The sequence below is a fragment of the Paenibacillus sp. IITD108 genome (assembly GCF_036541265.1).
Taxonomy (GTDB): domain Bacteria; phylum Bacillota; class Bacilli; order Paenibacillales; family Paenibacillaceae; genus Pristimantibacillus.
Map to the genome: position 1 here is coordinate 173,014 of NZ_JAZHCT010000003.1, position 115,343 is coordinate 288,356.

Annotated in this window: 94 protein-coding genes, 2 riboswitches and 1 other annotated feature (1 of these 97 running past the window's edge); of the genes, 11 read left to right on the forward strand and 83 right to left on the reverse strand. The window is 45.6% G+C overall.

Going from position 1 to position 115,343, the window contains the following annotated elements; all coding sequences use genetic code 11:
- The 38 genes from V1L65_RS03850 to V1L65_RS04035 all read right to left on the reverse strand — a co-directional run.
- A protein-coding gene (locus V1L65_RS03850; RefSeq protein WP_331697745.1) for an extracellular solute-binding protein crosses the window boundary here: on the reverse strand, window positions 1-622 show its beginning. It extends 752 nt beyond the left edge of the window; only the first 622 of its 1,374 coding nucleotides appear in the window; the start codon lies at window positions 620-622; its stop codon lies beyond the left edge, outside the window.
- A 106-nt stretch (window positions 623-728) separates the two neighbouring features.
- Window positions 729-1,565, reverse strand: a complete 837-nt coding sequence (locus tag V1L65_RS03855) for a carbohydrate ABC transporter permease (protein WP_331697746.1) — start codon at window positions 1,563-1,565, stop codon at window positions 729-731.
- Between the two features lie 14 nt (window positions 1,566-1,579).
- Window positions 1,580-2,521: a carbohydrate ABC transporter permease gene (locus tag V1L65_RS03860; protein ID WP_331697747.1), complete on the reverse strand. Its 942-nt coding sequence runs from the start codon at window positions 2,519-2,521 to the stop codon at window positions 1,580-1,582.
- A 37-nt stretch (window positions 2,522-2,558) separates the two neighbouring features.
- A complete protein-coding gene (locus V1L65_RS03865; RefSeq protein WP_331697748.1) occupies window positions 2,559-3,578 on the reverse strand; it encodes a dienelactone hydrolase family protein in 1,020 nt (339 codons plus the stop codon).
- Between the two features lie 39 nt (window positions 3,579-3,617).
- Window positions 3,618-4,859: a DegT/DnrJ/EryC1/StrS family aminotransferase gene (locus V1L65_RS03870; protein WP_331697749.1), complete on the reverse strand. Its 1,242-nt coding sequence runs from the start codon at window positions 4,857-4,859 to the stop codon at window positions 3,618-3,620.
- Window positions 4,860-4,988: 129 nt separating this feature from the next.
- The gene (locus V1L65_RS03875; RefSeq protein ID WP_331697750.1) at window positions 4,989-6,773 is read right to left on the reverse strand and encodes a polysaccharide deacetylase family protein; all 1,785 of its coding nucleotides are present in this window, start codon (window positions 6,771-6,773) and stop codon (window positions 4,989-4,991) included.
- Between the two features lie 787 nt (window positions 6,774-7,560).
- Window positions 7,561-8,973: a UDP-N-acetylglucosamine 1-carboxyvinyltransferase gene (gene murA / locus V1L65_RS03880; protein ID WP_331697751.1), complete on the reverse strand. Its 1,413-nt coding sequence runs from the start codon at window positions 8,971-8,973 to the stop codon at window positions 7,561-7,563.
- 319 nt (window positions 8,974-9,292) lie between these two features.
- The gene (locus V1L65_RS03885; RefSeq protein WP_331697752.1) at window positions 9,293-9,523 is read right to left on the reverse strand and encodes a DUF1146 domain-containing protein; all 231 of its coding nucleotides are present in this window, start codon (window positions 9,521-9,523) and stop codon (window positions 9,293-9,295) included.
- Between the two features lie 130 nt (window positions 9,524-9,653).
- A complete protein-coding gene (locus V1L65_RS03890) occupies window positions 9,654-12,779 on the reverse strand; it encodes a S8 family serine peptidase (RefSeq protein WP_331697753.1) in 3,126 nt (1,041 codons plus the stop codon).
- Between the two features lie 253 nt (window positions 12,780-13,032).
- Window positions 13,033-13,242: a hypothetical protein gene (locus tag V1L65_RS03895; protein WP_331697755.1), complete on the reverse strand. Its 210-nt coding sequence runs from the start codon at window positions 13,240-13,242 to the stop codon at window positions 13,033-13,035.
- Window positions 13,243-13,356: 114 nt separating this feature from the next.
- A complete protein-coding gene (locus V1L65_RS03900) occupies window positions 13,357-14,961 on the reverse strand; it encodes an NADH-quinone oxidoreductase subunit N (protein WP_331697756.1) in 1,605 nt (534 codons plus the stop codon).
- Between the two features lie 4 nt (window positions 14,962-14,965).
- A complete protein-coding gene (locus tag V1L65_RS03905) occupies window positions 14,966-16,594 on the reverse strand; it encodes a complex I subunit 4 family protein (RefSeq protein ID WP_331697757.1) in 1,629 nt (542 codons plus the stop codon).
- On the reverse strand, window positions 16,594-18,471 hold the full coding sequence (nuoL, locus tag V1L65_RS03910) for an NADH-quinone oxidoreductase subunit L (protein WP_331697758.1): 1,878 nt from the start codon (window positions 18,469-18,471) through the stop codon (window positions 16,594-16,596). Before nuoL ends, V1L65_RS03905 begins: the two co-directional genes overlap by 1 nt.
- A gap of 5 nt (window positions 18,472-18,476) precedes the next feature.
- Entirely contained in the window at window positions 18,477-18,779 is a 303-nt protein-coding gene (gene nuoK / locus V1L65_RS03915; RefSeq protein WP_331697759.1) for an NADH-quinone oxidoreductase subunit NuoK, read from the reverse strand.
- Window positions 18,780-19,298 carry an NADH-quinone oxidoreductase subunit J gene (locus tag V1L65_RS03920; protein WP_331697760.1) on the reverse strand — a complete coding sequence of 173 codons (519 nt, stop codon included), beginning with the start codon at window positions 19,296-19,298 and terminating at the stop codon, window positions 18,780-18,782. It abuts the gene before it with no gap.
- Window positions 19,299-19,748 (reverse strand): NADH-quinone oxidoreductase subunit NuoI, encoded by a 450-nt coding sequence (gene nuoI, locus V1L65_RS03925; RefSeq protein ID WP_331697761.1) that lies wholly within the window; start codon window positions 19,746-19,748, stop codon window positions 19,299-19,301.
- 19 nt (window positions 19,749-19,767) lie between these two features.
- Entirely contained in the window at window positions 19,768-20,781 is a 1,014-nt protein-coding gene (gene nuoH, locus V1L65_RS03930) for an NADH-quinone oxidoreductase subunit NuoH (RefSeq protein WP_331697762.1), read from the reverse strand.
- Entirely contained in the window at window positions 20,781-21,881 is a 1,101-nt protein-coding gene (locus V1L65_RS03935) for an NADH-quinone oxidoreductase subunit D (protein WP_331697763.1), read from the reverse strand. The genes nuoH and V1L65_RS03935 overlap by 1 nt, the downstream gene beginning before the upstream one ends.
- A 6-nt stretch (window positions 21,882-21,887) precedes the next feature.
- Window positions 21,888-22,367, reverse strand: a complete 480-nt coding sequence (locus tag V1L65_RS03940; RefSeq protein WP_331697764.1) for an NADH-quinone oxidoreductase subunit C — start codon at window positions 22,365-22,367, stop codon at window positions 21,888-21,890.
- A complete protein-coding gene (locus V1L65_RS03945) occupies window positions 22,367-22,882 on the reverse strand; it encodes a NuoB/complex I 20 kDa subunit family protein (protein ID WP_331697765.1) in 516 nt (171 codons plus the stop codon). Before V1L65_RS03945 ends, V1L65_RS03940 begins: the two co-directional genes overlap by 1 nt.
- Complete coding sequence (locus V1L65_RS03950) at window positions 22,873-23,238, reverse strand: NADH-quinone oxidoreductase subunit A (RefSeq protein ID WP_331697766.1); 366 nt, start codon at window positions 23,236-23,238, stop codon at window positions 22,873-22,875. The genes V1L65_RS03945 and V1L65_RS03950 overlap by 10 nt, the downstream gene beginning before the upstream one ends.
- Window positions 23,239-23,362: 124 nt before the next feature.
- Window positions 23,363-24,526, reverse strand: coding sequence for a GerAB/ArcD/ProY family transporter (locus V1L65_RS03955; RefSeq protein WP_331697767.1), 1,164 nt, complete (start codon window positions 24,524-24,526; stop codon window positions 23,363-23,365).
- A gap of 17 nt (window positions 24,527-24,543) precedes the next feature.
- On the reverse strand, window positions 24,544-24,768 hold the full coding sequence (locus tag V1L65_RS03960; RefSeq protein ID WP_331697768.1) for a hypothetical protein: 225 nt from the start codon (window positions 24,766-24,768) through the stop codon (window positions 24,544-24,546).
- A 6-nt stretch (window positions 24,769-24,774) separates the two neighbouring features.
- On the reverse strand, window positions 24,775-26,001 hold the full coding sequence (locus V1L65_RS03965; protein WP_331697769.1) for a Ger(x)C family spore germination protein: 1,227 nt from the start codon (window positions 25,999-26,001) through the stop codon (window positions 24,775-24,777).
- Window positions 25,988-27,592, reverse strand: a complete 1,605-nt coding sequence (locus V1L65_RS03970; RefSeq protein WP_331697770.1) for a spore germination protein — start codon at window positions 27,590-27,592, stop codon at window positions 25,988-25,990. Before V1L65_RS03970 ends, V1L65_RS03965 begins: the two co-directional genes overlap by 14 nt.
- 272 nt (window positions 27,593-27,864) lie before the next feature.
- Entirely contained in the window at window positions 27,865-28,266 is a 402-nt protein-coding gene (locus tag V1L65_RS03975; protein ID WP_331697771.1) for a F0F1 ATP synthase subunit epsilon, read from the reverse strand.
- A gap of 24 nt (window positions 28,267-28,290) precedes the next feature.
- Complete coding sequence (gene atpD / locus V1L65_RS03980; RefSeq protein ID WP_331697772.1) at window positions 28,291-29,694, reverse strand: F0F1 ATP synthase subunit beta; 1,404 nt, start codon at window positions 29,692-29,694, stop codon at window positions 28,291-28,293.
- Window positions 29,695-29,725: 31 nt separating this feature from the next.
- Window positions 29,726-30,586 carry an ATP synthase F1 subunit gamma gene (gene atpG / locus V1L65_RS03985; RefSeq protein WP_331697773.1) on the reverse strand — a complete coding sequence of 287 codons (861 nt, stop codon included), beginning with the start codon at window positions 30,584-30,586 and terminating at the stop codon, window positions 29,726-29,728.
- Window positions 30,587-30,689: 103 nt separating this feature from the next.
- The gene (gene atpA / locus V1L65_RS03990) at window positions 30,690-32,204 is read right to left on the reverse strand and encodes a F0F1 ATP synthase subunit alpha (RefSeq protein ID WP_331697774.1); all 1,515 of its coding nucleotides are present in this window, start codon (window positions 32,202-32,204) and stop codon (window positions 30,690-30,692) included.
- A gap of 25 nt (window positions 32,205-32,229) precedes the next feature.
- A complete protein-coding gene (locus V1L65_RS03995; RefSeq protein ID WP_331697775.1) occupies window positions 32,230-32,769 on the reverse strand; it encodes a F0F1 ATP synthase subunit delta in 540 nt (179 codons plus the stop codon).
- Window positions 32,766-33,248, reverse strand: a complete 483-nt coding sequence (atpF, locus tag V1L65_RS04000; protein WP_331697776.1) for a F0F1 ATP synthase subunit B — start codon at window positions 33,246-33,248, stop codon at window positions 32,766-32,768. The genes V1L65_RS03995 and atpF overlap by 4 nt, the downstream gene beginning before the upstream one ends.
- A gap of 225 nt (window positions 33,249-33,473) precedes the next feature.
- Window positions 33,474-33,686, reverse strand: a complete 213-nt coding sequence (gene atpE, locus V1L65_RS04005) for a F0F1 ATP synthase subunit C (protein ID WP_068686092.1) — start codon at window positions 33,684-33,686, stop codon at window positions 33,474-33,476.
- 97 nt (window positions 33,687-33,783) lie between these two features.
- A complete protein-coding gene (gene atpB / locus V1L65_RS04010) occupies window positions 33,784-34,542 on the reverse strand; it encodes a F0F1 ATP synthase subunit A (RefSeq protein ID WP_331697777.1) in 759 nt (252 codons plus the stop codon).
- 9 nt (window positions 34,543-34,551) lie between these two features.
- Entirely contained in the window at window positions 34,552-34,935 is a 384-nt protein-coding gene (locus tag V1L65_RS04015) for an ATP synthase subunit I (protein ID WP_331697778.1), read from the reverse strand.
- A complete protein-coding gene (locus V1L65_RS04020) occupies window positions 34,928-35,143 on the reverse strand; it encodes an AtpZ/AtpI family protein (RefSeq protein WP_331697779.1) in 216 nt (71 codons plus the stop codon). Before V1L65_RS04020 ends, V1L65_RS04015 begins: the two co-directional genes overlap by 8 nt.
- A gap of 190 nt (window positions 35,144-35,333) precedes the next feature.
- Window positions 35,334-36,482: a non-hydrolyzing UDP-N-acetylglucosamine 2-epimerase gene (wecB, locus tag V1L65_RS04025; RefSeq protein WP_331697857.1), complete on the reverse strand. Its 1,149-nt coding sequence runs from the start codon at window positions 36,480-36,482 to the stop codon at window positions 35,334-35,336.
- 37 nt (window positions 36,483-36,519) lie between these two features.
- The gene (gene upp, locus V1L65_RS04030) at window positions 36,520-37,149 is read right to left on the reverse strand and encodes a uracil phosphoribosyltransferase (protein WP_331697780.1); all 630 of its coding nucleotides are present in this window, start codon (window positions 37,147-37,149) and stop codon (window positions 36,520-36,522) included.
- 324 nt (window positions 37,150-37,473) lie between these two features.
- Window positions 37,474-37,740: a metal-sensitive transcriptional regulator gene (locus V1L65_RS04035; protein ID WP_331697781.1), complete on the reverse strand. Its 267-nt coding sequence runs from the start codon at window positions 37,738-37,740 to the stop codon at window positions 37,474-37,476.
- 170 nt (window positions 37,741-37,910) lie between these two features.
- Here V1L65_RS04035 and cdaS point away from each other — a divergent pair, with 170 nt between their 5' ends.
- Entirely contained in the window at window positions 37,911-38,528 is a 618-nt protein-coding gene (gene cdaS, locus V1L65_RS04040; protein WP_331697782.1) for a sporulation-specific diadenylate cyclase CdaS, read from the forward strand.
- Here the strand turns inward: cdaS and V1L65_RS04045 are convergent.
- The 24 genes from V1L65_RS04045 to ychF form a co-directional block, all read right to left on the reverse strand.
- Window positions 38,521-39,000, reverse strand: coding sequence for a DsrE/DsrF/DrsH-like family protein (locus tag V1L65_RS04045; RefSeq protein WP_331697783.1), 480 nt, complete (start codon window positions 38,998-39,000; stop codon window positions 38,521-38,523). The two genes, cdaS and V1L65_RS04045, sit on opposite strands and share 8 nt — an antisense overlap.
- Window positions 39,001-40,105: 1,105 nt before the next feature.
- A complete protein-coding gene (locus V1L65_RS04050) occupies window positions 40,106-40,945 on the reverse strand; it encodes a carbohydrate ABC transporter permease (RefSeq protein WP_331697784.1) in 840 nt (279 codons plus the stop codon).
- A 12-nt stretch (window positions 40,946-40,957) separates the two neighbouring features.
- A complete protein-coding gene (locus tag V1L65_RS04055; RefSeq protein ID WP_331697786.1) occupies window positions 40,958-41,851 on the reverse strand; it encodes a carbohydrate ABC transporter permease in 894 nt (297 codons plus the stop codon).
- An 87-nt stretch (window positions 41,852-41,938) separates the two neighbouring features.
- Entirely contained in the window at window positions 41,939-43,285 is a 1,347-nt protein-coding gene (locus V1L65_RS04060) for an extracellular solute-binding protein (protein WP_331697787.1), read from the reverse strand.
- 295 nt (window positions 43,286-43,580) lie between these two features.
- A complete protein-coding gene (locus V1L65_RS04065; protein WP_331697788.1) occupies window positions 43,581-46,694 on the reverse strand; it encodes a cohesin domain-containing protein in 3,114 nt (1,037 codons plus the stop codon).
- 239 nt (window positions 46,695-46,933) lie between these two features.
- Window positions 46,934-48,538 (reverse strand): response regulator, encoded by a 1,605-nt coding sequence (locus V1L65_RS04070; protein ID WP_331697789.1) that lies wholly within the window; start codon window positions 48,536-48,538, stop codon window positions 46,934-46,936.
- The gene (locus tag V1L65_RS04075) at window positions 48,535-50,337 is read right to left on the reverse strand and encodes a cache domain-containing sensor histidine kinase (RefSeq protein ID WP_331697790.1); all 1,803 of its coding nucleotides are present in this window, start codon (window positions 50,335-50,337) and stop codon (window positions 48,535-48,537) included. Before V1L65_RS04075 ends, V1L65_RS04070 begins: the two co-directional genes overlap by 4 nt.
- Window positions 50,334-51,791, reverse strand: coding sequence for an arylsulfatase (locus tag V1L65_RS04080; protein WP_331697792.1), 1,458 nt, complete (start codon window positions 51,789-51,791; stop codon window positions 50,334-50,336). The genes V1L65_RS04075 and V1L65_RS04080 overlap by 4 nt, the downstream gene beginning before the upstream one ends.
- A 328-nt stretch (window positions 51,792-52,119) precedes the next feature.
- Window positions 52,120-53,076 carry an ABC transporter ATP-binding protein gene (locus tag V1L65_RS04085; protein WP_331697793.1) on the reverse strand — a complete coding sequence of 319 codons (957 nt, stop codon included), beginning with the start codon at window positions 53,074-53,076 and terminating at the stop codon, window positions 52,120-52,122.
- Window positions 53,073-54,080, reverse strand: coding sequence for an ABC transporter ATP-binding protein (locus V1L65_RS04090; RefSeq protein ID WP_331697794.1), 1,008 nt, complete (start codon window positions 54,078-54,080; stop codon window positions 53,073-53,075). Before V1L65_RS04090 ends, V1L65_RS04085 begins: the two co-directional genes overlap by 4 nt.
- Window positions 54,081-54,092: 12 nt before the next feature.
- Window positions 54,093-55,016, reverse strand: a complete 924-nt coding sequence (locus V1L65_RS04095) for an ABC transporter permease (protein ID WP_331697795.1) — start codon at window positions 55,014-55,016, stop codon at window positions 54,093-54,095.
- A 2-nt stretch (window positions 55,017-55,018) separates the two neighbouring features.
- The gene (locus V1L65_RS04100) at window positions 55,019-55,951 is read right to left on the reverse strand and encodes an ABC transporter permease (RefSeq protein WP_331697796.1); all 933 of its coding nucleotides are present in this window, start codon (window positions 55,949-55,951) and stop codon (window positions 55,019-55,021) included.
- A gap of 78 nt (window positions 55,952-56,029) precedes the next feature.
- The gene (locus V1L65_RS04105; protein WP_331697797.1) at window positions 56,030-57,703 is read right to left on the reverse strand and encodes a peptide ABC transporter substrate-binding protein; all 1,674 of its coding nucleotides are present in this window, start codon (window positions 57,701-57,703) and stop codon (window positions 56,030-56,032) included.
- A 797-nt stretch (window positions 57,704-58,500) separates the two neighbouring features.
- Window positions 58,501-59,748, reverse strand: a complete 1,248-nt coding sequence (glyA, locus tag V1L65_RS04110; protein WP_331697798.1) for a serine hydroxymethyltransferase — start codon at window positions 59,746-59,748, stop codon at window positions 58,501-58,503.
- A 66-nt stretch (window positions 59,749-59,814) separates the two neighbouring features.
- On the reverse strand, window positions 59,815-60,390 hold the full coding sequence (locus V1L65_RS04115; RefSeq protein ID WP_331697799.1) for a TIGR01440 family protein: 576 nt from the start codon (window positions 60,388-60,390) through the stop codon (window positions 59,815-59,817).
- 56 nt (window positions 60,391-60,446) lie between these two features.
- On the reverse strand, window positions 60,447-60,887 hold the full coding sequence (rpiB, locus tag V1L65_RS04120) for a ribose 5-phosphate isomerase B (protein WP_331697858.1): 441 nt from the start codon (window positions 60,885-60,887) through the stop codon (window positions 60,447-60,449).
- 126 nt (window positions 60,888-61,013) lie between these two features.
- Window positions 61,014-61,094: riboswitch (ZMP/ZTP riboswitch) on the reverse strand.
- A gap of 65 nt (window positions 61,095-61,159) precedes the next feature.
- Window positions 61,160-65,644, reverse strand: coding sequence for a lamin tail domain-containing protein (locus tag V1L65_RS04125; RefSeq protein ID WP_331697800.1), 4,485 nt, complete (start codon window positions 65,642-65,644; stop codon window positions 61,160-61,162).
- 397 nt (window positions 65,645-66,041) lie between these two features.
- Complete coding sequence (locus V1L65_RS04130) at window positions 66,042-66,620, reverse strand: low molecular weight protein arginine phosphatase (RefSeq protein WP_331697801.1); 579 nt, start codon at window positions 66,618-66,620, stop codon at window positions 66,042-66,044.
- Window positions 66,621-66,643: 23 nt separating this feature from the next.
- Window positions 66,644-67,204, reverse strand: coding sequence for a manganese efflux pump MntP (locus V1L65_RS04135; RefSeq protein WP_432504988.1), 561 nt, complete (start codon window positions 67,202-67,204; stop codon window positions 66,644-66,646).
- 139 nt (window positions 67,205-67,343) lie between these two features.
- A complete protein-coding gene (locus V1L65_RS04140) occupies window positions 67,344-68,402 on the reverse strand; it encodes an L-threonylcarbamoyladenylate synthase (RefSeq protein ID WP_331697803.1) in 1,059 nt (352 codons plus the stop codon).
- Between the two features lie 163 nt (window positions 68,403-68,565).
- Entirely contained in the window at window positions 68,566-69,291 is a 726-nt protein-coding gene (gene spoIIR, locus V1L65_RS04145; protein ID WP_331697804.1) for a stage II sporulation protein R, read from the reverse strand.
- 179 nt (window positions 69,292-69,470) lie between these two features.
- Window positions 69,471-70,685: a N5-glutamine methyltransferase family protein gene (locus V1L65_RS04150; protein WP_331697805.1), complete on the reverse strand. Its 1,215-nt coding sequence runs from the start codon at window positions 70,683-70,685 to the stop codon at window positions 69,471-69,473.
- Window positions 70,686-71,472: 787 nt separating this feature from the next.
- Entirely contained in the window at window positions 71,473-72,549 is a 1,077-nt protein-coding gene (prfA, locus tag V1L65_RS04155) for a peptide chain release factor 1 (protein WP_331697806.1), read from the reverse strand.
- Between the two features lie 387 nt (window positions 72,550-72,936).
- Window positions 72,937-74,037: a redox-regulated ATPase YchF gene (ychF, locus tag V1L65_RS04160; RefSeq protein WP_331697807.1), complete on the reverse strand. Its 1,101-nt coding sequence runs from the start codon at window positions 74,035-74,037 to the stop codon at window positions 72,937-72,939.
- Between the two features lie 391 nt (window positions 74,038-74,428).
- On the opposite strand from ychF, the gene V1L65_RS04165 reads away from it, so the two are divergent.
- A complete protein-coding gene (locus tag V1L65_RS04165) occupies window positions 74,429-76,435 on the forward strand; it encodes a methyl-accepting chemotaxis protein (protein WP_331697808.1) in 2,007 nt (668 codons plus the stop codon).
- A gap of 63 nt (window positions 76,436-76,498) precedes the next feature.
- Here the strand turns inward: V1L65_RS04165 and V1L65_RS04170 are convergent, their stop codons facing one another.
- From V1L65_RS04170 to V1L65_RS04180, 3 genes are all read right to left on the reverse strand, one after another.
- Window positions 76,499-78,874 (reverse strand): S-layer homology domain-containing protein, encoded by a 2,376-nt coding sequence (locus tag V1L65_RS04170; protein ID WP_331697809.1) that lies wholly within the window; start codon window positions 78,872-78,874, stop codon window positions 76,499-76,501.
- 242 nt (window positions 78,875-79,116) lie between these two features.
- Window positions 79,117-79,428, reverse strand: coding sequence for a thioredoxin (gene trxA / locus V1L65_RS04175; protein ID WP_331697810.1), 312 nt, complete (start codon window positions 79,426-79,428; stop codon window positions 79,117-79,119).
- A 78-nt stretch (window positions 79,429-79,506) separates the two neighbouring features.
- The gene (locus tag V1L65_RS04180) at window positions 79,507-79,926 is read right to left on the reverse strand and encodes an RrF2 family transcriptional regulator (protein WP_331697811.1); all 420 of its coding nucleotides are present in this window, start codon (window positions 79,924-79,926) and stop codon (window positions 79,507-79,509) included.
- A 335-nt stretch (window positions 79,927-80,261) separates the two neighbouring features.
- On the opposite strand from V1L65_RS04180, the gene V1L65_RS04185 reads away from it, so the two are divergent.
- Entirely contained in the window at window positions 80,262-80,468 is a 207-nt protein-coding gene (locus tag V1L65_RS04185) for a hypothetical protein (RefSeq protein ID WP_331697812.1), read from the forward strand.
- 328 nt (window positions 80,469-80,796) lie between these two features.
- The gene (locus V1L65_RS04190; RefSeq protein WP_331697813.1) at window positions 80,797-83,922 is read left to right on the forward strand and encodes an FAD-dependent oxidoreductase; all 3,126 of its coding nucleotides are present in this window, start codon (window positions 80,797-80,799) and stop codon (window positions 83,920-83,922) included.
- A gap of 143 nt (window positions 83,923-84,065) precedes the next feature.
- Here V1L65_RS04190 and V1L65_RS04195 read toward each other — a convergent pair whose 3' ends face one another.
- From V1L65_RS04195 to V1L65_RS04225, 7 genes are all read right to left on the reverse strand, one after another.
- Window positions 84,066-85,178, reverse strand: coding sequence for a hypothetical protein (locus V1L65_RS04195; protein ID WP_331697814.1), 1,113 nt, complete (start codon window positions 85,176-85,178; stop codon window positions 84,066-84,068).
- A gap of 249 nt (window positions 85,179-85,427) precedes the next feature.
- Complete coding sequence (locus V1L65_RS04200) at window positions 85,428-86,804, reverse strand: ABC transporter substrate-binding protein (protein WP_331697815.1); 1,377 nt, start codon at window positions 86,802-86,804, stop codon at window positions 85,428-85,430.
- 110 nt (window positions 86,805-86,914) lie between these two features.
- Entirely contained in the window at window positions 86,915-87,787 is an 873-nt protein-coding gene (locus tag V1L65_RS04205) for a carbohydrate ABC transporter permease (RefSeq protein WP_331697816.1), read from the reverse strand.
- Entirely contained in the window at window positions 87,784-88,704 is a 921-nt protein-coding gene (locus V1L65_RS04210) for a carbohydrate ABC transporter permease (RefSeq protein WP_442955666.1), read from the reverse strand. Before V1L65_RS04210 ends, V1L65_RS04205 begins: the two co-directional genes overlap by 4 nt.
- 257 nt (window positions 88,705-88,961) lie before the next feature.
- Window positions 88,962-93,398 carry an S-layer homology domain-containing protein gene (locus V1L65_RS04215; protein ID WP_331697818.1) on the reverse strand — a complete coding sequence of 1,479 codons (4,437 nt, stop codon included), beginning with the start codon at window positions 93,396-93,398 and terminating at the stop codon, window positions 88,962-88,964.
- Between the two features lie 5 nt (window positions 93,399-93,403).
- A complete protein-coding gene (locus V1L65_RS04220; protein ID WP_331697819.1) occupies window positions 93,404-93,724 on the reverse strand; it encodes a hypothetical protein in 321 nt (106 codons plus the stop codon).
- A 14-nt stretch (window positions 93,725-93,738) separates the two neighbouring features.
- The gene (locus V1L65_RS04225) at window positions 93,739-95,367 is read right to left on the reverse strand and encodes a response regulator transcription factor (RefSeq protein WP_331697820.1); all 1,629 of its coding nucleotides are present in this window, start codon (window positions 95,365-95,367) and stop codon (window positions 93,739-93,741) included.
- A 170-nt stretch (window positions 95,368-95,537) separates the two neighbouring features.
- Between V1L65_RS04225 and V1L65_RS04230 the strand changes: the two genes are divergently transcribed.
- Window positions 95,538-96,188 (forward strand): pentapeptide repeat-containing protein, encoded by a 651-nt coding sequence (locus V1L65_RS04230; protein ID WP_331697821.1) that lies wholly within the window; start codon window positions 95,538-95,540, stop codon window positions 96,186-96,188.
- A gap of 398 nt (window positions 96,189-96,586) precedes the next feature.
- Here V1L65_RS04230 and V1L65_RS04235 read toward each other — a convergent pair whose 3' ends face one another.
- Window positions 96,587-97,984, reverse strand: a complete 1,398-nt coding sequence (locus tag V1L65_RS04235; RefSeq protein ID WP_331697822.1) for an SMI1/KNR4 family protein — start codon at window positions 97,982-97,984, stop codon at window positions 96,587-96,589.
- 271 nt (window positions 97,985-98,255) lie between these two features.
- Window positions 98,256-98,500 (forward strand) — a binding site (T-box leader).
- 55 nt (window positions 98,501-98,555) lie between these two features.
- Between V1L65_RS04235 and V1L65_RS04240 the strand changes: the two genes are divergently transcribed.
- Window positions 98,556-100,418 (forward strand): arginine--tRNA ligase, encoded by a 1,863-nt coding sequence (locus tag V1L65_RS04240; protein WP_331697823.1) that lies wholly within the window; start codon window positions 98,556-98,558, stop codon window positions 100,416-100,418.
- A gap of 358 nt (window positions 100,419-100,776) precedes the next feature.
- Here the strand turns inward: V1L65_RS04240 and aroC are convergent, their stop codons facing one another.
- Window positions 100,777-101,832: a chorismate synthase gene (aroC, locus tag V1L65_RS04245; protein WP_331697824.1), complete on the reverse strand. Its 1,056-nt coding sequence runs from the start codon at window positions 101,830-101,832 to the stop codon at window positions 100,777-100,779.
- A 104-nt stretch (window positions 101,833-101,936) separates the two neighbouring features.
- On the opposite strand from aroC, the gene V1L65_RS04250 reads away from it, so the two are divergent.
- Window positions 101,937-102,824 carry a LysR family transcriptional regulator gene (locus tag V1L65_RS04250; RefSeq protein ID WP_331697825.1) on the forward strand — a complete coding sequence of 296 codons (888 nt, stop codon included), beginning with the start codon at window positions 101,937-101,939 and terminating at the stop codon, window positions 102,822-102,824.
- A gap of 74 nt (window positions 102,825-102,898) precedes the next feature.
- On the opposite strand, the gene hisC is transcribed toward V1L65_RS04250, so the two are convergent.
- From hisC to V1L65_RS04265, 3 genes are all read right to left on the reverse strand, one after another.
- Complete coding sequence (gene hisC / locus V1L65_RS04255; RefSeq protein ID WP_331697826.1) at window positions 102,899-103,957, reverse strand: histidinol-phosphate transaminase; 1,059 nt, start codon at window positions 103,955-103,957, stop codon at window positions 102,899-102,901.
- Window positions 103,958-104,014: 57 nt separating this feature from the next.
- Window positions 104,015-104,473: a VanZ family protein gene (locus tag V1L65_RS04260; protein WP_331697827.1), complete on the reverse strand. Its 459-nt coding sequence runs from the start codon at window positions 104,471-104,473 to the stop codon at window positions 104,015-104,017.
- A gap of 401 nt (window positions 104,474-104,874) precedes the next feature.
- Window positions 104,875-106,548, reverse strand: a complete 1,674-nt coding sequence (locus tag V1L65_RS04265; RefSeq protein WP_331697828.1) for a glutamine--tRNA ligase/YqeY domain fusion protein — start codon at window positions 106,546-106,548, stop codon at window positions 104,875-104,877.
- A 304-nt stretch (window positions 106,549-106,852) separates the two neighbouring features.
- Window positions 106,853-107,015: riboswitch (cyclic di-AMP (ydaO/yuaA leader) on the forward strand.
- Window positions 107,016-107,018: 3 nt separating this feature from the next.
- On the opposite strand from V1L65_RS04265, the gene V1L65_RS04270 reads away from it, so the two are divergent.
- Window positions 107,019-107,492 (forward strand): C40 family peptidase, encoded by a 474-nt coding sequence (locus V1L65_RS04270; protein WP_331697829.1) that lies wholly within the window; start codon window positions 107,019-107,021, stop codon window positions 107,490-107,492.
- A 65-nt stretch (window positions 107,493-107,557) separates the two neighbouring features.
- Here V1L65_RS04270 and V1L65_RS04275 read toward each other — a convergent pair whose 3' ends face one another.
- The gene (locus tag V1L65_RS04275; RefSeq protein ID WP_331697830.1) at window positions 107,558-108,793 is read right to left on the reverse strand and encodes an MFS transporter; all 1,236 of its coding nucleotides are present in this window, start codon (window positions 108,791-108,793) and stop codon (window positions 107,558-107,560) included.
- Window positions 108,794-108,845: 52 nt separating this feature from the next.
- Entirely contained in the window at window positions 108,846-109,139 is a 294-nt protein-coding gene (locus V1L65_RS04280; RefSeq protein ID WP_331697831.1) for a hypothetical protein, read from the reverse strand.
- Window positions 109,140-109,268: 129 nt separating this feature from the next.
- Here V1L65_RS04280 and motA point away from each other — a divergent pair, with 129 nt between their 5' ends.
- Complete coding sequence (gene motA, locus V1L65_RS04285) at window positions 109,269-110,069, forward strand: flagellar motor stator protein MotA (protein WP_331697859.1); 801 nt, start codon at window positions 109,269-109,271, stop codon at window positions 110,067-110,069.
- A complete protein-coding gene (gene motB, locus V1L65_RS04290) occupies window positions 110,053-110,871 on the forward strand; it encodes a flagellar motor protein MotB (RefSeq protein WP_331697832.1) in 819 nt (272 codons plus the stop codon). The genes motA and motB overlap by 17 nt, the downstream gene beginning before the upstream one ends.
- A gap of 119 nt (window positions 110,872-110,990) precedes the next feature.
- Here motB and rluF read toward each other — a convergent pair whose 3' ends face one another.
- The 3 genes from rluF to V1L65_RS04305 are packed head-to-tail and all read right to left on the reverse strand — an operon-like array spanning window position 110,991 to window position 114,277.
- Window positions 110,991-111,692, reverse strand: a complete 702-nt coding sequence (gene rluF / locus V1L65_RS04295) for a 23S rRNA pseudouridine(2604) synthase RluF (protein ID WP_331697833.1) — start codon at window positions 111,690-111,692, stop codon at window positions 110,991-110,993.
- Complete coding sequence (locus tag V1L65_RS04300; protein ID WP_331697834.1) at window positions 111,689-112,381, reverse strand: SDR family oxidoreductase; 693 nt, start codon at window positions 112,379-112,381, stop codon at window positions 111,689-111,691. Before V1L65_RS04300 ends, rluF begins: the two co-directional genes overlap by 4 nt.
- A gap of 51 nt (window positions 112,382-112,432) precedes the next feature.
- On the reverse strand, window positions 112,433-114,277 hold the full coding sequence (locus tag V1L65_RS04305) for an ATP-binding protein (RefSeq protein ID WP_331697835.1): 1,845 nt from the start codon (window positions 114,275-114,277) through the stop codon (window positions 112,433-112,435).
- Between the two features lie 185 nt (window positions 114,278-114,462).
- On the opposite strand from V1L65_RS04305, the gene tadA reads away from it, so the two are divergent.
- Window positions 114,463-114,936 carry a tRNA adenosine(34) deaminase TadA gene (tadA, locus tag V1L65_RS04310; RefSeq protein ID WP_331697836.1) on the forward strand — a complete coding sequence of 158 codons (474 nt, stop codon included), beginning with the start codon at window positions 114,463-114,465 and terminating at the stop codon, window positions 114,934-114,936.
- On the opposite strand, the gene V1L65_RS04315 is transcribed toward tadA, so the two are convergent.
- Entirely contained in the window at window positions 114,933-115,127 is a 195-nt protein-coding gene (locus tag V1L65_RS04315) for an aspartyl-phosphate phosphatase Spo0E family protein (protein ID WP_331697837.1), read from the reverse strand. The genes tadA and V1L65_RS04315 overlap by 4 nt on opposite strands.
- Window positions 115,128-115,343: the final 216 nt, after the last annotated feature.

The window sequence follows — 115,343 nt, forward strand, 5'->3', positions numbered from 1 at the left end:
TCGGGCCATCCCCTTTGGTCATAGCCTTCGCATAAGCTAAATATTCATCCCAAGTCCAATCTTTTGGTACCTCTAGCTTAGCTTCATCCAAATGCTCTTTGTTCAAAATCACAAACCACTGGCTGAAGGAGCCTGGCAAACCATAATATTTACCTTCAATCGCTGTATCAATCTTGTATTCATCGTTATACACAAGACCTTCTGCTTTCATTAATTCATCAAGAGGCTCGAGCAAGCCATTAGCTGCACGCTGCGAATAGCTGCGGGCATCCGGCAGCAGAATCGCATCAAGCTGCTCATTGGACGCTGCCAGCAAATCGATCTTCTTTACGTTGTCAGCAGCGCTTGCTTCATTTAAAGGTACAAACTCAACTAAAATGCCAGGGTTCAATTCTTGAAACTTGTCGATGATAGGCGCTAGATCCTCTTGCTTGAATGAAATACCATCGGCATGAAACTTAATCTTTACCTGCTTGCCATCTGAACTTCCATTTCCAGTCGAAGCTTGCCCTTTCGGACTTTCACTTGGGCTAGGCGTGCCGCCTCCGCCGGAGGAGCAGGCTGCCAGCATGACAATCGCCATAATCAAGCATACGGTAGATATCCATCTTTTCTTACTCAATGTATTTCCCCCTAAAATAGAATGTAACCGCTTTACATACAGCCTATCAAGAAAACGCTCCTATGAAAGTCAACTTATTTGACTTGTTCTGAATTTTTTTGACTACTCAGCCTTTTACTCCGCCGAGCGACAAACCCTCGATAACATGCTTCTGTCCGATTATAAAAATAATAAGCAGCGGCACAATAGCAATTACAGAGCCGGCCATAATAAGAGAATAAAATTCTCCGTAGGCATCAGCAAATTTGCGAATTCCGACCTGCAAGGTCAGCAGATTTTCCGATCGCAGAAAAATAAGCGGGTTTTGGTAGTCATTCCAAGTCCATATAAAGCGAAGAATACCGTACGTCGCGATCGCCGGCCTGACCAGCGGGATAGCGACAATGGCAAATATGCGGAAATGTCCCGCTCCGTCTATTTTAGCAGCCTCTACATACTCTTTATTGATTCCCATAAAAAATTGCCGCAGCAGGAACGTCCCCAGCACACTGAAGCAGTTCAGCACAACGAGGCCAAGATGTGTATCAAATAATTGCAGCTCGCGGAATATAATAAATTGCGGCACAAGAATCGCCTGATTCGGTATCATATACGTAGCAAGTACAATCATAAACGCGATGTTGCTTCCTTTAAACTCAATTTTTGCAAAAGCATAAGCTGCCATACATGAGAATAGTACAGAAACGAACGTAGTTGCAAGCGTCACTTTAATTGAATTCCAATAGTATAAGTATAATGGATATTGTCCGAGCCATACCTCTTTGTAGTTTTCAATTGCCCTCCAGTTAGTCGGAATCCATTCGATCGGATACTTGAACACATCAGCCTCAGGCTTCAAGGAGGTAGATACCATCCACAGGAAGGGAAGCAGAAAGATCAAGCCTAACCCAAAAAGCAGTATGGTGGCTGCTAGCTTGCTCATTTGCAATTTGCCAGTTTCCATAGTTGACCTCCTCCCTAGTAGTTCACCCATTTGCGCTGGCTAAACCATTGAATAATTGTAATGATAAAAATCGTCAGAAACAGGACAAGCGCCATCGTCGAGGCGTAGCTCATCTTCAGATGAATGAACGCCGTTTCATAAAGCTGGAACACGACAACCGATGTAGAATTTGCAGGCCCGCCCTTCGTAAGCACTTGAATAATATCAAACACCTTAAACGTGCCGATAATGCCTGTAATCAATAAGAAAAAAGTAGTGGACGAAAGCATCGGCAGCGTAATGCTGAAAAATTTCTGCCTTTGTTTCGCGCCGTCAATCTCTGCAGCTTCATACAATTCTTGAGGTATAGCCTGCAAACCGGCAATGTAAATGATTAAGTTATAGCCAATCGCAACCCACACCATAATCATCATGACTGATGGCAGCGCATAATGTACATCAGCCAGCCATTTGGGCGGACTGTCCATGCCCAGCGATGCCAGCACATTGTTGACCGGCCCATAGGACGGATGGAACAGCACCTGCCAAACCATAGCGACAGCAACAAGACTGGAGATGTATGGCATAAAATAAATAACTTTGAACATGTCTTTAAAATAAACATGCTTATTAATAATGACAGCAAGCAAGAGAGAAATAATTAAAGTTGCTGGAACGACCAGCATAAGAATCGCATTGTTAGTCAGTGATTTCCAGAACAGATCATCAGCCAGCAAACGCTCAAAATTCCGCAAGCCTACAAATTCTATGCGTTTAAAGCCATGCAGGAAGTTCCATTCCGTAAAGCTGAGAAATAAGGAAATGATGATTGGCAGCAGCGTCAATAAGGTTACGCCGATCAGCATGGGAGATATAAAGAAATAGCCATATAAATTTTCAACCAGTTTCGTTTTGCTGAACCGTTTGCGTTTGTTAACTGCAAGCGCAGTTTGTTGTGGTTGTAACGGATTACTCATTTAGCTCGTTCACCTCGCACTCTTTATTCAAGACGACTTAATGCGCCCCTTGCGCCAGCATGCGGTCCAAAAAGCGGTATGCCAGGCTGCGCATCTCATCGGGAAAATCATGTGCCGACGTGCCGATATACGACTGAAACAGACTTCCAGCGCCCAGATAATCATAAAGCTGGTGCAGCTGTTCCGCAGCCTCTCCAATCGTCTGCCAGTGCGGCATATATTGATCCTGCTGGGCGATCCAAAAAAATAATGGGGCCGGAGCCGCCAAAGCCGCAATTTCGTGAAAGTCAAAATCGATCAGCCCTTCGCCCCTTAGCTCAGTCAGCTGCGGCAGATGCGAAAACCAGTCTCTTTTTCCCCAGCGATTAGGGTCTGGATCTCCTTGGAAGGTAGACAAGCCGCAGCTGACCGCCGCAGCTTTAATTCTTGTATCCATTCCAGCCAGGAAATAAGCATTATAGCCGCCAAGCGAGTGACCAATAGCTCCAATTCTGTCCGCATCCACCTCAGCCAGGCTGCTTAGCAAATCGACGCCGTACAAATGATCGACAAGCATTTTGCCTACTGCGGACCAGGTTGGATACTGCCTGTCGAATGAAGCGGTATGAAAAAACTCCTCGCCGTTCGCTTTGCGCTCGCCCGCAGTAATCGTATCCGGCGCCAATACTGCGTAACCTCGCTCAGCTAGCTCCAACGCATACCTTCTGCCTTCTCTTCCACTTCGGAGCGCAATATCATCCTTGCCTGAATTCGCCGTCGGATGCAGCGCTATAATAGCAGGAAAGCCATTTGGCGGCATAGCAGTATGAGGGATTAGCATATAGGCAGTTACTTGATCGCCATATGCCGTGCTGTAACGAATATGATGGCGTGTATGGCCAGCCTCCTCCGCAGTTGCCAGCCGTTCATAAGAAACAAGTTCCCGCTCCGGCAGGCCGCCCATTACATGCAGCCATCTTTGCTTGATTTCGGCTCTTTTGTGAGCCCATTCTTCCTGGCTCTGCAAACCTTCTATTAGGGAACGCAGTCCCACTTGCTTCTCGTCGGATACTTCCATGTTTACTCCCCCCTCACACTGCAACGCTCGCATATACGTCTACTTTTTATAATAGGAAGCAACCTTTGCAATACCGGCAATCATATCCTCGATGTCCTGCTCTGTAAAAAATTCATTTACTTGAAGACGCACAGCCGTTTGCAAAATGCTCTCAGCGTTTGGACATAACCCGCGCCCGTAAGTAATGCCTGTAAGGTCGAACGGAAAATGCGAGCCAGGATATGCTGTTCTGTTCTGGAATAGAGGCTGCATATATACAACGTCAGGAATATAGCCTGCCATATTCGGAATTCCTTCGGCTTCCAGCGCTGCGCAAAACTCGGCGCGCGTACAGGTCAATTGTTCAATATCGAGCCTGAGCATATAAAACCAGTACGTGCAATCATTGCCCGGTTCTACCTTATGCACCTGGATTCCCGGCAAGTTTTCAATGCCTGAAGTAATATGGTCTCCATAGCGTTGACGCTGTCCGCAAATATGCTCCAGCTTCTTCAATTGGGCAATGCCTACTGCGCCCTGCAGCTCTGTCATGCGATAGTTTGGAGCAAGCGCATGCAAATCACGCTGCACGCTGCTGCCGAAGCGCTGATAATTTTTGTCGGCAAAGGCATGTGTAACATGGTAATCGGCTTCCTCTCCCGAGTTCACCGTTACTACGCCGCCGTCGCCAGTTGATATATGCTTGAAGTCGTTAGTGCTGAAGCAGCCATAATCGCCGATCGTTCCGACAAGTCTTCCTTTATAGCGGGTCAAATAGCTTTGTGCGCAATCCTCGATCACTTTAAGGTTATGCTTGCGCGCAATCGCCATAATCGCATCCATATCCGCAGCATTTCCTGCAAGGTGAACGACGACAATCGCTTTCGTGCGAGGCGTAATTTTTGCTTCAATAGATGCCGGGGCCATATTGTAGGTGTGCGGATCGAGATCAGCAAACACTGGAATTGCATTTTGATATAAAATGCCGACGAGCGTCCCTTGATCCGTAATCGGGCTTGTAATCACCTCATCGCCTACCGTTATGCCTGCAGCGCCTAATGCAACATGAATCGATGCCGTTCCGGAAGAAGTAGCCACACTGTAGCGCACGCCATACAGCTCATTGAAATCTTTCAGAAACTGCTTCACCTTTGCTCCAAAGTGATAGAACAGCGTATTTTGATTCAACGCCTCTACCAGCTCGGTTACTTCTTCGAATCCAAACCGTTTGCCTGTTCCGAATGGGGTTGTTTTTACTTTGCTGCCGCCATTAATAGCTAATTTTTCATTTGTGTTAATCATTTTGTCCGCCTCCCATTTTTGAGTAAAAAACGATAAACGACTTTGCTGTCCTTTGGACAGGCATATTGACCGACGAAATAAATGCGTCAGAAACCTTTCTGGACATGCTTAAAATGAATACTGGCTCTTTTATATAAACACTTGCTGCACACATGGGATACCGTACAAATAGGACATATCCGCTTGCTTTTCCGAGGCAGGTACCCATACGATAACCGGCTGCTTGACGGAGCTGCACTCAAGCTGCACCTCTCCGCTGTTATTTAGGCCTGTAATGCGAACTTTTCGTCTCTTGCGCTGCCAGTCATTCACCTGCTGAGACGTCCAGAAGCTATAACCGCGCTCCCTTGCCTTCTCTACTAGCTCGCCGATCGCTCTGCGCACAGGCTCCTTCTCATGAATATGAATTTGATGGAATAGGAAATGGGCAACCCCGCCCACCTTCGCGATCTGCTCCAGCAGCGGCTCAACAATCGATGTATCTGACAAGGCCGGATGATTCATATCCTGAGTAACAAAACCAATTTCAAGCACATCGTACAAACGATTTTGCTCATCGAACCAGCTTATCGGAAAGTAAGGCTGACAAGTGCCAAATAGAAATCCTACATTGCCCCGTTTCGTAGGCCCTCTTGTTTGATCGACCGCTATGCCGTTATCCTCGCACCATTTAAACAGCTCTCCCCAGCCTTCGTATCTCGTATAGTGATTTTTATTCGATACAATCGGATTAACACCGGTCGCCGCACGAACCCATTCCAGCTGCTGCTTGAAGGCGTCAGCACCCCACACGCCATCCTCTTTCTCTAACGCGTTGTAGTGTAAAGCAAGCTCATGGCCCTCCTCCAGCACGCGAGTATAAATAGCCGGGCTGTACCCTGGCTCGATCATGCACCAGGTGGACGGCACATTCAGCTTTTGCAGCACATCGAGTGTCGTTTTCGCCGTTTCATCTATGTTAAAATCGCTATCGAACGAAATAAGTGCTACTTGCTCTGTACCTTCTGGCCATTGTCCGACGAAAGGAAGCGTCAGCCCGCGGTCTAACGCGCATCTGATCAGATGCGATACTAGCAGCTGTCTCCAGTAATCGGCATATGGATATGCAAAATACGGCATGCCAGTATCTGTATGCTTGCGGTCCAATTGCCAGTCCAGTTCTATACCGTCATCAGCCTTCAAAATATTTTCATTAATTGCAGCCGTTCCATCCGGTGCAGGAATACCATCAGCCAGCACTGGCTTGGTTCCTAGCTGCAGCTGGGCTACGGTTGTTGGAATATCAACTGCCCAGCGATGGATGGCACCGCTGCCAGCTTGCCATTGCTGCAGAAGCGCTCCAACTTCTACAGCATCTGGTGATATACGGTGCAGCGAGCCATAAGCGGCAGCGCATTGTTCGGTATGCCACGCCTCAGCCCGCAAATAACGAAGCGGAACTGGCGCAAGCTCGTATTCTGGCAGCAGCGCGTAGCCTGTCTCTGCTGGCGTACGTTTATGAACGCCGAGCCGCTCTGCAAGCGCCTGCAAGCCACCGTATGAGATCAAAACACCGCCGCTGTCTGCATAGCTCCAAAGTCGCCCCGCCGTCTCCTCATCCTCTGCCGTGACAGAGGCTATCACTATATCGGCATCGCATGTATCCAGCCCGCTTATTTCTGTAATGGTGCGGAACGGAATACCTGCATGCGCAAGTATTTCTTCTATATAAAGCTCGAATACATTCAGCCCATATTTATGGCGCTTCTTTTTTGATTCAGAGTCGATTAGCACGACTACACTAGCCATTTTCAACGCAAGCACCTTCTTCTGTTGGTAAGTACAGTCATTGTAGCAAACCGCAGAAAACGCCATAAGAAACTGCGTTGACCGATTTAAAAATATTTTTACTTCTCCTCTAAATTTCTTCTGCAACGGATGGACTCTCGTGCGCTATTTACCGTGAATTATAAAAACGCCAAATTTCTTAAAACTAAGTACAGGAAATCAGGCCGTTGAAAAACGCTAACGGAACTTGGGAGGGTGTCGATTAATTGTGGGCAACGATGGATAAGCAATGAGAAGGGGGAACGGAGAGCAAGAATGGGAATGGAGAAGCGGCAGCGGCAGCCTTTGTAGGCCGATTTTATCCTTTACAGGGGTTATTTCATCAAAATAATTGGACTGCAACAGCGGTTGGAATCCCAATCTTGATCGCAGTGGCACCTCTTTCTATTGCTTGTTGCTATATCCAATTAATCGACAGTCTCCTTGGGCACGCTATTGTACGGAAATCAGCTTATTCTAAAATCTAAAGGAACTGAGAAACCTTATTTACTCAAAATCACTACTAAGCGGAGAAAAGATCACCTATAGCGCTCCACAGTTCCGTTACAGTTTTAAAACACCTTTTTTTTGCTAAATAGAGCCTCTCAGTTCCGTTACAATTCTAAACAGATGGCATTACGACTTTTGCTCGGTTATTTAGGCTTCCCGCTTACTGCTTAGGTCTGTTATCCCGGCTATTAAGCTGCTGCGGAGCTTTTTCAACACGCTGAGGAAATACAGTTAGCTTGAGCGCGTGAGTGCTTGTTTCAAAAAAGTTAGTTTTAGCGTATGAACCAAACGTTTAAAAATAAAAAAACTGCTGGTCCTGCCTTAAAGGCAGGAAACAGCAGTTTCCATTGCAATATTATAGTGTTTACATAGCATTGGCTAAAAATTATGCCCAAGACGGCTGTACCTTCAATACAGCAACATCCTTATCCCGCTTGGCATAGACGGCATCAGCTTTATCCTCGACCATTTCTTCCGCCGCCTGAACAACGTCGGCAGTTGGAATCGAAGCAGCAGCTTCAGCACTTTCTGCAACAGGTTCTGTTTCCACGCGGAAAATATCGGCGCCTAGAGCAGCCAGCTTGCCTGTAATATCCACATAACCGCGATCTACATGGTGCAGGCCAGTTACTTCTGTTTCACCATCAGCACGCAGCCCGGCACAAATAAGCGCAGCTCCAGCACGCAGGTCTGTAGCGCATACTTTGGCGCCAATAAGCGGAACCCCGCCAGTTACAACGGCTGAACGTCCCTCCACTTTAATTTGCGCGTTCATTTTGTTGAATTCTTCAACATGCATGAAGCGATTTTCAAACACAGTTTCCGTAACGACGCTTGTTCCTTCAGATGCAAGCAGCAGCGCCATCATTTGCGACTGCATATCAGTAGGGAAGCCTGGATGCGGCAGCGTTTTGACATCTACCGATTTAAGCTTTCTGCCAGCGCGCACACGAAGACCATTGTCGCTTTCTTCGATATCAACGCCCATCTCCTGCAGCTTTGAAATCACTGGAGTAAGATGATCAGCAATCGCTCCCTCAACAAATACATCGCCGCCTGTAATGGCAGCAGCAATCATATAAGTGCCTGCTTCAACACGGTCCGGAATGACATTATGCTTGGCGCCATGCATACGGTCGACGCCTTCAATGCGGATCATACCTGTTCCAGCGCCGCGAACCTTGCCGCCCATTGCATTAATATAATTCGCAAGATCGACAATCTCCGGCTCTTTAGCAGCATTTTCAATAATGGTCGTGCCCTCTGCCAAAGCAGCCGCCATCATAATATTTTCGGTTGCGCCTACGCTTGCTACGTCCAAGTAAATTTTGGCGCCTTTAAGACGATTAGCCGCTTTGGCTTCGATAAAGCCCTGTCCAAGTGTAATCTCAGCGCCCATCGCCTCAAAGCCCTTCAAATGCTGGTCGATAGGACGCGTTCCTATTGCGCAGCCTCCAGGCAATGATATGCGCACCCTGCCTATTCGGGCAAGCAGCGGTCCCATAACAAGAAAGGATGCCCGCATTTTGCGAACCAGCTCATAAGGCGCTTCATAGGCATGAATAATTGGCACGGAAATCCGCATCGTTTCATTATTGAAAGAAATTTGTGCTCCTAAGCTTTCAAGCACATTCTGAATCGTCATAACGTCGTCGAGAAGGGGTACGTCATGGATGACGCTGTCACCTTCCGTCGCTAATAATGAGGCAGCTAGTATGGGCAAGACTGCATTTTTTGCTCCGCTGACGCGGACTGTCCCTTGTAGTCGCTGACCTCCGCGGACGATAATTTTAGTCATCTTTCTGTTCCCTCCGCGAGTAGCATTTTATTCTGCCATCCTGTTCCAGAGAAGCTGTTTCCATTATATTGCAGGAATCCGTTCTATGTAGCTGGACGTGCATACTAAGAACCTTATCTCAGGTTCGATTGCTAATCAACTTAAATAATCCTAATTTAAACCTAAATTCCATTTTAGCATTCAGTTACACTAATCGACAAGCTCATTTTATTTGCACATTATGCCTTTCGACCAAAACGGAGTTGATCTTTAAATATTCGACTAATTTCAGCAAATTTTAAAAGCTAGGTAGTTCCATTGTTGACAACTTTCGCTATAGTTATTCCACCAAGCTTTTTAGCATGACAGTGTAATCCCAATACTGCAAAAAAAACTGTGCTAGCAAATGGCCTATAATGACGGCGACTACAACTTGGAACATTCTGGATTTGGCTCCGCGCGGAAAACGAAACAGTCGATCCCACTTTACATCCTGCAACAACACCCAGACGAGGATAATACAAAGCAGGGTTACAACGATTGCAAATAATCCAGCGACTCCAACACTCATAACTGCTCCTTCTTTCCATATATGTCCATACGATGCATTATAGCGCAATGAATAACAGATATATTAATCATATATAAACCCTAAACATACTTTAAAAACTTTTTTTTCATAAGTCTCTACGACGTATAGCCTATTTTTGTACATAAAACCGATACAAAAGTACCGTAAATTCTGCGCGGCTTGCCCGTTTATCCGGTTTAAATACATTAGCTTCAACGCCTGTAAGCTTACCACTGGACCTCATGGCATAAATCATCGAGGCATGCCAATCCGTTACAGCGACATCACTGAAGGGTCGCGAATATGGCGTAAGCGGCTTAATTCCTTCCGCTTTGCCGATAATGACTGCCATCTCAGCCCGCGTGATCGGACGGTCCGGCTTAAAGCTGCCGTCAGGGAAGCCATTAATCCAGCCTTGCTGGACCGCTCTTGCAATATATCCATTGGCCCAATGCGTAGATTGGACATCTAAAAATTTGCGGCTTCCTGATTGCCTCGGTACTGGATTATAGGCTTTGACAATCATGGCCACTGCTTCCGCCCGTGTAATAGAACGGTCAGGAGCAAAGCGATAGTTGCCTACGCCGTTAATAATCCCTCTGTCTGCCAGGCTGACAATTTCTTTTCTGGCCCAGTGGCTGCTTATATCGCTAAAGCCCGCCACCAACGGCTCCACCTGCAGCTTAAAGCTGTAATATTGACTGTCAAAAGCCTGGCTTGACACCAGCTTAACATAATATACGCCCGGCTGCATTACTTGTTCGCTCGTTTGCAGCTTGCCGCCGCTTTTTGATTGCGTTGTTTGCAATTTTGTCAATGTTTTATCGTAATGCTCCAAAGTTACAATCGCATTTCCAGGGATATCGGACATCTGCAGCGAGACCGTCCCCGGCTCTGTCAGACGATATTGAAACCAGTCGACATCAGCCTTCGTGTCGAATACGCCAATATATTCAGTGCCGCTCTTAATCGTCAACGCTTGATACGACTTATCATTGGGCTCATTAGGATCGCTATACTGTTTTGTATATTCGATTGCAAGCGTATAGGTGCCTAAGGTTGGGCTTGCTTCTGTAGAAATAGCGTTATGAACGCGAATTAAATACTTGCCCGGCGTAACCGAAATGACCGGGGACTTCTCAGCAGCTCCTTCTCCTTCGGTATCATACGTCATAAGCTGTCCGCCTGCTCTTTGAATCGCAAGCCCCGGATCTATTCGAACCGTATCGGTGCTTAAATTAAGCTGCAGCTTGCCGTTTTCTGTGAATTGGATAGCAAACCAGTCACGATCTGCTTTTTTATGAAAATTGCCTGTAATAACCTGCGATTTAGGCTGCAAATTATATGCTTCATAAGATTTGTCGTTCGGTTCATAAGGATCAGGTGCAGGTAAAAAAGTATTCGTCAGCATGTAAGGAATGCTAGCCGTATTATTAGGGTTTGCAAAAGCGATTTGAAAATATTGCTTTCCTTCAGATACAGAAATCGTTAACGATTTGGAAGCCAGTTTAATATTTTCAGAGCTTTGTACCTTCCCTCCTGCGACATGAGTAATGCGAATAGGCTGAGTGCCTTGCTCTTTAGCAGCCAATGACTCATATTTTAACACAATTTCACCGGCAGCCGGAGCGTCAATATAAAACCAATCCTGATCGCTAGGAGCAGTCAGCTCCGCAACCAGATAGGATTGCAAAGGAAGCCTAGCAGCTTCTGTGCTCCTGTTATTCGGTTCATATGCATCCTTTTTCAATTTTGCTGCTACAGCCTTGTCGATTTGCAAAAGTCCATAACCGGATAACTCATCATGTCCGGCTGGACCGATATCCCTGGCGGTTTGACGAAGCAGTTCACGCACCTCATAGGGCTCTAGCTTTGGATGCTGCGCCCAGACAAGCGCTGCCGCCGCTGCAACCTGCGGCGCTGCAAGCGACGTTCCTTCATCCTTGCGGTAACCTCCGCCAAGACCTGTCGTATATACATTCCAGGGTGCTGCTATATCCAGCTCAGGTCCGCTATTTGTTCTCGAATCAGCCGTATTGTCAGGCTTGACACCGCCGACGGCAAACACGGTTGGATATGCGGCCGGGTATTTGACTGCAACTTTGCTGCCCAGCAGCAAACCATCATTGCCCGCAGCGGCTACGAGCAAAACCCCCTTGCTCTCTGCATACTTTACAATGTCCTCCATATAAGGCGAATAACGATACAAGCCTACGGACAGCACTACGATTTTGGCGCCGCTGCGCACAGCCTGCAATATGCCCTCACCTAAATCCTGCTCCGTCCCGTCGCCATGATGATCAAGCGCTTTAATAGGCATTAGCTTTGCTTTCCACAATATCCCCGAAATTCCAAGGCCATTATTGCCTACTGCTCCAAGTACTCCTGCTACACCTGTCCCGTGCCCGTTATCATCCATAGGCGGTTTTTTAGGTGATAAAATATTGTACCCCTCGACCAGATTGGCCTTCAGATCAGGATGATTCAAGTCAACTCCCGTATCAACGATTGCAATAGTTATATTCGTTTGCTCCCGGGCGGTTTCCCACGCCTTGCGTGCCCCAATTTGTGACAAATAACTTTGCTTGGGCGAAAAAGGATCGTTAGCGGAAAATGCTCCTGCATTTGCTTGCACTGCTGAGAGCGCTGCTGCTTGGGACAGCTGTACCTCGTTCTTAAGCGAAGGCTCGGCGCCTGTTGCAGTCTTCTGATGCGCAGGCTTGCTCTCAGCTTGTTCGAAATCATTAGCTTGTTGTCCTTCCAGCTGTGCTGGCTTGTCACTTGTATTTGACTGAGCTTCCTCCTGCTCTGCTTGCAAAATATGAACACGATAATTCGGATGCACGTAAGCGACGCCTGGCTCTCGCTCCAGGCGCTCCAGCCAATCCGGCACATGGACATGGCTATCGGCAGGACAAATAACCTCTACGGCTGTCTCCGGCTGCCTGCCCAGCACCTTAACGCCATCAAGCGCACGGGCCTGAGCCGCATCCTCCCACTTGAGCAGCCAGCTTTGCGGCTGTGCTTCTTGAACTCCTTCTGCTGCCTCGGCCGCATTATAAGGTGTAGCCGCCTGAGTGACGTTACTCCCAGGCCAGCCCCCGGCAAATAGCATGGCAAAAATGAGGAGCATGAGCACCACGCGGCGTAGCGAAGCGCCAGGCTGCTGAAGCACAGCTCTAATTCCTTTCACTCTGCTCTTAAATAAACAGCACTCTGCAATTAAACGAAAATAAAAATATTTTGCTTTATTCATATGATGTAATCTGCCTTTTGTTTTTAGTAGGTTAATAGATTTACTACTATAAAATAATTCGTTCAAAAAGCGGCAAATACCTTCTTTTTTCCAATAGTTAGCCGACAAGACACCCTATATTTCGCGCCAATGAGTCTTAAGACCTAACTGGAATAACTAGAGCGTTTAGCACTCATATGACAACAAAAAAGCTGAACGCATGAGAAAGAATTTCCTCTCAAGCGTTCAGCTTCTATAAATATGCAAAGCCAAGTTAATCAATCCAATAGCGGCGAAGCTGCTCTGCTGTCGTTGCATCAACAGCGCCTTCTTTTATTTTGTTTTCCTTATTTGCAGGCGGAGCAAGCACCGCTCCAGTTTCTTCCCAGCATTTCTGGCAAATCTCTTCATTCCAGCAATTCATAGCATCCGGACAATTGTAACAATATTGCAATAAACCATAAGTTACTGCAGCTTCAGTCATGTGAATCGCTCCCTCATCTGTTCTATGTCTTTATCATAAAACAAGACGCAACCAAGCGAAGTGATATTTAGCACTTTTAATTGATTATGCCGCTTATATTTTTTCGGGATGCCGCTACATATTTACTCTAAGATCAAAATATATTTGCACGATAGGATCAATAATCGCCATCAATGCCCCAGGGAACAAACCAAGCAGCAAGCTGCCCGCTGCACAGAACCATATAACGATGCCTGTCGTGACTGGAATATGAATACGGCCATCTGCCTGGACACTTTCTCGCCCGCTATGTTTTTCAGCAGCTTGCTGTTCGGTTGCTCCTGCGCTGCGCATAAACATTTGCCGGATGATGCCAAAATACACATAGTAAGATATTACGCTGCTCAGCACCATAATGGCCAATAGCCAATAAGCTTTCACACTGGCTGCTCCTAATAAAATAAACAGCTTTCCAAAAAACCCTCCGGAAACAGGCAAGCCTGCAAGGGATAATATGATTAAAATCATTGCAACGGCAGTCCATGGAGCTCTATAGTACATGCCGGCGAAGCCCCGCAGCTCGTTATGGCCTGCCGCTTCGCTCACTACAGTCAATACAGCGAATGCGCCCACATTCATCAGCATGTAAGCAACCAGATAAAATATGAACTCGTTCAAATTATTGCTATGGACCAGCGAAATGGAGATGCCGATCGGAACGAGCAGAATACCTGCATTGGCAACGCCGGAATAAGCTAACAGCCGTTTCACATTCCATTGTCGCAGCGCGCCGATCGTTCCAACGAGCATCGCAATGGCTGCAATAATAAGTACGATTTTGAATAAATCCTGCTCTGCAGTTGAGGATAACCCATAGCCTGCCCGAAGCAGCACAGCGTACAATATACGCAATGCAAACCCAAGCACAGCCGCTTTCGCTACGACTGACAGAAAAGCAGCTACAGGCGTCGATGCTCCCTGATACACATCCGGTGCCCATGCATGGAACGGAGCGGCAGCAACCTTAATAAAGATCCCTATAAGCATAAACGCAAAGCCCGTATACACGAACGCCTCGTATTGCTGCAGAGCCATTGGCATCGCTTCTTGCATCGCCAGCAGCTCGACAGATCCCGTTACGCCATATAGATAAGACAGGCCGAACAAGATAAAGGCTGAAGCGATGCTGCCTGTTACTACATACTTAAAGGCAGCCTCCGCGGCCAGAGCATGCTTCCTGCGCAATCCGATCAAAACATAGCTCGATATGCCGAGCAGCTCAAGAGCAACATAAAGGGTAATCAGATTGCCGGACGAGACCAGCATCATCGCACCTAGCGCGGCAGGCAGCAGCATATAAAAATACTCGCCCCTAGCTGTAACATATTGCTCCTGCCGATACGATCCGATTCCCAATAGAAGGATTAGCATAACCGCTAGTAAAATAATCAGCTTCATCCACTCGCCGAAATCATCAACCCGGTAGGTCGCGCCGAGCAGCTCGATTGACTGCGCCGTTTCAGAGCTTGAAAAGCGCTTTGAAAGGTCGTAAATGATAACGCCGATAGCAGAACCAAGCCCGGCTAACGCCAACCAGCCTATCATCCTTCTTCCGCTGCGGGAGGGCAATAGCAAATCAACTGCGACTAGTAAAATAAACATGGCGCTGACGATCAGCTCAGGAGCTAGATAATAGAGATCCGACCAGTTCAGCGGTACTGGCAATTGTCCATCTTTCATCTCCTTACCCTCCTGTCCGCAGCGCTAATAGATGCTGTATATAAGCTGTAGCGCTAAAATCAAGCTTATCCGTCAATACGGAGGGATAGCAGCCAAGCAATACAATGAATGAAAGCAGTATTATCATCGTCAGCGCTTCAATGAGCCGCACATCCTTTTTGGCGGCAAGCCACTCTGGCTGCTTGCCGTAAGTGATGCGGAGAACACTGCGCATCACGTAGACAGCCGTGAGAACCAAGCCTGCAGCGCCGATTATAGCTACCGGCTTCATGCTCTCCATGACGCCAAGCAAAGCCAGCAGCTCGCCTATAAAGCCCGACAAGCCCGGTATGCCTGCCAAGGCAAGACCGGCCACCAGCAGCATGCCGCTCATGAATGGCATGCTGCGCGCGAGCCCACCCAGCTTGCTCAGCTCCGTCGTTTCCGTACGCTCATACAACGTGCCTACAATGAGAAACAGCAGGGCGGAAATAAGCCCGTGCGATACCATTTGCACAATGGCTCCCTGCATGCCAATCTCGTTCATAGCAGCGATGCCAAGCAGCACGATTCCCATATGGCTGACCGATGAATAGGCTAGAACCAGCTTGAAATCCTGCTGCCTAAAGGCAAGCCATGCGCCATACAGCAAATTGACAAGACCGAGAATAGCAAGTGTCAGCGCACCGGCCTTTGCCTGCTCGGGGAACAATAATACGCCATAGCGGAGCAAGCCGTAGGCGCCCATTTTGAGCAAAATAGCCGAATGGATCATAACAACGGGATGCGGCGCTTCTTTATGCACCTTCAGCATCCAGGTGTGGAATGGGAAAACAGGCAGCTTAATAGCGAAAGCAATAAGCAGCAGCGTAAACATCGTCCATTTCATGCCATCGGTCAAGTAAAAGGGATTGATTCCGCCTGCCTGAACAGGCGACATATTTGCCCAGGCTGCCGGATCAGACAGCTGCTGTATAATCGTGCTGTAGCTGCCGCTGTATACCATGTGAAGCACACCGTTTGCATCCTCTATGCGAAAACCGGCCGTGTTCACTAAAATAACAAAAGCAACCAGCATTACAGCAGAGCCTATGCCGTTATAAATTAAAAACTGGTTGGCAGCTTTCTCGCGATTGAAGAAGCCCCAAATGCCAATTAAAAAGTAAGCGGCGACCAACGTAATTTCAAAAAAGATAAAAAATAAAAATAAATCCTGCGCCATAAACACACCAAGCATGGCGAATTCCAATATAAAAAACCAAGCATAAAAGGCTTTACGGCGCTTTTTGATCTGTACCGCAGCCAGTCCTGCCATCGCGGTAACTATTGTTGTCAGAAGAAGCAGCGACAGCGACATGCCATCGATGCCAACCGCATACTGGAATGAAAATTCAGCTTCGCCAACTTCCGAGAGCACCTCTGTATTGAGTGGAACAGACACCCAATCGACCTGCTCTCTATAATCAAAATGGCCCTGTACTTTATCATAATCCACATAAAGCCATATCGATAAAGCCAGCGGCAGCATAGCAGCAGCTACAGCGCCTATGCGCAGCCATTTCGTGCTTCGGCTGGGAATAGCAAGCACAACGATAAGTCCCAGCAAGGGCAGTAGCAACAAAATCGATAATACCGGAAATTGCTGAAGCTCCATTACGACAACAGCCCCTTTCCGATCATAATTACAGCAATAATTATTGCGCCGATCAAGCCTGTCAGAACATAAGCCTGAACCTGCCCTCTTTGCAGGGCTGAAATCCATCTGGCAGCTGCATGAGCGAAAGAGCCAAACAGCTGCACAATTCCGCCAATGATGCCTTTATCAAAAAGCAGGAGGGCATTGCCTACGCCGCGATACGGTTTCACGATCACATATTGATAAAATTCATTTATATACAGCCCGTTTTCTAAAACGCGGCCAAACGGAGAAGTCGGCGCTGTTTTTTTGCCGCCATACATTTTGATGCCTAAATATATCCCTGCCAACCCTGCTAATATAGAGCTTAGAAAAGCGATATACGGGAATGCCCCTCCCCCATGAGCAGCTGCTGAATCGCCCAAACTCAGCCATTCCCCTAACCAGCCCTTCCAAGGCGTCTCAACAAAACCAATAGCCAGCGTTATAGCAGCCAGCACAACCAAAGGAATCGTCATTGCACCTGAAGGCTTGGCCGGATCGTCATTCCGTAGGCCTGCCGCTTCCTCGCCCATAAACACCATTACAAATAATCGGGTCATATAAAGCGCTGTTAGCATAGCTGCGATAACGCCTGCAAAAAACAACAGCGGCTCTCTCTGCCAAGCTTCCGCCATAATAGCATCCTTCGACCAAAAGCCTGAAAATGGCGGAATGCCTGACAGAGCCAGCGCTCCTGCAGCAAAAGTCCAGGCTGTCAGCCGCATTTTACGCCCAAGTCCGCCCATCTCAAAAATATTACCAGTGCCGGCATATTGAATAATGCAGCCCGCTCCTAAAAATAACAATGCCTTGAAAAAGGCATGTGTGAGCAAATGAAACACGCCGCTTGTAAGCGCGCCTAGACCCAGCGCCATCATCATAAGTCCAAGCTGGCTAATCGTAGAGTAAGCCAAAATTCGCTTCAAGTCCTTCTGGCCAAGCGCGACTGCGGCTGCGAAGAGCATCGTAAAGCCGCCAACATAAGCAACCGTCTGCATTGCGATAGCCGAAGCCTCGAATATATCAAACGTTCTTGCTACTAAAAAGACGCCTGCCGCAACCATAGTGGCAGCATGAATCAATGCGCTTATCGGCGTTGGCCCTTCCATTGCATCCGGCAGCCAAATATGAAGCGGAAACTGGCCTGATTTGCCGATCGCGCCCAAAAAAATCAATAGTGCCGCAGCCGTTGCCACACTCGTCGTAATCGTGCCCGTCTGCCCTTCAAACACGCTTTGCAGCATCGTAAAGCTGAGCGAGTGGTCCGGCATATACCAGAACAGCAGCAAGATCGCGAGCAGCAGCCCGACATCGCCAACTCTAGTTACAATAAACGCTTTTTTTGCTGCAGCCTTGGCAGCCGGTCGGGCAAACCAAAAGCCAATAAGCAAAAATGAGCTTACGCCGACAATTTCCCAGAAAATATAAAGTGTCAGCAGATTATCAGACAATACAAGGCCGAGCATTGCAAAAACGAATAGCGACAAATAACTGTAAAACACCGTTATGCGCTCGTCACGCTTCATATAGGCTGCAGAATATATATGTACCAGCAGACTTACCAAAGATACCATGACCAGCATCAAAGCTATAAAATTCGTTACTTCAAAACCGATTCGCAGCGAATACTGCCCCACTGACAGCCAGCTGATATCATAGCTGTATTCAGTCGCGTTTGGCTTAAGGCGCTCAACTAGCACTAGCAAGGATAATAGAAAAGAAAGCAAGGATGCCGTTGTTCCGACGAGCACCCCCGCCGCTCTATTATTTTTGCCGAGCGCCATCAAGGCTAGAAAAGCTACGAGTGGAAACAGCGGAATTAGCCAAGCTGATTGGGAGTATGTTTCTGTCATCCGCTTTACCTCCTCATCGCATTGAATTCATCAACCTGTACGGTTCCTCGCGCCCGAAACAGCGCAATTACGATAGCGATAGCAACTGCGGCTTCCGCCGCACCGATTGTTATAGTGAACAAGGAATAAATATGTCCCGTTAAGGAGGGGACAACCCCATACTTGGAAAAGGCGATTAAATTAAGATTAGCCGCGCCCAGCATAAGCTCAATGGACAGCAACACGATTATTGCGTTGCGCCGTACCAGGGCACCATATAAGCCGATACAAAATAATATGGCAGCAAGCGTCAAATAGGAGGATAGCATTTACTCATCCGCCTCCTTCTTGGCAATTGCAATGGCACCGATAAAAGCAACTGTAAGCAAAACAGACAGCAGCTCGAACGGAATAACATAACCGGTATAAATCAGCTGCCCGATGGAGAAGGTCTGATCTCCTTCATAATGGGCCACAGCAGGCTCAGGCAGCTCTGTCGTGCGTATCACAAAAAACAATAGGCCAAACAAGCATAGCGCGCCAACTGCGCATAATACCTCGTATAGCACCTTGGGCTGTATTTCGCTGTCCTGCTTGTGATTGGTCATCATCATTCCAAATATCATCAGAATGGATATAGCTCCTACATAAATAAGCACCTGTACAAACGCCACAAACTCAGCATCCAGCAATATAAATATGCCTGCCAGCCCGATAAAAGCAGCCGACATGGAAAGCACCATATGAACAACCTTATTTAAGCTGAGCATAAGCACTGCGCCGCCTATTGTCATGACCGAAAAGAGAAAAAATACGAACAGCTCTCCCGTATTGGCTATATTAAACAATTATTTGGCGCCTCCTTTGCTAGGCGCGCCAATATTATTGTTATCCTGGCGCACTAGCGTATTGTTGTCAGACAGCCACTGCGCATCCTTGTACAGCTCATCACGGCTGTATGCAGCCAGCTCAAAGTGGTTCGTCATAACAATAGCTTCAGTCGGACATACCTCGGTGCATAAATCGCATAAAATACAAATTTCAAAATTAATATCAAATGTGTCAATAACTTTGCCCCGTTTCTCCGGGTCAGGGTTAGCCTTGCCTGTCAGCGTAATGCAATCGGTAGGGCAAATGCGCGCACACTGATTGCATACGATGCACAGCTCGGGTATAAAATGCTGAATACCGCGAAAGCGGTCCGGCATTTCAAAAGGTACATCGGGATAGGACGTCGTAACTTTTGATGAGGTCATAGATTTGAACGTAACGCCAAGCCCCTTCATCCACCCATTCATTGTCTCTCCTCCTTTATCCCTATTTCACCCATAACTCCATATAAACAGCCGTTACCAGTACATTTAGCAGCGCAAGCGGCAGCAGCACCTTCCATGCCAGGCTCATCAATTGATCGACCCGGACACGCGGGAACGTAGCCCGTATCCAAAACAATGAGAAGACGATAAAGAGAAACTTCAAAAGAAACCATAGAATAGGCGGGATAAATGTTAAAAACGGCGCAGGAGCATGCCAGCCTCCAAGGAAAAGCACCGTAGTCAGCGCTGCTATCGCGTACACATAGACATACTCGGCGAGCATAAAGAATGCAAAGCGAAAGCCGCTGTATTCGACATGATAGCCTGCTACAAGCTCCGATTCCGCTTCAGGCAAATCAAATGGCGTACGATTGAGCTCAGACAGCGCAGCTATAAAAAATACGCAAAAGCCGATAATCTGGGGCAGCAAATGCCAATTCCAAAACCAGCCCCCGCCCTGCGCTGCAACGATTTCTCTCAGATTCAAGCTGCCGCTCAGCATGATGACGCCTGTAACAGATATGACAAGCGGCACTTCATAGCTTATCATTTGAGCGGCGGACCGCATGCCGCCTAGCAGCGCATATTTATTATTGGAAGCCCAGCCGCCTATAATCATAGACAGTGTCGTAATTCCCGACAACGCTACATAATACAGCAAGCCTACATTCAAATCTGCAAAATACAGGTTTTGTGTATAGGGAATCACAGCCAGTACGGAGAACGCGGGAATATAAGCAAGAGCAGGCGCCAATATAAAAAGCAGCCGATCTGCCTTCCTCGGAATAACATCCTCCTTCATCAGCAGCTTGGCTATATCAGCGACCGTTTGCAATAGCCCAAGCGGTCCTACCCGGCTCGGCCCCTTACGCAGCTGCATCCAGCCGATTACTTTTCTCTCGAAATAAATAGCGTATGTAACGAAGCCTAACACAAGTAACAGAAATACGACAACCCATAAAAAAATAATAGCTGCATTGCCCCAAGTCATCGCTTCGTCCAGCAGATCTCCCATTAGCAGTCGACCTCCCCAACCACGATATCAATGCCTCCGAGAATCGTAATAAGATTAGTCATCGTCTCGCCAATAAGCAGCTTGGGCAGCAGCTGCAAATTAATAAAGGACGGCCTTCTGAACTTCAAGCGGTACGGCTCTGCCTTGCCCTTCGATACAATATGGCAGCCAATTTCGCCGCGCGGGGACTCTATGCGCACATACGCTTCCCCTTCCGGCGGCCTTATAACACGCGGAACTTTTCCCATCGTTGGCCCATCCTCAGGAAACTGCTCCAATGCCTGCCGCAATATGCGCAGGCTTTGCTTGATTTCTTCGAGCCGTATGCGGTAACGGTCGTAGCAATCTCCATTGCGGCCAAGCGGAACGTCAAACTCAAACCGATCATACAAGCAGTAAGGCTCAGCCTTGCGCAAATCCCAATCTACGCCCGTGCATCTTAGGTTTGCGCCCGACAGCCCGTAATCAATCGCTGTTGCGGCGTCATATTGGCCGATTCCTTTAATTCGCGCCAGAAATACCTCATTGCCGCTAACAAGCCGGTCATATTCGTCCAGCTTTTTCTCCATATATGGAACAAAATCGCGCACCTTGTCAATCCAGCCGGGCGGAGCATCCCACTTCACGCCGCCAACTCTCATGTAATTATAAGTAAGCCTGGAGCCGCACAGCTCATTGAACATATTGATGATCATTTCTCTATCGCGAAAAGCATATAGAAACGGACTCATCGCTCCCATATCAAGCAAATAAGTGCCCCACCATACCAAATGGCTGGCGACCCGCTGCAGCTCCATTACGATAAGCCGCATAAATTCAGCGCGCAATGGAATCTCCAGCCCCATCATCGTTTCTACGGTATGAACCAGAACATAGTTATTCGTCATGGCTGATACATAATCCATGCGATCTGTATAAGGAATAATTTGTGTATAATTCAAGCTTTCTGCAATCTTTTCTGTCCCTCTATGCAAATACCCCATAACAGGCGTCGCCTCTGTGATGACCTCTCCGTCAAGCTTGACGATTATTCGAAATACGCCATGTGTGCTGGGATGCTGCGGACCGACATTAAGCAACAGCTCTTCCGTCCGTATCACAGGCTGCTACACCTCCGAATCAAGCGGCTTATAATCTTTGCGAAGCGGATAACCAACCCAATCATCAGGCATCATAATTCGGCGCAAATCTGGATGCTCTCTAAATTGTATGCCGAGCAAATCATATATTTCCCTTTCGTTCCAATTAGCTGCTGACCAAACAGCGGATACAGATGGAAGGCTGGGCTCCTCCCGTGATACGGACACTTTAATCGCAAGCGTCTGTCCAGACTGCATCGACAACAAATGATAGACAGCCTCCATATGCTCTTCGTAATCCACACCGGATATATTGCGAAGATAATGATATCCGAGCGCATCATGATGCTTTAGAAGCCTGGCAGCATCCAGCCAGCTGTCTGCCGCGAGCTCCAGCGTGGGCATCTGACCGCTCAGCTCATTCAAATAAGCAGCTTTGACAGCCCCTGCCGGCAAAGCCTCGGACAATAAATCAGATACTTTGCTCAGCTCTTCCTGCTCCCTCATTATCCGGTCACCTTCTTCCCCGGCCGCGACTCTATACGAATTTTCTCTTGCAGCTTGTTTATTCCGTATATTAATGCAACCGGGCTTGGCGGGCAGCCGGGAATATACACATCCACCGGCACAATCTGATCAACGCCTTTAATGACCGCATAGGAATGGACATACGGACCGCCTGCAGTTGCGCAAGAGCCCATAGCGATAACCCACTTCGGCTCTGGCATCTGATCGTACAAGCGGCGCAGCAGCGGCCCCATCTTTTTCGTTACAGTACCAGATACAATCATTACATCGGATTGCCTAGGGGAGGTTCGGAACATAACGCCGAATCGGTCCAGATCGTAATGTGAAGCTCCTGTACCCATCATTTCAATCGCACAGCAGGCCAGTCCAAAAGTTAGCGGCCATAACGAATTGCTTCTTGCCCACCCCTTCAGCTGCTCCAGCGTTCCCCAAAAAACATTTCGCTCCAGCTCCCGGCGATCCTCTAATGAAATAGACTCCAGATTCAATTCCATTTCAGCACCTTCTTCTTCCAGGCATATAGAAGCCCTATTAACAGCATCCCTGCAAAAATGATCATTTCGAACAGCACAAAAAGACCGAGCTTCTGATATGCTACGGCCCAAGGATATAAGAAAACGGTTTCGACCTCAAAGATGACAAACATAAGCGCGAACAAATAATAACGGATGTTGAATCGAACCTGGCCTTCGCCTACCGGCTCATTGCCGCTTTCGTACGTAGTCTGCTTCGATTGCGTAGGACGATGCGGTCTAAGCAAGCGGCCTGCGGTAAGTGCAACTACAGGAAGCAATATTCCCATTACGATAAAAACTGCGACGACGATGTAATTGTTCATGTAGGTGTCCATACAATCGCCTCCGTCATATGATTTGCCGCGGAGCGAATCCGCGCATGCAATTTACCCCACAATTATAACAAAACCTTCCACCTTCGTCTATGATGCCTGTTATCCTCTGCCTTTCGATTATCATTCACTCCTCCAGCTTCTGCGCCAATTTCTCTCCTCCTCCATTACTATCATACTGATGCTTTCTATGGAACATGACAGCTATTGCAAACAAGAGAAGCGGTATAACAATTCCTTGCAGAATACTATAAGGCCCCCATATATTGAGGGAAAAGTGTTTGGCATGTCCAATATTGCGGTAAAGCGTCATCGAGAGCGGTATTATAACGGCGATATATGGCAAAATAATAGGTCTGTAATTGCTAAGCTTAAACAGCTTGGAGGTTAACAAGCATAACACATATACGCATACGACCAGCTTCATAAAGGATGAGCCAATCCATACTAGCGCTACCAGCACCTCTACCCTGACTACAATTTCTTCAATATTAATATTTTTGGCCATATCAAATATGGCGAACTGACTGCGGCTTGTTTCAAAAATGCCAAGCACCCCTTGCAGAAGCAGCACAAGGATGATCCCCGTTACAGCAATCGCTATGACAGACCAAACCATACTCTTTTTTAGCTTAGGCCGGTCTTCCTCCTTCACCATTGGCAGCAATAAAGTCATAAAAACATATTCTGCAACAGGAAATCCCATCAAGACTTTCATACCTCTAAGAATCGGTATCCAGCCCTCATACAATAGCGGCTCAAAACGATGTATATTAAATTGGTTGTATAACGCAAGGACCACGACAATAATAACTGCAATGGTCCAAAAATAAATGATCTCACCTAATCTGGCGATTGTTTCTATGCCTAGAAACACGCCATACAGCACTACAAGCATAAACGTTACATTGATAAACAAAGGAGGCGTAATCGGCAGTACAGACAAATTAAGAAATTCCGAGATATTATTTAAGACTAAGGAGCTTAGCATAAGAAAATAAAAGACAAACAAAGCCGTAATCAGCTTGCCGCCAAACCAGCCTAATAATTTTTCAGAATACTGGGCAATTGAAAGATTCGGAAAACGCTCGGATAAATAGATGTAAAGCAAGGGTACCAAAATTTGCAAAGGAATAACAAGCAGCATCGTAATCCACGCATCCTGCTTCGCAACGATTGTGACCATAGTGGGAACGATAAGCACAGCACTTCCAATGGAATACAAATATAACAGCTTGGCTAGCTGGCTGGCTGATATTTTTGTGTTATTTATATCTGTTAATTGACTCATTATGTAACACCTTCAATCTAAAAAGTCATTAGTTTAACGAGCGGCGTAATCGCTATTTCTATCCAGCTAATAGGATTGGGCACCGTCAACTTCAACCGCATTCCCACATACAAATAAGTAGCGATTGCTAAAAGCAGCAGAGAGAAAGTCAATTCCTTATACTGCTTCTTCTTGGATAAAAAAGAAATATAGAAGATGCTGATTATAATAGTCAGCACTATTGCGATTATGCAGCTCGTCATCAGCAGTCACTCCAATACGGCATCATCTCTTACACCGGCGCCCTTAATAATCGTTTTGCACACAATTTCATATTCTATATTGGAAAACAGATTTGGCCACTCTTGATTAATTTTTTTCCAAAGGCTAGGACGTTCTCTGTATATAAGCGTTCCCCAACCAAGCACGTCAGACTTTAATCGTTTTTGCAAGGTCCGGACAGTGGCTTCAATCTCCTCTTCTATAGCCTTGCTGGTCTGGTCGCTTATCTGCTTCAGTACGGCTTCATCTGTAACGGATAGAGACGAGCACATTACTTCTCGTATGCTGGCCATTATATCTATCCTTACTTTAATGACTGGCATGCCTTTATCATCAATTTTGCTTTTCACAGCCGATATCGATTTTTGAATTTCAACCATCAGATTTCTCTTTTCGTTCGGGCATTGCAGCTTGACAACTGTACTTACAATTTTATTTTTCAACCAGCCGTAGCCCCTTGATTCTGTTGGAGTCAAATAACCTGCCAGCTTCCCCTTTCTGAACACAGCCATCGAAGCAACAGTCGGATAGGACTCTGGCTGAATGGGCGTTATATTATCTTCTTTACTTTTGTTCTCATTGTTCCCTATGATTCTAATGGCCGGAACAGCTACCTGCTCCTTGCCCATACCCGCTACACGAATAATGTCCTGTACGGTAACATGATGATTGCTCCCATAGGAAAACTCATTGACTAAAATGGATTGATACAGCTGATTTGCAGGGATTGACTCTAATTGCATCGTCATATCCAGCAGGTCTTTGGCTGAGGCGCTTTGAATGATTGCAACGGATATATCTCCTCGTATATCCGGATTGCGTTCAATCAGATCCAGCAGCGGATATATGCCTTTCTTTGCAATGCCTTCACTAATAATAAGCATCTGGGTGTGAGAGAAAAATAAACGTCTCGACGTTTTGCTCGACATTTTCCGGATGGCTTCAAATAAAGTATCCCCGGTTTCTGTAAATATGGTGACTGGAGGCCCGCTAGAAACAACTTTTGTATCAGCCGATGCGTTCTGCGTTAATACTACCTGGGCGGTAACCTGCAGCAGATGCTGCCCAGACGGATCTTCATCGATTCCAAGCGCCATGACGACACCGAGCTTGTCCAAATACCGCAAATCCCAGCAGCCGGCAAGCGTCAGCATAGAGCTGATCAGCGCCCCCATCATGAAGACCGCAAGCAGTCTGCTTTTACGTCTGATCATTAGACTGCTCCTCCTCCGGCTGTTGAACCTGCTCTCGCTGCCGGTTATTTCCTGCAAGCAATTGCGGGCGCAGCTTCATTTTCCATAACGGGGCTCTAATTATAGAATCCTTCCAGTCACTTGCTAGAAATGGAGCAAATGGCTTCAAGTAAGGCATGCCGATCGAACGCAAATGACTTAAATGCAGAAGAAGAAGCAGCAGAATGAGACTAATTCCATAAAAGCCGAGTGTAGAAGCAGCCAGCAGCAGCAGAAACCGTAGCAATCTAGCCGCAATCCCTAAGTTATAAGCCGGAGAAACAAAGCTTGTAATTGCTGTGAAAGATACGACAATTACGACTGCCGGCGATACAATACCGGCTTCGACAATGGATTGTCCGATAACCAAACCGCCCACTATGGATACCGTATTGCCTGCGGCTATCGGCATGCGTAGTACAGCCTCGCGCAATATTTCAAATACGAACTCCATTAAAAATGCTTCCAGGTATGCAGGAAACGGAACACCTTCGCGCTGGGCAGCCAGCTTGAGCAGCAAAGGGGTTGGAATCATTTCTTGATGATAGCTGACAATGGCTACATAAATGGATGGCATCAGCAAAGCAAGAAAAAAAGAAATAAAGCGCAGCAAACGTAAAAATGTGGCGATATCAAAGCGCTGGTAATAATCTTCCGCTGCTTGGAAGAAGGAATTTAGTGAAACTGGCATAATTAAGGCAAATGGAGAACCATCGACCATAATGATAATTCTTCCCTCTAGCAGCATCCCTGCAATTACATCCGGCCGCTCATTGTTAATAATCGTAGGAAACAAGGTCCACTTCTGATCCGTAATTAATTCTTCTATATAGTTTGTTTCCAGCACGCCGTCTATATCAATTGCTTCCAGCCGTTCTCGCAATGTTTGCATCACTTTTTCATCTGCAAGTCCTTTGATATAAACCATGCTGACAGGCGTTTGGCTCAGCTTGCCGATTGTCCACATCTCAGACCAAAGCTTTGGGCTGCGCAATTTTTTTCTTATTAGAGCCATATTCGTATAAAGGGATTCCGTAAAGCCTTCCTTCGGGCCTCGAATCGTCATTTCAGTTTTAGGCTCTTCTATGCCTCTACCTTCGCCTCCGGGTACCTTTGCGAATAAAGCAGTGTCAAAGCCGTTAATAAAGACCATGCAGCCGCATAAAAATAAATAACGATAAAAAATACCCCAATCGCTGATTAGCTCGACTGAGCTAATCGCAACCAAGCGGTTTCGCAGCAAATCTGGCGTAATTTTTTCACTATTATCCTCATTAGCGTAAATTTGCAACGGCTCGACGATAAATTTATTTATACTTTCATCGCTTACTATGCCGTCGATATAAACGATAAGGAACTCGTTCTGTGCAGCGTCATTTAATATAAGCTTCCGTATCGATACGTCACGGCTGTCGCCCAAATCCTGTTTTATTTTTTCTTGGTTTTTAGTAATAGAATCGAATAAAGGAACACCTGCATACTCTTGCTCCTGCTCTTGCTCATGCTTTGCAATAAGCGGCATTTGCTTTTTTCTGCGAAGCGTTTTACGCCCAGATTGTAGTTTGCTGCCCATGAACAATGCTCCCTTCTGTACAAGAATACTCTCTTAGCATTGCTTATTGATGGCAATTTTATGTACTGACTCTTAACATAGTGAACGCAGACTCAATTTAAATAGCAAATAGAACGAAGATAAACGTCTCCGCCGTCTTTGGAAAGGCGCGTTTACCGATGAATGATAAGAACAAGTTTATAGAAAAACTTATAAATTCTTATCATTAAAAAAAACGACCCGTCCCCCTAAAGGGAACTGGTCGTTTCTCTTTCCTAGACTATATTATAAACTTAGTGTTTCTTTACTTTTAGACGGTTCATAGCACGTTGCAGCGCGAGCTCAGCGCGACGGAAATCGATCTCGTCACGGCGTGCTACAGAAAGTCTCTGTTCTGCACGCTGCTTTGCAGCTTCTGCACGCTCAGTATTGATATCCACTGAAAGTTCAGCACTTTCAGCAAGAATAACTACTTTATCTTTGCGAACCTCGATAAAGCCGCCATGAACAGCTACTGTATCCACACTTCCATCACGTTTAATCGTAACTGGAGCAATACGAAGGGGTGTTACAAATGGAATGTGATTAGACATAATGCCTAGTTCACCTTCTGAGCCTGTTACACTAACCATAGTCGCTTGTTCTCCGTATACTTTACGCTCAGGAGTTACAATTTCTACCAAAAAGGTGTTCATGTTGATTCCTCCTGCCCTTCGCTATTAAAGCGTATTGGCTTTCTCCACGGCCTCTTCAATCGCACCTACATAACGGAATGCTTCTTCCGGAAGGTCGTCATGCTTGCCGTCGAGAATTTCTTTAAAGCTGCGTACAGATTCTTGAACAGGTACGTATTTACCTTTCAGACCTGTAAACGGCTCAGCTACGTGGAACGGCTGGGATAGGAATAGCTGGATTTTACGCGCACGGCTAACCGTTAGCTTGTCTTCCTCGCTAAGCTCATCCATACCAAGGATTGCGATAATATCTTGAAGCTCTTTGTAGCGCTGAAGAATTTTCTTAACGCCTTGAGCTACGTTGTAATGCTCCTCGCCTACTACATCCGGGCTAAGAATACGGGATGAGGATGCAAGCGGGTCAACCGCAGGGAAAATACCCATCTCAGAAATCTTACGCTCAAGGTTAGTCGTTGCGTCAAGGTGAGCAAACGTTGTCGCTGGAGCTGGATCCGTATAGTCATCGGCAGGAACATAAATCGCTTGAATCGATGTAACCGAACCTTTTTTAGTGGAAGTAATACGCTCTTGCAGCTGACCCATTTCAGTTGCAAGTGTTGGCTGATAACCAACCGCAGATGGCATACGGCCAAGTAGGGCGGATACTTCAGAACCTGCTTGCGTGAAGCGGAAAATGTTATCTACAAATAGTAGAACGTCTTTACCCTCTTCATCACGGAAATATTCAGCCATTGTAAGTCCTGTCAAAGCAACACGCTGACGTGCGCCTGGAGGCTCATTCATTTGTCCGAATACCATAGCTGTTTTGCTTAGTACGCCAGAGTCCTTCATCTCATGGTACAAGTCGTTACCTTCACGAGTACGCTCACCAACGCCCGCGAAAACGGAAATACCGCCATGCTCTTGGGCAATGTTATTGATAAGCTCCTGGATAGTAACTGTTTTACCTACACCTGCACCACCGAACAGACCGATTTTACCGCCTTTTGCGTATGGCGCAAGAAGGTCGATAACTTTAATGCCTGTCTCCAAAATTTCAGCTTGTGTAGACAAGTCTTCAAATGCTGGAGCACTGCGGTGAATTGGAAGATTTTGCTCAGATGTAACGTCGCCAGCTTCGTCAATTGGCTCGCCAAGTACGTTAAATACACGGCCAAGCGTTGGAGCTCCGACTGGAATTGTAATAGGTGCGCCGGTGTCTGTAACTTCCATGCCACGAACGAGTCCATCAGTCGTGCTCATTGCAACAGCACGAACCAAGTTGTCACCGAGGTGAACAGCAACTTCAAGCGTAAGCTTAATGTCAACTCCGCCTGCTTTTGCTTTCTGCTCGATTTTGACTGCGTTCAAAATTTCCGGCAGGTTGCCGCGTTCGAACTCGATGTCGACGACCGGACCCATGACGGATACAACGCGTCCTTTTTTCATTGTTTTCCCTCCTGGTTCCTTCTTATATGCCTTATGATTGCGCGTTAGCTCCCGCAACAATCTCAGAAATTTCTTGCGTAATTGCAGCCTGACGTGCACGGTTGTACGTCAGAGTCAATTGGTTAATCATCTTCGTAGCATTTTTCGTTGCGCTTCCCATCGCTGTCATACGTGCCCCAAATTCACTTGCTTTGCCATCCAGCAAAGCGCTGTAAATTAAGGTTTCAGCATATTTAGGCAGAAGCACTTCAAGCACGCCCTCCGGTGACGGCTCATACTCGTAGGTGGAAACCGTAGTTCCCTCGCTTATTTCATCAAGTGGAAGCAAGCGCATATCAGTCGGAATTTGTGTCAATGCGTTAACGAATTTATTGTAGAACACATAAAGCTCGTCATAAGCGCCTTCAGAGAAGTTTTTAACCGCTGCGTGTGCAATATTTTTAATATCGCCGAATACCGGAGCATCAGGAAGGCCAGTAACCTCCTCAACGATCGGCATATTGCGGCGACGGAAATATTCACGGCCTTTGCGTCCGATAACGAATAGTACATATTCATCAGCAGATGCATGCTTCTCACGAATCGTTTGAGTTACTTTACGAAGAATGTTGGCATTGTAGCCTCCCGCCAAACCACGATCAGATGTAATGACAAGATAGCCTGTACGCTTAATCTGACGCTTCTCCAGCATCGGATGCTTAACGTCCTTGGTGCCAGCAGCAATGCTCGCTACCACTTCCTTCAGCTTTTCTGCGTACGGACGAGCTGCTTGTGCAGCCTCTTGCGATTTGCGCAGCTTGGATGCTGCAACCATTTCCATCGCTTTCGTGATTTGCTTCGTATTTTGTTTACTCTTAATTTCGCGCTTAATATCACGCATGCCTTTTGCCATTTGGTTTCACCCGCCTTTGTTGCCTAGATCACGATCCAGGCCTGGTAAGGGACCTGCACCCGGCTATGCAGCCAGGGCAGGTGAACTTATATCCCATCTATTGTTAAGCCGATACAGCAAAGCTTTTCTTAAACTTGTTAATTGCATCAACAAGTGCTTTCTCGTTGTCTGCAACCAATTCCTTAGTATCGCGGATTGATTGACCGATTTCTGGATGACTAGTATCCAAGAAATCATGGAATTCTTTCTCAAAGCGAAGGATGTCTTGAACTGGAATATCATCAAGATGGCCTTTAACAGCTGCGAAGATTGAAATAACTTGCTTCTCAACTGGCATCGGCATGTTAACGCCCTGCTTAAGAATTTCCATTGTACGCTCACCGCGGTTCAGACGAGCAAGTGTAGACTTGTCCAAATCAGAACCAAACTGGGAGAACGCTTGAAGCTCGCGATATGCCGCAAGGTCAAGACGAAGCGTACCGGCAACTTTTTTCATCGCTTTAATTTGTGCAGCACCACCAACGCGGGAAACAGAAATACCTACGTTAACCGCTGGACGTTGGCCGGAGTAGAACAAGTCTGACTCTAGGAAAATCTGTCCGTCAGTGATGGAAATAACGTTGGTAGGAATGTATGCCGAAACGTCAGATGCTTGTGTCTCGATAAATGGCAATGCCGTTAGCGATCCGCCGCCAAGCTCGTCATTAAGCTTAGCTGCACGCTCTAGCAAGCGGGAGTGCAAGTAGAATACGTCCCCTGGATAAGCCTCGCGGCCCGGTGGACGGCGCAGCAATAGCGAAAGCTCGCGGTATGCTGCAGCTTGTTTGGAAAGGTCATCATAGATAACAAGAACGTGTTCGCCCTTGTACATGAAGTACTCTCCCATCGAGCAGCCTGCATAAGGCGCCAAGAACAGCAACGGAGCCGGCTCTGATGCACCTGCAGTTACAACGATTGTGTAGTCAAGAGCACCGTGACGGCGCAATGTTTCAACTACGTTAGCTACAGTGGATTGCTTTTGTCCAACAGCTACATAGATACATTTTACGCCTGTGCCTTTTTGGTTGATAATTGCGTCAATCGCAATTGTAGTTTTACCTGTTTGACGGTCACCGATAATAAGCTCACGTTGTCCGCGGCCGATTGGTACCATCGAGTCAATGGCTTTAATACCTGTTTGCATTGGCTCATGAACCGATTTACGTGCAATTACGCCTGGAGCAGGAGATTCAATTGGACGAGTATGCTTCGTGTTAATTGGTCCTTTTCCATCAAGCGGTTGGCCAAGCGGGTTAACAACGCGGCCTAGCAATTCCTCACCAACAGGAACCTCCATGATACGGCCTGTGCGCTTAACTTGATCGCCTTCACGAATATCTGTGTAAGGACCAAGAATAACAACGCCCACGTTGCTTTCCTCAAGATTGAGTGCCATGCCCACAACACCATTAGCGAATTCGAGCAATTCTCCCTGCATCGCATTTTCAAGCCCGTGGACACGAGCGATTCCGTCACCGACATTAATAACAGTGCCGACCTCAACTACTTCAATTTCGGATTTATATTGTTCGATCTGCTGCTTAATCAGCGTGCTGATTTCATCAGGTCTGATACTCAATTCGTTCACCCCTATCTACCTTGCCTTAGATTTTTAAAGACTTTTGCAAACGCTCTAGCTTGCCGGACAAGCTTCCGTCGTACAGCCGATCTCCGATACGTACCTGTACGCCGCCTAGCAGCTCAGGAGCGGCAACCTGCGTTGCGATAATAGTTTTGCCTTCAATTTGTCCGAATTGTGCGGACAGACCCGCCAGCTCTTCGTCCGTCAGCGGCTTGGCGGAATATACAACTGCATGAGCCTGACCTAATGCTTCTCCTGCAATTTTAACAAATGCCTCATAAGTATCCGCAATTAGCGACTGGCGGCCGCGTGCAATAATAAGCTGCAGCGTATTAAGCACAAGCGCAGGGACCTGCGCGCCAAAAGTGCTTTCTACAAGCTCCGCCTTCTTCTCCAAAGCAACGTTTGGCGAAGACAATACTTTGACAGCATCCTCATTTTGATTTAATGTATCGACTACCAGCTTCAGACCAGCCTCGATTTCAGAAACATTGCCACCATTTGAAGCGAGCTCGAACAATGCTTTAGCGTAGCGCTTCGCTACGACTGCATCCCGGCTCATTTGCTCCCTACCTCTTTCAGGTACTGATTAACAATTTGCTCTTGAGACTTTTCATCCACTTGCTTCTCAATAATTTTGGAAGCGATTTGAACAGAAATCCCGCCAACTTCACTGCGAAGGGCAGCAATCGCATTGTTCTTTTCGCTTTCAATATCTTTAAGAGCATCGTCTTTCAGACGAGTAGCTTCTGCTTTCGCAGATTGTACAATATCTTCCGCTTGCTTCGAGCTTGTTGCTCGTGCTTGCTCAATAATTTCATAAGCTTCCTTACGAGCCTGTTGAAGCGCTTCTTTTTGCTCAGCCATTGCTTGCTCGGCTTGCTGACGGCTAGTATCCGCCGAATTCATCTGCTCGAGCACCAGCTGTCTGCGTTTTTCCATTACGCCGAACAAAGGACCAAACGCCCATTTATTCAATGCCCAATACAAAAACAAGAATGCAATGATCGCTATAATTGTTGATGTTGGTTCAAAATTCATAGCTGCCACTCCTTTCCTATCCATTAATAACGGCTAAATTGAAACTGTTTCCTGCCCTTAGACAGGCAAAACTTGCAATGAATACGACTTATTGCCTAGATACATGACGTATTCCTATTTATCTGACTTTCGCAAACAGGGCCGGAAACAACACGACGGCTCCTGTAATTTTCAATCATAAGAAAGGCGAAGAGGGCTAGGCCTTCCCCGCCGGTAAGCACACTATTATCTAAAGAACGCCAAGAAGCCGATAACAACGCCGATGATTGGAACAACCTCAACGATACCAGCACCGATAAACATAGTAGTTTGTAGAGCAGATTTTTGCTCTGGCTGACGAGCGATACCTTCAACTGTTTTACTTACGATCATACCGTTACCAATACCTGCGCCGATCGCGCCCAAACCTACTGCAATAGCTGCTGCCAATACTTCCATTTGAAAAATCCTCCTCGAAAGATCATTTTTATTTGTTAAATCTATTTAAGTTATCTTCCTCCAGCGGCATGCGCTGAATTGAAGTTCAAGCACTGTATTAATGCTCTTCGTCGCTAAGCGTAGCTTGCGAGATATAAACCATTGTTAGTACTGTAAATAGGAAAGCCTGAATTGCACCGATAAAGATACTGAAGCCCTGCCATGCAACAAGGAATGGAATCCCTGTCCAACCTAGCATTAGGATTGTTGCAATCAATACTTCACCCGCATAAATGTTAGCGAACAAACGCAGAGCAAGCGTAACCGGCTTTGCAATTGTTTCAATCAAGTTAACAGGGAAGAAGATCGGGTACGGCTTAAAGTAATGCTTCAAGTAATCTCTTCTGTTCAATCTCATACCTAGGAAGTGAACAAGCACGAAGACAATAAGCGCAAGTCCAGTAGTGACCGACAAGTCTGCTGTAGGCGACTTCCACCAAGCAAGATGCACTGCATTATCATGACTGCTCAAATATTCTTGAGTAATGCCTAGCCATGCAATCGGTTCTGTAACTGTCGTGTTGATAAGCAGAGGCAATCCTAGCAGGTTAGAGATGAAGATGAACATAATCAACGTCATTCCAAGAGCCAGGTATGGCCGAACCTTGTGTACAGGCATAGAACTCGCAATCGTTGAATGCATAAAGTCTACTGCCCACTCCAAAAAGTTCTGCATCTTGGAAGGGTTTTCGACTGACAAATTGCGAACACACAGCCTCGCTACTACTAGCGTAATGACAACGGAAACGAGAATGGGAATAATCGCCGCAATATCAAAAGTTAATCCAAGCCATTCCACTTTAGGAAAATCATGCATAAATCAATTTCACCCCTTTCCGTTGCTGTTCTCTTTCATAGTGTGTACTATAGCTACCGCTAACAAAACAAACGGCATAACCATGCTGCCACTAAGGGCTGCAGGCATATTAAGAGTTTCCGGATAACGATAGGCAATCATTGCTACCAGCAATACAGTCGCAATGCGATTGCCGAATCCGAGCCCTCTGCGCTTCGAGCCTTCTGTCGTGGCTGCTTCTGTTATCAATCCTACTCTGCGTTTCATCATAATCGCATTGAAGGAGCTTGCTGCAAGGCCAACCATTAGTCCTAGCATAATTGGTTTCCATTCGGGTATAATCGCCCACAAAATGAGACAAGCCGACATCAGATAAACCATAATTCGCAGCGCCGACTTCATCATTTTATCCATTGGAATCCTCCACAACCTTCTTCACAATCAAAATGGCGGAGATAAGTCCTACGGCAAGGCCAATGAGCAAGCCAATTATCGACCACTGTTTACCAGCCATTGATCCTATCCAATAGCCTAAAAAGATACAAAAAACGATATCAATTCCGAGTGCGCTTACCAAAGCGGCAGCTTTCCATGGATGGTCTTGTTTTTTTCCATCTTTCATAGCTTGTACCCCTGCCAATCCTCATATATTTTATCGAAGCGGCGCAAGGTTTGTCAATTGAAATAACTGCAAACATTTGCTGTGGAAAATGTACAAAATGCTTGATAGACAAGGCTCCGAATCGCAGTAAAACCGTACAGTAGCACTGTATGCTGTGCGTTGGCTGCGAATAATTCACAGTTACTTGAAACTATGAACGTTGTGTGAACGGATCCGGACGGTCCGCTCGTCTTCCAAAATGATGCAGCAATGCCTCTACTATGCGCTCTGAAGCCTTGCCATCACCATATGGATTGGCTGCCTGGCTCATACGGCTGTACAAGGCAGCATCTGTCAAAAGTGCAGTTGCGCGATTATACACATTTTCTTCATCGGTTCCGATCAGCTCAAGCGTTCCTGCTTCAATACCTTCCGGACGCTCTGTCGTATCGCGCATAACTAATGTCGGAACGCCAAAAGATGGCGCTTCCTCTTGCAAGCCGCCGGAATCCGTCATAATAAAGTAGGTATGCGGATAAAAGTTATGGAATTCAAATACATCAAGTGGCTCTATCAGCCTGATGCGCGGATGGCTGCCAAGAATTTCTTCTGCCGGCTCCCTTACTGCAGGGTTTGGATGAACGGCATATACGAAAACAACATCCTCGTGCTCGTCCGCAATGCGCTTTACAGCGCGGAATATGTTGCGATGCGGCTCACCAAGCGATTCTCTGCGATGAGCGGTCATCAGAATCATCCGTTTGCCCTTGGCCCAATCCAATATAGGATGCATAAAGGATTCGTCAACCGTATACTGGAATACATCTGCTGCCGTATTGCCTGTAATGTAAATCTGCTGCTCGGATTTATTTTCCTTCAGCAGATTGCCCGCCGACCAGTTGGTCGGGGCAAAATGAACATCAGACAATACGCCTGCCAGCTGACGATTCATTTCCTCTGGATAAGGGGAAAGTTTATTCCAGGTTCTTAAGCCTGCTTCTACGTGACCAACCTGGATTTTTTTCAAAAAGGCTGCATAGCTTGCCAGAAACGTTGTCTGTGTATCGCCATGCACCAGGACAATGTCAGGCTTAGCTTCTTCCAGTACGGGATCAAGGCCTTCGAGCACACGTACTGTCGTTTCCGTTAATGTCTGCCTTTGCTTCATGACATCCAGATCATAGTCAGGCGTAATCTCAAAAAAGTCCAGCACTTGATCAAGAATTTGCCTGTGCTGCGCCGTTACGCAAACAATAGATTCAATTTCATCATCTCGGCGCTGCAGCTCGAGCACTAGCGGCGCCATTTTGATTGCTTCGGGACGCGTACCGAAGATCGTCATTACTTTAAGTTTAGACATCATCTTCACTCCTAGCTATATATTGCCTATTTTTCCACTAATTCGTTCCAAACATACGGTCTCCGGCATCGCCAAGCCCCGGAATAATATAACCTTTTTCATCCAGCCTCTCATCCATAGCCGCAATATAAATATCCACGTCAGGATGGGCAGCTTGTACAGCAGCAACACCTTCCGGTGCAGCAATCAGACACATCAGCTTGATTTGGTCGCAGTCGCGATTTTTGAGAGAATTGATCGCAGCAATAGCAGATCCTCCTGTCGCTAGCATAGGATCGATCACGATCAGCAAGCGATTAGAAGCATCTGTAGGTAAATTAATATAATATTCAACTGGCTTTAATGTCTCATGATCTCGCGCAAGGCCAATATGCCCTACCTTTGCAGAAGGGATCAGCTTAAGAATACCGTCTACCATTCCAAGTCCGGCGCGTAGAATTGGAACTAAGCCAAGCATACGTCCTGATACAATTTTGGATTCTGTTTCAGCAACAGGTGTCTGAACCTTAATTGTATCGAGCGGTATCTCCCTCGTTAATTCGTATGCCATTAAAGTTGCAACCTCATCAACCAGCTCACGGAAATCTTTTGTATTCGTATCTTTGTTGCGAATAAACGTCAACTTGTGCTGAATTAACGGATGGTCGCAAATAACCAATTTGCCCATGGAGCGTAATTCCTCCTACATAAGTATCTTTTGTTAGTCATTCTTGTATGGTCACAATCCTATACATTATAGCACTCATAGACATGCGTTGCACCTTAATAAACAAAAAAAATGCCTGCACGGATAAACGGCTCCGCCGTCCTTCGCTTTAACGAAGGAGGCGCGTTTACCGATGAAATATAGGAACAGGTTGAAATCAATTTCTTAATAGGCAAAGTTAATTAAAAAATTGATTTATAGGTAAAACTTATACGTCCTATATTTTCAAAAATACAGGCATTTCATAAACATTTATTCGCTTTTTAATAACTTTTTAACGGCTTCTTAACGACTTTTTACAAGCAATTGAATCGCTTCCTGCACTACTTTATTGGTATCTCCGCCAGCGCTTTGCTCCTCCAATATACATTGCTGCAAATTTTCTGCTACGATCTGCGCAATTGCCTTATCGGATGCATTGCGTACGGCAGACAGCTGACTGACTACATCCTTGCACGATTTTCCTTCTTCCATCAGCCGCAAGACGCCTCTAACCTGGCCTTCAATACGCTTCAGCCTTGCTTTAAGTTCATTGGAATACTCATAGCTCATTAATGCTCCCGCCCCTCTGCAATCGCCATTTATTCTTTGTCCATATTATATAACAAACGTGAAGACTACAAGAAGCTAAACAATTTGGCAGCGAAAGACAAAGGCACGAATTTATGAAACCATTATGGGCAAATTAATAATCAGTTCATTTCCCAATAAGGAGACGCCATATGGATAATAATAATTGCAATACATCTTCGTTAAAAGATCATTTAGAAAAACAGCTGCTAGAGCTGTCTTCTTTGGCGAAGCACAATATAGAATTGTTAAGCAATGAAAACATATGCCTTGTCCAGCAGTTTGAAGGTATGAAAAACGTTATGGTAGATATTATTACTACCGCGGCATCCTATTATTTAAAATGCTACTTAACACCTTATACGACCAAATACGAGGATTTGACCATATGCATTTCAAATCTGTCCAAACGCAAGCATGGCGCGCTAATCGTTGTGGAGCGTAAAGATATGCTCGACTCTATGCTCCAATCCAATATTCCTATTGGCGGCACGATATCCCATGCCTTGCTGGAGTCCATATTTTACCCGGGCAATCCGCTGCATGACGGGGCAGTTTTAATCCGCTCCGAAACCGTTGTGTCTGCTGCCAATGTTCTTCCACTATCCAGTATTAACGTAACAGACAGAAAATTAGGGACGAGACATCGTGCGGCAATCGGGCTAACGGAACAATCGGACGCTATTGTTCTGGTCGTTTCTGAAGAAACGGGCCAAGCTTCATTCGCAATTGACGGAGTCCTGCACCCTATTAATGTGACCGTTAAATAAAAAGATTAACATTGCCTTGCGATGCGTCGCCCAAATATGCGCCGACTCCGCCATACTCGATATCATCCAGCAGCTCTTCCTTCTGCAGCCCGAGCAAATCCATCGTCATCGTGCATGCAACAAGGCGTACTCCCTGCTCTTTTGCCAGCTCGATCAGCTGAGGCAAAGTAAGCACATTATGCTTCTTCATAACATGCTTGATCATTTTCGGGCCCGCGCCGGCAAAATTCATTTTCGACAATCCCAGCTTATTCGCGCCTTTTGGCATCATCCAGCCGAAGGCTTTTTCTAGCAACCCTTTTTTAACTGCGACAGACTCTGACTTTCTCAGTGTGTTCAGTCCCCAGAACGTAAAGAAAATAGTAACCTCTTGCTCATATGCCGCTGCCCCGTTTGCGATAATAAAAGCGGCAATCGCTTTGTCCAGCTCACCGCTGAACAATACAATCGTTGTTTTTTCTTGCTTCTCCATTCGCAACATTCACTCCTTATATGAATAGTGTTATGCACCATTTGATCAAATTATCGAAATTTACAGAGGTTGTTGGTTAGTATCGACGAACGACCGACGACACATGACTGCTCATACGACACGGCTACTTATACCACACGGTTGAATACCCATACGACACGACCACTCATACCACATGGCCAGTTACCTATACCCCTATAAGTATATAAATATGATATGCCAGTTGACCCCGAATGTCAATGGACGCTGATGCTGCCAAAAAAGAACAGTGTACAGCTCCAAGTTTGTGCAAGCCGGAACGTGCTATTTTTATAACGAAGCTGGCAAGACTATCCATTCATTGTGGATGATGCAACAAGCCATAGAAGAGGTGGCTCCGCGATCAAATTTGGGCTTACGACCGCTATTGTATGCTAATTTTTCTGCACCTATTTAGCGCCTATTTGGCACCTATTTGGCACCTATTTGGTACCTATTTGGTACCTAATCGGCACCTATAAAACTGCAATGGTTAAAATTTGCCTACTAAGGCGGACAATACCGCTTCTCCAGTCCCAATCTTACTCTCCGTTACCCTTTTTCTTATGCTTACCAAATATGTTGCTCACACTAAATGGATATGGTCACACATTCCGTTATACAGCTCCAAATGGGGCAATTTCTGCGATTTATGGAGCAATAACGGAACGTCTGTCACATTGCCGTCTCAAAACTACCATTCTGGACGTAATAACGGAACGACCGACCATCTAGCGAAGTTGGTGGCACCAACCGATTCTGTATGGTTTTTCATATACAATCGTGGTTTTCGAGGTATTCCAGCGTAATGTGTATGAAATTTCATATACAATTAGCCATTTTGAGGATGCGCTGGACGATTCTGTATGAAATTTCATATAGTTTGTCTACAACCTGTTGGTATGCAGCTGTATGTGGCGGCGGAAGTGAGGATACGACAAAGTGAGGATGTGGCAGCAGTGGTCATGCGAATTAAAACTGCAACACAACTGTGTAAAGGAACGTGTACGAAGTGATCTTCAGCGGCAATGCTAGGCCACGAAAATAAAGCAGCCCCACGAATGCATCATGAGACTGCCGAGTCGCGCTATTCTTTTACACCGCCCGCAGTTAATCCTTCCACCATAAAGCGCTGCAGAAACATAAACAAAATCAACAGCGGCAGCGTCGCTACAATGGCTGCTGCAGAGGCGCCTGCCCAATCATAGGTAAACTCCCCAAGATAGGATAAAGACAACCCTGGGCTGATCGTACGCTTATCCAGATCGCTTACAAGCGTCAAGCCGAACAAGAAATCATCCCACGCAATCAAGAAGGTATAAATAGCAATGGCTACAATCCCTGGCAGAGACAAAGGAACGATAATGCCAAATAGAGTGCGGAATTTCGAAGCGCCATCTATTTGTGCAGCCTCATCCAGTTCCTTGGATATGCCATCGAAAAATGTTTTCATCAGCATCACGCTAAATGGAAGAGCGGTCGTTGAAGCTGCCAGCACCAAGACAAACAGCGTATTAAGCAGCTGCATTTCCCGGAACTGAGCGTACATGCCGATGACAAGCGTAACCGCAGGAAACATTTGCGTCGACAAAAAGATTAGCATAACGACGCCGCTTCCCCTAAATTTATAGCGAGACAGCGCAAATCCCGATAATACGGCAACGATAATACAAAGAAGCGTCGCTCCTACTGCAACAACCAGCGTGTTGGAATAATACGTCAGAAACTGACTGTTCGACAGCACGGCTTTGTAGCTTGAAAGATCAATATTTATCGGAAGCCATTTCGGCGGCATTTGCATCAGATTGGCGTTGCTTTGGAGGGAAGTATTTAATATCCAGTAAACAGGAAACATCAGCAGTATGATCATAAGCGATAATCCGGTATAGACAATTCCCTTGTGCAGTAATTTATTAGTCGATGTCAATGAGTTCCCTCCTTACCTGCTCGTATCCCTATTCATTAATTTTGTAAAAATCATAGAAAAGCTGAACAATATAATCAGCCAAATAACCCCTATGGCAGAGCCTTTGCCCAGGTCATAGCGCTCAAATGAAATTTCGTAGGTTAAAATAGCGAGCGATTTCGTTGCATTGGCAGGACCGCCGCCCGTGAGTGTATAAAACAGCGTGAACATTTGAAAATTTTGCACGATCATCATTAAAGTAACACTTGTAATTACTGGCTTAAGCAACGGTATAGTAATACTCGTCAAAATGCGGAAAGGACCAGCTCCGTCAATTTTCGCTGCTTCGTATAAGCTTCTTGATATATTTTGCATACCGGCCAGAAGCATGACGCCGACAAGCGGTGTTTGCCTAAATACCGCTACCACAATAATTGCCCATAAAGCAAAGTCGAAGCTTCCGAGCCAAGTGATGTTTTTGCTTATAACGCCAAGAGAAGTAAGCATATAGTTCAAAATTCCGAAATCCGGCTGATAGATCCACATAAAAATAAGTGCGGTCACAATCGTTGGAATTGCCCACGGAATCATAACAAGGCTTCGAAAAAAGGATTTAAATTTAATATTCTGATTTAACAACAACGCCATCACCAGCCCTAGCAGCAGATCCGCACTGACGGCAATAAAAACATACAGAAGCGTAATTCTGAAGGAATGGTAAAAATCTGGAGAAGTTAATATACTGGTATAATTCGCAAAATCATTCCACGAATGCTCACGCTTGAGCAGTGAGTAATCCTGAAAACTAATCCCTATCGCATTAATTAGCGGTCCGACTATCGTAATCGCCAGCAATACAATGGCAGGGAGCATCAGGAATACTAAAAATCCGAAATTTTTAGCTTTTATCTTAGAAAGCTGTGGCATTTGAATCCGCTCCTTTTGCCTTTTAAAAAGTGAAGCCCGAAATCCAGCCTTCAGAATTCGGACTCCCTTCATTTCAATTGAATCATATTATTCTGCGTACAATTCTTTAATTTTCGGCATAACCTGCCCAATCGCGCTCTCTGGTGTTTGTCCGCCTTCCGTAACGAGAATAATCATATCCGATGCGGTTTTCATGGCATTGTCAAATACCGGGTTTTTAGCAGGGAACGGGCTTGCTGTTTCCATTTGCTTATTGAAAATCGTTGCATAATCATCATCATTCATCTCTGGCAGTGCAGCAATCGACTTTCTTGCAGACATTACGCCGTTCATATTGTGATAAGTAGTCATCGCTTCCTTTGATACAAGGAATTCAATAAATTTGGCAGCTGCCTCTTGCTTCTTGCTTCCTTTGGCAATAAGCAGCTGATGCTCGGAGAACACTGTCTCGCTTCTGCCTGTCGCTCCAGGAGGAACAACCGTTACACCCCACTCCGCATCGAAAGCCTCGCCCTTGCCGCTCGTATCACGGAAAATTTGACGGCCTACATCGCTGTCAATATGGAAGCCTAGCGTACCAGCAATAAACATGCCTCTTAGATCCTTAATCTCAACACCCTTAGGCGCTACGCCTGCTTGAACCAGCTCTTGAATATTCGCAAGCGCATTTTTCAAAGCGTCGCCTTGGTCAAATACAACTTTATTCTGGTCGTCTATAAACTGGCCGCCGTAAGTCAAAACATCACGAAACAGCATATTTCCACTATAGGAGTGGGACGCAGTATTAATTCCCAAGCCATACACCGGATTGCCGCTTTCATTTTTCTTCAGCTCAGCAATCTTCTTGGCCATAGTAATCAGTTCATCCCATGTCGCCGGCGGAGTTTCCGGATCTAAGCCTGCCGATTTGAACAGACTCTTATTCCAGAACAATGCGTTCGGATGCGGCGCCCATGGATAAGCCATTATTTTGCCATCATAGGTTACGCCTTGCTTGCTGCCATCTACTATATCGTTTAGCAAATCTGCGTCGAGCATGCCATCCAGAGGAGCTGCAATATCAGCACCTACGAATGCAGCGGAGAAATTCTGATTAGCCATCATTACATCAGGAGGATTGCCTCCCGAGGAACTGATAAGCACTTGATCTTTAAACTGGTTAAAAGGGATGCCTAAGGATTTTACTTTAATATCCGGATTTGCCGCTTCGAAATCAGCAACCATTTTCTCATAGGCAGCCTTGGTCGCATCCTCTACCGAAATCCAATTGGCAAAAGTAATTTCTATTTGTTTATTCCCATTATAATTGGCTGCTTTGGTAGCCTGCGGTTTATTTTCTCCTACAGAACCTCCGCCGCCGCTGCCGCAAGCAGCTGTCAGAGCAACCATAGAAGCCAGCGCCGCGGAGATAAAGCTTTTTCTAAACCCCTTCATTACGTTCATCCTCTCTTTTTTTCACTTCGTTTCTAAGTAGATTATAATCAAACCCTAACGGGCTTTTTTTTCTTTTATTCTGATATTTTGTTCTATTATTCTGATCAAAACCACTAAAGACAAGTATTCTACAAGGATAAACAGGCTCCGCCATCCTTCGCTTGAACGAAGGAGGCGCGTTTACCGATGAAATACAGGAACAGGTATAAGATGAAAACTTATACCTTCCTACATATTAAAAAAGCAGCGCCGCTGCAAGACTTACAAGCGGCGCTGCTCTCGCTATTCCTAAACCCTATTCCGTCAAAGATTGCGCAACAATAACCATATCCGCCAAATCAATTTTCCCATCACGATTAATATCGGCTGCTTTGATGGACTGCCAATCTGGGCTGTTGCTGTTCTTGCCATAGTTGGCGGCAATCAGTGCAAGATCGCCAATGCTGATTTTATCATCGCCATTTACATCACCAATCATGCCTGTATCTGTCTCTGTATCCACTGTAATTTCATACGAAACCGTCTCTGCCTCATATTCCGCGCCCTGCGCATCTCCGAAAACGGCACTTGCAATTTGGATTTGAGCCGTTTCCGCTGTCTCGACAGGCTTAGCCCGGAAGGACAGCTCTAGCATATTGGGCTGGTCGCTGCTAATGGCATTGGCCAGCCCCTCGCTTACCGCAATTATACGCAGCACGCCCGATGGTTCAGATTTCTCGCTCACCACTTGCAAGCCGGGTATTAAAATGTCCGCACCCGCATACTCCAACAGATTGGAATCATAATGTACGAGCAGATCTTGCGCGGTCAGCAACGACTGCACCTGCTCAATGCCGTACTGAAGCACAAAATTGCTCCCGGACTTAACCGCGGAAGGACCGGCAAGCACAGCCTGCAGCCGGCTTGCCTCCTGCACTCCTGGAACGGATATGGCTGCTTCGTCTACCAAGTATGAGCCATTTGTTCCATTGGTAGGCACTTGCAGCCGCAGTTGACTAATCGGGTTTTTACTTGGCCCAAGTTGACCTATGCCAACTTGCATACCATCTAAAAGCACAATATAGCTGGATGAATCGAAGTCTACAATCGCCTCCAGCTGCTGCCATTGATTGCTTTCATAGGGTACTGGCGTATTAACAAAGCTGCCATTATTTGTATAACTGACCGTTCCCAGATCGTTAAGGCTTAATTTCAATACTTCATTGCCCGCTGTGTCAAGATAATGAATGCCTAACGGCATCGTCTTCTGCGCCGCTTTAAACTTAGCGGATAGCTTAACTGCATCAGATTGCTGGGAGAATGACCATATGCTTCGGTTGACTGTACTGGACTTGGACAGCTTGAGCACCTTGTTGTCGCCATCCGTCACTACCGATGGCGGTGTGTTGCCGCTTACAATCCAGCCATTTGGCGCCGATCCTGCTGCAGTGTCTTCAAAATTCTCAATTGACACGATATCCCAATTGCTTGTAATCAATTGAATATAAACTTGCGAACGAATAAGCACCTCATTTTCTGCATTAGAAACAGTAACCTCCAGCGGATATACGCCAAACGGTTTATTCGTTTTATTAATTATATCCAATGTAATTGTCTTCGTTTCATTCGGCAGCAGCGTGCTAATCGCTTGCGCAGATGGAACAGCCTCAATTTCTGATGGCACAGATACGAATAAAGTGAGACCGTTATAGCTGCTGACACACGGATTGCTTACTGTGGCTGTTACACGAGCCTTTCCATTACCTGTATCATTAGGGTCATAATCAAGCTTTAAACTAGGCATGCACCCTTCCTCTGGAGTTGCGAGCACGCCATCTCCCTCATAAGCACCTATATTAGGCGCATCAATAGCTGACACTGCATTTCCATAATAATCGCGACCGCCATTGTCCCCAATAAGAACACCTGTCCCGATTGCTAGAGAGCCTACACCAAGACGATACCCCCTTGTATCCAAATGACCGGGGTTCATCAACAGCGGATCGGCTGTTATCGAGTTCGTTGCCCAGCCCGGTATGGAAGAAATATTGTAAAACAAATTGTGATCCATGCTAAGCGCCGTTGAGTTTAAATCCCAGCCTACATTTCCGCGTCCTTCTTTATAGACGATATTATTAAAAAATTGAGTATTTTGAATCGCTGCTCCATTTTGGGCATACACTTTTGGAGATAAACCGTCACCGATATACATCGTATTGTTGTAAATTTTGCCGTTTACGATTTTACCGCCGCAGCCTTGCATAAATAGCTGTGCCCGATCATTGACCGAAACGTTATAGCGGATGATAAAGTTTTTAGTGTTCGCGGAGCTGTCGGGGCAGAAGAGGAAAAATCCGCCTTCGTTATTATGAGAGAGGTTGTACTGGAAGATTATATTGTTGGTTGCATGATCAATATCAAAGGCCATGCCGTCGAGCGTGCTTATCCCGCCTGATACTCGATTGAACTGGAATGTAATATCATCCGAGTTCGCTGTCCACATGCCGGCATTATAGGATTTGGAACGTACATTAAAGCCATCGAGCGTATTATGTTCTACGAGTCCGCCAACCGTCATCTTCGGGACGATGCCGTCACCTCCGATGTCGGAAAGCTGGTTGCCGCTAACATAGACATTCGTATTGGGGTACCATTGTGCGGAGCAATCCGTGCCCCAACGGCTCAATTCCGGCCTTTTGCACCAGTTTGACCAGAAATAGATTCCTTGACGATCAACAGAATACACTTCATTATCTAAAATCTGAATATCATGAAACGCCGTAGGAACGGACGTTCCTTGGGATTCAATAATAATACCGCCAGATGCGTTGCCGAACTTCCCTGAGCTTGAGGCAGCTCCACCCCCTGTAGTCGAAGGCATCTGGCCTCTTACATCATGCACCGTAAGATTCTGAAGTACAACGCCGTACAAATCGCCGGCATTCTCGCCTAGCACATAAACGCCGCGACGCGGCGTACGGTTGTCGCCCGGCGCCGTAAGCTCAAGCTCGCTCATTTGGACATATGCCATATTTTTAAGCAAAACTGCATTCGTTTGCCCATTTGCATTGATGATTGGCTTTGCTGTCCCTGTACCGTATGCGCTGATAATAATCGGCTCGTTCTCTGTTCCTGAGCCCGATGGGGTAAATTGTCCCAAGCAGGTCGTTCCGCGCTTAAACAATATCGCCTCCCCTGGCTGCAGCTGCACAGCATTAATTTCACTTAAGCTTGAAAATGGCGTTTGCTGGCTTCCATCACCCTGACCAGAAAATGAACAATCCACATAGTAAGCGCTTCCACTATGTACCGCAGCATTATCTTCCTCACCGCCGCCCTCCTCAAACGCGAAAGCCTGACCTGCCGCACCAAACGCCAGGATTGAGCTGATTAGCCAAACAACCGCCTTTCTAAACATTTTTCTGTTCATAATTAACGCTCCTTTCTCACTATTTTGTATTTCAAAATCTATTATAAAAAATATGGAAAATGCTTTTTTTCTTTTATTCTGATCTTTTGTTCAAATATTATGTTTTTTCCAAAAAAGAGAAACTTCTCTCCCGGTCAGGTAACATTTTAATAGCGAAGACGCCAAGGAAGGCCTTGGCGTCTTCGGTCATTGCATTTTGAAAAATTTCTCAATTATGCGCAATAATCGCTGCATACTACTCATTTTTTATTTTTTTTAAACTCCAATGGCGACATGCCCATCGTTTTTTTGAAAACTTTCGTAAAATGGCTGGAATTTGTATAGCCTACCTTTTCAGCTAGCTCCCCGATATTGCACTGATTGGTCACGATAAGCTCTCTAGCCTTGTCCAAGCGGATTTGGGTCAAGTAATCATTGAAATTGACACCCATCTCCTTTTTGAACAATCCGGACAAATAGGTTTTGTTCAAATGAACAATCGAAGCAGCCTCCTGCAGCGACACATTGCCCATATAGTTCTGTTCAACGTATTGGCAAACCTCGGTAATAGCCGGACTTCTCTTGTTCTTATTGACAACGCTCATAAAGTCGTTTACCTGGTCAAGCAGCCAGGCTTTGCAATCCTGAAAGGTGGCCGCCTGATCAATACCTACAAATCGGACATTTTCTACAGGCGCAGCAGATAAAGACTGAAGCTTTCGTCTCATCATGTATGCAATTTCTAAAAACACCGACTTCACATCAGTTGCGAGCAAATGCTTTTTCTCTTCAATCGCCCTTACCAGACGAAACAATTCTTCTTGAAACTCATCATAATAGTCGATTTCCAGCAGTTGGGCAGCCTTCTCATAAAGTGTGCGGCCCTTCTCCTCATGCGTTCTGCTTTGAATATCAAAAATAATATCCTGATAACAGACGATTACTTGCCTGCCGTAAAACAAATTTTGTCCTAGTGCTTGCCCTGCTTCCTTCCAGCGCTGATTCAATTCAGTAATATTCCCGTATATTTCACTAATGCCGATAGCGGCATGCAGCTTTAAATAGCTCCATAGGTTGACAGAGATGCGATTAGCAAAATGAAGCATGCGCTCACGAATCGATTTGCTGCCCGTATTCGGAATATTGATCGTCACAGCAAACAATCCGGTATCCATCGGACATGAGTTGCCTATTCCGAGCTCAGCCTCCAGCGTTTCCTCTACAACGTTGACTACTGCCAGTTCCAGCAGCTCGCGGCTTTTAAATTGCGCAGCCTTTTGTTCGAATTCCGCAGCCTCAAAGCCAACAGCCAGCACGACAGGATATTTCATTTCGAGCTTTAGTTGAAGAAATTCTTTTTTATGCAAAAAATTCACTATCGCCTTTTCTTCGCCTCGAATTAGCTCCTTCAAATATACGTTGCGCAGCGCCTGCTGGTTTTCATTAATCGCCTTGCGCATATTTTTCAGCTCATCGCCTATTCGCTGTTCATTGCTTATATCATTGCTGATACGCTTCAGCGCTTCGTTCAGCTCGTCTACCGTAATTTCAGCCTTTAACAAATAGTTGCTCGCTCCCAGCCTCATGCCTTCCGAGGCATAATGAAATTCCTCATAGGCGCTCAAAATCAGAAAGCGGACGTGGGGTTTATTGCTCTTCAATTGCTGAATCAGCTGCAGCCCATCCATTAAAGGCATTCGGATATCTGTAATTACTAAGTCAACCGGATGCTCCATGCAATATTCATAGGCTTCTCTGCCATTGGCAAAGGTGCCTTTCAGCTCTGCCGGAAACTCCGTTTTCTCAAGCATAAGCTGAAGCCAATTAAGCATCTGAAGTTCATCATCCACCAATACAACCTTCATCGCGGCTTCAGCTCCTTTTCACTGCGAAATGCAGGGAAGTTTATCGTTGCCTTTGTATATTTATCCTCAATCCGCTCTAAATACAATTCGCCTTCATGGCCAAAATGCATATCGAGGCGATGGCGAATATTTTGAAGCCCTGTGCCTGTACCATGGTTGGGATTACGATCTTCGCCCCTATGATTAAAGCCGATCCCGTTATCAATAATTTCAATGACAATGCGGTCATTTTCCTTATAGCCCTTAATCCATATCTTTCCTGTTTCCTTCAAAGGCTCTATGCCATGGAACAGCGCGTTTTCTACAACGGGCTGCAAAAGCATATTCAAGGCCCGATAATGCAAAATTTCTTCCTCCAGCTCCCACTTCACCTCGAACGAATCCTTAAGTCTTGCCCGTTGAATCGTCAAGTAATGCCGCAAATGATCCATTTCCTCTTGAATATAAACAAACTCGCTTTTTTGGGAAAGTGTTTTGCGCAATAGCTTAACCAAGGAAACAATAACAGAATCAGCCTGTTGGCTGTCGCCGGTCACGACCATATAACGGATCGAGGCTAAAGTGTTGAACAGAAAATGCGTATTGATCTGAGACTTTAAGGCCTCTAGCTCCGCACGTCTTTTTTGCTCCTGCTGATTGAACAATTCCTTGTGCAGCTGCTCTATCCGGCTCACCATATGATTAAAACGGAAGGCCAGAAACCCGATCTCATCCTTAGAAACAATGTCGGAGCGGATCGACAAGTCTCCTTTTTCCACCTTGTTCATATCTACGTAGAGCGATCGTATCGGGACAGACAGCCGCCTTGAAATAATATATGAAAGGAACAGCCCCAAACAAATAATGATAATAAAGATAAACCAATTGTTCCTTTGAACCTGATTGATTTTTTCAAACAATTTGTCATACGGTGAAAAGAGGATCAAGTTCCAATCCGTTTTCGACATATGATAATAATTCGCCAGCTGCTTGCGGCCATCAATCTGCGTCGATTCAAAGTGCTGCTGCTCGTCATTTTCATCCGGATAGTACGAGCGGTCCGCTATATTTGCACCTAATAAACTCTTGTTGCTAGCAGTTAAAATATTTCCTGCTGCATCCGTCAGCATAATTGCTTCATAATCCTCTATTGAGCTTTTGATCTGATTATAGATAAAGGATTCCTTTACGCTAATAATCAATAGTCCGATATTTTTGCCGCTCTCATAGTCCTTTAGCATTCGCGCAACCGCAATACTATGCTCCTCGCCAATTGCAGAAGCCAGCTCCGGTGAAGTATTGCGCATCAAATAAACGGCTCCGTCCTGCTGCTCCACTTCCTTATACCAGGGCTGACTGGCAAGCTTGGACAAGCCTACCTGGCCTTCATAGATCGAGTGCATTTCCAACCCGTTAAAACCAAAAATAGAGACGTGATAATCCAGCCAAGTAAAAGCGTATTTGTAGTTGACGATCATGCGGTATACAAATTCCTTTTTCAGCTTCTGCTCATACGAGCCGCTAGCCGTAGGTGACATAAGCAGCGTTCTGAGCTCGGAGCTGCCAAAATAAATATTGGACAGTGATACGATATTATCGATCATTATATCAAGCTTCTCCGTTACAACCGCCAGATTGCGCATTTTGGACAAGCTGATCTGTTCCTCCATATTTTTTTTGGACAAATAAAGAGAAATATAACCAAAAAATAAAAGTGACAGCACGGTTATACCTATAAAGGAAATTAATATTTTATGCTGGATGCTGCTGGATGAAACGATGAATTTACGAAAAATGCCCGTTCCCGCTTTTCGCTTCATAGAATATGGCTCAACACATTTTGCACAGGGCGGCCGGTAATGAGCTGCTCGCCATCCGTATAGCCTTCCTCCCTGCCAACCAATTCATCGATGACACGTTTGCGCCAAAGCGATACTTCGTCTCTGCAGACGGCGTCGTTCACAAGATTATATAATTCCTGAGGGTCCTGCTCCAGATTAAAATATTGCTCCTCGCCTGTCTGCGAATACCAAATGTACTTGCGCTTCCCATCCGTTGCAAATTGATAGGAAAGCTCTCCGTGCGCATGCTCCCCGTGAATATAGGAGCGCCATTGCGGCTGGGGCTGCCCTTGGGCCAGCGGAATAAGGCTTGACCCATCCACGCTTTGCGGAATAGCAATTCCTGCAGCGTCAAGCAGCGTCGGCATAATATCTCGAAGCTCGACAACCTGATCTACTTGCTGCCCCTGTCCAAGGTCAAGCAGCCCAGACGGATCGCTCAATATGAGCGGAATCTTCGCACTGCCCTCGTAGGCAAGGCGCTTCTGGAAAAGATAATGATCGCCCATTAAATCACCGTGATCTGATGTGAATAAAATAATCGTATTGTCGCTTACTCCAAACTCGTACAACGCATTAAGGAGTCTGCCTATTTGATTATCGATATGGGTAATCAAGGCATAATACGCCGCCAAGGCATCCTTGCGCATGCGATCATGGACAATTCCTTTGCCAGTAGTCGGATTTAAGCCGTCTCTTGCGCGGTCCTCCGTATCTGCCCAATCGCCTATCGGCGGCTCTGGCAAATCCATATTTTTATATAAATCAAAAAAAGCTTGCGGCGGATCAAGCGGCGAATGTGGACGAACGAAGGAGGTCCACAGGAAGAAAGGCTTGCTCGGATCTCTTCTTCTTAAAAAATCAATCGATTTTGTAACCGCCCAGTTGGTCGGATGATATTTCTCCTCCAAATGCCATGGCCGGGCGACAACCGAAGCATTGCAGTCCAAGCCATGATCCATAATATCCTGGTCATAGCCGGCTCTTTCCCGCAGCCAAGGCAAATAATCGTCCGTATAATCCCACCATTCAAGCGCGGAAGCAGCTGCACGATTGCGATTGTAGTGCATATAACCGTCATGAAGCTCGATATTGTGAAAGCCGCATAAATTCCTTGTCGGGTACACATGCATTTTTCCAATACACTGCGTATGATACCCTGCCATTGCGAATTCCCCCGGCATCGTATGCTCATATTTCCATGGCACCCTATCCTGATAACCTACACGCCCATGATTTTTCGGACTCATCCCTGTAATAATTGAGGCTCTTGCCGGCACACAGGATGGCGTAGCTGTATAAGCATGTTTAAACAACACCCCGTTGCGAGCCAAATTATCTAAGTTTGGAGTTTGAATAACGGGATGCTTCAAATAGTGAAGACAGTCAAAACGCATTTGATCAACAGTAATAAATAGTATATTAGGCTTCATGCAAACGCCTCCATTTGTAATTTTATTCCATGCGTCAAGGGCATATCTTTATTATAATTGATTTTGCAACTGCGAAATTGCGTTATTTTCTGGTTTTTTAATGCGATGTTCACCTGATAGACAGCCTACGCCTCGAGTTATCCACATCATCCACAAGTTATTCACAGTAAATCCACATGAATATCTATATTTTACACACAATAAACAACCTTTTATCAACAAGTTATACACAGTCTGTTCATCAATTCACAAAAAAAGACGCCGGACAATGCCAGCGTCTTCCCTGATTATATGGTGAACGGTCCGACAAGACCTTTCATTTCGTTAATTAAGCGTAGTGACAGGCTGCATAATGGCCTTTGCGCACTTCAAGCAGCCTCGGCTCATCATGCTTGCATTTATCTGTAGCAATCGGACAGCGAGTATGAAATTGACAGCCCGAGGGCGGATTGACGGGACTTGGCAAGTCTCCGCTCAATACAATTCTATCACGCTGCTGCTCAACCTCAGGGTCTGGTATCGGTATAGCCGACATCAACGCCCGCGTATATGGATGAAGCGGATGATCATACAGCTCCGAGCTTTCCGACAGCTCTACAATTTTGCCCAAATACATAACAGCGACTCTGTCACTAATATATTTGACCATGGAAAGGTCATGCGCAATAAACAAGTAGGTCAAGCCCATCTTGCGCTGAAGCTGCTGCATCAAATTAACAACCTGAGCTTGGATCGATACGTCCAGCGCCGAAATCGGCTCGTCGGCTACGATAAAGGCAGGATCTACAGCGAGCGCTCTGGCAATTCCGATACGCTGTCTTTGACCGCCTGAAAATTCATGCGGATAGCGCGTTACATGCTCTGCATTCAAACCTACCAAATCAAGCAGGCCTTCTACCTTTTTCTTGCGCTCGGTACGACTGCCAGCCAAATTGTGAATATCAAGCGCTTCTCCGATTATTTCCAAAATCGTCATACGCGGATTAAGTGAAGCGTACGGGTCCTGGAAAATCATTTGCATATTGCGTCGCAGCGCTTTAAGCTCAGCGCCCTTTAGCTTGTAAATATCTTTGCCATCAAACTTAACAGTCCCGCTTGTAGGCTCATACAAACGCATAATCGTCCTGCCGGCTGTTGATTTGCCGCAGCCGGATTCTCCAACAACGCCGACCGTTTCGCCGCGCTGTATCGATAAATCAATGGAATTGACCGCTTTTAAAATATTGCCGCCGCCAAGATTGAAAAACTTGGTTAGCTCTTGTATTTGAATGAAGGGCTGACTCATACGGACACCTCCTCATTTGATTTGGCATAAGGATGCGACAGCCAGCAGGCTGCAGTATGTTCATTATTGCCATCAACAGGCAACAGAGCCGGATCATTATTGACACATACCCGCATAGCCTCATCGCAGCGAGCGCAAAAGCTGCAGCCAACCGGCGGCTTAATTAAATCCGGAGGCGTGCCATATATCGGAATAAGCGGCTCATCCTTGCTGCCATCAAGTCGCGGCATGGAGCGCAGCAAGCCTCTTGTATATGGATGCTGCGGATTTTTGAAGATCTGCCATTTCGTGCCCGTCTCTACAACTTTGCCTGCATACATAACAATTACGCGATCACATACATCGGCAACAACACCAAGATCATGCGTAATTAAAACAATAGAAGTGCCCAGCTTCTCCTGGAGGTCCTTCATGACCTGCATAATTTGCGCCTGAATAGTAACGTCAAGAGCGGTGGTCGGCTCATCGGCAATAAGCAGCGCCGGATTGCAAGCAAGCGCGATTGCAATCATCGCCCGCTGACGCATGCCGCCTGAAAATTGATGCGGGTACTGCTGCAGACGCACTGCCGGATTCGGTATACCGACCAGCTTCAGCATTTCCAGCGACCGCTCGCGCGCCTTGGCTGGAGATAGCTTCTGATGCTTCATCAGCCCCTCCGTTATTTGTTTGCCAATAGTCATCGTCGGATTCAGCGATGTCATTGGATCTTGGAAAATCATACCGATTTCCTTGCCGCGGATCGCTTCCATTTCTTTATTTGTTTTCGTAACAAGCTCCTGGCCTTTAAAGCGAATCGAGCCTCTCATCGATGCTGGCGGTGAAGGAATGAGCTTCATGATCGATTGAGCGGTTACGCTTTTGCCGCAGCCAGACTCGCCTACAATAGCTACAGCCTCGCCTTTGCCCACCTCAAAGCTCACTCCGCGCACTGCCTGCACGACTCCGCCGCGCACCTGAAACTCAACACGCAAATCATCTACTTCAAGCAGATTATCTGTCATTGCTCCCACCTCCTATTTTTTCATTCGAGGATCAAGAGCATCACGCAATCCATCCCCAAAAATATTAAAACAAAGCATCGTTAAAGAAATGAGTACTGTAGGAAACAGCATGCGCCAAGGATAATTTGTCATCGCTTTTAGCGCATCATTAATAAGGGTTCCAAGCGAAGCGGCAGGCGATTGCACACCTAGGCCAAGGAAGCTTAAAAAAGCTTCAGCAAATATAGCCGACGGCACAGTCATCGTAATGGTGACAATAATCGGACCTATCGCGTTAGGAATCAAATGCTTAAACATAATGCGCGAAGGACTTGCGCCCAGCGCTCTGGCCGCCAGTACATATTCCTGGTTTTTCAGCTGCATAACCTGTCCGCGCACAATCCAGGCCATGCTGATCCAGCCAGTTATAGCAAGAGCTAATACAATGGTAAACATGCTAGGCTTTAAAACTACAATAAGCAAAATAACGACGAGCATATTGGGAATGGAATATAGAATTTCGCAAATACGATTGAGCACCTCGTCAACCTTGCCGCCATAGTAGCCCATGATTCCGCCGATAATGACGCCAACAACGAGATCAATCAGCGCTGCATAAAGGCCGACCTGCAAGGAAATGCCCGCTCCCATCCATGTTCGCGCAAACATATCTCTGCCAAGTGAATCTGTACCGAACCAGTACTCCGAGGAGGGCGGCTGATTGGTCATGCTTAGATTATTGGTCTGATAATCATGCGGAGTCATCATTTGGCCAAATATCGCAAATAAGCTAATAATGATAAGAATAGCCAAGCTGATCATCGACAGCTTGCTGGAGGAAAGGCGCAGCCAAGCATCCTTCCAGGCGGATACGCTTTCGCGAACGACAATCTCTGATTTTTTTTCGCTTGATTCAAGCTTAATAAAATCGTCCGGTGTTAATTGCTTGTCAGCCATCGTCAGCCTCCCCCCTTATTCATCAGCTTCATGCGAGGATCAACAAAGCCATACGCTATATCTGTCGCCAAACGTGCAACCATCAATATAACCGCATAAAACAAGGTTAATCCCATAATCAAGGTATAGTCCCGATTCGTTATACTGTTTACAAAATCTTTGCCCAAACCGCCGATACCAAATATTTGCTCGATAATAACGGAGCCCGTAATGATATTGGCTGTCATTGGCCCTACATAAGTTACAACCGGTAAAATCGCATTGCGCAAGGCGTGGCGCGTCAGTATAACCCGCCCTTTGATCCCTTTCGCTTTAGCCGTCTTAATATAGTCGGCAGACAGCACCTCCAGCATGCTTGAGCGCGTCAAGCGCGCAATGAATGCTGCCGGCAGGAAAGAAAGGGCCAATACCGGCAACACGAAATCCATCGGCTCATTTAGTCCAGTTACATTGAATAGACGCCACTTTACGCCAAATAAATATTGCAGCCCGGTAGCTACAACAAAGTTGGGAATAGAAACGCCTAGCACAGCAACAAATATGGTAAAGCCATCAAGAAACTTGCGATGATTCAGCGCTGAAATAAATCCCAGCAGCAAGCCTGCTGCAACAGCTAAAATAATTGCAAAAACGCCAAGCTGCATCGAGTAAAAGAAACCGTTTTTGATTACGCTTGCTACAGTTGTATACTGCTGCTTCATAGACATGCCAAAATCAAGATGAGCCAAATTATTCATATAATTCAAATATTGCTTCCACAGAGGCAAATCAAAGCCATATTTTGCATTCAATTGCTCTTGAATCGCCTTTGGAATGTTTTTCTCTGACTGAAAAGGATTGCCGGGAATGGCTTTCATCAGAAAAAAAGTCGCTGTAGACAAACAGAACAGCGAAACGAGCATATAAACCACTTTTTTTGTTAAATAACGAGCCATGCACAGCGCTCCTTTCTTATGAGCTGATTCAAGAGAAGAACGGGATATAAGCAGCTTATATCCCGTTCTATAACCTTATTACGGTGCTTGATAGGAGCCGCGTACGTAATTGATATCGCCTTTGAAATCAATGAAAATATCCTTGAAGCCTGGCTTCATCATATATACCGTACTGTAGTAATACAAAGGAATAATCGGTCTGTCATCCATTAGCATTTTTTCAGCATCGGCCATTGCCTTCATACGAATCGCCTGATCATCAGTGCCATAAGCTTGGTCGACTAAAGCGTCGTACTCTTTCTTGGCGTAGCCTGTATTGTTATTGCCGCTTTGTGTTGTAAACAAGTCGATAAACGAGATAGGGTCATTATAATCTGCTCCCCAGCCGCCGCGGGCTACTTCGTAATTAAGCGCGTTGCGGTTTTTAAGGAAAACGCCCCATTCCTGATTGCCGATATTAGCCTTGATGCCAAGATTTACACGCCACATCTCAGCGATGGCTTCTGCAACCTTCTGATGCAAATCATTCGTGTTGTAGATAATGCTGAATTCAGGCATCTCTGTCATATTCGATTCAGCCAAGCCCTCAGCAAGCAGCTTTTTCGCCTCTTCGTAATCTTCTTTAAAATAATCGTCAGAAACTTCGCTTCTGAATTCTTCCTTCTGACCCAAAATACCTGGAGGAACTAATCCAAAGGCAGGCAACTGTCCGCCTTGTGTTACTTTTTCAGTTATATCCTTACGTGAAATCGCCATGGAAAGCGCTTTGCGGACTTTCACATTATCAAACGGCTTCTCAGTAGTATTCAACAGGAAATAGTACAAGCTTGCTGTACCTTTTATATTGAATTCATTAGGATTGCTTTCTTTTAAAGTACTTAGCTGATCAAGCGGCAGCAAGCCAGTCGGCATGCCTGCATAATCAAGCTTGTCTGTCTGATACATGCTCAGCTCAGAGCCTGAATCGTTAACCATTGTGAAGTATACCTTGCTTAGCTTGATTTGATCCTTCTCGTAGTAGTTCTCATTCGGGATCAATGTCATTGACGTATTCTTCTTCCATTCCGAAAGCTTGAATGGACCGTTTGTAATCATCGTTGAAGCTTCAGCAGCAAATGCCGGGTTGTCCTTCACCGATTGATGGACAGGAAAATAAGTTTGGAAAGCCATAATACTAGCAAAGTAAGGTGTAGGCGCATTAATCTTAACTTCCAGCGTATGCTCATCCAGTGCTTTAACCGCTACATCGTCTGCGCTTCCCTTGCCTGTGTTATAGGCTTCAGCGCCTTGAATATAGTACAGCAAGTATGCATAAGCAGAAGGCTCGGGCTTCAGATCAGGATCGAGCACACGTTTCCAAGAATATTCAAAATCCTGTGCTGTTACCGCATCCCCATTGCTCCATTTTGCATCATCACGAATCGTAAAAGTATAGGTTTTGCCGTCTTCCGACATCTTCCATTCCTTGGCGACAGCAGGAAGCACTTCGCCCTTCTCATTTATACGAGTAAGACCTTCATATACGCCATTAATAACTGTTGCGGATACTTGGTCCTGCGCTTGTGCCGGATCCATCGTCGGCGGCTCAGTCGATAGATTCATACGAAACTCATTTTTTGAGGCACCGTTCGAGCCTGTAGGCGCTTCTCCTTCATTACCCCCATTCGTACCAGGCTTGGATACGCATCCACTGGCAAGCAAAGCAATGACCAGCAGCATTGAAATTGCTGTAGTGAGTGACTTTCTTTTCACTTCAATACCCCCATTTTTCCCTTTATTGTTTATTTATGGCATACGATGCCGCAAGAAAAAACAAAATAAAAATCATACTCCTCATTTTTTTATGTATTCTGCTGAGATCAGTATGAAGTTTACCTTGAACTTTGCTCCATTTTCCAAATAAAGCGCATGTGGTTGAACGCCGATCTGCAACACCTTACCGTACGCTGGGAAATGGATACAGTTGTTAGTATTTCGACAAAACTCTACAATATGCAACATTTTCTTTAATTACGAAGAACACTATACCCCTCTATTAATTGGGGCGTCAATGATCCAAATATATACAACCGTTTAAAATATACAATTGGTGGAAAACAGACAGCCGTACAAGCAGGGATATACGTACAAAAGGTTCCAAGACTTGCCGTTGCCGCGAAAGTAGCGTACATGGATCTTGAGGGCTAAAATGATCCATCTATTTAGCCGCCTATCTTCTATTTGCGGTGCGGTCATTAATGACCGTTAGAACCAAAAAGCAGTCTTTTTGTTGTGGTATGCGGACACTTATGACCATTAGAAGAACATTTCGTCGAATTCTCTAGCTTTTTTCCCGCTAACGGACATTTCTGTCCGCTAGAAAGTGGAAGTTGGCGAAAAATGAGCGCTAACGGCCATCAGTGTCCGCATCATTAGGATCAATTCGAGCTCGGCATACTTATTTACAATTTTAACTGATGCATAATTTCCTAAATAGCAAAAAAGCCTTCGAGTCTTACTGCCACAGCGATTGCTGCGGCGATAAGTCTCGAAGGCTTTAATAAATAGGATTAGTATGTCAATTCTGGATAGATCGGATATTGCTCTGTCAAGCCGCGCACCATGCCGCGAGCTTTTTCAAGCACAGCCTCATCCTTAGGATTGTTCAGCACTAGAACGACAATTTCTGCGATAACCTTCATTGCATCTTCCTTCATGCCGCGCGCAGTAGCAGCAGGAGTACCTAGACGGATACCGCTAGTTACAAACGGGCTAGTCGGGTCAAAAGGAATTGCATTTTTGTTGACAGTAATACCAACCTCATCAAGAATATGCTCCGCTTCTCTACCAGTAATGTTCAAGCTTCTAGTATCGATTAGCATAAGATGGTTATCTGTTCCGCCGGAAACGATATTAATGCCTTGTTTAATCAGCTCTTCAGATAAAACCTTAGCATTTGTAACGACTTGTTGTGCATACTCCTTGAAGGATGGCTGCAGCGCTTCACCTAGTGCAACTGCTTTTGCAGCAATAACATGCATCAAAGGACCGCCTTGTGAGCCTGGGAATACGGCTTTGTCAATTGCCGCTGCCCATGCTTTACGGCACAGAATCATACCGCCGCGAGGACCGCGAAGCGTTTTGTGAGTCGTTGTTGTAACAAAATGAGCATGCGGTACTGGGTTCGGGTGCAGACCAGCTGCTACCAAACCAGCAATATGTGCCATATCTACCATAAACAATGCGCCAACTTCGTTAGCGATTTGTCCCAATTTCTCAAAATCAATTGTGCGCGGATAAGCACTTGCGCCAGCCACGATCAAACGCGGGCGATGCTTGAATGCCAATTTGCGGACTTCTTCGTAATCAATGGTAGAAGTATCCTCTTGCACGCCGTAAGCAACGAAGTTGTAAAGCAGGCCGGAAGCATTAACCGGACTGCCGTGAGTCAAGTGACCGCCATGTGCCAGGTTCATGCCTAGAACCGTGTCGCCAGGCTGCAATGCTGCCAAATACACAGCCATATTAGCTTGAGCTCCAGAGTGAGGCTGAACGTTAGCATGCTCAGCGCCAAATAGTTCTTTAGCACGATCTCTAGCCAAATCCTCAACGATGTCTACATGCTCACAACCGCCGTAGAAACGCTTGCCCGGATAGCCTTCCGCATATTTATTTGTAAGCACTGAACCTAACGCTTCTACTACCGCTTCACTTACAATGTTCTCCGAAGCAATCAACTCGATGTTATCACGTTGACGCTTAAGCTCAAGTCCCATTGCTTTTAAAACCTCTGGATCCTGTTTACGCAAATTTTCCATTTGAATATCCTCCTCATAATTGCAGCTTTTTAAAATCGCTTATATTTTTTTGCTATTACACTTCTCCTAGCATTCGCTTGGCAATGCATATACTGCCCTAGCACCGCCGATTAGCTTAGGTCTCGCGTAAGCAGCAGTTACTCTTGCTTCCCCTATATATTTGATCGATGGACGGAAAGGAACAGCTACCCGTTTCACGTGCATACCAATAAGAGTGTCGCCAATATCGATTGCCGCCTGTGCCCGCACTTCCTCCACCAAACACGCATCGTCCAGCTGACGGTAAGCATATGATGCCATCGAGCCGCCTGCTGTTGGTATTGGAACTGCATGTACCTGCTCGAGACCATATCGTATGGCCGCTGCTTTATTCAGCACCAGCGCGCGGTTCAAATGCTCGCAGCATTGAAATACAGGGTAAAAGCCAATTGCCGAACGCGCCGCTTCCACACCAGCATATATTTGCTCTGCTGCTTCCAGAGTCCCGCTAGTTCCGATATGCTTGCCTATTACTTCACTGGTACTTACTCCTATGACAAGCAATTGATCTGCGGACAAACTGCCAGCTGCGGCCAGCTCCAATATAATGCTTTCAACCTGCTTAGCCATCTCGCTATGTTCAAAAACCTGATTCCTGCTCATCCTGTCAGCTCCTTTGCTAATCAAAGATAGAAAAGTTGCTTATTCCTAATGAGCTTCTATTGCTCGATGCTCATTACTTTATTGATTCGTCCTACGTGGCGTTCGCCTTCGGAGAATGGTGTTTCCAGCCATACCCGAACAATTTCCTGTGCGAGTCCAGGCCCGATAACACGCTCGCCCATAGCAAGCACATTCGTATTATTATGATCTCGAGTCGCTTTAGCTGAAAATAAATCATGCACAAGCGCGCAGCGGATGCCTTTTACCTTATTAGCAGCTATCGACATGCCGATGCCAGTGCCGCATACTAGAATGCCGCGGTCTGCTTTCCCTTCTGCAACTGCTGTGCATACCGGAAGTGCGTAATCAGGATAGTCAACCGATTGATCGCAGTTGCTGCCAACATCCTCTACAGTGTGACCCAGCGATTCGATAAAAGAAATCAATTCATTTTTCAAACGGTAGCCGCCATGATCGGCTCCAATCATAATTTTCATCATAAGCACCTTCCTTGTATTCATTTGATGTAATAGTTGCATGAAACTTGGTTGTCCTGATGATGCTAGTATACCTTTTTTTCGACAGAAAAACGAAAAAAGAGCAAAACATGCTAAAGCATGCTTGCTCTTTGCCCAGGCGACCGGCCGTATACCCCAATGCTCCACCGTGGTTACCCACTTCCGTCGCCAGTTACATCGGGGTCTTAATTTGATTTCATCATAGCTGATATTTTGACAAAAATCAATCCTTTAAAAGGCTATTCTGCAGATTAGGCAATCGGACTGGTCTCTTCTCCCATCTGCCCTGCATCTTCGCCGTTCTTCCCGGCATCCTGATCAGGTACTTCCTCTTCCACTGGCGCTTGATCGTCGCCCTCACCGTCCGGCGCTTGCCCTTCTGCATTGTCATCAATCGTTTGTTCTTGTTCTCCTAACAGCGCTGCCCCAGCTCCTGTTTGGAATTTCCAAAGCGAGGATGCGGTGCGGCCTCCAAATAAATCTTCTGCAACTGCATACCAATAATAGGTCGCATTGGCCGCAAGTCCATTCCAAGCTGCTTGAGCTGTCGCGCCGCTTGCCGCTTGCACAGTGCTGCCAATTTGCTCATCGGTCAATACGCGCACCTCGAATTTGTCTGTAGCTACCCGCTTTACAAGCGGTGCCAAGTTCATAGTCAGCGTCCACTCATCCTTCGCAGGCTCGTAGTAGTTATAATCATTAAGCACGGGAGAATAGGTGTTCACATATACCCGATTCGTTTGCGTATCGAAATGGAGAAGCTTCAAATAACCCGAGCCTCCTTCACCGACACCTTGGTAATCTGCAAGCATTTGATGCACGGTACGATCTGCAATGCCATCCTTATTGTCATCGATTGCATCGCTACGGACTGCACTGCCAGTAAAATGTCCGCTAATAACCAGCTCGACATTGGAGTTCGGCACGACTACCTCATTATACAGCTTGTTTCCTGTGGCTGAGCGCGCTGCTTGCGCATTCAAGTATTCATGCGTAACGATGACGCCTTTGCGTTCAGGATATTGCTGAAGCACCTCATTGGTCCAGTCGATTGTGCCTTGATCAAGTCCCCAGCCTACATAAACAAAAATATAATCGTTGCCGCTTGCGGAAATCAGATCATAATGACCCCGGTTATCCAAATAAGATCCGCCGTAATATGGCTTGTCCTTAAAGCGATTTTCGCCAAAGAACTGATTGAACAGCGTATAGTCAGGCGGCTCGCCTGTTACGCCGCCATCATGAACATCATGATTGCCCGCCGCAACGCCGTATGGAATATTCGCATCCTCCAGCACCTGCATATATTGGTCAGCTCTGTTCCATTGATCCAAATTCGGTGTTGTGTTAACGATGTCCCCAACATGCGCGACATATTGAATGTTCATGGCCGTCTTATTATCACGAATCCATTCGACCTGGTCCTGGAAATGAGACGGATATATTTCTGTATAAAGCTGCGTGTCCGGCATAACGACAAAAGTATAATCATACTGGCTGCGCGCAGGGATTAAATCCTGCACCATGACTTGAATTTTTCCGCTATTGACATAGTTGCCCGCATCTATCGAAGCAGCCAGCGCAAAATCACTCGTATTTTGAGCGATATGCGAAGTTAATGCTTCCCACTTATTAGCTGTATTACTCCAGGCATACATCGTTACCTTGCGGCCAGCCAGCGAATGGCCTTCCCAATTCAGCTCAATGGTATCACCGGTGCCAATCTGGCTGCCGACTTCCACCTCAAAGCGATGATAAGGGAACGCTGTCGTTGAATCTGTTGTCATATAAGTATTATCCGATGCTGACATTTTGAACTTATCTGCTGTCCCAAGCTGGGTTTCCCCTGGAGCTGCAATCGTAAGCGGCGGCTCGCGATCTGCTGAATTTGTGTAAATCGTCATAGCGTCACTGCTCGCATCAATGAGCTGTCCGCGATAGAATTTCACTTCCATCGCATCACCCGACGGATCCGTTACCTTCACCTGCAAGTTAGCGTTCGTGCTTACATCGGTCGAGCCATCCAGTGGAGCTATAAGCTCCGGCTGATGCGGATTCTCAACCGGGGTTGTGAATGAGACGTTTTTTGTTGCCGTAAGACCCAGCTTGTCCTTTGCAACAATGTTCAGCACATGCGCTCCAGGGGTTAATAGGCCTGAGGATGTCGTATATGGAACTGTAATTGCTGCCCCGTCAAGTGTTACCTCCATAGACGCTACCTGGGAAACGTCGCTGGCCTCGGCTTGAATCGTAAACAAACCTTTGAAATTTTGGTTATTTCCTATATTGGTTGAAATAACCGGTCCGCTGTTATCCGTTGTTACATTAGCTGTAAACTGGGACGTTCCTTTCATTACTTTGACTTGATGAGGGCCGTCAGTCACTCCGGCCGTATTCCACCGGTAGGAAATCGCATTCCATTTTGCCTCAGGTATTGGAAAGTTAAAATATACAATCGGCAAGAAACGGCCGTTGTCACCCATATCAAGAACTACAGTCGGGCTAGCATACAGCGGATCTCTAATTACTGTGCCGTCAGAAAGAATAAGACGTACATTACGAATATCATAATCATCGACTGCTTCGGCAGGATCATGCTCAAAATAGGTTTTCGTTCCCGAGCCTGCCCGAATAGCAATAGGTATTTTTTCGCCATATTGTAAATACTCAGGGCTTATAGGTACTACTATCGTTGAAAATCCAGATGTATTCCACGGAATCATCTTTATTTTTTCCTCGCCAATCGTTACAAAGGTCTGCCCTTTATCAATGCCATTTGCTTCAAATACAAAATAAGCAGGCTTGCTAATCGCTTTTTTAACAGGGCGCTTTTCCCACTTGCTCTCTGGAATAGAGAAATTGAAATAAACGACAGGCAGGAAACGCCCATCATCGCCCATATCAAAATTCAATGTCGGATTCGCATACTGCGGATCTCTGACTACCGTGCCATCAGAAAATTCCAAACGTACATTGCGAATATCGAAGTCATCAAGTCCGCCCTCTGGCGTATTCTCAAAATAAGGACGGTTCACAGAGCCAGCCCGGAAAGCGATAGGGTTAGCTTGACCGTATTTAAAAAATCTTGGGCTCATCGGAACGGTTACAGTAGCATACGAGGTTGTGCCTTTCGGTATAAGCTGCACGACTTCATTGCCTACTGCTATCACATTTTGGCCGGCATCAATGCTTTTGGCCTCGAAAACGAGCTTCGGCATTTCTGTAAGCGTTTTCTCAATTGGCAGATCCTGTACCCATTGATTGCTCGGAATCGTAAAGTTTAAGTAAATAACGGGAAGAAACTCACCATCATCACCCATATTCCAAACTGTAGTCGTGTTCGTATAGCCAGCAGCTCGCAGTTCCAGCCCATTTGCCAAAACGAGGCGGATGTTGCGTACGCTGAAATCATCCAGACCGGTTTCAGGATTATCTTCAAAATAAGGCCTATTCACGGAGCCTGCCCGGATCGCTATCGTATTTGCGCTTCCCAAAACAAACTCATCGGCATTCATCGCAACGGAAACCGTCTCATAGTTTGTTTTATGCTTAAAGGTGCCTAACGTCTTACTTCCCATCGTAACAACGTTTTGACCAGCATCGACGCCTTGAACATCAAACTTCAAGGTTGCTTTTCCCGTCAGTGCCTTGTTGCCGCCTGTGCCATCAATGGTTAGCGTTAAATTATCCGGCGAACCGCCATCTGCAAAAATAACCTTGCTTCCTGACAGCGTATCGTAATTTTTAACATTTAAATTCAAGGCCGCTGCGCTTCCTGTTAAAGAGATCGTTTTCACGCTTGTTGTTACCGTATTCGTGCCGTCCGACACTTCGAAATAATAGGTAAGCGTCGGACTGCCGTACCACTCCTCATAGCTGAGCGCGTGCTTATATACATCATCGCTGCCTTTGATCATATAAGCGGTTTTGTATGCTGTGTCTGAAGCTGCCTTATATTTAAGTGCTGCAGTTGCCACCATCTTGTCATCGGTAGCCTGCAAGGTCAGTTCTATCGGCTTCATTAGGTCTGGAACAGAGGCCGGAGTTAAATCCACCGCCACTGGAGCTATACTGTCCGCGGCAACCGTATTAGGCTGGGCAGGCACCTGATTGGCGCTCACCACTCCCGGAGTTGCTGTAACAGCTTGTGGAGTAAGCAGCTTCATCGCTTTGCTTCCCGGATCTGGCGTTCCATACTGCAAACCTTTATTCGGGCTTGTTACAATAGCTCCCTGGTTATAGCGCGCAGTCGCAATTTCCAAACCGGTATTGGTGGCCAGCACCATTACACGATCCCGCACATCATGCATGCCGCCTGGCATACGCACAAGGGTACTATTTTCGACCAGTGAAGTACCATAATTAGTATTGAAGTTTGCAACTGTTAAATTGCGGTTGGCTTCCGTCATCGTCCATAGCACAAGCACACCTTTTGACGGTATTACCGTCGAAGATGAAAATGGCCTCCAATAGCGGTCATTAGCTGTTGTATCGGGATAACGATAAATAATCATATAGTCTTTAATATTGACCGGCTTGTTTGAGTTATTATAAATTTCAACAAACTCATAGCCGTCTTCGACGCCGACATCCGCCGAATCCGGGACTATCTCTGTAATTAATAAATGGGGAGGCTCGGTACCGATGGCGGCCGCTGGTTGGCCGGATACAACAATCGAACCAGCTAGCAGGCTTGTTGCAAGAAGCATTGAAATTTTACGTTTCCAACTTGTCATAAACATAGATTATAATTACTCCCTTCATATTGTGATTAATATGAATTGCAAGCTGCCGCTGTTATCCACCTTCCTTCTTATTCGGATAGGAAACATCGATTAAATGCGATTGCTTTTTCATACATAATAAATCAATTTGATGTATTATTTGAAGAATAAAAAGTTCCATTTAATCGACATTGTTTGTAGTTCGAGAAAAGCAAGCAAACTCCTTCTTATTCTTCATCTTTAACAAAAAAATAATATAAAAAAAGAGACGCCCTCCATCCATTTATCGGATTTTAACAGTCGTCTCTCTCACATAAAATCTGTTTCAAATAAAAAACAAGGCATATTTTCAATACAGTTGAATAATAACCGTATATTCATAGACTGTTATTGCATGCATTAAAGCTGATTATTTCTTCAGCTTGTCCAGCAGTTTCTCCAGTGCTTCCTCAATCTCAAACGAGCACTCATCATAAATAGTCTGCGAGCCGCCAAACGGATCGGCAATATCAAAGCTCGGTATGCGCTTCTCCAGCTCCAGCAGCCTTTTGCGATCCTGGTCAGTCAATTGTCCGCCGAGCGCCTGCTGAATTTGCATCTCGCCATATAATTTCTCCAGCTCTGCTATATCTTCCAGCAGCTGCTCATCCTGATACGCAAACTCCTTCAGCGTATAGGTCTTGTCCACCGCCTGCGGAAACCATTGCAGCAGGCTCCTCTTATGACTGGAGGTCATCGTCAGAATAAGATCTGCCCAATCGACCACCTCTAGCGTTAATGCTCTTGATGTGCCTGTATGTTCAATTTCGCGCTTGCGCAGCGATTCCAGAGCAGGAACCGAAATCGGCATTCCATCCATTGTAGAAACACCTGCAGAGCGAACCGCCAGCGTAATTCTTCTATATGCTGCCATTCGTCTAAGCATAGCTTCAGCCATAGGCGAACGGCATGTATTGCCTGTGCATACTAATAAAATCCTTTTCATCATTTTGCTGCCTCCCTATCTATAAGCTATAGCATAAACAGGATGCCAAAACCTAGCAATATTGCTCCTCCGCAAGCTTCGCCATACTCGCCGAGCTTCCCGCTTACCTTGCGCCCAAGCAGCAATCCAAGCACTGACATAACTCCTCCCAGCATGCCTATCAATAATATTGTAAGCCAAAAATCAGCTGAAAACATGCCTAATGTGACGCCAACCGAAAATGCATCCACACTTACGCTAAAGGCTATTACAATCATACCCCAGAAGCTGTAATGATTAAATATTGATTTGCTCTCGCTTTTGAAGGAGCTGTAAATCATATGCACCCCTAGCAGAATAAATAAACAGCCTGCCAGCGTCACTGCAACATCACCAAGCAATTGATTGACCCAACGTCCCATCATCATGCCGAATACCGGCATTAAAAAATGGAAAAGCCCGATTAAAAAGCCTAGCCTGGCGATATGCCACAACCGAATGCCTCTCATCCCGATGCCCAGACCTAATGAGAAAGCATCAAATCCTAGAGCCAGCGCAATAATAATAAGCGTAATCACTTGCCCGGCGCCAATTGCTTCTATCAAAATAATCTCCCCCATATCCGCAAGACTTACTCCAACTTATGCGGACAATGGGACAAACATACTTAATGATTTTGATAACAGCTTTTTACGTCAACAGGCAGTTTGAAGATTACAACACTTTTCCAGTGTAAAGACAGGCCCTTTAAACATGAAAAACATTGTTGCCGGCGGCCTTAAGCAAACGATTCATAAGCGCCTCCCCGATGCCTTGCCTGCTACAGCATTCTGACCAGATCCGTTCAATTCCCTCTTGATCGAAATAACGCAGGGCTGCATACAGCCGGTGCGCACCTTCCTGCAGCTGCTCACGGCTGCCAAGGCTGGCCATACAATCTGCGTGGACTAAACCTGTATTCTCTTCGAATACTAGTAAAGCAGTTTTCTCTCCCCGCTTTCTTGCAGCGTCAACTTCACTTTGCATATAAGCCATTACACTAGACTGCTCTCCTTGTACCAGCTGAAGCTGGCCGTCAGGTGCATAATGCGTATATTTCATGCCCGGAGAGCGCGGCGCAGCTGCTTCATCAATCACCGTTAATGCACTTTTGATACGGGCATCCCCTGCTGCTGCCCGCAGCTCCTCCTCCGTCACTCCGCCAGGCCGCAAAATCGTTACGGTATCATCCTCTGCCACCTCAATGACAGTTGATTCCAGCCCAACGCCAGTCACTCCGCCATCCACAACACCATCAATTCGTCCAGTCAAATCGCTAATGACATGCTCGGCAGCTGTAGGACTCGGCTTTCCAGAGCGATTAGCGCTTGGAGCCGCAACCGGACAATCAGCCTTGCGCAGCAGCGACAGCGCTACCGGGTGATCCGGAATACGCACTCCAACGGTAGGCAGCTGTGCGGTTACTAGCGGCGATAGACGATTTGACCTTACAGGCAGCACAATAGTAAGCGGACCAGGCCAGAACGCATCCATCAGCTTCTGAACAAGCTGTGAATATGGCAATACCAGCTCCTCCAGCTGTGTCTGACTGGCGATATGAACGATCAGCGGATTATCTGACGGTCTTCCTTTCGCCTCAAAAATACGTGCTACTGCAGCACTGTTGCGCGCATCCGCGCCAAGTCCGTACACCGTTTCTGTAGGAAAGGCTACTACTGCTCCCTGCTGCAGCAGCAAAGCGGCTTCTGCCAAATTATCCTCCTGGCAATTAGAGGGATCTGCAGTCCAAACCTTCGTTCGTGTCATCTCTATCCTTCTATCCTTGAAATTAGTATAAATATATATACCTTAATTATATCATATCCAACATTCATCCGTAGTTAGTACAGCTCAATGAACAGCAACCCCCTCAGCCTTGGAGGGCGAGGGGGTTGAACGAATAAGGGGGAGAGTTATGCAGATTCAGGTTCTAAAACAATGATTTGATCCAATTAATGAATGATTGCAATATTTCCCATAAGAAAAACTTCACTTCCGGTTCAGCGCTATCCGCGTTACTATCCGTTTTGACCACTGCTTGACCTGCTCCTGCCTGCAACTTTCCGTCTGCCTCTGCGCTGGCTGTCTTTACAGATGCTTCGCCTGATGCTGAATCCACGAAGCATAGCGGCGGAAACAATACACACCACCAGTTTTGTCCTTCAGCTTCGCCTAATGAAATGCGAAGGGCTTCGTACTGCCCTGCAGGATAGATCACATTGCCATACATTTTAGCAGGAAACTCTACTTGTCCCAGCTCGACCTTGAAGCCATAGTCATAACCTCTGCTTTCAAGCGTCCGCTTAACGATTTGCTCCAATTCAGCAATGTTTTTCGCAATCGTTTCTCTTGCTTGATCTATAGAATCCAGGCCTTTCGCCCAGCTATTCATCGCGTTTACAATTTCATCTCTGACTACCCGCTTCACAAGCTGATCCTCAGGCTTATCCGAATTTGCCAAAATACGAAGACGAATGGCTTCCTCAGGTATGGCGCCGCCAGTGATTGCAGCATCGATTTGTTGGGATTCCCAGCTCATAATTAATAGGATAATAGCAAAAACGATAAAACCATAGGAAGAACGGTAAGCAAATCTATAAGGGCGGTTTCTTTTATAATTTTGATAATATGATGCAGTTGTATATGAATGGGACATTGTCACAAGCTCCTCTCGCGCACCCGTCAGTGCATTCGCTTGCGTTCCGGAACGTCTCTATCCGTCATTATGTCCCAATCATCTAATCTATAAACCTAGCAAACTCTTTTTTATCAAATTAATTTTCACTAGCAACCCTCTTATTTGCCGAATAAGAGGGTTGCTTCATGTAACAAGCTTTAACGTCTTACAGCTATAATATGGCGTTCAATTCCGCCGTAATCCGTAATAATGCGGATATCATCCCAGCAGCCGAGCTGCTTCATCATATCCGCTACGACACGGGGCTGGTGAATGCCCAGCTCAAAGGCTACGATTCGCGGCCGCTCCTCCAGCCGCGCCAAGGTTTGCAGCATGCTGCGGTACGGGTCCAATCCATCCGTACCGCCAACCAGCGCGAGATGCGGCTCAAAGTCGCGCACCTCGCGCTGCAAGCCCTCCATATCCGCCGCCGGTATATACGGCGGATTGGATACGAGCACGTCGACCGGCACGCCGGCGTGCTCGAGCCTTTGCGCCGGCTCGCCCAGCAGCGGCGCAAGCAGGTCGCCCTGCAGGAAGGCAATGCGGCCGGCTCCGTGCCTGGCCGCATTGCCGCGGGCGACCTCGAGCGCGTCCTCTGACAAGTCGGACGCGCATACCTGCCAGCCGTGCCGCTCAGCTGCGAGCGTCACGGCGATAGCGCCGCTGCCTGTGCCGATGTCGGCTATCATCGGCACGGATAATGCATGAGCGGGCTTGTCTTCGGAGGCCGCATCAACGCCCGCTCCGCCTATTTCACTTGCTTCCGCACCATGCGACACTGTCGCTTCCCCCGCAGCTTTATCCTCTACACTCGCTCCATCCGGCACATCCGCTCCAGCTGCTTCATTAGCGCGCTCCCAGTTATTGCTGCCCGCTCTTATGCCATCAGCCTTCTCGCCGCTTCCAACGCTCGCACCTGCGTCGCCAGCTACCGCGCCGCTTCCAACGCTCGCACCTGTGCCGCCAGCTACCGCGCCGCTTCCAACACCTGCGCCGGCCTGCGGCCACAGCTCGTCTGCGGCGGCCAAAACCGCCTCTACAAGCAGCTCCGTTTCCGGCCGCGGGATAAGTACGGACGGGGAAACATGAAATTCCCGTCCGAAAAACCACTGGCTGCCGATCATGTATTGGATCGGCTCGCCAGCTGCCTTGCGCTGCAGCAGCTCGGCCCATTCCGCCCGTTTATCCTGCGGAAACGGATCATGCCAGGCAAAGAGCAGCGCCGAACGATCGAGCTGCAGCACATGCAGCAGCAGCAGCTCGGCATTGCTGCGAGCCTCCTCCACGCCGCTCGCTTCCAGCAGCCTGGCAGCAGTCTGAACAGCTATAAACAACGTTTCCCCTTGCCCCCACTCTATGGCTTCACTCATTTTGTGTTCACACTCCAGTATTTTGCCTTTAATCCAGTGTTTTGCCTTTAAGGTACTCGATCTTGATACGCTATCGTACGAAAACCGGCTCGTTCCAAAACCTAACGGTACATAATCGACAGCCTCCACAAATCGATCACTATTGTTAGCTAATCAGCTTGTGCCAGAATCTAATGGTTATAGCTTGTGCCAAACTCTAACGGTTGTAGCAAGCGCTATTGTGAGGAAATCAGCACCTTTCAAAACCTAACGGTCGCAGGGAGACTGTCGATTCATTGTGGATAGTAGCAACAAGCAATAGAAGGGGTGACACTGCGATCAAGATTGGGATTCCGACCGCTGTTGTAGTCCAATTTTTTTGATGAAATAACCCCTGTAAAGGATAAAATTGACCTACAAAGGCGGACGCTGCCGCTTCTCCATTCCCAATCTTACTCTTCGTTCCCCTTTCTTATTGCTTATCAATCGTTGCCCACAATGAATCGACACCCTCCTCACAACCGTTACGGCTCTGAGACTATAGGTACACTGCACTGCTGTATCACTTGCACCTGCCACTATCCTATGTCCATCACATTGTACTGCCGCACTGTATACTGCACCTTATCACTGCACTTATCGCAACTCTGCCTGATGCACCTTATCACTGCACTTATCACCACACTAATCTGCGGTACTGTACCGCTGTACCTCTACGCTATACTGCTCCTTACTGTAAACAAAACGCTGAATGCCTAGAAACCTGCCAAGGCAAGCTCACAGCAATTCAGCGTTTAATTCGCCTTTATTAAATTCCCATGGATTCCTTTTCCATAAGCTCAGCCTGCTCAGCAATGGTCAGCGAGGAAACAATTTCATTAATGTCGCCATTCATTACGGAATCAAGCTTATGCAGCGTCAAGTTGATGCGATGATCAGTCACGCGGCTTTGCGGGAAGTTATACGTGCGTATGCGTTCACTGCGATCGCCTGTTCCGACCTTGCTCTTGCGCTCGCCTGCATACTTTGCTTCTTCTTCCTGGCGGCGTACGTCATAAATACGTGCGCGCAATACTTGAAGCGCTCTTGTCTTATTGTCATTTTGCGATTTGCCATCTTGGCATGTCGCCATAATGCCTGTTGGCACGTGAAGCACGCGAACAGCAGATTTGGTCGTATTAACGGACTGTCCGCCTGCCCCGCTGGAACAGAACGTATCCACCCGAATGTCCTTATCCAAGATTTCAACCTCAACCTCTTCAACCTCCGGCATAACTGCTACGGTTGATGTTGAGGTATGAATACGGCCGCCTGATTCTGTTACTGGAATACGCTGCACGCGATGTGCTCCGCTCTCATATTTAAGCTTGCTGTAGGCACCTTTTCCGTTAACCATGAAGATGACCTCTTTGAAGCCGCCCAGGTCATTTTCGCTAAAGTCCATAAGCTCAACCCGCCAGCCTTGCGCATCAGCGAATTTGGTATACATACGGTAAAGCTCATAAGCGAATAGAGCTGCCTCATCGCCGCCTGCGGCGCCGCGAATTTCCATAATTACGTTTTTATCGTCATTAGGATCTTTCGGCAGCAGCAGGATACGGATTTGCTCTTCTAGCGATTCTTTGCGCTCTGACAGCTCATCGATTTCCATCTTAACCATCTCGCGCATTTCATCGTCCAGCTTTTCGCCAAGCATCTGCTTAGCATCTTCCAATTGCTCTGAAACTTGTTTATATTCTGTAAATGCTTCATACGCCTCTTGCAAATCCGACTGCTCCTTGGACAGGTCTCTAAGACGCTTTGGGTCGGAAGCTACATCCGGGTCGCACAATAGCTCACTTAGCTTCTCATATCGGTCTGCGAGTGCTTGCAAACGGTCTAACACAATTATTCACCTCGGTCTATTCCTCTAGGATATTTCTTTATTATAACATACGAGTAGGAGGCTCCGACAAGTGTTTTAACTTGTCACTTACATATAATTATGACCGTATAGTCAAGATAATCTACCTGCTCGTTTAAACGTTTTTGGCGTCATGGCTAAGGAAGCACGGTTACACGGAAATAAAAGAACAGGCGTAAGGAAAAACTTACACTTCTTAAATTCAAGGATAAACGGCTTCACTCCTTTGAAAAGGCGCGTTTACCGATGAATGATAAGAACAGTTTATAGAAAATTACACTTTTTACATTTTAAAAAGCCAGTCATTTTGTATGACTGGCCATTTAATCGTATGCTGTTTATCATATGCAGCAGTATTTTATTCGGTTATTAAACGTTGAAGCGGAAATGCATAACATCGCCGTCGCGAACGACGTAATCTTTGCCTTCCAGACGAAGCTGTCCCTTCTCGCGCACAACCGCCATTGAGCCTGCAGCCGCTAAATCCTCGAATGATACAACCTCAGCGCGAATAAAGCCGCGCTCAAAATCGGTATGAATAACGCCGGCCGCCTGCGGCGCCTTTGTTCCATTTACGATTGTCCAGGCACGAACCTCTTGCACACCTGCAGTAAAGTAAGTATACAGGCCAAGCAGCTTATAGGCTGCGCGAATAAGACGGTTAAGCCCAGACTCCGCCATGCCAAGCTCTTCCAGGAACATTGCTTTATCGTCGCCGTCCAGCTCCGCAATTTCGGATTCAACCTTCGCGCTGATCGGAACGACCTCTGCTCCCTCTTGAGCGGCAAACTCACGAACGATTTGAACATACTCATTGCCATCTGTATCGGCTACCTCATCCTCGCTCACGTTAGCTGCATAAAGCACAGGCTTCATCGTCAGCAAATGCAGGTCGCGAACAAGCAGTTTTTCATCATCAGACAGCTCTACACTGCGTGCAGGCAAGTCCTGATACAAAGCTTCCTTCACACGCTCCAGCACCTCTACCTCTTGCGCGATTTTTTTATCGCCGCTCTTCAGGTTTTTGCGGGAACGCTCTATTTTTTTCTCAACAGACTCAATATCAGCAAGAATAAGCTCCAGATTAATCGTTTGAATATCGCTAATCGGATCAACCTTGCCCGCTACGTGTGTAATATTTTCATCCTGGAAGCAGCGAACGACATGAACAATCGCATCTACCTCGCGAATATGCGCCAAAAACTTATTGCCAAGCCCCTCGCCCTTGCTCGCACCCGCTACTAAACCTGCTATATCAACAAATTCAAAGGCCGTCGGCACAATGCTTTTCGGTACAACAAGCTCTACCAATTTATTCAAACGCTCGTCCGGCACTTCTACGACACCAACATTAGGATCAATCGTGCAAAATGGATAGTTGGCAGATTCAGCTCCTGCCTGTGTAATTGCGTTAAACAATGTGGATTTTCCGACGTTCGGTAGTCCGACGATACCTGCTTTTAATGCCATTTCTCAAGACACCCCTATTCCGATAGTAACTCACGTCATTATACATGAGCAGACAACACTTTTAAAGTCCTGCGATTGGATTAGGCCTGATTGCCTCTATGCGTCTAAAATTGCTTTTTTTCATCTAACCAATATAGAGCGCCACTTATTGCTTTTACAAAAATAAATTTTAAATAATATACATCAAATACATAAATTGTGTAAAAAACAAATTTTCATTCTATAATTCTTATACTTATTTGCCGATAAGATATTTGATGATATTGTCGAAAACAATAATTGGGCTATTTTCCAATTATTGAGGCACGATTGATTGAGGAGGGTTTCCAGCATTTACTTGTGCCAAAGTTATAGAAAAACATCTAATGAAATGACATGAGGGGTTGAATCAATGAATTTACGTACAAAAATGAAAAGCATCAAATTACGCAGCATTCGAAGCAAGCTTACCTTATGGTTTTTGGTTGTAGCTCTGATTCCATTAATTTCTTCATCCTTTTTAACCTATAGCCAAAGCTCGCAAGAACTTGTCAAAAATCAAAAGGAATCGTTCAAAAGTATTGTAGAAAGCCAAACGAAAGCAATGGACCAGTGGCTTTATCGTCACTTCAGTGAAATTACACTGTCTGCAATGACCGATACTTTGCGGTCCATGAATCCAGAATGGATGACACCATACTTAACCTTAATTAAAGACCAATCCGACGTTTACGAATCGGTTGGCGTAACAGGCAAGGACGGAATTATAGTAGCCGGCTCCGACAAAAGCACGCTTGGCATGACACTTGAGGATCGTGATTATTTCCAGGCAGCTATGAAGGGCGAATCTTATTACTCTGACATCATCATCTCCAAATCAACAAACAACCGGATTATAGTCATCGCTTCCCCTATTACTGATACCGATAAAAATCCAATCGGCGTCCTCTACGCTTCACTAAACTTTGAAGCCTTTATCGGCAACTTTATCCATGAAGTGGATCCAAGCACATACATCATTTTAGTGGACAAGCTTAATCAGATTCAGCATATTTCCGATGCGGACATGATTGGCAAATCAGTTGACGGAGTAAACTTCAGCCAAAAATATGCTGATATTTTGAAAAATACAGAAAACAAGGTCGGTGTTGAAGAAAACACTGAGGACGGAATTGAATATCTGATTGCTTTTTCTCCTGTTAAAGAAACAGGGTATAACCTTTTCTATAGCATGAAAATGAACGATGTGTTAGCCAGCGCTAACAAGATTCAATTCAATATGTTTATTATCATGAGTATTGCTGCAGCCATCGTTATTATTTTAGCGGTCTATGTTAGCGGCACAATAGCAAAGCCGATCAAAAAGGTGACTGAGCGAGTCAAGCTAGTATCCGCGGGTGATTTGACAGGTGAGCCACTGCTGTTTAAAAGCAAAGATGAGATCGGGCAGCTTGGCAACCATATTCAGACGATGAGCAATAACCTGCGTGACTTGATTGGCAAGGTTGCCATTACGTCGGAGCAGGTCGCCGCCTCTTCTGAGGAGCTGACAGCCAGCGCCGAAGAAACGAGCAAAGCGACCGATCAAATAACTGTTTCTGCCCAGACAATCGCTTCCGGTGCAGAACAACAAGTGCTGAACACGTCTAGCTCCAAGGAAATTGTAAGCCAAATGTCCAGTAGTATTCTTCATATCAAAGAGCTTAGTAAGCATGTAACCGAGCTTTCAGATGAAACTGTTCAAACGTCGGAAAATGGCAATCAAGTTGTGCGGCAATCTATTGAGCAAATGAAATACATTGAAGAGACAACCGACAAAATTTCGGTTACCGTTAACGAGCTAAGCAATAAATCAACTGAAATTGACGCCATTATATCCGTTATAACCGATATTTCCAGTCAAACCAATTTACTTGCCCTCAATGCCGCTATAGAAGCTGCAAGGGCGGGCGAGCAAGGACGGGGCTTTGCTGTAGTAGCGAACGAGGTTAGAAAGCTTGCGGAGCAATCCGGCAGAGCAGCTGAACAAATCAGAGAGCTGATTCATGATATTCAAACCGATATCCAGCTGGCCGTAGCAAGCATGCAGGAAGGCAGCGTTGCTGTGCATACAGGCACTAAGCTGAGCAATGAAGCCGGTCAATCCTTTACGTTGATTTCACATTCCATTAGCCAGGTATATGGACAAATTCAAGAAATTGCTTCTGCAATTAAGCAGCTGCACGAAGGCTCCAATGAGATGGTTGCTTCCATCGATCTCGTTCAGGAAATAACGAGCGATTTCTCCGGCAGTACGCAGGAGGTGGCCGCCGCTGCCGAGGAGCAAAATGCATCGATGGAAGAAATCGCAGCTGCCTCGAATATGCTGGCCAAAATGGCGGAGGAATTGCAATCATCAGTGAAGCTTTTCAAAATTTAAAAGGACATACAGTTTTACGGTGAAAAAGGCGCTGACTCCAAAACGGAGCAGCGCCTCTTTCAATTACATGCGGATAGGAGCTTCCTGCAATTCAGCACGCTGCTGCAAATAGCGGAAGAAGGCTGCCGCTGCTTCAGCACGCGTTACTTTTTTGTCAGGCCTAAAGCTCTCATTGGACAGGGACATAATATTAAGGCCGACCACGATCGCAACCTGGCCTTTCTTATCGATTTTGTCCGCATCCTTAAATTCTGCCTTGAAAATATTCTCACGCTGGGCCAGTGTATTATAGCCTAGCGCCCGTACGATCAGCTCCGCCATATCTTCCCGGGAAACCGTACCTTCCGGATTGAAGGAGCCGTCTCCCACATCAATCAGATTTTGCTCCAGTGCGCTCTCTACATAAGCGAAGTAAGCTGAATCAGCTGCTACATCATTAAAGGAACCGCCTGAGAGCAGCTTGCTGGATTGCGCAGTCATATAAACGCCTTCTCCCCGATTGCGCGCCAGGACAAGCATTTTAATCAGCTCGCCGCGGGTTACTTCCTTGTTAGGCTGAACAAGTCCCTCCTTCACATCAAGCGCCTTGTATGAAATCATAAGCTCCAGCTGTGGCTCCGCCCAATGGCCGGCAATATCAGTCGCTTTCGGCAGATCAAGCTGTGTGACCTCACCTTTATCCCGTGTAATCCATTCTCCAGTAACCGCATTAAGCCATACACTCTCATTCAGCGTACGAGGAACCAGCTGATAGACAAGCTCTACTTCATTCTTTACTTCTACGTCATCCTGTATAACTCCGGAAGCAAGCATCACTTTGTATTTCTCAATTGGCATTGGCAAGCCATTCAGCCAGTATTGCTGTACAAGCCTGTAGATCAACTGAATATTATAATAATCTAACCAGCGCTCCAATGATTGCTTGCCAGAAATTAAATCTGGGGTCTTAGCAGCATACTCGATTGGCGTAATAGATCCATCAAAGCTGGTTACTTTGCCTGTTTTGCTTTCAATAGCTACACCTACATTATCGTACTCCACAATAGCGCCATGCACCTTGCGAACGAAGTTTATATAGTAAGTGAAATTATCTTCAGGCTTCTGCTTCTCAAATTGCTTTGGATCAGGCTTAACAACATAAAGCTGATGCGTCAGCCACGGAAGCTGCTCCTTAACCGTCTGCTCTGCTTTGGCCACAGCTTCATCGAGAGTAAGCTGGGTTCCTGTATTTGCCGAAGTAGAGCTATTGTAATAATAGCCGTAATAATTGACTACAGTGCCGGTCGAAGCATCGACTGAAGCCGAAAATGAGCCTACTTCCTTATCTTTTTCTTTCACTGCCCAGTTAAGATGCCATTGCTTGACCGTCTGCTTGACACGATCGTTCTGATGCTCATAATAGCTGGAATGCTGCAGCTCTGCCCCATCAGGCAGCTTGAACGCCTTTTCTACCGCCGCAACAGCATCCTTCTCTGATATTTCCTTTTTCAATGGAGCGCTCGCCAGCGGCTTATCCGTTATTGGACTCGTAGATGGCGTTCCTTGATAAAAGGTGTATCTGTCAGCAGATGTATTTTTCTTCCCGGTTACGGCATCAATAGCAAAAGCTTGAAGGTCTTCTATAAGAATAGGTTTGCCGTCATTATTGTCGTAAGGAAGCACATACTTCAAAATCGGACTAGCGGCCTGTTCGATCTTCTGGCGCGCTTCCTGCTCGTTCAAATAGTTGCCTATCTTCGGAAACTTGACCGTCGAATCCCAGTTCAAGCTAAACCGCTGAACATGCCCTTCACTATCCACTTCTATTGAAATATTGTTATCCGCAAAGGCTATGCCATTTACGATTCGATCATAACGAAGCATATGTCTTACCTGACCGGTTAACGGCGGCAAAACTTCCTTGCCATACTGCTCATTAAATCTCACCTCGCTGCTGTAATCAGCAGCTATTTGTTTAATAAAATCATCGGCCAGCTTCTTGGCGGCATCACGGTCAACCTTTAGCGGGTATGTAGGCTTAACTGAAGGATTGTTCACATACGAATTGAATTCGATCAATTGTCCGGAATTGGCGTCAATAGAAGCATTGATGCTGCCCATATGCTTCCCGTTAACCCGCTTCACGAATTCAATATTCCAATACTGCCGCTTCCCTTCGGCTAAAGAAACTGACGATAAGCCTGTGCTTTGAACTGTATAATCCTTCGGAATATTTACATATTGTCTGACAAGCTGCTCTGCCTTGCTTTTGGTTAGCTTTACGGATTTGTCATCAATCACTGTTGAATTGTCCCCTCCTGCAGCAGTATCGCTTAACGCTGGTGAGCTTGAGCTGCTTGGAGCCGTTTCATTGTCTGCAAATGCTGATGTTGGCAACACGCTGAGTGACATCGCCAAAGCTACCGACAGCGATAATCGTTTACCCCACTTCTGATTCATTGGCACAACCTCCTATGCATTTCCATTATATTCACCCTTGCACTTTCCTATATTTTCAAACGAAAGCTATTCAAGCGATGTTGCACCTGGAGCAAAAAAATTCCACTTTCTCATAAAATATCTAGCAGTACATGCAAAAAAAAGAGCGAGACACAAGTAAAACCTGTGTTTCGCTCTTTTCATTTCACAAGGATAAACGGCTTCGCTATTCTTTGGAAAAGCGCGTTTACCGCGCGTTCAATTTACATTTGGCCGGAAATTTTAGCTTTAAGTGAATCCTTGCTTTGCAATCCAACCATTTTATCAACAGGCTGGCCGTCTTTGAACAAAATTAGCGTCGGGATACTCATAACTCCGAATTGGGATGCCAATTCCGGCTCCTCGTCAACGTTAATTTTTGCAATTACCGCCTGGCCTTCCAGCTCAGAAGAAAGCTCCTCAACGATTGGAAGCTGCATTTTGCAAGGTCCGCACCATGGCGCCCAGAAATCAACAAGGGAAACACCGTTTTCGATGCTTTGTTTAAAATTATCTTTTGTAAGTGCTACTGCCATTACTATCATCCTCTCTAGTCAATAAATATGATGAAGGGATTACCCGTCTCACTGCTGTTAAGCCATTCCTGTGAATCGCTACTCACAATCCTTAATCTGCTGCAGCACATCTTGCAATGTGATCGCATGAAAATAGGTCTCCAAATGCTTCTCCGCTTTGCAAAAAATGCCGTACATCACTTGATTCATATTGGAGCCCACTACACAATCCATCTCTGGATCTCCAGAGCACCAGCTAGGAATAAGCGAGCCTTGCGCCATAATACGGTAAATATCAGCCAATGTAACAGCTTCCGGGTCTGTCGTCAAGCGATAACCTCCGCCGGAGCCTTCACGCGTATCGACAAGTCCGCTTCGCCGCAAACCGCTCATAATTTTGCGAACACGCACCGAATGCGTTCCTACATTATCTGCAATCATCTCACTGCTGGCCATTCTCTCGGGCAAATATGCCAAATATACGAGACTATGCACGGCAATCGTAAATTCACTATTCACTGTGAGTTGGCCTCCCTGCTTTATACTGTAATCTTAAACGTTACAGTTAGCTTTGTCAAGTGAACAGAATAATCAATTTGTTCAAACATCATTAGAATTCCTAAGCTTAAATTGAAATATGCACGCACTGCAAATAACCAATTTTAAGGCTTGTATGCACGAGCAATATTTTTGTTGCATAAGCTGTCATAATTCTTTATTGCGGTTGTATACATACAAGAGGAAATGACTTTTTGAGTCTGACAAACGCATGAAATTTTTCAGGGCTGTAAGAGCCTGACATTAAAGCTGTCCTCTTACGGCAGCTCTCTATTGTTTTGAGGGAGGTGATGACTATGGGATTGTTTGGAGGCAAATGGATAGCCATTCGCACAGCCAGCGGCTCGCGAGCAGACGATATGGACCGACTATATGCCATACTCAAAAGCAATGGACTGAAAGCCAAAATCTCCACAGAAGGGAACTTAAAAAAAGTATCCGTAAAAGCCAAAGATGAAGAAAAAGCCAGACAGCTAGTTGAGCAATTTGAGAAAGAACTGTAACAGGAAGAAACGACTCCGCCATCCTTTGGACTGGTGCCGTTAAAAGCAGTACATTGAGCTGATGGGGCATAAGCAGCCCTGTCGGCTTGTTTTTTGTCTTTATGCTTCTTTCTAAATCATTTCCGTATACTGGCATATTCACGCTGTTTACTGCTGCGATTACCTGTAAATCATAAAATAACTTTAAGAATGTATTAAACCTTTTAAAAAACTATTAAACATTGCATATAATGCATTTTTACGGCCCTGTTTATGTTGCAATCAGCCATGGCGTAATGATACCATTTAGACGTTGTTAAATATTTACTACGATTGGAAAGGTTGAGCTATGAACACTCCATCCCAAGCAGTGCCTGGCAAGAGAGCGCTTATTCCTGAGCTGCAAATCGTTCGCGCATTGGCGATAATTGGCGTTATATCTGTCCATGCCAGCGCGTCAGCTACAATCACGATGAAGGAATCAGCTTATTTCTACTTTTATAACTTTGCGAACATTTTTATGAAGTTTGGCACACCGACATTTATTTTGCTTAGCAGCTTTGTGTTATTTTACAGCTACTACAATAGGCCTCTTACTGCGGGGCTGATCGGAAGCTTCTATAAGAAGAGATTACTTTATATTATTATTCCGTATGTTGTGTTTTCCGTATTTTATTTCGTATTAAGACGCAATGGAGCTAATCTGGACATATTCACGCCCGAATCATTATCCCTTTTTTGGAAGCAGCTTCGAACGGGAACCGCTTATTGGCATCTGTACTTTGTATTTATTAGCATTCAATTTTATTTAATGTTTCCTGTACTTCTATGGCTTACAAAAATGTGGAAAGGGCTTGTCCATTTCCTTATTCCACTCGGCTTCGCCGTTCAATGGATATTCGTTCTGCTCATCGAAAATAAAATGATATTCGTAAGCAATAAAGGCAGCTGGTCCCTATCTTACTTTTCTTTTTACTTGGCGGGCGCAGCACTCGGTATTTACTATCCAAAAATTAAAAGCTGGTTTTTGCTCACTCGCAAAAATATAAGCTTTAAGCGAATCGGATTTATTTTATTTGTTACAGCCTGCTGGCTCGTACTGGCTTTTGCCCATGTACATATTTATCACAACAGCCGAGCGTATGGCACACGTTATCCCATACTGCTGTATGAGTTTTTATGGAATTTCCATTCCATATTTACTGCGCTCTTCCTTATTATAGCCGCACATTTTATATACCGTTATTTCTCAGCTGGCATAACAAAACTGCTTTACCGCTTTGGGCAGCTGTCGTTTGGCGTTTATTTGATCCATATGTATTTCTTGTATGTATACGATAAATATATGCCGTCCTTCAGCACATCCATTCTTGCTCATTTGAGCTACTTGGGAAGCTGGCTGTTTATGATTGTTGCTTCGTGGCTTGTCGTTGGCCTCGCAGCGCGTTACCTGCCTTTTTCCTGGATATTGTTCGGCAACTTGCCGAAGAAAACCAATATGCCGCTGCAGGATCGGGGAAGAGAAGCGGCTGCCGGAGATGGCGATAATAAAAAGTCTTCATCTAAAAAGAAACTAGTTATTACAATTATTGTTTTATTCGTTGCAGCTTCAGCTGTGGGCGCTGTCCTTTGGTACAAAAATGCTAAAGAAACAACTAATCCGAATAAGCGCCAGGAATTGATGGCAGTTGAATCTGTAGGCTCGCCAGCCGAACGTTATGATGTCATTGTAGCCGGAACAGACCCTGAAGGGGTTGCCGCTGCTGTATCGGCAGCAAGAAACGGGCTTAAAGTGCTTCTAGTCGACGGGAAAAACCGTGAAATTATGGGCGGTTTAATGACCGTTGGTGGATTGAATACATTGGATCTTAACTATTCACCGAAGAAATCAGCAATACCAGGGCAGCATATCTTCCTTAACAAAGGCATTTTCCAGGAATGGTACGATCAAGTAGAAGGCACTTCTTTTGATGTAAATACAGCAGCCAACGCATTCTACAGTATGGTGAAGAAGGAAGCTAACATTGACACGCTTATGAAAGTGCAATCGATGGAGCCTATTACTGAAATGCAGGCCGACGGAAGCATCCTGGTACAAGGCATGAATATCGTTGCAGAGGATGGCACGCAGCTAAGCGTTGCAGCCGGCTCTGTCATCGATGCTACACAAGATGGCGATATCGCAGCGGCGGCAGGCGCTCCATTCACAATCGGCCGGGAAGATATCGGAGATCCTGATGCTCAAATGGCTGTCACGATGGTTTTTGCACTCAAAGGAGTTACTCAAAAAATTTGGGATTCCTTCGCAAACCATAAAGATACAGGCATAGACGCGATGAGCGCCTGGGGCTTCCCGGATGCCAAGGATTATGAATCCAGCAATCCGGAACGCGTCAAAATGCGCGGCTTGAATATAGGCAGACAAAATGATGATACCATCTTAATCAACGCCATGCATATTTTTAAAATCGATCCGTTAGATCCGGCATCTATCGAAGAAGCGATCGAGATTGGCCGTGAAGAAGCGCCTAGAATTGTGGCATGGCTGAAGGAAAACTTCGTAGAGCTGAAAGACCTTGAGCTTGCCTATACATTTGACGAGCTATATATACGCGAATCGCGCCATATTCAAGGCGAATACCGCTTGACGATGGGCGATGTGCTCGCTAACCGCGATCACCCGGACGCTATAGCTTACGGTTCCTACAGTGTAGACATTCAAAGTGCAAGTCATCTGGACAGCGGTTATGTGCTTATGTCTCCAGCACAATACGGCGTGCCATTCCGCAGCTTAGTGCCGCAAAAAGTAGATGGTCTGCTAGTCGTCGGACGAGCCGCCAGTTTTGACTCTCTGCCGCATGGAAGTGCGCGTGTAATCCCACTGGGCATGGCGACGGCTCAAGCAGCCGGTGTTGCAGCCAAGCTGTCAGTTGATAATAAGCTGTCGTTCCGTGAGCTTTCTGCTTCGAACGAGCTTGTTGCCCAGCTTCGTGAGACACTGACAAAGCAAGGCGTTGACCTTACGTATAATAAATTCGAAACGCCTTATTATATGAACCATAAAGCTTATAAAAGTCTTGTAGCGGCAGTCAGCATGCTGATTACAAGCGGTGATTATAACAACAAGCAATTTGATCTTGATGGCAAATCAAATATGCAGCGCATCGTATACAGCATGAGCCGCGTGAAAAAAGCACATGCCGATTATTTCAGTGGCGACCCTTCCGTTGCAATTGCGAACGTCGACGAGCCCGCCAAGCAGCTGTTAACGTTAGAGCAAGCAGTAAAAACGATTGCCAATACAATCGACAACGCTAAAGCCCCTGAGCTGACATTGGATGAAATGAAGAAGCTGGGCTGGATAAAGGAAGCTACGATCTCTGGCATTGCCAACCAGCAGGAGCTGACTAACGGCGACTTCTTTATGGTGCTGCGTGATGTTGTGGAGTACTATGTTGGAGTTGTTTACGAGTAATTTTTCAAGCTGTAAATTGTTACAACTTATTAATTCTTATATTTTAAGAAAGGGTGCCCCCAGACCGCCAGGTCAAAGGGCACCCTTTGTATTATAGTGCAGGTATTCATTACTGCTCATCATATTGCTCAGCCCGCATCGTGTTACTCCAGCGCTATTATTCCTATACGCAAGTCGTTATTTTCATCCGCATGGGTAAAAATGATTTTACGGCTATCTGGACTAAAAGACGGATGCGGATGTCCAGGATGGCGGTTCCAACGGTTTACCCTGCAAAGCTTGCATGAGCTCCCTGTTTTAAGGTCAATAAGCACGATCTCACTGCCCTTCCCTTCATCCAGCAAAGTATCCGCAACAATATACCTGCCGTCCGGACTTGGGCAAGCGTGCCAATAGCGAAAGTCCCCATTTATATACTCCGATTTACTTCCGTCATGCTTCACCCGGTATATACCGCTTGATCCGAGCGGGCTATGTGCATATCTGACAAAATACAGCCATTTTCCGTCATAAGACCACATCTCATGCCCGATATATTCGCCGTGAGCACTACCGTCCGGAAGCCATTGCTGCTTATACAAATTGACCGCCTGGCCTGTCTCCGTATGGACTGACCAAATTCGGTCATAAATTTGTTCCGTATCGCCTTCATGGGCAAAAAACAATTGCTCCTTATAAACGGGGTTAATCATCGCATGATTCGCTACGGAATAAGGTTTAGCAAAACCAGGCTCTATTACCGTTCTCACCTTTCCATCAGCAACGTCTACTGTCCCGATGGTGAAAACTCCGTTATTTTCCCAATAAACGCCAAGACAGCTCCTGTCATTCGTGATCGATAAAGGCTCCAAAAACGCACACCCCTGCGGATGACTTGCAACTAATCTTCTCTCTCCTGACTTCAAAGCCAGCTCAAAAATGTCAGCACCGATACTGTAATAATACATATCATCCGCTGTGGCCAGTCCATTGAAACAAAGCATTTCCTTATGAAGCAAAGTACCCCAGCAGCTATCGCCAGTTGTATCAACATCCAGCATTGTACCCTTCATCGTTGCAGCATCCACATCTATTGCCGCTATTATATGTCTGCTGTCAGCACGCCAAGACATAACGGTAAAGTAAGAATGAGCAGTATTGCTGCCAATACACCCTATGCTCTTATAAACTAATCCCGTCTCAGCATCCTTCAATTCTATTGCCTCTAATTGCAGCTTCTTCCCGTTCATCAATCTGCCATCCTTCCACTTAATCATGAAGACACTTATTATTTATAAAAACAAAGCTATCTCTCCGCAGTTTGTACTGAAAAAGAGATAGCTGGCTAGTTGAGGGTGTCGATTAATTGTGATAGGGCAACAAGCAATCGAAAGGGATGCTACTACGATCAAGCATTTAGTTGCCCACAATTAATCGACACCCTCTAGTTCACTCTTATTTTTGGATTGTAACTTTGGAAAGCACTTCGCTATCAAAGTTTTTAGCCGCCTCGTCAAGCAATGCTTTTACATCGGCTTTCTCATTCGTAACACTTCTTGCATAACATTTGTAATGGCACCATAAAATTCTTGACCGTTATAAGCAGGTTCAGGAAAGCCAACCATAGCTTCAATTACTTTCGGATCAAGCTTATACACGTTGTCCGGATATTCATCCAGCAATGCTTCAAACTTTTTACCGAAATCAGAATCTGCTTTATAGTAGTAAGCCGCGCTTCCATATGCTTTAATTTGGTTTTTCGCTTTGCGGTCTTCCAATACTGTTCTCAAAACATCGATCTCGCTGTCCTTAAACATATCAAAAGTAATAAAATCAAATGCTGCTTGCTGTACTTCTGGAGTTTCCTGCGGATTTACAATCATATAGTTGCCGCCGAGCACCCCAACATGAGCGCCGCCTTTTTCCATTGAAGGCATAGGCATTATAAGCAGGTCGTCTTTATTCATACCGCCATTATTAACTGCATCCTCAATTTGTCCGCTTTCGCCAAGTACAATCGCTGCACGGCCTTGCTTAAACAGATTATATACATCGCCATAGTTTAAAGCCCAGTTTTGCGGCAAGGCGTTGCCTTCCCATCTTAGCTTTTTCATAAATTCCATTGCTTTTACGCCTGCTTCAGAGTTAAAAGCAGAGACAACTTTATCTCCCTGTACTTCTTGTGATACGCCGCCTGCTTGATACAGGAAGTTCGTCCAGTTCCAGCCGCCTTCATTGCCTTTTGCCATAATGGCAAAGCCCGCAATACCTTTAGCAGGGTCAGCTGTTGCTTTAGCTGCCTCGTAGAACTCATCCCAAGTCCAATCCAAGGATGGAAGAGGAACATTTTTATCTTCAAACAGCTTTTTATTAATAATAATAGAAGAAATATAAGCATTTTTAGGTACTGCATACAGCTTTCCGTCTACAGTAAACTGAGAAGTAAGCTTCTCGTTAAATGCATCTGCAAATTCATAGCCTGCCAAGAATGGTGTCAAATCTGCTGCCCACTCATGCCCAACCAACGTACCGCCTTCCGTTGCAGGAACGTAGAAGCCAGATGGAGCTTGGTGCGCTGCCATTTTAATACCGATCTCGTCTGATTTGTACCACCAGTCGTTTTTCACCATTTTCACATGCGGGTATTTCTCGCCGAAACGCTTCATCTTGTCTTCATAAACAGGAATTTCTACCGTATTGTCCGATTTTGGAAATTGAACAGTAAGAGTAATCTCTTCATTTTCTTTTTCCGTATTCGGCGAAGGACTTGCAGTTGCGTGCGTTTCTTTTCCTTGGTTGCCGTTTCCATTGCCATTAGACCCTTTACTGCCGCCACAAGCTGCTGTCAGCATCATGACGGAGATCAGTGCCAGCATGCCAATCCTTTTAAAACTCTTGTTCATTGTTTCTTCCCCTTCCCTTTATCGAAAACTTAGTTGCAAATCAAGCATACCTGCAACCGCTTTTGCCTGCGATGATCTATTCATAGATTGTGATGATCAATTCTCCGGGGTTAGCCTTTAATGCCGGACAAGTTCAAACCATGCATAATGTTCTTTTGAAAAATCAAGAAGAAAATAAGCGGCGGAATCATAATGATTGTCAAAACACTAAATTTAATATTCCATGGAATAATACTGGATTCAATTATATTACGATAAACCATAGAAGCGATCGGATACTTCTCCTGAGTAGTAAGTACAAGAGACGGCCAATACCAATCATTCCAAGTCGATGTAAATGCAAAAATCAACAGCGTGGAGAAAACCGGGATTGATAAAGGAATAGCCATCTGAAAGAAGCAGCGTACCTCCGATGCTCCATCAATCCGTGCCGCATCAAACAGCTCTTTATGAATGCCGTCGAAGAAGCTCTTTAAAAGCATAATATTAAAAGCGTTCGCTGCTGCCGGCAACCAAAATGCCCAGTACGAATCAATTAGCCCAAGGCTTTTCAAATTCAGAAAATTAGGAATAAGATAGGTTGCACTCGGAATCATTAATGTACTCATAAAAAATAAGATAAACCCTTTGCGCATTGGCAGCTTCATTTGCGACAAGCTGAAGGAAGCCAGCCCAATAATGATTAATGAAAAAACAGCATTCCCTGCAAATAGCAGAAATGTATTTGCAAAACCCCGTGCCAAATTGACATATTGCAAGCCATCCTTATAATTGCTCCAAGCCAGCTGCTCCGGAAAAAAACTAGGCGGGAACGTGAAGATTTCCGCTCTTGTTTTAAAAGAAGAGAAAATCGTAGTACCAAATGGATACAGCATAGTTACAGCAAGAACAGCAAGTCCAAGCAGCATAATAGAATAGCCGAACCAAACACTTTTTTTCTTAAAATCAAAGGAGGACAGAATGCTCCGTTCTTCTATTTTCATGACTGCTTGCTCCTTCCCTGAATAGAGAACATGATGATCGACAAGGATGCCAGAACAATAAACATCAGCACGCCCATCGCTGAAGCTCTGCCGTAATTCAAGTTCGTAAAGGCCTCGTTAATAATTTGATACATATACGTAAGCGGCGTATTGTTTGGTCCGCCTCCTGTTAATGCCATATGAGTCAGGAACCCCTGCGAGGTACCGATTAGCTGTAAAATAAATAACAAAATATACAAATGCTTAATGCCCGGAATCGTAATATAACGGATCCGCTGCAAAATACCCGCTCCGTCCATCTCCGCTGCTTCGTACAAATCCTTTGGAATACTTACAATACCGGCCAAATAAATAAGCGCTGCTGTTCCGAAGGACTGCCAGGTTTCTGCAATAACAATCGAAATCATTGCCATGCTTTTATCGGTCAGCCACATAATTTGCTGGCTTCCGAACCATGACATAATCTGATTAGCAGGTCCTAGCGGATCATAGAGCCATTGCCACATCCCGTATAATACAACTGCTGGAACAATATTCGGCAAGTAGACAATTAGGCGCATAGCTCCTTTAAACCAGCGCAGCTCTGACACGGCTATGGAAACAATACTCGGTACCCAAAAGCCGATTAAAATACATAAAAACATATAGTACAACGTGTTCAACACAGACTTAGCAAGCACACTGCTGGCAAAGATATCACGGTAATTGTCAAAGCCAATAAAGCTGTTCCCTTTGACAAAGTCGACATTCATAAAGCTATAGAAAATCCCTTTCACAATCGGCGTCCATAAAAACACACAAAAAACAGCTATAGCCGGTAGTAAAAAAGCCAAGCCCCAGCCGTAATCCTTTATTTTTTTTGCGAAGGTTTTGGATGTCGGTCGAGGTGCTTGCAGCTCAATTTTCGTTTGCAACACTATCGTCCCCTTTCTTCAAAACAATCGTCTGCTGCTGTTCTCTCATCATCATCACTCCCTCTATTAAGTATAGAAGGACAGAATCAGATTCCCCATGACATCTCCAACGCATTTTGTGATCAATCCTCTGCATAGGTAAAAATAATTTTGTCATTGCGAACAAGTTTGGACTTCCGACCGCTGTTGTATGTCCGCAAAAAAACAGTCCAACAAGCAGAGCTGTCTGCTTATTGGACTGTTCAGTTTACCGTTCGTATTTACTGTGCTGCCACTGCCATACGCTCTAACAGCCTTACTGCTATAATCGCTGCTTCAGCACGCGTAACCGTACCTGATGCTGCAAAGCGGTTATTGCCCCGGCCCTGCAGCAAGCCTTCTTCTACCGCTGCCGCAATAGAACCCTTCGCCCACACCGGAATGCTTGCATCATCAGCAAAGCTAGTATCTGCGTGGCCTTCTACAGTCAATTTTGCTGCCTTCGCTAACACGACTGCCATCTCTGCACGGGAAATGCCATTACCCGGACGGAAGCTGCCATCCGTATAGCCTGTCAGCCAGCCAGCTTGAACCGCTCTGGCAATGCTGTCCTTCGCCCAAGCTCCAATCTTCGCCTGATCGGTGAAGCTGGCTGCTTCTCCATCCCCTGCCGGCTTTAATGCTCTGTCCAGCATGACAATCAGCTCCTGCCGACTTACAGCTTTATCAGGATGGAAGGTTTGATTGTCATAGCCCTGTACAATATGAAGCTGTACAGCCTTCTCGATTGCAGCCCTTGCCCAATGCTCCTTTATATCCTTTAGATGAAGCTGTTGCGGTTCTGGGTCTGTGCCGTTTCCATCACCGTCACCATCTCCATCTCCATTCCCTTCGCCATTTCCACTGCCCTCTTGTCCGCCTCCCGGTTCATTGCTGCCAGGATAGACAGGCGGAGGACCTGATTTCTTCTGGATGGTTACAGTAACCGCAGCCGTATTCGAATATTCAAAGCCGTCATGAACGCGGAACGTAAAGGTATCTTCTCCGAATGCCCCTGCATTTGGCGTATACGTAAATTCACCCGTTTCACTATTGCTGATTACCGCTATTCCCTTTGTTCCCTGATCTACAATCTCATACCGCAATACAGCATTCTCATCAAATTCTGCCTGCAAAGCCTGCCTCAATGCGGTATCAGCTGCAACCGTAAATGTACCCGGTTTCGCTTTAGGGGTTACCCATGGTTCTGGTGTAAACATCCATTGCATGGACCTGTATAAGCTAGGTTTTTTCTCTAGTCCAATACCAGATGCCCACTCGATCCAGCCCTTTCTGCCGTTTCCGTCATTGTCATTGACTAGAAGAGAGAAATGAAAGCCTTCCGGTTGATTATATTTAATAGGCGCTAATTCTGACCACGGCAGCGCAAGCTCATAGATCGTCTGTTTATTCGCTTCGTCACGCTTAATGCTTACTTGGCCATTAGAGACCAGTCCTCTCTCCTTGCCTAAAGGAGCAATCCATCGATAAATTTGCGCACCTTTTACTGTATCGGAGATCCCGTATTCATACCACTCATTAGATGAGCCTGGCATCCCTTTAGCCAGTGCAAATTGAATACTGTCATTTTTCCAAATATCGGCGCCTTCTGCTTGATAAGCATGTACATCATCCGTTATTTTTGCAGAGAGATAAAAGTAATCACGGTCATAGGAAAGCCAGAATTGACCGTCCAAATCAGCTTTGCCGGTGTAGCCTGTCATTTGTACTGTACCTTGCGATAGATGAATATTAGGCACAGCAGCTGTGATAGCTTTATCTAATTCGCCGTCTATTTTTAAAGTCCGTTCATAAACGGGGTTAAAATCAAATTTGCCGGTATAACTAAACGGCGCTGCATGCTCAAATTGGACTTGAACAGAAACCGGATAGCTTTTTTCCAAATCCTGAGCATCCAGTGCAATCTGTACAATAGAAGTACTATCCGGCGCAATGACCGTCTGCTCTGTATAAACCCCTTGCTGATTGCCTATGCGCCAATCCGCCTTGGCAAGCACCAACTCCTGTTGCTTGGAAAAGTTTTTAATCTGCAAGGCAATAGATTGCTGGTTTGCATCCGATGCATCCAATATCGGATACACCTTCACCTCATACGGCTGAATCGACTGTACAACATGCTGCAGCTTGCCCGCCCGCTTGCCGTCTGCCTCCAGAAAACCAGTCATCGTTTTAGAGCCGGAACTAGGAATAATAATAGGCTGCAACGGCTGTACAGCTTGTTCTCCTCCGTTAGCTTCAATTGGGTAGATATTCCCTTCAAAATCAAAGCTTACTTTGATCGGAGATGCACCCTCATTATTCATTTTCAATGACAAAGCAACCTCTTCACCAGCCACAACAGATTCACCTAAAATGGAGAACAAAGAAGATTTAGCTATGCTTTTGACAGCGCCTTTCACATAATGAGGTTCTCCCGACAACGTTAAATACACTTTGCCCAATATAGGCGAATACGTTTCCGTGTTGCCCATCATATCTGTAATTTGAATAGGGGTATCTGTTTCAATGCCCGCTTGCAATGGTTCATTAGACCAAACGACCCGCAGCTCCTCGCCATTCTTATCAAACTTATAACTAAAAATATCCGTCCCTTCGTACTCTTGCCTATCAAAGGCTGCATTAATTAATTCACGGGTCATTGCAGCATAAGAGGCATAAGACGGCTTTGGAGTAAATGCCCCAAACTCATCTGCCCGGTTGCGAAGCATGCCCAAATGATGCTCATAGTAATCCTCTTGCATGCCGTCATTCATAAGGTCATACCAGAATACTTTCTCTACTCCTTCTGCAAGCGCCTGTACATAGGTGCGGACTACAAAATTAGCTTGATTGTTTTCTGGTATACCAATGCTCGCCTTTGTAGGCCAGCCAATTTCTGTATACCAAATCGGCTTTTCCTGGCCGTTATTATATTTGCGCATTAGTTCTTGCGTACTTCGCACTGCTTGAACCATACCGTCTGGCGGCCGTTGGCTTTGATAAGGGTGGATCGAGACGACGTCCATATATTCCAAACCGCCAAGCTTGAAAACTTCTTCGATCCAATCAAGCGGTGTACCTGCGGTTGCCATACCGACAACCGTTACTTCTGGATACTTCGCTTTGATTGTCTCATAAGTCTTTTTTAGCATTTTTACATAACTGTCCGGGCGGGAGCCTGCTATGCCGTTTCCTCTAGACCCGAAGCTTCCGTTAAACTCGTTATAAACCTCAATGGAATTGATTTGCCCCTCATACAGATCCAACAGAGCAACACCGTAATTGGCAAAGCCTTCACGACCTTCATCCGTATAAGGCGTACTGTTCTGATCATAGAATGGATTGGTGTAGTTCAAAATAATAAACGGATTTAATTCATCCTCCAGCGTTCTCTTCATAAACGCATCCCGGTTAGCAGGTTTACGGTATTTCCCTTTCTCATACTCCAAAGATTCCCAAGTTATTTCATCCCGGAAGCTCTTTGCTCCAGCCCGCTTAATCAGCTTGCTAAGCTCTGCGCTCCAGCCTTCCTTTACCCAAGCCAAATGAGTCGATATTCCGAAAGGCGAATCATCCGTCAACGTTGGATCTTCGGCAGACAAACGTGCTAGTGAAACCTCATTCTCTGCAATCACTTGTCCGTCTTTCTCCGCACGAATAACAGCTGTGTAATAACCTTTGCTTTGCAACGGGATCGTCAGCTCCAACAAATGATTGGAAACTACCTCCCGTCCCTCCAACACTTTTTTCTCCAAATGATCGTATACGCTCCACTGCACAGAAGTAGCTTGCGTTGCCAGCTGCAGTGCAACCGGCTCATTTTCCAGAAAAATATTGCCCAGCTGTGTTTGCTGAATCTCCAGCACCGGATACTCCGCAGTCATTTCTACTTGATCAATCCATATATCACCACTTTGTTTCCCATTCACAAAGCTCGACTGCTCTACCAAAAATTCTACTCGTTGAACAGGATCATGCCATATCTTATCTTGAGCGCCGCCGAATGAGAAATAATCCTTGCCGCCGTTAAACTTTAATAGCTCAATTTTTGACCATTCTCCATTTGGAATTAGCGGTATCTTCTGTTGATGCACCTGGCCAGTGCCGTCTTTAATTCGCAGAGATATCCAATTCATATCTGAGGTTTTCACCCAAAACTCCAGCTTTTTCAAAGTAACGGAGGGCAATTCTCTGCCTAAAGAAATGTATTTTCCTCCATTTTTGAAATTCGCTGCTATCTTACCGGAATAAGTGCCGGACTTCACTTCAGAAGCATCCCGGATAAACTGTCCGTTAGCCCCCGGAAACTCCATACCAAAACCAAGCTCCCATAAATCAATCGAATGATCAAAACTGCCAACTTCCGCTTTCCATAACTCTTGCTGCGGCGTTGCCATCGCTGTAATTTCATCAATCCATACTGTACCGCTCGTTTTCCCGCCTGTTAACCGTGACTTTTCCAACAGAAACTCAATCCGGTCGGCAGGGCCGTTCCACACCCCCGGCGTGCCTGTACCAAAGGACACATAACCCAGCCCGCGGTTAAATTCAGTTACCTCCACCTTCTGCCAGTCTTCCGTTGCTTGGAGGTTAATCGTCTGCTGATGAACCTGTCCTGCTGCGTCTTTCAGCCGAATGGTTATTTTATTAATATCCGATGTTTTAATTTGAAAAGACAAGCTCTTCATATCGATTGGGATAAACCCTTTAGAAAGAACGACAAAGCTTCCTCCCGCACCAAAATTTCCAGAAAGTTTACCAGAATAATCACCTTCAAAATATTCAGAATTATCACGGTCTGATCAATCGCATCCATAGCCTTATCTATAGTTGCAAGATTCTGGCGGTTCAACTCCGACAATGCCTTGCCTGCCTGCTGCTTAATCGCTAGTGAAGCTTGGCTTGAAGCGGCCAAAAAAATAATGAATGCAGGAATAAAAATAAAAACAATAACGAATAAAATCCCTTTTTTCATTAAATTCATCGATTTTATTCTAGCCCGCATACAGCAACACCCTTCTATCCGCGTACAGCATTCGGACTTTCTCCGTAATATCGCTTGAACACCCGGCTAAAATGCTCTGGTGACTCATAACCGACTTCATCAGCAATTTCATATCTTTTTTTCGATGTGTTTAGCAACAAATGCTTTGCTTCCTCCATCCGTATACTCGTAACATATTCCCAAACTGTCTCATTCGCAATCCGTTTAAACAAATAGCTTAAATAATTCGGACTCAAGTACACATGATCTGCTATATCTTGGATTTTGAGTTCCTTATTGCGGAATTCTGCCCGGATAAAATCAATCGTTTGCTGCACAATCGTACGGTCGTGATCGATCATAGAGGAATGAATTAGCTCCGCACATTCTAGCAAGAAAGCTGCCAATCTAGGCTTAATACTGTTATTTTCTAATGGAAATTGAAAATAATGAATCGGATCAAGCGTCTGATAACGCTCGCCTATCGTCTCTTTCATCTCTAACAATATTGCATACGCACGATATGCAATGCTTAGCGGAATACCAGCTGTCGAATCCTCTTGATCGAATACCGGAGAAATATCCGTTATAAAATGATCTACTGTATGCTGAATGTCCACTAGTTGTCTGCCTGTTTTAATTTTTTCTAGCAATTGATCCGTCTTTTGCGGCCAATTCACCTGAATCGTAGCTTCCCTAGACTGATAATCCTCTGCAAAAAAGATCGTTTGCGTCTCATACAGACCATGCCATTTCGTTGCTTCTGAAGCAAGCCGATAAATATCAGGCAATGCCTGCAGTCCGAGCCGAATCGGACTAATGCCGACAATCGCCCCCATATACAAATATTGCTCTATATTTTGTACTACGATTTTTCCAACCATATTCAGTTTAGATATATTTTCAGCCTTATCCTGCTCATAATCATCCAAATCAAGCTGCAAAACAGTTACTACCTTATTCCCTTGGCTATAAAAGGAGATCGCATCCCAGTCCTTTAGCGTTTCCTCTATTACATTCACAGCCGCATACTTAAATAAATTCCGGTCACGCAGCAGCTTAATCGCCTCACCGCCTATTCCTGCCTTCTCCCATTGCAGCTCCGTCACAAATACTGAAAAATAAGGACCGCTCAACATCATACCTATTTGTTCAAAGATATATCTGTAATCATCCGCGTGCTCGAGTGAGCCTGAAATCATTTCATTTAAAATATAAGTTCGGAGTGAAGACACTCCAGTCATTGAAAATTTAAGTTTAAGAGTATCCTCAGCATGCAGCTTATACTTTTCCGAACGTCTAATTAATTCACGCCCTGCGATTTCAATTAATTGGTTCAGTAGAACCGGTTTGATCAAATAATCACGTGCTCCCAAACGGATGCATTTCTGTGCATAATCAAACTCGTCATGTGCAGAAATAACAACTACAGGTACGTCCGGTTTTTCTGACAAAATCGATTCCATCAGTTCAATGCCGTTCATTCCGTCCATTTGGATATCTGTCAGCACTAAATCCACGTTTTCCATGCGCAAATAATCCAGCGCCTCATAACCGTTCGATGCTGTTAACACTTGCTCAATAGGCAATTCGGACTGCTCAAGAAACTGCTTAATCCCTTGGCAAACAATCGCTTCATCATCTACAACCAGTACTGTATGCATGTTCATTCCTCCTACATGTAAATGAATGCGTCTCTAATCACTTAATAATATAGCGTATCCTCTTCCATACGTACAAGCTGACGCCATTTGCCGTATACGAACATGTGTTTTATAATTACAGGAGTGGTTCACCATTATTACGACAGAATAAGGACAGGAGTTGATCACCCTTGCCAGCTGCAAAAAAGATTAAACTAGAATCGCCCCGTCTTGCCACAGTTGAGCAAATGCTGGATTTACCTGAATACATAACCGATAGAGCCTTCTTTGAATACGGAGTCGTTGAAAATTGCACAATTGACGGACAGCAAGCCTACAAAGTAAGATTCGATCAAATTATTTTTAGAAATGTCGTTTTTTCAAACATCTCTTTTACAGGAATAGAATTAACAGATGTGCTGTTCGATCATTGTGATTTATCTAATGCTGACTTTAGCGACGCGATCATACACCGGACGGTTTTCCATTCTTGCAAAATGATCGGTATACAGCTGCCCGGCTCCACACTGCGCAATATACGTATGGAGCAATGCTTGATGGATTATGCTAATTTTCGCTTTGCAAATGCGAAACAGATGATCTTGCAAGAATGCCAGCTGAACCGTTCTGACTTCAGCAATGCTGTTCTGAAGCAAATGGATTTTATACAGTTAGATATGGATCAATCGAGCTGGTCCAATACACCGCTAAATGGAATCGATCTTAGCAGCTGTCAATTTTACGGACTTATCGTTAATCCCGAAGATTTAAAAGGCTGTACGATTGCCCGCGAGCAGGCTTATTTGTTTGCGGCTTTGTTTGGGCTGAGGTTGAAGGATTAGACGCACTGCGATCAAGTGTAGGCTTACGAACGGTCACCCACAATGAATCGATAGCACTTTTAAGAACAAAATCACCTATTGGTGACCTAACTTGCCGTCATCGTGTGTAAAGAACAAACGATGCGTCACTATTTGCGGTGCGGTCATCAATGACCGTTAGAACCAAAAAGCAGTCTTTTTGTTGCATAGGCGGACACTTATGACCATTAGAAGAAAATTCCGTAGAATTCCCTAGCTTTTTTCCCGCTAACGGATATTTTTGTCCGCTAGAAAGTGGAATTTGGCGAAAAATGAGCGCTAACGGACATCAGTGTCCGCATCATTAGGATTGGTATCATTTAAAAAAAGCCGTTTCGAGATCATAGTCTATGACCTCGAAACGGCTCTTGCAGCAATAACTAGCACAATGACTGAAATTCACGCAGCGCAGCCAGCAGCTCATCAACAGCCGCATCCGTCATGCTCACAATTTGCTGCTCATTTTTAATTTTACCTTGCTTAATAGAAGCATCTATCCAATCCTCAATAAAGCCGGGTGCGTACCCGCCAAGACTAAACTCCGCCCCGCAGAATACCATGATCGAAGAATAATCTTTTAAATATTGCTCGCGGCTAGTTTGCGGATATACCTTCGTATACAACCAAAATTGCACATCATACATTAGCAAGGACAGCTTGTCCGCATGGAAGCTGAAATGCCCCTTTTCCTCCACAATTTTCGTGCAAACAGATCGAATGATTTCTTCTATAGAGTCAATTTCCGTTACTGCCGCACAAAGCTCTTGTAAAAGCTGAGAAAACTCGCCTTCACGGACTTTACGCAAATCTTCCGCCTTATCCTCCTCGGACGTGTCATATACGTCTTCATGTACAAGCCCGCGTATAAACGTCTCAAAATCAGGCGCCAGAAAAGTAATCTCATATTCATCCTCTTGATCGACATGAACGACAGCAGGCTCGCCTGTTTTGCCGCAATGGCGATAATCCAGCATAATGACGTCATGTCCCGCCGAAGGACAGTCGCAAATAACGACTCCAATATCAGGGTAGCCCCAATCCTCAATCATAAACCGGCTGCCAAATTCACCACCAATTGAATATGGTTTATCACGGCCAATCCCCATTATGCCGGATATTGCTACATGGTCCTCAGACCATGACGTTCTCTCTTCTGTTGGGCAGCAAGTATTCACAGGAATACCCCCATTTTGCTGTCTCATCAATGAAATATAAGATTCGGGCAATTTGTAACCGAGCTCCTCCTCCAAAGAAGTGATTAACTCATTTGTAGGCGGTTCAGATACATAGGTTTCAAGCGCGTAGGCGCTATCTTCCCAAAAATCAGTCAGATCAAAGCCAGCAAACGGTTCTGCCGCCTCTCTGGCCTTCCCTTGCGTCAAGGTTTCCTGCTTCGCTTTTTCCATTCGCTCCTGATCACGCAGCTGCTTAGTTGCCCTGCGGCGACTAGTAGATAAAAACCATTCTGTTGTCTCATCCTCCGGCTGCAGCTGGTCTGCCTGTTCAAAAGCTTTAGCCGCTTGCTCATATTGAGCCAGATGAAAATAAGCATAGCCTGCTCGAAAATGCCATCGCTCGTCCTGCTCCCCTTCTGCAGCGATCAGCTGCAATTGCAGAAGCGCTTCTTCATAGCTCTGGCTGTTATTTAGCGCTCTGGCTAATTGGCCAATCAGTTCATAATCCCGCTCATGCGCAGGCAAAGCTTCAATAGCTTCAATAATTTGTCCATAGCTTTCATCCTCGTGCCAATGCTCTATTTGCTCCAGTAACTTTTTCATTTGCTCCGCCTCATTCCTATAAGCTTATACTGCTGACTATCTTCGTGATAATGGCAACTTTCCTAATTGTATACGACGCGGGTTCATGTTTTGAATCGACCTTTTGTCGGATTTAACAAGGATAAACGGCTCCGCCGTCCTTTGGACAGGCGCGTTTACCGATGAATGATAAGAACAAATTTATTGTGAAAACTTATAAACTCTTATAATTCAAGAAAAAACCGTCTTTGCAGGTTGTTTTTTCAGAAAATTCTGATATAATCATGGAAACTAAAATTCTGTGATTAGGACAGTAACTGCTAGCTCATGTCAAAGCGAGCCGGGTTGGTGAAAGCCGGTACAATGATTAGCCAGTGAAGCGCACCTAGGAGAAGAAGCTCTGAACAAAAGCCGTAACATGCGCGCATTATGGCAAGTAGGAGATTCCGGCAACAGACCGTTATCTGATCGAGTGGTTGAACGCACTGTTCAACAACAAGAGTGGTACCGCGAAAGCATACAGCCTTCGTCTCTTTATTTAGAGACGAGGCTTTTTGTTTTGTGAATTTAACATTTTAAAGGAGGCTTATCAATGATCAGTATAATTATTGTGAATCACTTAAAGCAGGCCGTTCAAGCGTTATTCGACGAGCAAGGTCTGCCTGTTAATGAAATCTCTAAGCTCAATCTTTATATCGAGCAGCCTGCCTATATAGAGCATGGCGACTACTCATCAAACATCGCTATGCAGCTGGCACGAACCTTGCGGCAATCGCCCCTCAGCATCGCTGAACAATTAAAGCTAAAGCTGCAGCAAATAAGCGAGCCTTTATTTCAAAGTTTAACTGTTGCAAAGCCTGGCTTTATTAACGTTAGGATCAACTGGGAGGAGTGGAGCAGCCGCTCTTTCAGCTTGCCGACTCATGCCGGCAGAAAAGTAATTATCGAGCATACCTCTATTAATCCGAATAAATCAGCTCATATCGGACATTTGCGTAATGCATGCATTGGAGATACTTTAGTGCGGATGCTGAGAAGAGGCGGCCTTGAGGTAGAGGTTCACAATTATATCGATGATTTAGGCAATCAGCTTGCGGATACCGTTGTAGGCCTGCTTCAAACGGAGCATCAGAAAAAGCAGGGACGCTTCGGCGACTACTGCTGGGATGTCTACGCAGAAATGAATAAAAGCTACGAGCAAAACCCAACCCTGCTAGAACAACGGGCTAAAGTGCTGCACGAGCTAGAGGAAGGCGGCGGACCTGTTGCGTGGATTGGTTTGCTTGCAGCAGAACGGATTGTACGTGACCATATTGAAGAAATGCAACAATTTAATATTGCCTATGATCTGTTAGTTTGGGAAAGCAATATTGTGCGCGAAGGCTTTTGGGAGGCGGCGTTTAAAAAGTTAAAAGACACTGAGCATTTTGTGCAAATAACTGACGGGAAGCTTGCGGGATGCTGGGTTCTGAAGACGGACGATGCTGCGGAAAGTGAAGACGGCTCCCTTCCTGCAGAACATGTTGCAGATAAAGTATTAATCCGTTCCAACGGTATACTTACGTATACAGCCAAAGATATCGCCTACCACCTATGGAAATTTGGCTTGCTCGAAAAGGATTTCCAGTATAAGTCGTTCTCTGAGGGCTTGTGGACGACCAATCAGACCGGAGGCGAAGCATTTCTTGGCAAAGCAGAAACAGTCATTAATGTTATCGATTATCGGCAGCAATATCCGCAGCAAATGGTTAAGCAGGCATTGGCGGTACTTGGCTATAATACAGAAGCAGAACGGCTGCACCATGTCAGCTATGGCGTCGTCTCGTTAAGCCCGGATGCGGCAAGTGAGCTCGGTATCGACACCTCTGACGGGAAAAGCTCCTACGCGATGTCCGGCAGGCAAGGGATTGGCATCAAAATTGCAGACCTGCTCAGCTATATGGAAAAGGTTATCGATCAAAAACGTTCCGTTCACAGCGGACTTGCAAGCAGAGCTATTGCGGCAGCTGCGATCCGTTATCAATTGCTTAAGTATAACTTGCTCACAGAGGTTGTATTCGACATGAAGCAGGCGGCCGAGGTGACAGGGAATTCAGGCGTTTATCTTATGTATGCACATGCTCGCGCTTCGCAAATTCTTCTTAAATCCGGAGAACCATTCTTTTCTAAGCCATCGGGCAATTGGAATTTGGATACAGCCGAGCATGCGTTGCTTCGACAAATTGCACATTGGCAAGATACACTTTATACGGCTTGCCGAGATTATTCACCTAATCAAATATGCAATTACGCTTATGAGCTTGCTTCTGCCTTCAACAACTTCTACACAATTTGTCCGATCCTAAAAGCAAAGGGCGAGCAAAGGGCTTTACGTCTGTGGCTTACTGCCTTATTTAGAGAAACAATGGCGGATGTGCTTCGTACATTAGGCATGCCAACGCCGGATCAGATGTAATATCAGGTCGTTGAAAAACGGTCTGGAAATGTAACGAATGTCAGAAGCGCTAATATGCAAAAAACGTGGTTGTAAAAAATCTAACGGAGATATGGAGGGTGTCGATTAATTGTGGGCAACTATGGTTAAGCAATAAGAAAGGGGAACGAAGAGCAAGATTGGGAATGGAGAAGCGGCAGCGTCCGCCTTTGTAGGCCAATTTTATCCTTTACAGGGGTTATTTCATCAAAATAATTGGACTACAACAGCGGTCGGAATCCCAAACTTGATCGTAGTAACATCCCTTTCAATTGCTTATTCTATTCACAATTAATCGACACTCTTTCTGTGTCCGCTCATTTATTTCTTACTGGCCTAATTAGCCATGCAATGCTGCCTGACGCTTGTAATGATCTTCAATAACAAGACAAGCCATTGCTTCTACAACTGGAACAATACGTGGGCAAATACATGGATCATGTCTGCCTTCTGTTCTAATTTCCGTCTCTTCTCCGTGGATGTTCATCGTTTGCTGCGGTACAGAGATCGATGAAGTCGGCTTAACAGCAATACGGAATACGATGTCGGCACCTGTACTGATTCCGCCTACGATACCTCCCGCATTATTTGTTTTAAAGCCGTTTTTGTCCATCTCGTCATTATGCTCGCTGCCTTGCATGGAAGCTGCGGCAAAGCCTGCTCCGAACTCGATTCCCTTTACAGCGCCTATGGACAACATCGCTTTGGCCAGCTCAGCATCCAGCTTATCAAATGTCGGCTCGCCGATACCAGGTGAAACATTGCGGATACGGCATTCAACTATACCGCCGCAGCTGTCGCCTGCCGCCGATAATGCTTCAATTTTTTGAATCATTTTTTCAGCTGCCACCGGATCACAGGCGCGGACGGCATTTTTTTCGATGATGGATTCATCAAAAGTCTCGCAAGCGATACCGCCGATCTCCTTGGAATAAGCCACGATCGATACGCCTCTTCCCTCCAGTGCTTTGCGGGCAACTGCGCCCGCTGCTACGCGAGCAGCTGTCTCACGGCCGGATGCGCGCCCGCTGCCGCGATGATCGCGGTGACCGTATTTTTGCAAGTAAGTAAAATCTGCATGCCCTGGACGAAAGGAATCTTTAATATCGCTATATGCCGCAGGTCTCATATCCGTATTATGCAGCATAATTGCTAACGGCGCACCCGTTGTTTTGCCTTCAAATACACCTGATAAAATATGAATCTTGTCATATTCCTTGCGCGGGGTCGTTACAGACGACTGACCGGGCTTTCTGCGATCCATCTGAACCTGAATATAGCTTTCATCTATTTCCATGCCCGGTGTTACACCGTCAACGATAACTCCTACTGAAGCGCCATGCGATTCACCGAAGGTAGTAATTTTAAAACGTTCTCCAAATGTGCTGCCTGCCATTGAAATCACTCCATTTATAATTAGTTTATCTATTAGGTATAGTTTAATTGTATAATTGCAATAAATGAAATAGATAATTTAAACATTTGTCATAGAGAGGACTTATGCCAAGGATGATACACAGCGAATGGTACCGTATTTTTTTGTATGCAGCCCAATCTGGCAACCTGACGAAAGCGGGCCAACTGCTCCATATGACTCAGCCTTCGGTGAGCTATGCCATTAAACAGCTGGAAGAAGCGCTAGGCATCACACTGTTTGATAGGCTGTCCAAGGGTGTGCGGCTGACCCCGGAGGGAGAACAGCTTTATGAGCACGTACAGCTTGCCTTCGCTCAGCTGGAGTTGGCAGAGCAGCAAGTGCAGGAGCTGAAGCAATTTAAGGCAGGACAAATTCGAATAGGCGCCAATGGCGCTATAACTAAAAATATATTGCTGCCCAAGCTGGATCAATTCCATGCCGAATACCCACAAATACGGATAAAGCTTGTTCAAGACAAGACAAGCCTTATCGTCAAGCATATGAAGCAGGGTGTGATAGACATCGGCTTTATTCATCTGCCTCTGCAGGACAGCGAGCTTGTTATTAAAAAGATTTCACCGTTAAAAAATTGCTTTGTAGTAGGCAAAAGATACGAGCAGCTAGCTGCACAAATAGTATCCGCTGAACAGCTGCTCAATATCCCGCTGCTGATGCTGTCAGCCGGCAGCTCCACCCGCTCCTTTGTCGAGCAGTGGTTCAGCATGCAGGGCTATACCGCCCACGCCGATATTGAGCTGAACAGTCTGGAGATGCTCGCTGCCTTTGCCGAGCGCGGCTATGGCGCTGCCTTTGTGCCAAAATCGTTTGTCGAAGAAGAGCTGGAAAAGGGCTCGCTGCTGGAACTTCGAACAAGCGTGCCGCTGCCGGATAGAGAGCTTGGCATTGCGGTCAGAAAAGACAGCTCTCTATCACTGCCGACAGCCAAATTTTTAGAGCTCTTTATTAGCTGAATGCAAAAAAACGCCTTCCTCATAGATGCGCTTGTGCATCAAGAGGAAGACGGTAGTGGTTGCAATAAACGATTTTACGATACAATAGCGCGCACTGCCTCGATAAACTTTGTCATTTCTTCATCCGTACCTATGCTGACACGAAGGAAATTATCGATGCGCGGCTGGTTAAAATAGCGTACGAGCACCCCTTGCTCTCTCAGCTCGGTGAACAGCTTCTGAGCAGGCACTTCAGGATGCGACACAAAGACGAAATTTGCTTTTGAATCCGTTACATGGAAGCCAAGCGCCTGCAGCTGCTTCATCGTCCATGCTCGGGTAGCGATTACTTTGGCAGCCATCTCCTCAAAATACGCCTTGTCCTCAAATGCAGCAATGGCGCCTGCTAGCGCAACGCGGTCAAGCGTATAGGAATTAAAGGAGTTTTTCAAGCGATCGAGCCCTTGAATAAGCTCCTCGCTGCCATAAGCAACGCCAACTCGCAGCCCCGCCAGAGAACGGGACTTGGACAGCGTCTGGATAACAAGCAAATTGTTATATTCATTAATAAGCGAAACAGCCGTCTCGCCGCCAAAATCAATATAGGCCTCATCGATGATTACAACATGCTCAGGGTTATTGTTAAGAATAGTGCGAATATCAGATAGCTCCAGTAGCTTTGCTGTAGGGGCATTAGGATTAGGTATAATAATACCGCCATGATCGCCTTGGAATTGCCCAATCGGCACATTCAATTGTCCGTCAAGCGGAATAAGCTTCGCCTCAAGACTGCACAGCTTTGCGTAAACCTTGTAGAAGCTATAAGTAATGTCAGGGAACAGCACCGGCTTTGCAGGGTTGAAAAACGCAGCAAATGCCAAGGCTAATATCTCGTCAGAACCGTTGCCGACGAAGGTTTGCTTCGGTGATACGTTATAATAACGCGCAGCTGCCTCGACCAACGCCTCGCAGGTCGGATCGGGATACAATCTCAAATCAGCATTTACAGCCTCGCGCATAGCTTGTACAGCCTTAGGAGACGGCGGATATGGATTTTCATTCGTGTTCAGCTTAATATATGACTTATCCTTCGGTTGTTCGCCAGGCACATACGGCTCTAGCGAATGGGCTAATGGACTCCAAAATTTACTCATCTTCCTTCTTCCCTTCCTCTGCAGCAATCCAATAATCAATTCAACTGTTTCTATTAACTATTGCAGTATTTTTGTATAAGTGAATAAAGCCAGCCGTAAGCCCGCAAAGCCAAGCAAGGCGCCGATTGTATTTAATATAATATCATCTACATCAAAGCTGCCTACACGAAGCAGCATCTGCAACAGCTCTACGCCAAACAACAGCAGCACACAAGCGATAAGCAGCGGCCAGAAACGATAGAAGCTGCGGTTAAGCAGCGGCAAGAAAACCCCTATCGGAATAAATAATATAATGTTGCCCAACAAATTTTCTATCCAAATATTCGCATTCATTCGATGCCTGTTCAATATAAAATGTTTGATTGTATCAAAAGGCACGAGATTATAAGAATAGCCGCTGCCAAAATATTGGGATCGGATAAATAGCAGCTTAATCATAACTAAAGCATAGATTAGCGCAACACATAAAATAGCAATATTAAGCAGCCGCGAAGGCAGTAATGATCGCTTGAACACTGCAGCTTCCCCCATTCGTCCATCAGCTAACGCTTCGCGGGAGGGTGTCGATTAATTGTGGATAGGGCAACAAGCAATCGAAAGGGATGCTACTAGGATCAAGTTTGGGATTCCAACCGCTGTTGTAGTCCAATTTTTTGATGAAATAACCCCTGTAAAGGATAAAATTGGCCTACAAAGGCGGACGCTGCCGCTTCTCCATTCCCAATCTTGCTCTTCGTTCCCCTTTCTTATTGCTTAACAATAGTTGCCCACAATTAATCGACATTCTCCGCAAATACTCTAGCTTTGCAAATAAAGAGTGACGATTAACTCTTCAGCAAGCATGTGTACAAACAGACAGCCCGCCATTCATATTATATTCAGGCAGGCTGTCTGACTATGGTACAGTATAAATCTGCTTAAGCCTTCTTCGGATCGAAGGAGCTTTTCAGTGAGACAATACGGTTGAATACAAGCTGATCATCAGTGGAATCCTTCGTATCCACATTGAAATAGCCGTGCCGGAAAAATTGAAACTTATCCCCGCCCTCGGCATCCTTCATGTTTTCTTCAACAAATCCATTCAACACTTGCATCGAATTCGGATTAATCCGCTCCAGGAATGGCTTCTCTTCGCCTTCCTCCTCGCCGACAAACAGCGGCTCGATTAAACGGAATTGGGCCGGAACCGCTTGCGAAGCTTCTACCCAGTGAATCGTGCCTTTTACCTTGCGCTCTGTAAATCCGGAGCCACTCTTCGTACGCGGATCATAGGTGCAGCGAAGCTCAACGACATTGCCCGCTTCATCTTTAATTACTTCCTGACAGGTAATGAAGTAAGCATGCTTCAGACGAACCTCATTGCCAGGGAATAAGCGGAAATATTTGTTCGGAGGATTTTCCATAAAATCATCCTGCTCGATATATATTTCGCGGGAGAACGGAATTTGACGGCTGCCCATTTCTTCATTTTCGGCGTTGTTTTCCGCTTCCAGCCACTCAACCTGTCCTTCCGGATAGTTTGTAATAACAACCTTAAGAGGATCCAGTACCGCCATCGTACGAGGCGCCTTCAGCTTCAGGTCCTCGCGAATAAAAAACTCCAGATTGCGCTCGTCCACTACGCTGTTGTTTTTGGAAACACCGATTTCGCGGCAGAAGGTGCGGAATGCCTCCGGCGTATAGCCTCTGCGGCGCATGCCACCAATTGTCGGCATACGGGGATCGTCCCAGCCCGTCACAACGCCTTCATCTACCAGACGCTTTAAATTGCGCTTGCTCATAACGGTATTTGTCACATTCAAGCGGGCAAACTCATACTGGCGCGGCGTAGAATCCATTTCACATTGCTCAACAACCCATTCGTACAAAGGACGGTGATCCTCAAATTCCAGCGTACAGATCGAATGCGTAATATTCTCAATCGCATCGCTTAGCGGATGCGCAAAGTCATACATCGGATAAACGCACCAAGCATCGCCTGTACGATGATGGTGAGCATGGGAGATGCGATATAGAACAGGATCTCGCATCGTTATATTTGGCGATGACATGTCAATTTTGGCACGCAGCACACGGGAGCCGTCCGGAAACTCTCCTGCGCGCATCCGTGCGAACAAATCCAAATTCTCCTCCACGCTGCGCTCGCGATAAGGGCTGTTTTGGCCAGGCTCTGTCAGCGTGCCCCGTGTTTCCCTCATCTGCTCGGCCGTCAGATCGCAGACATAAGCCTTGCCTTTATTAATCAATAGGATGGCACGATTGTACATTTCCTCGAAATAATCGGAAGCAAAATGCAGCTCCTCCCAATCAAAGCCGAGCCAATGCACATCCTCTTTAATTGCCTCTACGAATTCCGTATCTTCTTTGAGAGGGTTAGTATCATCAAAACGCAAATGCGTTCTACCATTAAATTCGTCTGCCAGCTCAAAATTCAAACAAATGGACTTGGCGTGGCCTATATGCAAATAGCCGTTCGGCTCAGGCGGGAAACGAGTCACGATTTCCTGCACTCGGCCGCTCTTTAAATCTTCTATTACAATGTTTTTAATAAAGTTTGAAGATGCTGTCTTATTGTCCGCTACATTCTCCATTGCGACCAACCTTTCCCACGTATACTTATATCCTCTTATGATACACAATTGCGCATAAAATTACACGCTGAATCGTGCTGAATCGGTATTTTGTTTATGAATAAAACACATTTTTCATTAATATCTTCTCATTTTCACCATCTAGCAGCAATTTGCAAGTATTATATTGTTTGTGGAGCAAGATATCCTTATTGTTCCAATCTTCAACCAACTACATTTTATGACTTGAAAGATGAGAATTATTAAAAGTAGTAAGGTTGTGAAGGATTTAATCGGTTATTACCGAAATATAGCATGTACATTTTTTAAAAATTTGCCTAATTCCCTAACGGGAAACGGGGGAACCATTTTGGGTGAATTGACTTCAGATTGCATGGGCTGCCTAAAGCGCTACCAATCTTGGGGAGTCATAGGGGACCTTCAACCGAACCCCACAGCTAACCTCGTAGGCACCGGAAGGAGTTTCATCATTGAAGAAGATTACAGCAACAATTCTAGGTCTTGTGCTTTTGCTAACGTTTTCAGCTAGCGAAGCATTCGCAGCATCAAAGATGGACGGCATTATCGATGATCTAATCGGAACAAAGTACAGATACGGCGGTACAACTACAAGCGGCTTCGACTGCTCCGGGTTTACCAAGTTTGTATTTGCTAAGATGGATATCGAACTGTCGCGTTCTTCCACAAGCCAAGCTACTGAAGGCGTTAAAGTAGCAAAAGCTGATCTTATTGCAGGCGATCTTGTATTTTTTGATACAAGCGGATCTAACAATGGCGGTATTACACATGTAGGCATCTATGTTGGAGACGGCAAATTTGCTCATGCGTCAACCTCCAGAGGCGTTATTATTGATAATCTTAATTCAAACTACTACAAACCGCGTTATGTTACAGCGCGTCGTATCATGAGTGATGAATCACATTCTACTTACGCTGCGAAATAGAATCAAGGAGAAACCGTGTATCCTCTTAATCAAAGGACGCACGGTTTTTTATTTATTGCTCTTGATTAACTAACCGACACTGGTTTGGACGCGAGCCCTCTTGCCTGCTTTACGCCTAATATAATCCATATGATAAGCAAAGAAAGCAGTATAATGACGAGTGCAGCCAAATACCATAATGTAGCCGAAATCGTATACTGGTCCATAAACCAGCCAGTTATACGAGGAAATACAGCCCCTCCTATACCGCCGCATGCCACCAAAATGCTCGTTGTCCTCTCTGTCGTTCCAGGCAGCAAACTATTGGCATACACAAGGCCAATCCCAAACAATCCCGCAAAAAACAAGCCGCTAAGCGCGATAAAGACCAGCATTAACAAATATGTATCGAATAATGTCATTAAACAAAACACAATAGCGGAAGCTGCCGTTGCAATCAGCAAATACTTCGTATAGCCCATGCGATCAGCGAGTATGCCTGCAAAAATGCGGCCTATAGCAACTGTTCCCCAAAACACGCTTAGCGTTGAAGCTGCCGCTACCTCAGACGCCTGAGTATGCTCAATTAGAATGGCCGGCAAATAGTTAGAAAAGCTCATCTCCATGCCGACATAGAACATAAAGAACAAAGCCGCCAGTGCAAGAAAGGGAAGCATGCGCTTCGAATAACCCCAGACGATCGCCTTGCCGTGTTCTGCTGTGTTCTGCTTTCTTTCCCGCGCCTTCTCCAGGCTTCTTTGCGCGGACAATTCATCGTCCAGCTTGCCAAAGGACAGGGTCAGCCATAAAACAAAAATAATACCTGACATAGCCGCTAATATTGGAAAGGACAGCTGCCAAATGTTCTGCTGGATCAAATATGCTGCCGTTAGCGGAATAACAAGCGCCCCGATGCCAAAGAAGGTTTCCAGCCTGCTCATGGCAGCAGCAGTTCCTTCCTTGTGCAATTCAATAATCATCGCGCCGACAATCGCTTCTGTCATGCCAAAGCCCAATCCTGCCAAAGGCGCCACAGCCAGCATCCAGCCCCATGGAAGCAGCAAACTGTAAGCCGCTTCACTGAGGGTGAGCATACCGATAGCGAACAGTACGGTTGTGCGCTTTCCAAATCTTGCAGATATAGCCGGCGTGAATAATACACCTACTAAAAAGCCAAGAAATTGATTCATAATCCATTGACCGCCATCTTTGTAGGACAGCCCATAATGCTCGATCAGCTGTTCAAGAATGGAGCCGCCGATAATATGGGCGACTCCAATAAGCAAGTAGGAAAAACAGCCGAGCCAAAGTAATTTTTTCATAATCTGTATTGCTCCTTAATTCTTCGCACTTGCTACTATTATATATGATCTCTTATATTAGCCTGACCAGCTGAATAAGAGTATCGTCCTGTGTCACCTCTATGACATGATGCTTCGGATTGTACACGACCATGCCTCTGCCCACGGCGATTGACCGCTGCTCTCCCAAACCAAAGAAAATATCGTCTGCAAGAGCCTCCATCACCTCTGTTTGCTCTTCCAGCGATAGCGAAGACCAATCATCAGGCTCCATCTCGAAAAATGTATAGCATTGTTCAATTTCAGATACGGCAAATGTCAGCTCTTTCAAAATATCCGCGTACTCTCTAGCATGTCTTACACCCATTTTGCAACAATCTCCTTATATTTGCTCATTATTTTGATCTTCCTGTCGTTTACTCTAATCTCAGAATACCCTTTTGACGATAATAATAGAAGTAGATAAATGTCGAAAATGTATTAGATGGGGTGCATGATGAAAAATTCAACGATTATTGGTCTCATTCTTGGATTAGTTGCTGTGTTAGGCGGTATGGTGTTAAAGGGTGCCAAACTTTCCTTTCTTCTTAATCCAGCAGCGTTCTCAATCATTATTCTAGGTACAATAGCAGCGGTCATGATCGCCTTCCCAATGTCCGAGCTTTCCAAGGTAGGCAAGCTGTTTAAAATAGTATTTACTGAGCAGCCGCTGCCGCCTCGCGAGCAGCTTATCGGCCAATTTATGGAATGGGCTTCAATTACACGCCGCGAAGGATTATTGGCACTCGAGGCCAAGGTAGATGAAATCGAAGATTCCTTTCTTCGCAACGGTATGCGCATGATTATAGACGGCAACGATCAGGATCTTGTCCGCGATGTATTATTAGAAGATATATCAGCTACAGAAGAAAGACACAAAACCGGGGCATTAATTTTTACACAAGCGGGCACATACGCTCCTACCCTTGGGGTTTTGGGCGCCGTTGTCGGACTTGTAGCAGCTCTTGCTGATATGAGCGATATGAACAAGCTGGCCTACGCCATTGCCGGCGCATTTATCGCTACCCTGCTTGGTATCTTTACAGGTTATGTATTATGGCATCCGATTGCTAACAAGCTAAAGCGTAAATCCAAACAAGAAATTCAAGTTAAGCTCATGATGCTAGAAGGCTTGCTGGCTATCCAGTCAGGAGTATCTACAATTGCCATCAACCAGAAATTATCCGTTTTCCTCACTCCGACAGAGCGTCAAAAACTAAGAGAAAAGGAGGAACGCGGCGGTGAAGAAAAAGCGTAGGCACGAAGATCATGAAGAGCATATTGACGAATCCTGGCTCATTCCCTATGCTGACCTGCTTACCTTATTGCTAGCCCTTTTCATTGTGTTATATTCCATGAACAGCGTCGATGTGAAGAAATTCGAGGAAATGTCCCGCGCCTTCAGCATCGCTCTTAATCAAGGCAACGGCGTGCTCGATATGCCATCGATCGTTGAGAAAGGGCCTAACACTGAAAAGGTTCCTAAAAATAAGGATAAAAACAATCCGCAGCAAAATGAAAACAACTCCTTAGAGGATATCATGAAGCAGGAGCAGGCAGAATTTCAAAACCTTAAAAAACAGATTGATGAATATATCGACAAAAATGGGCTGACAAGCGATCTGGAAACGAAGCTCAATATGTCTCAATTGCTTATAACGATTAGCGACAACGCACTGTTCGCTCCTGCCCAGGCAACGGTCAAGCCTGAAGCAAAGGATTTGGCCATTGCGATCAGCAAAATGCTTGAGCAATATCCTAATTACGAAATTATCGTCTCTGGTCATACTGACGATACGCCAATCAATAATGCTTATTTCAAATCAAATTGGGATTTAAGCGCCATGCGTGCCATCCGCTTCATGGATGTCATGCTGGAAAATAAAAATATCGGACCGGACCGCTTCAGCGCTATCGGCTTTGGAGAATACCGCCCAATCGCGCCTAACGATTCAGTAGATAACAAAGCTAAAAACAGACGTGTAGAAGTAGCTATAATTCACACGTATGTCGATACTGCCAATGCACAGACGCTGTCAACCAAGGACAGTTCTCAATAGCTTTTAATGCTTTAATTAATAAATTCTTATATTTGAACAAAAGGGGCGTCCCCGTCATGTTTATGACATTTGGGACAGCCCCTTTTCCAGCGCAGCATGCCTCTAGCTTAGACCAGCTGTTATTGCGGGTTATAACTTAGTGTTTTAAATAGCTCCGTGCGTTCTTGCTCTGTTAAATCTCTCCACTTGCCGACTGCCAGTCCGCCCAGCTCAATATTCATAATACGAACACGCTGCAAACGTCTTACATGATAGCCAAAGGCTTGGCACATTCTGCGAATTTGCCTGTTGCGGCCTTCGGTCAAAATGATACGGAATACCCGATTCGTTACTTGTGTAATTTGGCAAGGAAGAGTAAGGCTGCCCAATATATGAACGCCTTCCGACATGCCTTTAACGAAAGAAGGTGTAATGGGCTTGTCCACAGTCACAATATATTCCTTCTCATGCTTGCCCTCCGAGCGCAATATCGGATTGACAACATCTCCATCATTAGTAAGCAGGATTAAGCCTTCGGAATCTTTATCCAATCTGCCTATTGGAAAAATACGTTCCGTATGGCCTATAAAATCTACAATATTGCCTTCTATATGCGCCTCTGAAGTGCTCGTAATACCGACAGGCTTGTTAAGCATAATGTACACATGGTTTCTTTGAGCGCCTATGCGCTTTCCATCAATCCGAACGTCATCCCCCGGCTCAGCTTGGCTGCCTAACTGCGCTACAGCGCCGTTTATCGTTACACGGCCGCTATCTACAAGCTTATCGGCTTCACGCCGCGAGCAAAAGCCGGTTTCGCTTATAAATTTATTAATTCTCATTGATGTCTCTCCTCGCTCCATAAAGCATTTGCCATTTGTTCCATACGGTTTGTTCCCGCTACTACGGTCAGGCCATTACGCTGCTCTAAAGCAGAATATAGCATCGCCGCCGCTATTGTCTTACCTTCAATCGGCTTATAGCGGCTCAACTTCCCTTTAAATAGAAAGGAAAGATTGCGTGTCATGGAAGCTGCCAGCTCCTCGCCGCGCCTATGCTCTTCACGCATGCCTATTATGAGTGATGGCTGAAATATAGTGACGCTAGGGAGCTGCAGCCTTGCAAGCTCATGCTCCAGCTTCCCCTTTACCCTGCTGTAAAAAAACAGAGACCGCTCACTTGCTCCAAGCGCGGTTATTACTAATAGCTGCCTGCTGCCGCATTGGACGGCTTTCCGGCCAAGCGCCAGCGGATATTCATAATCAACCTTGGCAAATTGTTCACGTGACTTGGCTTTTTTAATCGTCGTTCCCAAAGTGCAATAAATATCTGCGGTCTCAAACCATTCTTCAGGCAGGCTGCCGATCTGGTCAAAGGAAAGTATATGCTGCTCCAAACGCGGATGGGTCAGATCCAATGCTCTGCGCACGAGCACGATTACCTTCTCATAACCATTATACTGCAGCAGTTCCTGAACCAGCGCCTTGCCTACTAAACCGGTAGCACCTGCTACTATAGCATTGTTTCCCACAGCGATACTTCCTCCCTATGACAGCACGATGAATGGCCGAGCTATGTATGCTTATAGTATACTCTCCACTCTCGCTTCTTTCAAAGCAGGCAAGGTTAGACGAACGGTCGTGCCGAAATTAACCTGGCTGTCTATGTCTAGCGTACCTTGATGGGTGTTAATAATGCGCTGGCTTACCATAATGCCAAGCCCTGTACCGCTTTCCTTGGCCGTAAAGAAGGGATCTCCTATTTTTTCGATAATATCCTCAGGAATGCCAATGCCTTCATCCCGAATAGAAATACTTATATGTTGACTTCTTTTCACTATCGTAATATGTATGGCTCCGCCGTTAGGCATAGCTTCAATGGCATTTTTAAATAAATTAATAAATACTTGCTTCAGCTGATTCTCTTCGCAGGAGATGCTGCAGCTTTCTGTTGTAAAAGAAGTGCGAAACTCAACATTGTGCAGATGCGCCTCACTGTCTAAAAATATTAATACATCATGCAGAACATCCCGAACATCCTTTATGACAAACTTGGTGGCTTGCGGCTTGGCGAGAATAAGAAACTCTCCTACAATTAAGTTGATGCGGTCGAGCTCGGAAAGCATCAGGCTGACATGAGACATATTCAGCTTTTTACTCTGCTGCTGCAATTGCAAAAAGCCTCTTAAGGTCGTTAAAGGATTGCGTATTTCATGAGCGACGCCGGCTGCAAGCTGACCAACTGTCGTAAGCTTCTCCGATCTGCGCAATAGCTCTTCCATCTTGTTCCGGCTGCGCATATCGCGGCAAATGCTTGCAAACGCCCGTATCGTACCATCTGAATCCCTTATTGGCGAAACCGTCACGCTGACAGGAATCGTTTCTCCCGATTTAGTAATGCGTAATGTCTCCATAGGCGGGAGCTTTTTGCCGGCCTTTAGCATTTCAAGCATCTGTTGATTTTCTGCCTGGTAAGCCTCTGGAATCGTAGGATACTTCAAATGGATCAAATCAGCTTCCTGATAGCCAAACAGCTGCTCAAAAGCTCTGTTCGTTTGAATCGTCTTGCCGTTCATGTTAATAATATGAATAGCATCGTTCGAATGGTTAATAAAAGATTCCAAATGCTCCTTCATCCGTTTATTCTCTTCGAAGGCTTTGCGTAATTTATTCATATAAATGCTTATATTCTGCGACATGGCATTGATTTTCAGCGCGAGCAGGCCGAATTCATCCTTGCTTCTTATTAAAATAGGTTTATGGAAGCGAACCGATGATACCTCATTCACCTTCCATAATATATCCTTAAGGGGCCGCATCATGACGCCCATTAAATTATAGTTGACGATTGTAGCCACTAACATAAATGCCGCCATTAACCACCAGCGATAATCCCGCTTCACCGTAAAAAAATGATAAAAGTCGATCATATTATAATCAATAATAATGGTGTACTGGGAATGATTGTTGAAATAGCTCCGATATTTATTATTTTGCTGCTTTTCAATTTTGTGAACTTCCTGATCGGAAAAAGCAGCTTCCTGCACAAATGAATCCTCAAGCATGATAAACTTCTCTTCCGATTCCTGCGGCTGCACAACCTTGCCCGAGTTCGTTTCAATGACCATAATCTGCTCAATAAAGGGAATCATGAACGTAATTGAATTAATATTTTTTAAGAATTGCTCACTGGAAACGTTCACGGCACTTCCCGCATCCGCTTCATCCCATGAAGCTTCAATCTTTTCGCTATAATCCTTAGAAGTATTAAAAATATACTTATGTACACGCTCATTAAATTGCTGTGCCGAATAATAATCACTAATGGTATAGTATAGGGGAATGAATACAAGCAATACGAACATACTGATTAAGGAAAGCTTTGTCTTTATCGACATAAATGACACGCCCTCTATAAGTTTGATCATACTTATCCATGGATGGCTATTCACATTTCATTCACATTGCCAACAGAAGTTATACACATTTGTGGATGTGATGTGAATAACTTTGTTGATATTTTTATAATTATCCACAGATATATCCACAGCATGTTAACATTAGAATATTTGTTCGTTGTACAAATTTCACTTTATACACAAGGAGTAACAATATGATAAGAACGCAAGAGGATCAACATTGGATGCAGGCAGCAATTGCTGAAGCGCGTTTAGCTGAACAATTAGGAGAAGTTCCCATCGGTGCGGTTATAGTGAGGGAGGGCCAAATTATTGGTCGCGGCCATAATCTTCGGGAATCCAAACATGATCCAACTGCACATGCCGAGCTGGAAGCAATACGTGATGCATGTGAACAACTTGGGGCTTGGCGACTGCTGGACTGCACGCTTTATGTAACACTAGAGCCTTGTCCCATGTGTGCAGGCGCTATCGTACAATCCCGGCTCAAGCGCGTCGTATATGGAACTGACGATCCAAAAGCAGGCTGCGCGGGCACACTTATGAATCTATTACAAGAGCCCCGTTTCAACCACGAAACGGAGCTCACAAGCGGCGTTCTGCAACCTGAGTGTGCACAACTGCTTACTCAATTTTTCCGTCAGCTCCGTAAATCAAAACAAGCTTAATGACGATTTCGTTCCAAGAGCGAATCATTTAATTCTTCACGCTGCATTTGCTGCAGTGCTACAATTAGCTGATCCGCTTGCTCACTAATTGCGATAACCGCCGGGTCAGTTAAGCTTCCGCGTACCTCAGCTATTTCATGGAGTTTACGCCGAAGCGATTGCAGCTGTCTCTTCAAATGATCTTTATCCATATTCGCTCACGGCACACCCCTTATCTAGTAATCTATTGATGCTATTAATATTATACTCTGCGCCATTTAAACTGTTTGTAAAATCATGTCGACGCGTGCCTACAATTTTCATGCAGGATTCGACATATTCAGGACTTTTCATCCTGTCAAATGGTACTTTAGACTCAGCAGGATGAACGTAACAACCTGCGCCGATGCTTGAGAATTGTATTATAA

What these genes read in the sequence shown, in the direction of transcription:
- V1L65_RS04225 (WP_331697820.1), bottom strand. Translation starts at nt 95,367, where the DNA reads ATGCATACAGTACTGGTTGTAGATGATGAAGCGATTGTTTGCCAAGGG.
- V1L65_RS04165 (WP_331697808.1), top strand. Translation starts at nt 74,429, where the DNA reads ATGAATTTACGTACAAAAATGAAAAGCATCAAATTACGCAGCATTCGA.
- V1L65_RS04200 (WP_331697815.1), bottom strand. Translation starts at nt 86,804, where the DNA reads ATGAACAAGAGTTTTAAAAGGATTGGCATGCTGGCACTGATCTCCGTC.
- V1L65_RS03905 (WP_331697757.1), bottom strand. Translation starts at nt 16,594, where the DNA reads ATGGAGCTTCAGCAATTTCCGGTATTATCGATTTTGTTGCTACTGCCC.
- rluF (WP_331697833.1), bottom strand. Translation starts at nt 111,692, where the DNA reads ATGAGAATTAATAAATTTATAAGCGAAACCGGCTTTTGCTCGCGGCGT.
- spoIIR (WP_331697804.1), bottom strand. Translation starts at nt 69,291, where the DNA reads ATGTCCCATTCATATACAACTGCATCATATTATCAAAATTATAAAAGA.
- V1L65_RS04065 (WP_331697788.1), bottom strand. Translation starts at nt 46,694, where the DNA reads ATGAACAGAAAAATGTTTAGAAAGGCGGTTGTTTGGCTAATCAGCTCA.
- V1L65_RS03955 (WP_331697767.1), bottom strand. Translation starts at nt 24,526, where the DNA reads ATGAGTCAATTAACAGATATAAATAACACAAAAATATCAGCCAGCCAG.
- nuoI (WP_331697761.1), bottom strand. Translation starts at nt 19,748, where the DNA reads ATGAATGGGTGGATGAAGGGGCTTGGCGTTACGTTCAAATCTATGACC.
- V1L65_RS04060 (WP_331697787.1), bottom strand. Translation starts at nt 43,285, where the DNA reads ATGAAGGGGTTTAGAAAAAGCTTTATCTCCGCGGCGCTGGCTTCTATG.
- V1L65_RS03960 (WP_331697768.1), bottom strand. Translation starts at nt 24,768, where the DNA reads ATGACGAGCTGCATAATCGCAATAGTGCTGACTATTATAATCAGCATC.
- rpiB (WP_331697858.1), bottom strand. Translation starts at nt 60,887, where the DNA reads ATGAAAATTATGATTGGAGCCGATCATGGCGGCTACCGTTTGAAAAAT.
- cdaS (WP_331697782.1), top strand. Translation starts at nt 37,911, where the DNA reads ATGGATAATAATAATTGCAATACATCTTCGTTAAAAGATCATTTAGAA.
- V1L65_RS03940 (WP_331697764.1), bottom strand. Translation starts at nt 22,367, where the DNA reads ATGAGGGAGCAGGAAGAGCTGAGCAAAGTATCTGATTTATTGTCCGAG.
- V1L65_RS03870 (WP_331697749.1), bottom strand. Translation starts at nt 4,859, where the DNA reads ATGATTAACACAAATGAAAAATTAGCTATTAATGGCGGCAGCAAAGTA.
- atpE (WP_068686092.1), bottom strand. Translation starts at nt 33,686, where the DNA reads ATGGAAGTATTGGCAGCAGCTATTGCAGTAGGTTTGGGCGCGATCGGC.
- V1L65_RS04190 (WP_331697813.1), top strand. Translation starts at nt 80,797, where the DNA reads ATGAACACTCCATCCCAAGCAGTGCCTGGCAAGAGAGCGCTTATTCCT.
- nuoK (WP_331697759.1), bottom strand. Translation starts at nt 18,779, where the DNA reads ATGCTATCCTCCTATTTGACGCTTGCTGCCATATTATTTTGTATCGGC.
- V1L65_RS03860 (WP_331697747.1), bottom strand. Translation starts at nt 2,521, where the DNA reads ATGAGTAATCCGTTACAACCACAACAAACTGCGCTTGCAGTTAACAAA.
- motA (WP_331697859.1), top strand. Translation starts at nt 109,269, where the DNA reads ATGAAAAATTCAACGATTATTGGTCTCATTCTTGGATTAGTTGCTGTG.
- V1L65_RS04220 (WP_331697819.1), bottom strand. Translation starts at nt 93,724, where the DNA reads ATGCGGGCTAGAATAAAATCGATGAATTTAATGAAAAAAGGGATTTTA.
- ychF (WP_331697807.1), bottom strand. Translation starts at nt 74,037, where the DNA reads ATGGCATTAAAAGCAGGTATCGTCGGACTACCGAACGTCGGAAAATCC.
- V1L65_RS04130 (WP_331697801.1), bottom strand. Translation starts at nt 66,620, where the DNA reads ATGATGAAAAGGATTTTATTAGTATGCACAGGCAATACATGCCGTTCG.
- V1L65_RS03945 (WP_331697765.1), bottom strand. Translation starts at nt 22,882, where the DNA reads ATGGAATTGAATCTGGAGTCTATTTCATTAGAGGATCGCCGGGAGCTG.
- V1L65_RS04085 (WP_331697793.1), bottom strand. Translation starts at nt 53,076, where the DNA reads ATGAGTCAGCCCTTCATTCAAATACAAGAGCTAACCAAGTTTTTCAAT.
- V1L65_RS04015 (WP_331697778.1), bottom strand. Translation starts at nt 34,935, where the DNA reads ATGGATAAAATGATGAAGTCGGCGCTGCGAATTATGGTTTATCTGATG.
- V1L65_RS04125 (WP_331697800.1), bottom strand. Translation starts at nt 65,644, where the DNA reads ATGACAAGTTGGAAACGTAAAATTTCAATGCTTCTTGCAACAAGCCTG.
- V1L65_RS04195 (WP_331697814.1), bottom strand. Translation starts at nt 85,178, where the DNA reads ATGATTAAGTGGAAGGATGGCAGATTGATGAACGGGAAGAAGCTGCAA.
- V1L65_RS03975 (WP_331697771.1), bottom strand. Translation starts at nt 28,266, where the DNA reads ATGAACACCTTTTTGGTAGAAATTGTAACTCCTGAGCGTAAAGTATAC.
- V1L65_RS04315 (WP_331697837.1), bottom strand. Translation starts at nt 115,127, where the DNA reads ATGGATAAAGATCATTTGAAGAGACAGCTGCAATCGCTTCGGCGTAAA.
- V1L65_RS04115 (WP_331697799.1), bottom strand. Translation starts at nt 60,390, where the DNA reads ATGAGCAGGAATCAGGTTTTTGAACATAGCGAGATGGCTAAGCAGGTT.
- V1L65_RS04090 (WP_331697794.1), bottom strand. Translation starts at nt 54,080, where the DNA reads ATGACAGATAATCTGCTTGAAGTAGATGATTTGCGTGTTGAGTTTCAG.
- trxA (WP_331697810.1), bottom strand. Translation starts at nt 79,428, where the DNA reads ATGGCAGTAGCACTTACAAAAGATAATTTTAAACAAAGCATCGAAAAC.
- V1L65_RS04170 (WP_331697809.1), bottom strand. Translation starts at nt 78,874, where the DNA reads ATGAATCAGAAGTGGGGTAAACGATTATCGCTGTCGGTAGCTTTGGCG.
- V1L65_RS04020 (WP_331697779.1), bottom strand. Translation starts at nt 35,143, where the DNA reads ATGAAAGATGGAAAAAAACAAGACCATCCATGGAAAGCTGCCGCTTTG.
- V1L65_RS04275 (WP_331697830.1), bottom strand. Translation starts at nt 108,793, where the DNA reads ATGAAAAAATTACTTTGGCTCGGCTGTTTTTCCTACTTGCTTATTGGA.
- V1L65_RS04055 (WP_331697786.1), bottom strand. Translation starts at nt 41,851, where the DNA reads ATGCCACAGCTTTCTAAGATAAAAGCTAAAAATTTCGGATTTTTAGTA.
- V1L65_RS04280 (WP_331697831.1), bottom strand. Translation starts at nt 109,139, where the DNA reads ATGGGTGTAAGACATGCTAGAGAGTACGCGGATATTTTGAAAGAGCTG.
- V1L65_RS04185 (WP_331697812.1), top strand. Translation starts at nt 80,262, where the DNA reads ATGGGATTGTTTGGAGGCAAATGGATAGCCATTCGCACAGCCAGCGGC.
- V1L65_RS03995 (WP_331697775.1), bottom strand. Translation starts at nt 32,769, where the DNA reads ATGAGCCGGGATGCAGTCGTAGCGAAGCGCTACGCTAAAGCATTGTTC.
- atpD (WP_331697772.1), bottom strand. Translation starts at nt 29,694, where the DNA reads ATGAAAAAAGGACGCGTTGTATCCGTCATGGGTCCGGTCGTCGACATC.
- V1L65_RS04305 (WP_331697835.1), bottom strand. Translation starts at nt 114,277, where the DNA reads ATGATCAAACTTATAGAGGGCGTGTCATTTATGTCGATAAAGACAAAG.
- tadA (WP_331697836.1), top strand. Translation starts at nt 114,463, where the DNA reads ATGATAAGAACGCAAGAGGATCAACATTGGATGCAGGCAGCAATTGCT.
- V1L65_RS03865 (WP_331697748.1), bottom strand. Translation starts at nt 3,578, where the DNA reads ATGGAAGTATCCGACGAGAAGCAAGTGGGACTGCGTTCCCTAATAGAA.
- V1L65_RS04095 (WP_331697795.1), bottom strand. Translation starts at nt 55,016, where the DNA reads ATGGCTGACAAGCAATTAACACCGGACGATTTTATTAAGCTTGAATCA.
- V1L65_RS03950 (WP_331697766.1), bottom strand. Translation starts at nt 23,238, where the DNA reads ATGGACACCTACATGAACAATTACATCGTCGTCGCAGTTTTTATCGTA.
- V1L65_RS04140 (WP_331697803.1), bottom strand. Translation starts at nt 68,402, where the DNA reads ATGACACGAACGAAGGTTTGGACTGCAGATCCCTCTAATTGCCAGGAG.
- V1L65_RS04235 (WP_331697822.1), bottom strand. Translation starts at nt 97,984, where the DNA reads ATGAAAAAGTTACTGGAGCAAATAGAGCATTGGCACGAGGATGAAAGC.
- atpB (WP_331697777.1), bottom strand. Translation starts at nt 34,542, where the DNA reads ATGCATGATTTTCCTAAAGTGGAATGGCTTGGATTAACTTTTGATATT.
- V1L65_RS03885 (WP_331697752.1), bottom strand. Translation starts at nt 9,523, where the DNA reads ATGAGTGTTGGAGTCGCTGGATTATTTGCAATCGTTGTAACCCTGCTT.
- V1L65_RS03895 (WP_331697755.1), bottom strand. Translation starts at nt 13,242, where the DNA reads ATGACTGAAGCTGCAGTAACTTATGGTTTATTGCAATATTGTTACAAT.
- V1L65_RS03855 (WP_331697746.1), bottom strand. Translation starts at nt 1,565, where the DNA reads ATGGAAACTGGCAAATTGCAAATGAGCAAGCTAGCAGCCACCATACTG.
- V1L65_RS03900 (WP_331697756.1), bottom strand. Translation starts at nt 14,961, where the DNA reads ATGAAAGATGGACAATTGCCAGTACCGCTGAACTGGTCGGATCTCTAT.
- V1L65_RS04250 (WP_331697825.1), top strand. Translation starts at nt 101,937, where the DNA reads ATGCCAAGGATGATACACAGCGAATGGTACCGTATTTTTTTGTATGCA.
- V1L65_RS04080 (WP_331697792.1), bottom strand. Translation starts at nt 51,791, where the DNA reads ATGAAGCCTAATATACTATTTATTACTGTTGATCAAATGCGTTTTGAC.
- V1L65_RS04240 (WP_331697823.1), top strand. Translation starts at nt 98,556, where the DNA reads ATGATCAGTATAATTATTGTGAATCACTTAAAGCAGGCCGTTCAAGCG.
- V1L65_RS04100 (WP_331697796.1), bottom strand. Translation starts at nt 55,951, where the DNA reads ATGGCTCGTTATTTAACAAAAAAAGTGGTTTATATGCTCGTTTCGCTG.
- V1L65_RS04075 (WP_331697790.1), bottom strand. Translation starts at nt 50,337, where the DNA reads ATGAAGCGAAAAGCGGGAACGGGCATTTTTCGTAAATTCATCGTTTCA.
- V1L65_RS03970 (WP_331697770.1), bottom strand. Translation starts at nt 27,592, where the DNA reads ATGGGCAGCAAACTACAATCTGGGCGTAAAACGCTTCGCAGAAAAAAG.
- hisC (WP_331697826.1), bottom strand. Translation starts at nt 103,957, where the DNA reads ATGAGTAAATTTTGGAGTCCATTAGCCCATTCGCTAGAGCCGTATGTG.
- V1L65_RS04265 (WP_331697828.1), bottom strand. Translation starts at nt 106,548, where the DNA reads ATGGAGAATGTAGCGGACAATAAGACAGCATCTTCAAACTTTATTAAA.
- upp (WP_331697780.1), bottom strand. Translation starts at nt 37,149, where the DNA reads ATGGGCAAATTGGTTATTTGCGACCATCCGTTAATTCAGCACAAGTTG.
- murA (WP_331697751.1), bottom strand. Translation starts at nt 8,973, where the DNA reads ATGACTAAAATTATCGTCCGCGGAGGTCAGCGACTACAAGGGACAGTC.
- V1L65_RS04035 (WP_331697781.1), bottom strand. Translation starts at nt 37,740, where the DNA reads ATGAGCTATGAGTATTCCAATGAACTTAAAGCAAGGCTGAAGCGTATT.
- atpG (WP_331697773.1), bottom strand. Translation starts at nt 30,586, where the DNA reads ATGGCAAAAGGCATGCGTGATATTAAGCGCGAAATTAAGAGTAAACAA.
- nuoH (WP_331697762.1), bottom strand. Translation starts at nt 20,781, where the DNA reads ATGGGAGATCTGCTGGACGAAGCGATGACTTGGGGCAATGCAGCTATT.
- glyA (WP_331697798.1), bottom strand. Translation starts at nt 59,748, where the DNA reads ATGGAAAATTTGCGTAAACAGGATCCAGAGGTTTTAAAAGCAATGGGA.
- wecB (WP_331697857.1), bottom strand. Translation starts at nt 36,482, where the DNA reads ATGTCTAAACTTAAAGTAATGACGATCTTCGGTACGCGTCCCGAAGCA.
- V1L65_RS03890 (WP_331697753.1), bottom strand. Translation starts at nt 12,779, where the DNA reads ATGAATAAAGCAAAATATTTTTATTTTCGTTTAATTGCAGAGTGCTGT.
- V1L65_RS03965 (WP_331697769.1), bottom strand. Translation starts at nt 26,001, where the DNA reads ATGATCAGACGTAAAAGCAGACTGCTTGCGGTCTTCATGATGGGGGCG.
- nuoL (WP_331697758.1), bottom strand. Translation starts at nt 18,471, where the DNA reads ATGACAGAAACATACTCCCAATCAGCTTGGCTAATTCCGCTGTTTCCA.
- V1L65_RS04045 (WP_331697783.1), bottom strand. Translation starts at nt 39,000, where the DNA reads ATGGAGAAGCAAGAAAAAACAACGATTGTATTGTTCAGCGGTGAGCTG.
- V1L65_RS04070 (WP_331697789.1), bottom strand. Translation starts at nt 48,538, where the DNA reads ATGAAGGTTGTATTGGTGGATGATGAACTTCAGATGCTTAATTGGCTT.
- V1L65_RS04205 (WP_331697816.1), bottom strand. Translation starts at nt 87,787, where the DNA reads ATGAAAATAGAAGAACGGAGCATTCTGTCCTCCTTTGATTTTAAGAAA.
- aroC (WP_331697824.1), bottom strand. Translation starts at nt 101,832, where the DNA reads ATGGCAGGCAGCACATTTGGAGAACGTTTTAAAATTACTACCTTCGGT.
- atpF (WP_331697776.1), bottom strand. Translation starts at nt 33,248, where the DNA reads ATGAATTTTGAACCAACATCAACAATTATAGCGATCATTGCATTCTTG.
- V1L65_RS04150 (WP_331697805.1), bottom strand. Translation starts at nt 70,685, where the DNA reads ATGAGTGAAGCCATAGAGTGGGGGCAAGGGGAAACGTTGTTTATAGCT.